The 110,969-nt window shown below is 61.4% G+C and carries 109 protein-coding genes, 2 tRNA genes and 4 pseudogenes (2 of these 115 running past the window's edge); 54 read left to right on the forward strand and 61 right to left on the reverse strand.

Annotated elements, in window-relative coordinates:
* The 3 genes in view from qatB to qatD are tightly spaced (each overlapping or abutting the next) and all read left to right on the forward strand, a layout consistent with a single transcriptional unit that may run on beyond the window.
* Nucleotides 1-53: the end of a Qat anti-phage system associated protein QatB gene (gene qatB / locus ACH79_RS15855; RefSeq protein WP_161851822.1), read on the forward strand. It extends 748 nt beyond the left edge of the window; the window shows 53 of its 801 coding nt (coding positions 749-801); the start codon falls outside the window, past its left edge; its stop codon occupies nt 51-53.
* Nucleotides 53-1,408 carry a Qat anti-phage system QueC-like protein QatC gene (gene qatC, locus ACH79_RS15860; RefSeq protein ID WP_161851823.1) on the forward strand — a complete coding sequence of 452 codons (1,356 nt, stop codon included), beginning with the start codon at nt 53-55 and terminating at the stop codon, nt 1,406-1,408. The genes qatB and qatC overlap by 1 nt, the downstream gene beginning before the upstream one ends.
* On the forward strand, nt 1,408-2,172 hold the full coding sequence (gene qatD / locus ACH79_RS15865) for a Qat anti-phage system TatD family nuclease QatD (protein WP_161851824.1): 765 nt from the start codon (nt 1,408-1,410) through the stop codon (nt 2,170-2,172). Before qatC ends, qatD begins: the two co-directional genes overlap by 1 nt.
* 184 nt (nt 2,173-2,356) lie before the next feature.
* Here the strand turns inward: qatD and ACH79_RS15870 are convergent, their stop codons facing one another.
* Both ACH79_RS15870 and ACH79_RS15875 read right to left on the reverse strand, forming a co-directional pair.
* Complete coding sequence (locus ACH79_RS15870; RefSeq protein WP_161851825.1) at nt 2,357-3,505, reverse strand: hypothetical protein; 1,149 nt, start codon at nt 3,503-3,505, stop codon at nt 2,357-2,359.
* A 6-nt stretch (nt 3,506-3,511) separates the two neighbouring features.
* Nucleotides 3,512-3,898 carry a hypothetical protein gene (locus tag ACH79_RS15875; protein ID WP_161851826.1) on the reverse strand — a complete coding sequence of 129 codons (387 nt, stop codon included), beginning with the start codon at nt 3,896-3,898 and terminating at the stop codon, nt 3,512-3,514.
* 757 nt (nt 3,899-4,655) lie between these two features.
* Between ACH79_RS15875 and ACH79_RS15880 the strand changes: the two genes are divergently transcribed.
* The 10 genes and pseudogenes from ACH79_RS15880 (at nt 4,656) to ACH79_RS15925 (ending at nt 14,731) form a co-directional block, all read left to right on the forward strand.
* Nucleotides 4,656-5,048, forward strand: coding sequence for a transposase (locus ACH79_RS15880; protein WP_161851827.1), 393 nt, complete (start codon nt 4,656-4,658; stop codon nt 5,046-5,048).
* A complete protein-coding gene (tnpB, locus tag ACH79_RS15885) occupies nt 5,045-5,392 on the forward strand; it encodes an IS66 family insertion sequence element accessory protein TnpB (RefSeq protein ID WP_161851828.1) in 348 nt (115 codons plus the stop codon). The genes ACH79_RS15880 and tnpB (ACH79_RS15885) overlap by 4 nt, the downstream gene beginning before the upstream one ends.
* A 69-nt stretch (nt 5,393-5,461) precedes the next feature.
* A pseudogene (locus ACH79_RS15890) lies at nt 5,462-7,109 on the forward strand (IS66 family transposase).
* The gene (locus ACH79_RS15895) at nt 7,106-7,351 is read left to right on the forward strand and encodes a hypothetical protein (RefSeq protein WP_202639116.1); all 246 of its coding nucleotides are present in this window, start codon (nt 7,106-7,108) and stop codon (nt 7,349-7,351) included. Before ACH79_RS15890 ends, ACH79_RS15895 begins: the two are co-directional and overlap by 4 nt.
* Nucleotides 7,352-8,323: 972 nt before the next feature.
* A complete protein-coding gene (locus tag ACH79_RS15900) occupies nt 8,324-9,772 on the forward strand; it encodes an IS4 family transposase (RefSeq protein ID WP_161851829.1) in 1,449 nt (482 codons plus the stop codon).
* A 59-nt stretch (nt 9,773-9,831) separates the two neighbouring features.
* Nucleotides 9,832-10,257, forward strand: a complete 426-nt coding sequence (locus tag ACH79_RS15905; protein WP_246738561.1) for a transposase — start codon at nt 9,832-9,834, stop codon at nt 10,255-10,257.
* Nucleotides 10,254-10,706 carry an IS66 family insertion sequence element accessory protein TnpB gene (tnpB, locus tag ACH79_RS15910; RefSeq protein ID WP_161851830.1) on the forward strand — a complete coding sequence of 151 codons (453 nt, stop codon included), beginning with the start codon at nt 10,254-10,256 and terminating at the stop codon, nt 10,704-10,706. Before ACH79_RS15905 ends, tnpB (ACH79_RS15910) begins: the two co-directional genes overlap by 4 nt.
* Nucleotides 10,673-12,212: pseudogene (locus ACH79_RS15915) on the forward strand (IS66 family transposase). Before tnpB (ACH79_RS15910) ends, ACH79_RS15915 begins: the two are co-directional and overlap by 34 nt.
* 157 nt (nt 12,213-12,369) lie before the next feature.
* Nucleotides 12,370-13,818, forward strand: a complete 1,449-nt coding sequence (locus ACH79_RS15920) for an IS4 family transposase (protein ID WP_161851831.1) — start codon at nt 12,370-12,372, stop codon at nt 13,816-13,818.
* A 526-nt stretch (nt 13,819-14,344) separates the two neighbouring features.
* Complete coding sequence (locus ACH79_RS15925; protein WP_161851832.1) at nt 14,345-14,731, forward strand: hypothetical protein; 387 nt, start codon at nt 14,345-14,347, stop codon at nt 14,729-14,731.
* Between the two features lie 179 nt (nt 14,732-14,910).
* On the opposite strand, the gene ACH79_RS15930 is transcribed toward ACH79_RS15925, so the two are convergent.
* The 3 genes from ACH79_RS15930 to ACH79_RS15940 all read right to left on the reverse strand — a co-directional run bounded on the left by ACH79_RS15930 (nt 14,911) and on the right by ACH79_RS15940 (nt 18,222).
* Nucleotides 14,911-15,762, reverse strand: a complete 852-nt coding sequence (locus ACH79_RS15930) for a carbohydrate ABC transporter permease (RefSeq protein WP_057838549.1) — start codon at nt 15,760-15,762, stop codon at nt 14,911-14,913.
* Nucleotides 15,759-16,631: a carbohydrate ABC transporter permease gene (locus ACH79_RS15935; protein WP_161851833.1), complete on the reverse strand. Its 873-nt coding sequence runs from the start codon at nt 16,629-16,631 to the stop codon at nt 15,759-15,761. The genes ACH79_RS15930 and ACH79_RS15935 overlap by 4 nt, the downstream gene beginning before the upstream one ends.
* A 211-nt stretch (nt 16,632-16,842) precedes the next feature.
* Nucleotides 16,843-18,222: an ABC transporter substrate-binding protein gene (locus tag ACH79_RS15940; protein WP_161851834.1), complete on the reverse strand. Its 1,380-nt coding sequence runs from the start codon at nt 18,220-18,222 to the stop codon at nt 16,843-16,845.
* Nucleotides 18,223-18,752: 530 nt separating this feature from the next.
* On the opposite strand from ACH79_RS15940, the gene ACH79_RS15945 reads away from it, so the two are divergent.
* Nucleotides 18,753-19,805 carry an acyltransferase gene (locus tag ACH79_RS15945; RefSeq protein WP_161851835.1) on the forward strand — a complete coding sequence of 351 codons (1,053 nt, stop codon included), beginning with the start codon at nt 18,753-18,755 and terminating at the stop codon, nt 19,803-19,805.
* A gap of 12 nt (nt 19,806-19,817) precedes the next feature.
* Here ACH79_RS15945 and ACH79_RS15950 read toward each other — a convergent pair whose 3' ends face one another.
* The 5 genes from ACH79_RS15950 to ACH79_RS15970 all read right to left on the reverse strand — a co-directional run bounded on the left by ACH79_RS15950 (nt 19,818) and on the right by ACH79_RS15970 (nt 22,644).
* A complete protein-coding gene (locus ACH79_RS15950) occupies nt 19,818-20,294 on the reverse strand; it encodes a DUF2269 domain-containing protein (protein WP_161851836.1) in 477 nt (158 codons plus the stop codon).
* Nucleotides 20,294-21,571, reverse strand: coding sequence for an SDR family oxidoreductase (locus ACH79_RS15955; protein WP_161851837.1), 1,278 nt, complete (start codon nt 21,569-21,571; stop codon nt 20,294-20,296). Before ACH79_RS15955 ends, ACH79_RS15950 begins: the two co-directional genes overlap by 1 nt.
* Nucleotides 21,572-21,592: 21 nt before the next feature.
* Complete coding sequence (locus tag ACH79_RS15960; RefSeq protein WP_161851838.1) at nt 21,593-22,147, reverse strand: hypothetical protein; 555 nt, start codon at nt 22,145-22,147, stop codon at nt 21,593-21,595.
* A 26-nt stretch (nt 22,148-22,173) separates the two neighbouring features.
* Nucleotides 22,174-22,335: a DUF2934 domain-containing protein gene (locus ACH79_RS15965; RefSeq protein WP_161851839.1), complete on the reverse strand. Its 162-nt coding sequence runs from the start codon at nt 22,333-22,335 to the stop codon at nt 22,174-22,176.
* A gap of 129 nt (nt 22,336-22,464) precedes the next feature.
* Nucleotides 22,465-22,644: a DUF3072 domain-containing protein gene (locus ACH79_RS15970; RefSeq protein ID WP_246738562.1), complete on the reverse strand. Its 180-nt coding sequence runs from the start codon at nt 22,642-22,644 to the stop codon at nt 22,465-22,467.
* 96 nt (nt 22,645-22,740) lie between these two features.
* On the opposite strand from ACH79_RS15970, the gene ACH79_RS15975 reads away from it, so the two are divergent.
* Both ACH79_RS15975 and ACH79_RS15980 read left to right on the forward strand, forming a co-directional pair.
* Nucleotides 22,741-23,025 carry a hypothetical protein gene (locus tag ACH79_RS15975; protein WP_161851840.1) on the forward strand — a complete coding sequence of 95 codons (285 nt, stop codon included), beginning with the start codon at nt 22,741-22,743 and terminating at the stop codon, nt 23,023-23,025.
* 147 nt (nt 23,026-23,172) lie between these two features.
* Nucleotides 23,173-23,397 (forward strand): hypothetical protein, encoded by a 225-nt coding sequence (locus ACH79_RS15980; RefSeq protein WP_161851841.1) that lies wholly within the window; start codon nt 23,173-23,175, stop codon nt 23,395-23,397.
* 80 nt (nt 23,398-23,477) lie between these two features.
* Here the strand turns inward: ACH79_RS15980 and ACH79_RS15985 are convergent, their stop codons facing one another.
* Nucleotides 23,478-25,400 (reverse strand): AsmA family protein, encoded by a 1,923-nt coding sequence (locus ACH79_RS15985; protein ID WP_161856386.1) that lies wholly within the window; start codon nt 25,398-25,400, stop codon nt 23,478-23,480.
* A gap of 263 nt (nt 25,401-25,663) precedes the next feature.
* On the opposite strand from ACH79_RS15985, the gene ACH79_RS15990 reads away from it, so the two are divergent.
* Genes ACH79_RS15990 through ACH79_RS16000 form a run of 3 tightly spaced genes read left to right on the forward strand, consistent with a single transcriptional unit; the run spans nt 25,664 to nt 27,702 of the window.
* The gene (locus tag ACH79_RS15990) at nt 25,664-26,371 is read left to right on the forward strand and encodes a CoA transferase subunit A (RefSeq protein ID WP_161851842.1); all 708 of its coding nucleotides are present in this window, start codon (nt 25,664-25,666) and stop codon (nt 26,369-26,371) included.
* Nucleotides 26,372-26,393: 22 nt separating this feature from the next.
* Nucleotides 26,394-27,044: a 3-oxoacid CoA-transferase subunit B gene (locus ACH79_RS15995; protein ID WP_057838558.1), complete on the forward strand. Its 651-nt coding sequence runs from the start codon at nt 26,394-26,396 to the stop codon at nt 27,042-27,044.
* 4 nt (nt 27,045-27,048) lie between these two features.
* Nucleotides 27,049-27,702: an N-acetyltransferase gene (locus ACH79_RS16000; protein WP_161851843.1), complete on the forward strand. Its 654-nt coding sequence runs from the start codon at nt 27,049-27,051 to the stop codon at nt 27,700-27,702.
* Nucleotides 27,703-27,819: 117 nt separating this feature from the next.
* Here the strand turns inward: ACH79_RS16000 and ACH79_RS16005 are convergent, their stop codons facing one another.
* The 3 genes from ACH79_RS16005 to ACH79_RS16015 form a co-directional block, all read right to left on the reverse strand.
* Nucleotides 27,820-29,466 carry an iron ABC transporter permease gene (locus ACH79_RS16005; RefSeq protein WP_161851844.1) on the reverse strand — a complete coding sequence of 549 codons (1,647 nt, stop codon included), beginning with the start codon at nt 29,464-29,466 and terminating at the stop codon, nt 27,820-27,822.
* A 199-nt stretch (nt 29,467-29,665) separates the two neighbouring features.
* Entirely contained in the window at nt 29,666-30,691 is a 1,026-nt protein-coding gene (locus ACH79_RS16010; protein WP_161851845.1) for a Fe(3+) ABC transporter substrate-binding protein, read from the reverse strand.
* 201 nt (nt 30,692-30,892) lie between these two features.
* Complete coding sequence (locus tag ACH79_RS16015; RefSeq protein WP_161851846.1) at nt 30,893-31,849, reverse strand: threonine/serine dehydratase; 957 nt, start codon at nt 31,847-31,849, stop codon at nt 30,893-30,895.
* 53 nt (nt 31,850-31,902) lie between these two features.
* Between ACH79_RS16015 and ACH79_RS16020 the strand changes: the two genes are divergently transcribed.
* Both ACH79_RS16020 and ACH79_RS16025 read left to right on the forward strand, forming a co-directional pair.
* A complete protein-coding gene (locus ACH79_RS16020; RefSeq protein ID WP_161851847.1) occupies nt 31,903-32,220 on the forward strand; it encodes a helix-turn-helix transcriptional regulator in 318 nt (105 codons plus the stop codon).
* A gap of 131 nt (nt 32,221-32,351) precedes the next feature.
* Complete coding sequence (locus ACH79_RS16025; protein WP_161851848.1) at nt 32,352-32,837, forward strand: Crp/Fnr family transcriptional regulator; 486 nt, start codon at nt 32,352-32,354, stop codon at nt 32,835-32,837.
* Here the strand turns inward: ACH79_RS16025 and ACH79_RS16030 are convergent.
* The 6 genes from ACH79_RS16030 to ACH79_RS16055 form a co-directional block, all read right to left on the reverse strand.
* Entirely contained in the window at nt 32,776-33,603 is an 828-nt protein-coding gene (locus tag ACH79_RS16030; protein WP_161851849.1) for a metallophosphoesterase, read from the reverse strand. The two genes, ACH79_RS16025 and ACH79_RS16030, sit on opposite strands and share 62 nt — an antisense overlap.
* 292 nt (nt 33,604-33,895) lie before the next feature.
* Nucleotides 33,896-35,680 carry an adenylate/guanylate cyclase domain-containing protein gene (locus tag ACH79_RS16035; protein WP_246738563.1) on the reverse strand — a complete coding sequence of 595 codons (1,785 nt, stop codon included), beginning with the start codon at nt 35,678-35,680 and terminating at the stop codon, nt 33,896-33,898.
* Between the two features lie 253 nt (nt 35,681-35,933).
* A complete protein-coding gene (locus ACH79_RS16040; RefSeq protein ID WP_161851850.1) occupies nt 35,934-37,340 on the reverse strand; it encodes a transposase in 1,407 nt (468 codons plus the stop codon).
* A 162-nt stretch (nt 37,341-37,502) separates the two neighbouring features.
* Nucleotides 37,503-39,002, reverse strand: a complete 1,500-nt coding sequence (locus ACH79_RS16045; protein ID WP_161851851.1) for a tripartite tricarboxylate transporter permease — start codon at nt 39,000-39,002, stop codon at nt 37,503-37,505.
* Complete coding sequence (locus tag ACH79_RS16050) at nt 39,002-39,502, reverse strand: tripartite tricarboxylate transporter TctB family protein (protein ID WP_161851852.1); 501 nt, start codon at nt 39,500-39,502, stop codon at nt 39,002-39,004. The genes ACH79_RS16045 and ACH79_RS16050 overlap by 1 nt, the downstream gene beginning before the upstream one ends.
* Nucleotides 39,499-40,467 carry a tripartite tricarboxylate transporter substrate binding protein gene (locus ACH79_RS16055; RefSeq protein ID WP_161851853.1) on the reverse strand — a complete coding sequence of 323 codons (969 nt, stop codon included), beginning with the start codon at nt 40,465-40,467 and terminating at the stop codon, nt 39,499-39,501. Before ACH79_RS16055 ends, ACH79_RS16050 begins: the two co-directional genes overlap by 4 nt.
* 313 nt (nt 40,468-40,780) lie before the next feature.
* Between ACH79_RS16055 and ACH79_RS16060 the strand changes: the two genes are divergently transcribed.
* Nucleotides 40,781-41,500, forward strand: coding sequence for a glutathione S-transferase family protein (locus tag ACH79_RS16060; protein WP_202639253.1), 720 nt, complete (start codon nt 40,781-40,783; stop codon nt 41,498-41,500).
* A 36-nt stretch (nt 41,501-41,536) separates the two neighbouring features.
* Here ACH79_RS16060 and ACH79_RS16065 read toward each other — a convergent pair whose 3' ends face one another.
* A complete protein-coding gene (locus tag ACH79_RS16065; protein WP_161856389.1) occupies nt 41,537-44,542 on the reverse strand; it encodes a PAS domain-containing protein in 3,006 nt (1,001 codons plus the stop codon).
* A 291-nt stretch (nt 44,543-44,833) separates the two neighbouring features.
* Here ACH79_RS16065 and ACH79_RS16070 point away from each other — a divergent pair, with 291 nt between their 5' ends.
* The 3 genes from ACH79_RS16070 to ACH79_RS16080 all read left to right on the forward strand — a co-directional run bounded on the left by ACH79_RS16070 (nt 44,834) and on the right by ACH79_RS16080 (nt 46,207).
* Nucleotides 44,834-45,217, forward strand: a complete 384-nt coding sequence (locus tag ACH79_RS16070; RefSeq protein WP_161851854.1) for a phasin family protein — start codon at nt 44,834-44,836, stop codon at nt 45,215-45,217.
* A 253-nt stretch (nt 45,218-45,470) separates the two neighbouring features.
* A complete protein-coding gene (locus ACH79_RS16075) occupies nt 45,471-45,905 on the forward strand; it encodes a phasin (RefSeq protein ID WP_161851855.1) in 435 nt (144 codons plus the stop codon).
* A gap of 225 nt (nt 45,906-46,130) precedes the next feature.
* Nucleotides 46,131-46,207 (forward strand) — tRNA-His (locus ACH79_RS16080).
* Nucleotides 46,208-46,286: 79 nt separating this feature from the next.
* On the opposite strand, the gene ACH79_RS16085 is transcribed toward ACH79_RS16080, so the two are convergent.
* Both ACH79_RS16085 and ACH79_RS16090 read right to left on the reverse strand, forming a co-directional pair.
* Nucleotides 46,287-48,074, reverse strand: a complete 1,788-nt coding sequence (locus ACH79_RS16085; RefSeq protein WP_161851856.1) for a hypothetical protein — start codon at nt 48,072-48,074, stop codon at nt 46,287-46,289.
* A gap of 21 nt (nt 48,075-48,095) precedes the next feature.
* Nucleotides 48,096-48,326: a hypothetical protein gene (locus ACH79_RS16090; protein ID WP_161851857.1), complete on the reverse strand. Its 231-nt coding sequence runs from the start codon at nt 48,324-48,326 to the stop codon at nt 48,096-48,098.
* A 323-nt stretch (nt 48,327-48,649) separates the two neighbouring features.
* Between ACH79_RS16090 and ACH79_RS16095 the strand changes: the two genes are divergently transcribed.
* Nucleotides 48,650-49,006, forward strand: coding sequence for a hypothetical protein (locus ACH79_RS16095; RefSeq protein ID WP_161851858.1), 357 nt, complete (start codon nt 48,650-48,652; stop codon nt 49,004-49,006).
* Nucleotides 49,007-49,331: 325 nt separating this feature from the next.
* Here ACH79_RS16095 and ACH79_RS16100 read toward each other — a convergent pair whose 3' ends face one another.
* The 6 genes from ACH79_RS16100 to ACH79_RS16125 all read right to left on the reverse strand — a co-directional run bounded on the left by ACH79_RS16100 (nt 49,332) and on the right by ACH79_RS16125 (nt 53,638).
* The gene (locus ACH79_RS16100; protein WP_161851859.1) at nt 49,332-50,165 is read right to left on the reverse strand and encodes a hypothetical protein; all 834 of its coding nucleotides are present in this window, start codon (nt 50,163-50,165) and stop codon (nt 49,332-49,334) included.
* Nucleotides 50,166-50,233: 68 nt separating this feature from the next.
* On the reverse strand, nt 50,234-50,746 hold the full coding sequence (locus tag ACH79_RS16105) for a hypothetical protein (protein WP_161851860.1): 513 nt from the start codon (nt 50,744-50,746) through the stop codon (nt 50,234-50,236).
* Nucleotides 50,743-52,332 carry a hypothetical protein gene (locus ACH79_RS16110; RefSeq protein ID WP_202639254.1) on the reverse strand — a complete coding sequence of 530 codons (1,590 nt, stop codon included), beginning with the start codon at nt 52,330-52,332 and terminating at the stop codon, nt 50,743-50,745. The genes ACH79_RS16105 and ACH79_RS16110 overlap by 4 nt, the downstream gene beginning before the upstream one ends.
* Nucleotides 52,333-52,512, reverse strand: coding sequence for a hypothetical protein (locus ACH79_RS16115; protein WP_161851861.1), 180 nt, complete (start codon nt 52,510-52,512; stop codon nt 52,333-52,335).
* Nucleotides 52,512-52,820: a hypothetical protein gene (locus ACH79_RS16120; protein ID WP_161851862.1), complete on the reverse strand. Its 309-nt coding sequence runs from the start codon at nt 52,818-52,820 to the stop codon at nt 52,512-52,514. Before ACH79_RS16120 ends, ACH79_RS16115 begins: the two co-directional genes overlap by 1 nt.
* Nucleotides 52,821-53,233: 413 nt before the next feature.
* Nucleotides 53,234-53,638 carry a hypothetical protein gene (locus ACH79_RS16125; RefSeq protein WP_161851863.1) on the reverse strand — a complete coding sequence of 135 codons (405 nt, stop codon included), beginning with the start codon at nt 53,636-53,638 and terminating at the stop codon, nt 53,234-53,236.
* A gap of 300 nt (nt 53,639-53,938) precedes the next feature.
* Between ACH79_RS16125 and ACH79_RS42975 the strand changes: the two genes are divergently transcribed.
* Nucleotides 53,939-55,108 carry a hypothetical protein gene (locus tag ACH79_RS42975; RefSeq protein WP_202639255.1) on the forward strand — a complete coding sequence of 390 codons (1,170 nt, stop codon included), beginning with the start codon at nt 53,939-53,941 and terminating at the stop codon, nt 55,106-55,108.
* 29 nt (nt 55,109-55,137) lie between these two features.
* Here ACH79_RS42975 and ACH79_RS16130 read toward each other — a convergent pair whose 3' ends face one another.
* The 4 genes from ACH79_RS16130 to ACH79_RS16145 all read right to left on the reverse strand — a co-directional run bounded on the left by ACH79_RS16130 (nt 55,138) and on the right by ACH79_RS16145 (nt 58,621).
* Nucleotides 55,138-55,614, reverse strand: a complete 477-nt coding sequence (locus tag ACH79_RS16130) for a GNAT family N-acetyltransferase (protein ID WP_161851864.1) — start codon at nt 55,612-55,614, stop codon at nt 55,138-55,140.
* A 70-nt stretch (nt 55,615-55,684) separates the two neighbouring features.
* Nucleotides 55,685-56,635, reverse strand: a complete 951-nt coding sequence (locus ACH79_RS16135; RefSeq protein ID WP_161851865.1) for a hypothetical protein — start codon at nt 56,633-56,635, stop codon at nt 55,685-55,687.
* A gap of 123 nt (nt 56,636-56,758) precedes the next feature.
* Nucleotides 56,759-57,013: an AlpA family transcriptional regulator gene (locus tag ACH79_RS16140; protein ID WP_161851866.1), complete on the reverse strand. Its 255-nt coding sequence runs from the start codon at nt 57,011-57,013 to the stop codon at nt 56,759-56,761.
* 312 nt (nt 57,014-57,325) lie between these two features.
* Nucleotides 57,326-58,621, reverse strand: a complete 1,296-nt coding sequence (locus ACH79_RS16145; RefSeq protein ID WP_161851867.1) for an integrase family protein — start codon at nt 58,619-58,621, stop codon at nt 57,326-57,328.
* 367 nt (nt 58,622-58,988) lie between these two features.
* Here ACH79_RS16145 and ACH79_RS16150 point away from each other — a divergent pair, with 367 nt between their 5' ends.
* From ACH79_RS16150 to ACH79_RS16160, 3 genes are all read left to right on the forward strand, one after another.
* Nucleotides 58,989-59,342, forward strand: a complete 354-nt coding sequence (locus ACH79_RS16150) for a hypothetical protein (RefSeq protein WP_371419413.1) — start codon at nt 58,989-58,991, stop codon at nt 59,340-59,342.
* A gap of 101 nt (nt 59,343-59,443) precedes the next feature.
* Nucleotides 59,444-59,773, forward strand: coding sequence for a hypothetical protein (locus ACH79_RS16155; protein WP_161851868.1), 330 nt, complete (start codon nt 59,444-59,446; stop codon nt 59,771-59,773).
* 187 nt (nt 59,774-59,960) lie between these two features.
* Nucleotides 59,961-60,641 (forward strand): ParA family protein, encoded by a 681-nt coding sequence (locus ACH79_RS16160; protein ID WP_161851869.1) that lies wholly within the window; start codon nt 59,961-59,963, stop codon nt 60,639-60,641.
* A gap of 213 nt (nt 60,642-60,854) precedes the next feature.
* On the opposite strand, the gene ACH79_RS44765 is transcribed toward ACH79_RS16160, so the two are convergent.
* Nucleotides 60,855-60,989: a hypothetical protein gene (locus ACH79_RS44765; RefSeq protein ID WP_256380318.1), complete on the reverse strand. Its 135-nt coding sequence runs from the start codon at nt 60,987-60,989 to the stop codon at nt 60,855-60,857.
* 230 nt (nt 60,990-61,219) lie between these two features.
* Between ACH79_RS44765 and ACH79_RS16165 the strand changes: the two genes are divergently transcribed.
* Nucleotides 61,220-61,360 carry a hypothetical protein gene (locus tag ACH79_RS16165; RefSeq protein WP_161851870.1) on the forward strand — a complete coding sequence of 47 codons (141 nt, stop codon included), beginning with the start codon at nt 61,220-61,222 and terminating at the stop codon, nt 61,358-61,360.
* 50 nt (nt 61,361-61,410) lie between these two features.
* On the opposite strand, the gene dapA is transcribed toward ACH79_RS16165, so the two are convergent.
* From dapA to trxB, 3 genes are all read right to left on the reverse strand, one after another.
* Complete coding sequence (dapA, locus tag ACH79_RS16170; RefSeq protein WP_161851871.1) at nt 61,411-62,343, reverse strand: 4-hydroxy-tetrahydrodipicolinate synthase; 933 nt, start codon at nt 62,341-62,343, stop codon at nt 61,411-61,413.
* 480 nt (nt 62,344-62,823) lie between these two features.
* Nucleotides 62,824-63,744 carry a LysR family transcriptional regulator gene (locus tag ACH79_RS16175; protein ID WP_161851872.1) on the reverse strand — a complete coding sequence of 307 codons (921 nt, stop codon included), beginning with the start codon at nt 63,742-63,744 and terminating at the stop codon, nt 62,824-62,826.
* Nucleotides 63,745-63,746: 2 nt separating this feature from the next.
* Entirely contained in the window at nt 63,747-64,712 is a 966-nt protein-coding gene (trxB, locus tag ACH79_RS16180; RefSeq protein ID WP_161851873.1) for a thioredoxin-disulfide reductase, read from the reverse strand.
* A 278-nt stretch (nt 64,713-64,990) separates the two neighbouring features.
* Between trxB and ACH79_RS16185 the strand changes: the two genes are divergently transcribed.
* On the forward strand, nt 64,991-65,470 hold the full coding sequence (locus tag ACH79_RS16185) for an Lrp/AsnC family transcriptional regulator (RefSeq protein WP_161851874.1): 480 nt from the start codon (nt 64,991-64,993) through the stop codon (nt 65,468-65,470).
* Between the two features lie 123 nt (nt 65,471-65,593).
* Here the strand turns inward: ACH79_RS16185 and ACH79_RS16190 are convergent, their stop codons facing one another.
* The 5 genes from ACH79_RS16190 to ACH79_RS16210 form a co-directional block, all read right to left on the reverse strand.
* Nucleotides 65,594-66,007, reverse strand: a complete 414-nt coding sequence (locus tag ACH79_RS16190) for a DoxX family protein (RefSeq protein ID WP_161856391.1) — start codon at nt 66,005-66,007, stop codon at nt 65,594-65,596.
* A gap of 400 nt (nt 66,008-66,407) precedes the next feature.
* On the reverse strand, nt 66,408-66,881 hold the full coding sequence (gene greA, locus ACH79_RS16195) for a transcription elongation factor GreA (protein WP_202639309.1): 474 nt from the start codon (nt 66,879-66,881) through the stop codon (nt 66,408-66,410).
* A gap of 214 nt (nt 66,882-67,095) precedes the next feature.
* Nucleotides 67,096-70,560, reverse strand: coding sequence for a carbamoyl-phosphate synthase large subunit (gene carB, locus ACH79_RS16200; protein ID WP_161851876.1), 3,465 nt, complete (start codon nt 70,558-70,560; stop codon nt 67,096-67,098).
* A gap of 324 nt (nt 70,561-70,884) precedes the next feature.
* A tRNA-OTHER gene (locus ACH79_RS16205) sits at nt 70,885-70,960 on the reverse strand.
* Between the two features lie 79 nt (nt 70,961-71,039).
* Nucleotides 71,040-71,744: a class I SAM-dependent methyltransferase gene (locus ACH79_RS16210; RefSeq protein WP_161851877.1), complete on the reverse strand. Its 705-nt coding sequence runs from the start codon at nt 71,742-71,744 to the stop codon at nt 71,040-71,042.
* 123 nt (nt 71,745-71,867) lie between these two features.
* Here ACH79_RS16210 and ACH79_RS16215 point away from each other — a divergent pair, with 123 nt between their 5' ends.
* Both ACH79_RS16215 and ACH79_RS16220 read left to right on the forward strand, forming a co-directional pair.
* On the forward strand, nt 71,868-72,401 hold the full coding sequence (locus tag ACH79_RS16215) for a Dps family protein (protein WP_202639256.1): 534 nt from the start codon (nt 71,868-71,870) through the stop codon (nt 72,399-72,401).
* Nucleotides 72,402-72,571: 170 nt separating this feature from the next.
* Entirely contained in the window at nt 72,572-72,880 is a 309-nt protein-coding gene (locus ACH79_RS16220) for a hypothetical protein (RefSeq protein ID WP_161851879.1), read from the forward strand.
* Between the two features lie 169 nt (nt 72,881-73,049).
* On the opposite strand, the gene ACH79_RS16225 is transcribed toward ACH79_RS16220, so the two are convergent.
* The 5 genes from ACH79_RS16225 to ACH79_RS16245 form a co-directional block, all read right to left on the reverse strand.
* A complete protein-coding gene (locus tag ACH79_RS16225; RefSeq protein ID WP_161856392.1) occupies nt 73,050-74,057 on the reverse strand; it encodes a transporter in 1,008 nt (335 codons plus the stop codon).
* Nucleotides 74,058-74,348: 291 nt separating this feature from the next.
* Complete coding sequence (locus ACH79_RS16230; RefSeq protein ID WP_161851880.1) at nt 74,349-75,458, reverse strand: HlyD family secretion protein; 1,110 nt, start codon at nt 75,456-75,458, stop codon at nt 74,349-74,351.
* 131 nt (nt 75,459-75,589) lie between these two features.
* Entirely contained in the window at nt 75,590-77,212 is a 1,623-nt protein-coding gene (locus ACH79_RS16235) for a DUF1254 domain-containing protein (RefSeq protein ID WP_161851881.1), read from the reverse strand.
* Nucleotides 77,213-77,245: 33 nt separating this feature from the next.
* Nucleotides 77,246-78,280 (reverse strand): HAD family phosphatase, encoded by a 1,035-nt coding sequence (locus ACH79_RS16240; protein ID WP_161851882.1) that lies wholly within the window; start codon nt 78,278-78,280, stop codon nt 77,246-77,248.
* 113 nt (nt 78,281-78,393) lie between these two features.
* A complete protein-coding gene (locus ACH79_RS16245) occupies nt 78,394-80,085 on the reverse strand; it encodes a DUF1254 domain-containing protein (RefSeq protein ID WP_161851883.1) in 1,692 nt (563 codons plus the stop codon).
* 324 nt (nt 80,086-80,409) lie between these two features.
* Here ACH79_RS16245 and ACH79_RS16250 point away from each other — a divergent pair, with 324 nt between their 5' ends.
* Nucleotides 80,410-81,381: a helix-turn-helix domain-containing protein gene (locus ACH79_RS16250; RefSeq protein WP_161851884.1), complete on the forward strand. Its 972-nt coding sequence runs from the start codon at nt 80,410-80,412 to the stop codon at nt 81,379-81,381.
* Here the strand turns inward: ACH79_RS16250 and ACH79_RS45120 are convergent.
* The gene (locus ACH79_RS45120) at nt 81,290-81,577 is read right to left on the reverse strand and encodes a biotin/lipoyl-binding protein (RefSeq protein WP_371419459.1); all 288 of its coding nucleotides are present in this window, start codon (nt 81,575-81,577) and stop codon (nt 81,290-81,292) included. The genes ACH79_RS16250 and ACH79_RS45120 overlap by 92 nt on opposite strands.
* Here ACH79_RS45120 and ACH79_RS44770 point away from each other — a divergent pair.
* A complete protein-coding gene (locus tag ACH79_RS44770) occupies nt 81,516-81,650 on the forward strand; it encodes a hypothetical protein (RefSeq protein ID WP_256380319.1) in 135 nt (44 codons plus the stop codon). The genes ACH79_RS45120 and ACH79_RS44770 overlap by 62 nt on opposite strands.
* A 312-nt stretch (nt 81,651-81,962) precedes the next feature.
* Here the strand turns inward: ACH79_RS44770 and ACH79_RS16260 are convergent, their stop codons facing one another.
* On the reverse strand, nt 81,963-83,420 hold the full coding sequence (locus ACH79_RS16260) for a DUF1254 domain-containing protein (protein ID WP_161851886.1): 1,458 nt from the start codon (nt 83,418-83,420) through the stop codon (nt 81,963-81,965).
* Nucleotides 83,421-83,966: 546 nt separating this feature from the next.
* Between ACH79_RS16260 and ACH79_RS16265 the strand changes: the two genes are divergently transcribed.
* Nucleotides 83,967-84,305 carry a hypothetical protein gene (locus ACH79_RS16265; protein ID WP_161851887.1) on the forward strand — a complete coding sequence of 113 codons (339 nt, stop codon included), beginning with the start codon at nt 83,967-83,969 and terminating at the stop codon, nt 84,303-84,305.
* Between the two features lie 12 nt (nt 84,306-84,317).
* Here ACH79_RS16265 and ACH79_RS16270 read toward each other — a convergent pair whose 3' ends face one another.
* From ACH79_RS16270 to carA, 3 genes and pseudogenes are all read right to left on the reverse strand, one after another.
* Nucleotides 84,318-84,851, reverse strand: coding sequence for a cupin domain-containing protein (locus ACH79_RS16270; protein WP_161851888.1), 534 nt, complete (start codon nt 84,849-84,851; stop codon nt 84,318-84,320).
* A 137-nt stretch (nt 84,852-84,988) separates the two neighbouring features.
* A pseudogene (locus ACH79_RS16275) lies at nt 84,989-85,486 on the reverse strand (PaaI family thioesterase).
* 151 nt (nt 85,487-85,637) lie between these two features.
* The gene (gene carA, locus ACH79_RS16280; protein WP_161851889.1) at nt 85,638-86,828 is read right to left on the reverse strand and encodes a glutamine-hydrolyzing carbamoyl-phosphate synthase small subunit; all 1,191 of its coding nucleotides are present in this window, start codon (nt 86,826-86,828) and stop codon (nt 85,638-85,640) included.
* Between the two features lie 308 nt (nt 86,829-87,136).
* Between carA and ACH79_RS16285 the strand changes: the two genes are divergently transcribed.
* The gene (locus ACH79_RS16285) at nt 87,137-87,592 is read left to right on the forward strand and encodes a GatB/YqeY domain-containing protein (RefSeq protein WP_161851890.1); all 456 of its coding nucleotides are present in this window, start codon (nt 87,137-87,139) and stop codon (nt 87,590-87,592) included.
* A 39-nt stretch (nt 87,593-87,631) separates the two neighbouring features.
* Here the strand turns inward: ACH79_RS16285 and ACH79_RS16290 are convergent, their stop codons facing one another.
* On the reverse strand, nt 87,632-88,960 hold the full coding sequence (locus ACH79_RS16290) for an adenylate/guanylate cyclase domain-containing protein (protein WP_161851891.1): 1,329 nt from the start codon (nt 88,958-88,960) through the stop codon (nt 87,632-87,634).
* A gap of 397 nt (nt 88,961-89,357) precedes the next feature.
* Between ACH79_RS16290 and folE the strand changes: the two genes are divergently transcribed.
* The 7 genes from folE to ACH79_RS16325 all read left to right on the forward strand — a co-directional run bounded on the left by folE (nt 89,358) and on the right by ACH79_RS16325 (nt 95,717).
* On the forward strand, nt 89,358-89,975 hold the full coding sequence (gene folE / locus ACH79_RS16295; protein ID WP_161851892.1) for a GTP cyclohydrolase I FolE: 618 nt from the start codon (nt 89,358-89,360) through the stop codon (nt 89,973-89,975).
* Nucleotides 89,976-90,120: 145 nt separating this feature from the next.
* Nucleotides 90,121-91,647: an FAD-dependent oxidoreductase gene (locus ACH79_RS16300; RefSeq protein WP_161851893.1), complete on the forward strand. Its 1,527-nt coding sequence runs from the start codon at nt 90,121-90,123 to the stop codon at nt 91,645-91,647.
* 142 nt (nt 91,648-91,789) lie between these two features.
* Nucleotides 91,790-93,400: an acyl-CoA synthetase gene (locus ACH79_RS16305; RefSeq protein WP_161851894.1), complete on the forward strand. Its 1,611-nt coding sequence runs from the start codon at nt 91,790-91,792 to the stop codon at nt 93,398-93,400.
* 31 nt (nt 93,401-93,431) lie between these two features.
* Complete coding sequence (locus ACH79_RS16310) at nt 93,432-93,902, forward strand: MarR family transcriptional regulator (protein ID WP_161851895.1); 471 nt, start codon at nt 93,432-93,434, stop codon at nt 93,900-93,902.
* Nucleotides 93,903-93,986: 84 nt separating this feature from the next.
* Nucleotides 93,987-94,355, forward strand: coding sequence for a nuclear transport factor 2 family protein (locus tag ACH79_RS16315; protein ID WP_161851896.1), 369 nt, complete (start codon nt 93,987-93,989; stop codon nt 94,353-94,355).
* 2 nt (nt 94,356-94,357) lie between these two features.
* Nucleotides 94,358-94,798: a hypothetical protein gene (locus tag ACH79_RS16320; RefSeq protein WP_161851897.1), complete on the forward strand. Its 441-nt coding sequence runs from the start codon at nt 94,358-94,360 to the stop codon at nt 94,796-94,798.
* A 142-nt stretch (nt 94,799-94,940) separates the two neighbouring features.
* Nucleotides 94,941-95,717, forward strand: a complete 777-nt coding sequence (locus ACH79_RS16325; protein WP_161851898.1) for a DUF2189 domain-containing protein — start codon at nt 94,941-94,943, stop codon at nt 95,715-95,717.
* A gap of 13 nt (nt 95,718-95,730) precedes the next feature.
* On the opposite strand, the gene ACH79_RS16330 is transcribed toward ACH79_RS16325, so the two are convergent.
* The 5 genes from ACH79_RS16330 to ACH79_RS16350 form a co-directional block, all read right to left on the reverse strand.
* Complete coding sequence (locus ACH79_RS16330; RefSeq protein WP_161851899.1) at nt 95,731-97,959, reverse strand: ATP-binding protein; 2,229 nt, start codon at nt 97,957-97,959, stop codon at nt 95,731-95,733.
* Nucleotides 97,960-98,172: 213 nt separating this feature from the next.
* A complete protein-coding gene (locus ACH79_RS16335) occupies nt 98,173-98,598 on the reverse strand; it encodes a Fic/DOC family protein (RefSeq protein WP_371419414.1) in 426 nt (141 codons plus the stop codon).
* Between the two features lie 155 nt (nt 98,599-98,753).
* The gene (locus ACH79_RS16340) at nt 98,754-99,008 is read right to left on the reverse strand and encodes a hypothetical protein (protein ID WP_161851901.1); all 255 of its coding nucleotides are present in this window, start codon (nt 99,006-99,008) and stop codon (nt 98,754-98,756) included.
* 32 nt (nt 99,009-99,040) lie between these two features.
* On the reverse strand, nt 99,041-99,553 hold the full coding sequence (locus ACH79_RS16345; RefSeq protein WP_161856394.1) for an SRPBCC family protein: 513 nt from the start codon (nt 99,551-99,553) through the stop codon (nt 99,041-99,043).
* A gap of 10 nt (nt 99,554-99,563) precedes the next feature.
* On the reverse strand, nt 99,564-99,878 hold the full coding sequence (locus ACH79_RS16350) for a helix-turn-helix transcriptional regulator (protein ID WP_161856393.1): 315 nt from the start codon (nt 99,876-99,878) through the stop codon (nt 99,564-99,566).
* Nucleotides 99,879-99,997: 119 nt separating this feature from the next.
* Between ACH79_RS16350 and ACH79_RS16355 the strand changes: the two genes are divergently transcribed.
* The 3 genes and pseudogenes from ACH79_RS16355 to ACH79_RS16365 all read left to right on the forward strand — a co-directional run bounded on the left by ACH79_RS16355 (nt 99,998) and on the right by ACH79_RS16365 (nt 102,739).
* Entirely contained in the window at nt 99,998-101,440 is a 1,443-nt protein-coding gene (locus ACH79_RS16355) for an LVIVD repeat-containing protein (protein ID WP_161851902.1), read from the forward strand.
* A 10-nt stretch (nt 101,441-101,450) separates the two neighbouring features.
* Nucleotides 101,451-101,996 (forward strand): hypothetical protein, encoded by a 546-nt coding sequence (locus ACH79_RS16360; RefSeq protein ID WP_161851903.1) that lies wholly within the window; start codon nt 101,451-101,453, stop codon nt 101,994-101,996.
* Nucleotides 101,997-102,122: 126 nt separating this feature from the next.
* A pseudogene (locus ACH79_RS16365) lies at nt 102,123-102,739 on the forward strand (LysE family translocator).
* Nucleotides 102,740-102,764: 25 nt separating this feature from the next.
* Here the strand turns inward: ACH79_RS16365 and ACH79_RS16370 are convergent.
* Nucleotides 102,765-103,037: a DUF3551 domain-containing protein gene (locus ACH79_RS16370; RefSeq protein ID WP_161851904.1), complete on the reverse strand. Its 273-nt coding sequence runs from the start codon at nt 103,035-103,037 to the stop codon at nt 102,765-102,767.
* A 361-nt stretch (nt 103,038-103,398) separates the two neighbouring features.
* Here ACH79_RS16370 and ACH79_RS44775 point away from each other — a divergent pair, with 361 nt between their 5' ends.
* Entirely contained in the window at nt 103,399-103,527 is a 129-nt protein-coding gene (locus tag ACH79_RS44775; protein ID WP_256380320.1) for a hypothetical protein, read from the forward strand.
* Between the two features lie 174 nt (nt 103,528-103,701).
* On the opposite strand, the gene ACH79_RS16375 is transcribed toward ACH79_RS44775, so the two are convergent.
* Nucleotides 103,702-104,499, reverse strand: a complete 798-nt coding sequence (locus tag ACH79_RS16375; RefSeq protein WP_161851905.1) for an N-formylglutamate amidohydrolase — start codon at nt 104,497-104,499, stop codon at nt 103,702-103,704.
* 102 nt (nt 104,500-104,601) lie between these two features.
* Here ACH79_RS16375 and ACH79_RS16380 point away from each other — a divergent pair, with 102 nt between their 5' ends.
* The 3 genes from ACH79_RS16380 to ACH79_RS16390 all read left to right on the forward strand — a co-directional run bounded on the left by ACH79_RS16380 (nt 104,602) and on the right by ACH79_RS16390 (nt 106,914).
* Entirely contained in the window at nt 104,602-105,522 is a 921-nt protein-coding gene (locus ACH79_RS16380) for a transglutaminase family protein (protein ID WP_161856395.1), read from the forward strand.
* A 3-nt stretch (nt 105,523-105,525) separates the two neighbouring features.
* Complete coding sequence (locus tag ACH79_RS16385) at nt 105,526-106,338, forward strand: transglutaminase family protein (RefSeq protein WP_161851906.1); 813 nt, start codon at nt 105,526-105,528, stop codon at nt 106,336-106,338.
* A gap of 177 nt (nt 106,339-106,515) precedes the next feature.
* Nucleotides 106,516-106,914 carry a gamma-glutamylcyclotransferase gene (locus ACH79_RS16390; protein ID WP_161851907.1) on the forward strand — a complete coding sequence of 133 codons (399 nt, stop codon included), beginning with the start codon at nt 106,516-106,518 and terminating at the stop codon, nt 106,912-106,914.
* 50 nt (nt 106,915-106,964) lie between these two features.
* Here ACH79_RS16390 and ACH79_RS16395 read toward each other — a convergent pair whose 3' ends face one another.
* The gene (locus tag ACH79_RS16395; protein WP_161856396.1) at nt 106,965-107,531 is read right to left on the reverse strand and encodes a chlorite dismutase family protein; all 567 of its coding nucleotides are present in this window, start codon (nt 107,529-107,531) and stop codon (nt 106,965-106,967) included.
* 242 nt (nt 107,532-107,773) lie between these two features.
* Between ACH79_RS16395 and dnaG the strand changes: the two genes are divergently transcribed.
* A complete protein-coding gene (dnaG, locus tag ACH79_RS16400; protein ID WP_161851908.1) occupies nt 107,774-109,774 on the forward strand; it encodes a DNA primase in 2,001 nt (666 codons plus the stop codon).
* A 341-nt stretch (nt 109,775-110,115) separates the two neighbouring features.
* On the forward strand, nt 110,116-110,969 hold the beginning of the coding sequence (rpoD, locus tag ACH79_RS16405) for an RNA polymerase sigma factor RpoD (RefSeq protein WP_161851909.1). Its footprint extends 1,255 nt past the window's final position; only the first 854 of its 2,109 coding nucleotides appear in the window; its start codon is at nt 110,116-110,118; its stop codon lies beyond the right edge, outside the window.

Below are 110,969 nucleotides of genomic sequence, written 5' to 3' on the forward strand. Positions count from 1 at the left end.
AGACCTACCAGAATGCGTGGGAATTGTTCGAGACGTGGGGGGATCAGAGCTGATGCGCCGGCACAGTATCATCGCCCGTCTCGGTCCAACCGATAAAACGCGCGTCGCGCTGCGCGATAGCGACACTGTGAAGACGACAATTCGCTTCGTCGATGGCGATCATCGGCTGGGTTTCGGCCTCGGCCAGATGGTCGATCAATTGGCCGATCTGGGCTTATATCCCACGGAGCGCGCTATCGACCTCGCGATCCTCTCCGCCGTGGTGATGGCGGCCGACACACGAGTCTCACGTGCGACCGAGTCTCAGGATAGCTGGACGCGCGAAATCGATCTCTATCTGCCGGTCCTGGACCCCGACGCGTGGACGGCCCAAGCCGCTTTGATCGAGCGAATGCTTCGCTTCCTCACCGGCGATCACTGGCGGCTCGCTTTTCGGAGGCGCCACCGCGACTATCACGAGCTCATCGAGCCGACTAACGAGCTAAGCTTCGACACTTTCGACTCGGTCTGCCTGTTCTCCGGCGGCCTCGATAGCTTCGTCGGCGCGATCGATTTGCTCGCCAAAAAACAGAGTCCGCTCTTCGTCAGCCACTACGGTGATGTCAGCACAAGCTCGCAGACGCAGTGCGCCGAAGGCATTGGCGCAGTCTACGGCGATCTCGAGCCGCGCCATGTTCGTGCCAATGTCGGGTTTCCGGGCGACTTGGTGCAGGGCTCGAACCCTGAACTAACGACGCGGGGCCGGTCGTTCCTCTTCTTGAGCCTTGCCGCCCTCGCGGCCAGCGCATTGCCGAGCCCCACGATCTATATTCCCGAGAATGGCCTGATCTCGCTAAATGTACCGCTCGATCCCTTGCGTCTTGGCGCATGGAGCACACGCACGACGCACCCATTCTACCTCGCGCGCTGGCAACAATTGATCGACGCGCTTGGCATCTCGGCGATGATCACCAACCCGTACCGATTCATGACCAAGGGCGACATGCTAAAAAAATGCCGAAACCGCACGCTTGCCAAGCGGTTCGCGCCCAAGACAATCTCGTGCTCATCCTTTGGCAAGGCTCGTTATAGGAGTCTATCACCTCGACACTGCGGCTATTGCACGCCTTGCCTTATCCGCCGCGCCGCGATTGAGTCCGCGTTTGGAACGGATCGGACCCTCTATTCCATTCCGAACCTTTCCGCTCAGCCATTGGAGGGATCGAAGGCAGAAAGCGAGCACGTGCGATCGTTTCAGATGATGGCGTCCCGCCTGTCTGAATCGCCCGACATTGAGAGTATACTTGTTCACAAGCCGGGGCCGCTCTCGGACTATCCCCGGGGCGACATCGCACAGTACGCAGCCGTGTTCCGCCGTGGAATCGAGGAGGTCGCGCATATTCTAAGACAAGCGACGGTGCGCCCTTGATGATTGCCGATGATATCCGTGGCGCCGACTTTCATTGCCACGTGGACCTCGACCGCGACCCCGCCGCGTTGGTTGAAGCATGCGAACGCGAGCGTATCGCCACGATCGCAGTCACAACCACTCCGAAGGCATGGCCTCACAACCAACAATGGATGCGCCAGAGCAGATATGTTTATCCGGCGCTCGGTCTGCATCCTGAACTCGTAGCCGAACGCTATGCGGAACTTGATCTCCTCGAACGCCTCCTACCCGAAAGCCGGCTAGTCGGAGAAGTTGGCCTCGATGGGAGCCGAAAGCACGCGGCGAGCATGCCAAGGCAAAAAGAGGTCTTCGGAAGGGTACTGTCTGCCGCGCAGTCGTTGGGCGGCCGGGTCGTTACCATCCATAGCCGTCGCGCGGCAAACGACGTGATCACGATGCTCGAAGCCCTGACGACACCCGACAAACTGCTACCTATTTTGCATTGGTTCTCAGGATCAATTGCGAGCGCCAGGAAGGCTATCGCTTGCGGTTGCTACTTCTCCGTCAACGCAAACATGCTTGAGACCGAGACCGGCCGAACCTTGGTCGGGAGCATTCCTCTCGATAGACTTCTGATGGAAACCGACGCCCCATTCACCTCGACTGCCGGCCGCATCAGTGCGCCTTGGGATGTCATCCAGACTTGTGATGGCGTCGCGAGATTACTCGCGGCGGACGCCGCCGTACTTCGTACGACGGTAGCTCAGAACAGCAAGCGTGTTCTGGCTTTCGCGGGACTTTGAAACTCTTCACTCCTCTTGAAGCCGTGCCCCGATGACTGGCTCAAGATTTGGCCGGTCGACAATAAGGTCGGCAACGTGCGCAACAAGGACGCTGATCTCGTCCTGCCGATTGAACCGGTAACGGACGTTTGACGCGGTCATTGAGTGTCGGCTCACCTGACATTGGCTGCTAGTCTCAAGCAACCTATTTCGGCTCCGTGCGATCAGTTGTGCCCGCCTTCGGCTCTGCCGCGATGCCATCAATTTCGCGACTCTTCTCCAGGACAGCATCGACGAACGCGGAAAGAGATTCTTCCTTCGCGGCAGCAATCGAAGCAAACCGACTCCGGACTACTCCAATCACAGCAGCAAGTGGGGCAAGCCACAGCATTATCCAGGGAAGAGTCGGTATCGCATCGAGATAGGCGATAGAGGCGGCTGCGACCTGCAACAGAGACAACACCAGAATCACAATTGGCAATCCCAGAGTTGGCGCCTTTTTGTATAAATCGAATCGTGTCCTGTCCGTCTCCAGAATTTCCGCTATTCGTCTTGCCTGCATCGACCGGACTTTGAATTCCGGATCTTGCTCAAACGCAGCTTTCTGAGAGAAAAGATAGGCGATAAGCTTCCCAGTCCGAACGGTTTCCTGTGGTCCGAAGTATCGCTCATGCAAGCGCCAGGCATTCCAATCGGCATCGATCTCAGTGCTGACGCGCTCCGTTGCGTTGTAGAGGTGGAGACCGGCGATGGCGGCTATGGCGGAGCATGCGAGCCAATGCTGGCAGGCCAGAAGCAAAGGAAAGTAAAGCAGTATCAGCCGGTAGGTGGCCTTGTGGGCATGGACTTCCCTGATATGCCCCGGGACGCTCGCGTGGCAGAGCTCGTGGAGCAGGTAGAAGCGGTCGGCTATTCCGAGCTTGCCGTCCGCTCCGAGAAGGACAATCGTCCGGTAGGCTCCCGGTGTTGGTTGGATGAAGGACTTGAAAGTAAGCATCGGCTCATAGCCCGACCTTGGCGACGCCAACAGGACCCGGGCCTTACCAGTGGTCTCTTTAAGCTGACCAAGGGTGGTCGCGTCGCCTACCAGAAAGTCGTCGGGAGCCTCGACGATCCGATATCCTTGAAGATACGACAGGAGGGCAGCGCGGGCGTCAGTTGCGTTTCTCCTGTAAGCATCGAAGAAAATCGCCCACTTGTTGTAGAAGGCCGCCACTGCAATACAGAGAGCCACCACTAGTGCTCCCGTGAGGCTGTCACTCCATTTGGTGAAGCCGAGAATTGCGTAGAGCAACACGGCCACGTTGGCCATCTCGTAATAGACGAGATCAGCGATGATCTTCCAAAACAGCATGGCAGGCTAGCGGGCAGTGCGACCAGGCGAGCGAGTATGTCTTGTGACGGCCTGGACAATAGCCGGAAGCTGTCTTGTCAGTTCCTCTTTAATTGCCTTTTCGGTTGTGATGACGATGACTTTGCTGTTCTTGGCATCAAACGTGAACTCAACCTTTTCTTCCCGTGGAAACGTATCCCGATATGCTGTCTGGACCTCACGAATTACGCCCAGCCCCGCTTTCACGACCGAATAAACTGATTTGAGCGAAAGGTTCTGTCCACCAACGATATTGATTTCCTTGTTATCTTCCGGCTTCTCAACAATGTGTCTGATACGTTCTTCACCCAGTAACGCGTATGCCTCAGGGAAGACGACTTTCAGAATTTCAATCTCTTCATTATGCGATGTCATGCTCAACCTCGCCCCCAATGATCCATCCGCCTTATGCTTATTTTGTTCGATTAGTCGTATGCGGGCAACCGATGTTTCGGAGAAGCTGACGACTTTCGGCGTATCGTTGCACTTTGGCGCACCCGCCTCGCGGACCGGGCTGTCGTGAACGGAGCCGCAAAGAGGCGTCTCCGCCGTCTGGCTTACATCCCTTGCGCTGGAAATAGTGCATCGCTCGCCGGGGGCAGTCGGTCCCGGGTCCCGCCGCTGCGCGTCGGCGCTATGTGACCTCCTGCGGCTGCCCAGCTAGAACCGGTCTCACGATCGCAGTCGATCCCGCGCCCTCAAGTCACGCTCCCACGTCTGCATGTTTCCGCTTCGCCTGTCTGGCGGCTGACCGCCACTATTTCTTAACTTGGCCACGTCGCAATCATGCGAACCATCCCATTAGCAACACGGGCCCGGGACCTCCTTGCCGCAGTGGGGCAGCCCCTCCCAAACGGTCGGGCACTCTCTTGGCGCTCTTTGGCTTGCGCTCGGCGCACCGGTTTCACTCGTCACACAGATTGCGATTTACACGCTCTATGGCGCGGGAGTGAAATCTCGGTGTCGGTGATTGCGCGACCGCGATTTGAAGCCCTGACGGCTCGCACGACTCAGGCAGACTTCGTTCCGCACTCGCAGTCGGAAAGTATCGCTCCGGCGGAGGCCGCCTTGTGCGGTTTGGCGGTTCGTCTGAGGATTTGACCTTAAGTCTAGCCTTAAGGTCATGTGGCGAATGCAGGTGAAGGTCTTGGGCGCTGAACGTCGGCGCCGATGGAGTTACGACGAGAAGGTTCGTCTGATTGAAGAGACGTTGCAGGCTGGCGAGACTGTGTGCGGCGTCGCGCGCCGACATGGAATGGCGCAGAGCCTGCTGTTCACCTGGCGTCGGCAAACGCGCCAGGGCCGCCTGGGCGGCGAGGCCGTGCCGGCTCTTGTTCCTGTCGAGATCGCCTCCACGCCGGCTCCCGCACCCACGTTCGGGCCGCAGCCGTCTTCGCCTCCTGCGCAGCGTCCAAGGAACGGAATGATCGAGATCGAGCTTGGCGGCGGCTGTCGCGTGCGCGTTGACCGGGAGGTTGACGCCGAAGCGCTGCAGCGAGTGCTTGAGCTTCTGAGGCGGCGATGATCCCGATTCCGAGCGGCGTCAGGGTCTGGATCGCCACCGGTCACACGGACATGCGCCGCGGCATGCAAAGCCTGGCTCTTACGGTTCAGGAGAGCTTGAAGCGCGATCCTCATGCCGGCGATCTTTATATTTTCCGGGGCCGTCGCGGCGATCTGGTCAAGATTCTTTGGCATGATGGGTTGGGCATGTCGCTCTACGCCAAACGTCTGGACCGTGGAAAGTTCATCTGGCCCTCGGCGGTGGCCGGCGCGGTGTCGATCTCAGCGGCACAGATGGCTTATATGCTCGAAGGCATTGACTGGAGAAATCCTCAACTGAGCTGGCGGCCTGCGAGCGCGGGCTGAACGAAGAAGTTGCGGCTGCCGGCATTTTGGGGAGTCACAACGCATTCAATCTGTGATTCACTGCTTCGCATGGATGCTGATGGCGGAGCGATTCCGGATGACATTGCTGCCTTGAAAGAGGCGCTGGCGATCGAGCGCGCGAAGGCGTTAGAGGTTGCAGCGGAACTCGCGGTCGCCCGCGCGAAAGCCTCGGAAGACAGCGCGCTGATCGCCCAGCAGAAGCTACGGATCGCCAAGCTCGAGCGTCAGATCTACGGACAACGGTCGGAGCGATCATCGCGGCTGATCGATCAGTTGGCACTGACGTTCGAAGAGCTGGAAGCCGACGCCACGGAAGACGAATTGGCAGCCGAACGGGCTGCGGCCAGGACGACGACTGTGCGCGGATTTACGCGCAAGCGCGCCGAGCGCCAGACATTCCCTGAGCATCTTCCACGCGAGCGGGTGGTGATCGATCCGCCGACGGCTTGCGCGTGCTGCGGCAGCAATCGCCTGCGCAAACTCGGGGAAGACGTGACCCGGACGCTGGAATCGGTGCCGCGTCAGTGGAAAGTAATCGAGACGGTGCGGGAGAAGTTCAGCTGCCGCGACTGCGAGAAGATCAGCCAGGCGCCGGCGCCGTTCCATGCCGTCGCACGGGGATGGGCCGGCCCCAGCCTGTTGGCTATGATCATGTTTGAGAAGTTCGGCCAGCATCAGCCGCTGAACCGTCAGGCCGAGCGCTACGCTCTCGAAGGTGTGCCGATCGCGTTGTCGACCATGGCCGACGCCGTGGGATCGGTCTGTACGTCGCTTGATCCCCTGCTTCGCTTGGTTGAAGCCCATGTCATGGCGGCTGAGCGTCTTCATGCCGATGATACGACCGTGCCGGTGCTAGCCAAGGGGAAGACCGACACGGGACGGTGTTGGATCTACGTCCGGGACGACCGGCCATTTGGTGGTGCCGGACCGCCAGCGGCGATGTTCCACTACTCGCGCGACCGCAAGGGCGAGCATCCCCAGGCGCATCTGGCCCGCTATGCCGGCATCCTCCAGGCCGACGCCTACGACGGGTATAACCAGCTCTATCTGGCTGGGCGCCATCCTGGACTGATCCGGGAAGCTGCGTGTTGGTCGCACGCGCGGCGCCCGTTCTTTGCCATGGCCGATATCGAGGAGAATGCGCGGCGCAAGGCCGCCGGCAAAAAGGAAATTGCGCTCTCTCCGATCGCGATCGAGGTGGTGCGCCGGATCGATGCGCTGTTTGAGATCGAGCGGTCCATCAACGGCAAGAGTGCCGAGGGGCGCCTGGAGGTTCGTCAGGCTCTGAGCCGCCCCCTGGTGGAGGATCTTCAGGTCTATATGCGAGAGCAACTCGCCAAGCTCTCCCGCGGGCACGACCTGGCCAAGGCGTTCAACTACATCCTGAAGCGATGGGCGGCCTTCACGCTATTCCTGGAGGATGGGCGCGTGTGCCTCTCTAACAACGCCGCCGAACGGGGGCTGAGAGGCATCGCTCTTGGGCGAAAGTCATGGCTCTTCTGCGGATCCGATCGCGGCGGACGACGCGCCGCGGCCATGTACGGCCTGATCGTCACGGCCAAGATGAACGGTGTCGATCCCCTGGTTGGCTGACGTCCTCGCCCGTATCGCCGCCCATCCGGCTCATCGGCTGGACGAACTGCTGCCCTGGAATTGGGCCCTGTCAGCGTCAGCAATCTCAGCCCGAGCGGCATGACCATGCACGTCAACAAGGTCTATCGCGTCACCACGATCAATCGCGTCGCCCAGGACCTCGGCGAAGACGAGGACTGGCTGTCGGACGTCGCCAGCGAAATGGACGCCGAGGACGGCCGCCTCTGGGTCTACGGTGTCGGAGAAGACGGCGTCATGGCCTTCACCGACTTTGGGATCGAGACCTTGATGGAGCTCATCAGGATCCACAAAGAGAACCCTCATCTGCTCAGGCGCCAGGATTAGAAGACGTCTGCGGCCTACGCCGGACGGGTACGTCGGAAACTCGCTCCTGACGAACGTAAAGTGCACGTATCTGGTGCGGTTTCTGGTGCGCTCGTCTCGGTGCGGGCAACGAAGACCGAGTAAATCACTGATATTCTTGGTGGGCCCGGCAGGACTCGAACCTGCAACCAGACCGTTATGAGCCGGCGAGGGCAATGGTGCAGCCCGGCAGAATCCGTATAGAGGTGGCGGGCCCATAGCGCCCTAAGCGTTTCCTGATGAAATTGATAACTCCATCTGACTGCTCACGGCTTGTTGTACTGTTCGACGACACTCGCTCAAATTTGCCAGGGCTGGATTTGCAGTGAGAGTACTGGATTGAAATAGCCGCGGCTCATTCGCGCGATTTGCAAGTCTGTTGAAGTTTCTTCGTTGTTGCGCATTGTATCATTCGACGTTGTCTCGCAACACGCTGTAACCAAGCGTTTTTTTTTACCACGAGGGTCTATGACGAACAGCCAATTGGAGGGCGATGGGCGGAGACAGCCGAAAAGCGCTCCGTCGACTACGATTGGTCGAGAGCCGAAGGCGGTCCCGTTTGCCGAGCGATTGAGCTGCACGATCGGCGAGGCTTGCCAAGCAACTGGCCTGGGACGCACAAAGCTTTACGAGCTGATAGGAACGGGCCAACTCATCACAATCGCCGTTGGACGTCGGCGCTTAGTGTTAATCCGGTCGCTCCTCACGCTACTCGATAAGACAACACCGTTATGATCAATTGCTATCTTTGGCTTCTCCTCAAGCTCCCTTCTTGATTACACAGCGTAAGTCTTTTGGCTGATCCAATCCTTTTGGCCACAGCGCATCATCGTATCCGTCCGGTGAAGCTTACGATTACCCACATTTTTTTGAGGTGCACTGAGCCGAAAAACTTGAGTCGCTAGAATCGCTTGTGATTCTTTGATGGGCACCTGATTCGAGAAGAGGTGCTCTATGGGACTGACTTCACGCGCCCGGGATGAGAAGGCGCATCGGTCGGCGTCTGACGCGGTGACCTGGTTTGACCGTGAAGCTGCGCTGTGCGAATTCCAGGACGCTCGGCTTGGCGAGAGATTTCGCATGCTGCTGAAGCAGATTGGTGGAGACGTCGGCCAGAGCATTCCTATGGTTTGCCAAGACTGGGCGAATACCAAGGCGGCCTATCGTTTCTTCTCCAATGAACGAGTAAGCGAGGCCGACATCCTGTCTGGTCATTTTAAATCGACGCGGGAACGCATCGCGGCTGCGAAGGGACCTGTTCTTGTTCTGCATGATACGACCGAATTCACCTATCAAAGGGAGCGCCCGGATCTGATCGGGATGATTAAGCGCATCCCCAAAAGCTACTCTCGAAGATTGGACGGAAAACCCCAAACGTACACGACATGCGGAATATTGATGCATTCGAGCCTTGCGGTGACCCTCGATGGGCTTCCACTGGGGCTCAGCGCTGTGAAGTTCTGGACCAGAAAGAAATTCAGAGGGGTCGCTGCGCTCAGGCGCGAGGTCAACCTGACACGGATCCCCATTGAAACCAAGGAGAGCATTCGGTGGCTGGAGAACCTCAAGCAATCCACGGAGCTTTTCGAGAAGCCATCGCAATGCATCCATATCGGTGATCGTGAGGCCGATATTTATGAATTGTTTTGCGCCGCCCAAGAGGTTGGAACGCATTTCTTGGTAAGGACCTGTGTCAATCGCCTGGCAGGCGATGGCGATCATACCGTTGCAACGATAATGGATGAGGTCTTGGTCAAAGGTCTCCACCGGATCGAAGTCCAGGATAGCAAGGGCAATCCAGATCAGGCTGTTCTTGAAATCCGGTATCGCAAAATCCGTATTCTGCCACCGATAGGCAAGCAGTCGCGGTATCCAGCTTTGACTTTGACGGTGATCCACGCTGATGAAAGAGGAGCGCCAAAGAACAGAAAAAAGATTGAATGGAAACTCCTGACCGATCTTCCGGTGCAATCGCGCGGGGATGCGATCGAGAAACTCGAATGGTATTCCCTGCGATGGAAGATCGAGGTCTTCCACAAGATACTCAAATCCGGCTGTAGGGCAGAGGACTCGCAACTGCGGACTGCTCAGCGATTGACGAATCTGATCTCGGTATTCTGCGTTGTGAGCTGGCGCATTTTTTGGATGACGATGCTCAATCGTTCAGCGCCAAATGCTTCACCGGAATTTGTGCTGACCAAAGCTGAAATCCAATTGCTTGATCGGCTCGTCAAAGACAAGAATCCAGTCAGCACACAACGAAAAACATTGTCGCATTATCTCATCAAGATCGCCAGGCTCGGCGGCTATCTCGCCCGCGCCAACGATCCGCCACCAGGGAATCTGATCATGTGGCGCGGATTATCGCGATTCATCGATATCGCAACGGGAGCAAAACTCTGACTCAAAAATGTGGGTAATCGTAAGCCGGTGAAGGCCGCCTTGCCGAATGAGGCGTGTTGTTGAGTACTGTCCTTATGGACAGTGATAGGCGCAGTGCCCAAGTCGAACGGCTTGAAGTGGTGGACACGGGCCGGCGGCGGCGCTGGTCCGAGGATGAGAAGCTCAAGATCGTCCTGGAGAGCTTACAGGCGCCGCGCCAGGTCGCGGCGACGGCGCGGCGGTATGGCGTTTCGCGCTCATTGCTGCTGCGGTGGCGACGCTCGTTTCGGCCTGAGCCGAAGGATGCCGCCCATCAAACGGGTTTCGTACCGGCGATGGTGGTCGCGGAGTCGGGGCCGACGCCTGGTCCAGTCGCGCCGGCAAGCAGCGGCGGGTCAATCGAGATCGAGTTTGCTGCCGGGGCTCGGATGCGGATCACGGGGACGGTCGACACGGCGACGCTGAAGGCCGCCGTGGCGGCTCTGGCAGATGGACGCCTACGGTGATCCCCATTGCGTCGGGCGTGCGGGTGTGGGTTGCGACCGGCCACACCGATACGCGTCGCGGTATGAACTCGCTGGCCTTGCTGGTGCAGGAAGCCTTTAGGCGCGACCCGCACGGCGGCGACATCTACGTGTTCCGTGGCAAGAGCGGCAAGCTCATCAAGATCCTTTGGCATGATGGGCTGGGCATGTCGCTCTATGCCAAGCGGCTGGAGCGGGGCCGCTTTCTCTGGCCGTCGTCAGCTGATGGCGTGGTGACAATCCCCCCAGCCCAGCTTGGCTACCTGCTGGAGGGCATTGACTGGCGGATGCCGCAACACACGTGGAGGCCGCAGGCGGCGGCTAATCGCTGTGATTTGAATCGACGGCGCGACCAGCAGTCCAGACAGAGGCCGCGTCTTGTGATTCTTGGTCGGCGATGGGCGCCGATGATTCTCTCCCCGACGATGTGACCACCCTGAAGGCGATGCTGCGCCGAGCGAGCGGCCCGCTTGGCCGCGGAGGCGGAAGCTCAGGCACGGATACTGCTGATCGAGAAGCTCAAGCTCACGATCAAGAAGCTGCGGCACGAGCAGTTCGGACAGTCCTCCGAGCGAGGCGCATTGTTGGATCAGCTCGAGCTACAGCTCGCCGACCTGGAGGAGAACGCGGCGCAAGCTGAGACCGCAGCGCAAATGGCAGCCGAGAAGATTGCGGTGCCATCGTTCGAGCGCCGCAAGCCAGCCCGCTGGCCGCTGCCGGAGCATTTGCCGCGGGAACGCCTTGTCTATCCAGTGCCTGCGACCTGCCCATGCTGTGGCGATAGCCGGTTGCGCAAGATTGGCGAGGACGTGACGGAGACGCTGGAGCTCGTTCCGCGCCAGTGGAAAGTGATCCAGCACGTGCGCGAGAAGCTCGTCTGCCGGGCCTGTGAAGCGATTACCCAGCCGCCGGCTCCCTCGCATCCGATTGCGCGCGGGCGTGCAGGGCCCAAGCTGCTGGCCCATGTCCTGTTCGCCAAGTACGGCCTGCACCTGCCACTCTCAGAGCGACGTCTACCAGCGTGAAGGCATCGACCTCGATGTCTCGACGCTGGCAGAATGGGTGGGAGCCTCCGCCGCAACCCTGATGCCGCTGGTTGAGGCGATCCGGAGCCATGTCTTTGCGGCCGAACGCATCCACGCGGACGACACCACGGTGCCGGTCCTGGCCAAGGGCAAGACCCGAACCGCCCGGCTCTGGACCTACCTGCGCGACGACCGTCCGTTTGCCGGCCCAGATCCGCCGGCGGCCGTGTTCTTCTACTCGCCTGATCGTGGCGGTGCGCATCCGGAGCAGCATCCGTCGGGCTATGCCGGACTGATGCAGGCCGACGCCTATGCCGGGTTCAGCAAGCTCTACGAGGCCAATCGCAAGGGCGGCCCAATCATCGAGGCCGCGTGCTGGGCACACGGCAGGCGCAAGTTCTTTGATCTCGCGCGGCTCAGCAAGGCGCCGATCGCGGCCGAGGCGGTCAAGCGCATCGATGTTCTGTTCGCCATCGAGCGCGAGATCAACGATCTTACTACGCAGGAGCGTTTGCGTGTACGCCAGGAGCGTAGCCGCCCCCTGATGGTCGAGCTGGAGGCGTGGTTGCGCGAGCAGCGCGCCAAGCTCTCCAGGAACAACGGGACGACCAAAGCGATCAATTACTGTCTCAGCCGCTGGGATGCATTTAGCCGCTTCCTTGATGACGGACGGCTTTGCATGTCGAACAATGCTGCTGAGCGTGAGCTACGGGCGGTCGCCCTGGGACGAAAAAATTGGACCTTCGCCGGGTCCGATGCGGGCGGCCGGCGTGCGGCTGCCATCTACAGCCTCATCGCCACCGCCAAGCGATTGCCGACGCGTTGGCGCGCCTACCGGATCACCCTGCAAAGCGCATTGACGAACTGCTGCCTTGGAAGTGGCAGCCTCAAAGCGTCGCTCACGCCGCTTAGGCGCGATCAGCCTTTCGCCCAAAAAACGCCCTAACCGGGGGCCTTCGCCGGCTTACGATTACCCACATTTTTTTGAGGTGCACTGAGCCGAAAAACTTGAGTCGCTAGAATCGCTTGTGATTCTTTGATGGGCACCTGATTCGAGAAGAGGTGCTCTATGGGACTGACTTCACGCGCCCGGGATGAGAAGGCGCATCGGTCGGCGTCTGACGCGGTGACCTGGTTTGACCGTGAAGCTGCGCTGTGCGAATTCCAGGACGCTCGGCTTGGCGAGAGATTTCGCATGCTGCTGAAGCAGATTGGTGGAGACGTCGGCCAGAGCATTCCTATGGTTTGCCAAGACTGGGCGAATACCAAGGCGGCCTATCGTTTCTTCTCCAATGAACGAGTAAGCGAGGCCGACATCCTGTCTGGTCATTTTAAATCGACGCGGGAACGCATCGCGGCTGCGAAGGGACCTGTTCTTGTTCTGCATGATACGACCGAATTCACCTATCAAAGGGAGCGCCCGGATCTGATCGGGATGATTAAGCGCATCCCCAAAAGCTACTCTCGAAGATTGGACGGAAAATCCCAAACGTACACGACATGCGGAATATTGATGCATTCGAGCCTTGCGGTGACCCTCGATGGGCTTCCACTGGGGCTCAGCGCTGTGAAGTTCTGGACCAGAAAGAAATTCAGAGGGGTCGCTGCGCTCAGGCGCGAGGTCAACCTGACACGGATCCCCATTGAAACCAAGGAGAGCATTCGGTGGCTGGAGAACCTCAAGCAATCCACGGAGCTTTTCGAGAAGCCATCGCAATGCATCCATATCGGTGATCGTGAGGCCGATATTTATGAATTGTTTTGCGCCGCCCAAGAGGTTGGAACGCATTTCTTGGTAAGGACCTGTGTCAATCGCCTGGCAGGCGATGGCGATCATACCGTTGCAACGATAATGGATGAGGTCTTGGTCAAAGGTCTCCACCGGATCGAAGTCCAGGATAGCAAGGGCAATCCAGATCAGGCTGTTCTTGAAATCCGGTATCGCAAAATCCGTATTCTGCCACCGATAGGCAAGCAGTCGCGGTATCCAGCTTTGACTTTGACGGTGATCCACGCTGATGAAAGAGGAGCGCCAAAGAACAGAAAAAAGATTGAATGGAAACTCCTGACCGATCTTCCGGTGCAATCGCGCGGGGATGCGATCGAGAAACTCGAATGGTATTCCCTGCGATGGAAGATCGAGGTCTTCCACAAGATACTCAAATCCGGCTGTAGGGCAGAGGACTCGCAACTGCGGACTGCTCAGCGATTGACGAATCTGATCTCGGTATTCTGCGTTGTGAGCTGGCGCATTTTTTGGATGACGATGCTCAATCGTTCAGCGCCAAATGCTTCACCGGAATTTGTGCTGACCAAAGCTGAAATCCAATTGCTTGATCGGCTCGTCAAAGACAAGAATCCAGTCAGCACACAACGAAAAACATTGTCGCATTATCTCATCAAGATCGCCAGGCTCGGCGGCTATCTCGCCCGCGCCAACGATCCGCCACCAGGGAATCTGATCATGTGGCGCGGATTATCGCGATTCATCGATATCGCAACGGGAGCAAAACTCTGACTCAAAAATGTGGGTAATCGTAAGCTTCGCCGGATGCGTACGCATCATCCGTACGCGTTCCTGCGAAAACTCGGCAGCGTGGACAAGGCGCCACGCCGACGGCACCTGTGCGGCCTCATTTTCTTTTTGTGCCATTCAGCGTCGGCCAGGTTGGACGCTGCCCACTAGGCTGTGCCCGTCTGAGGGGCACGACGCCGTCGCATCGGCGGTAGTTCATGACGACGCGGCGCAGGCACAGCCCATGAACCAATGGTGGGGCGGATGGTGGGGCGGAGCGGGAGCATCTTCTGAAATGCCCGGGAAAAAAAGCAGGGCGCGACCGGCATCACCACGGTCGCGCCCTACGTCGCCGGTCAATGGGGCAGGGGGAATAACCGGCTGCCGGGATGACTCCGAGGCCCCCGAAGTCGTTCCATGGTGCCGCAAATATTTTTTGTACACGGTTAAGTGATCGAGGAGCGCCGGACCTTCGGCGGCTCTCGTCGGGTTGTTTCGGTGATCGCCATGGGGCGAGGGATGCACCGTCATGTTACAGATTTTCCAAGCAATTTTTGCCGCACTCGCCGTCACCGCCACGTTGGGCGCCGTTCAATTCGCTTCCGGTCACGATCTCACCGGCGGCCGGGAACTTGCCTCGCCCGCGCCAGCGGCGGGCATCAACCGCGCTGGCAAAGCCGACCGCGCGGGCTTGAAGGTCGCGCCGGGCGAGACCGAGACGATTACGATCCGCACCGTGGGCCTTGAGGACACGTCCGTTGTGGTCCGAGTTCCCGTCGTCAAGGACGAAGCACGAAACCGTCTGCCGCCACCGGCCAAGCCCGGCAAGGCGAAGACGGCGATCGCCTGTGAGCCGCCGGTCAGCGTGCTGACTGAGGTCGCCAAGCTGCTTCAGCCCGGTCGCTGCTTGACCTGATGGCGGCGTAGGCGCGGTATCTGCAAAACAGGAAAGCAGGACTAGACGAACCTTCTCTCGTCATTGCGAGCGAAGCGAAGCAATCCACTGCGCCATTTGCAGAGTTGCTTCGTCGCTTCAGCACAAAATTGCTTTGCAATTTTGTCGCGAGTTCCTCGCAACGGCGTCTGGGACGCGGTTTATGATTTCACCGCGCCCGCAGTCAGCCCGCCGACCATATACCGCTTGAATGCGTAATAGATTGCGGCCGGCGGCAGCGCGTAGATGAAGCCGGTAGTCATCAGCAATTCCCACGGCGAGTCGTCGGCGGCCAGGAAGTTGCCGAGCGCGACGGGGAGCGTGATCTCGGTGTCCTTCGAGAGCAGCAGGAATGCGTAGAGATACTCGTTCCAGGCCAGCAGGATGGCGTAGGTGCCGATCGCCACCAGCGACGGCATCATCAGGGGCACATAGACCAGGCGGAACAGCTGCAGCGTGGTGGCGCCGTCCATGGTGGCGGCTTCGTCCAGCTCGACCGGTAGCTTGTCGGACGCCTGCTTCAACACCCAGATCGCGTAAGGAGAGGCGATCGTCACCATCGCGAGAATCAGCGACCAGTGATTGTTGAGCAGGCCGTAATTGCCCATGGTGCGGTACATCGGCACGGCGAGGAACGCCGCCGGGATGAAATAGGTGAACAGCGCCAGATTCATCACCCAGCGACCGCCGGGCACGCGCAGCCGCGAGATCGAGAACGCCGCTGCGGTCGCGATCATCAATGTCAGCGCGCCGGCGGACAACGCGATCACCACCGAATTGAAGAACTGGATCCAGAAATCACGCAGGAAATAGTGCTCCTGGTAGAACACGATCTTGAAATTGTTCAGCGTCGGATGCGCCGGCCAGAGCTTGCCCGAAAACGCGTCCTCCTTCGGCGAGATCGCGAACAGGAACATGTGGTAGATCGGCACCAGGGTCCAGATCAGCACGGGAATGCCGATCAAGAGCAGCTTTGCTTCGGTGCCGATTTCGCGGAGTGTTGGCAGCTTCATCGCGACAACCGTTTCATCATGAAATAGACCAGCGGCAGCACGAACGGCAGCGCGCAGACGATCGAGGCCATCGCGAGGCTGAGCTGATCGAGCCTGAGATAGCGGATACCCAACGTCGCCAGCACGTGGGTGAGGTCGGCGGGGCCGCCGCCGGTGAGCAAATAGACACTGTTGAAATCGCCGAGCGTCCAGATCATCGAAAGCAGCGTGCAGGTGACGTAGAGCGTCTGCATCGACGGCCAGGTGATATAACGGAATTTCTGCGACCAGCTCGCGCCGTCGACTTCGGCGGCCTCATAGAGGTCATGCGAGATCGCGAGCCGTCCGGTCATCAGGATCAGCGTCCAGAACGGCAGCGATTTCCAGATGTGGACGCCGATCGCCATGCCGAGCGCCACCGTCGGGTCGTTCAGCCAGTTCGGGCCATCCTCGGCGGTGAGCTTGAAGATGATCTGGTTGATTACGCCCCATTCCGGGTTGAGCATGAAGCGCACGGAGAGGATGGTCGGGATCGACGGCACCGCCCAGGGCAGGATGAACAGCACCGACAGCCATTTGATCCAGGTGCGCTGCTGCGCAAAGAAGCCGGACAAAAACAGCGCGATCGCCATTTTCAGATTGATGCCGACCAAGAGGAAGATCAGCGTGTTGACGGCGGCGCGCGCAAAAATCGGATCGTGATAGAGCGCGACATAGCTCGCCGGATGCCGCGCCAGCCACAGCCCGTAGCCGACGGGGTAGACCACGAAGGCCAGGAACACCAGCAGATAGGGCGCGAGCAGCACGATGCCCCAGACCTGCGGCGTGGTCAGCCGGGCTGATAAAGGCGGGCTTGGAATTGCCTGATCGCCCGAAAGCGTGATTGCCATACGTTTACTCTTGAAAGGAAGGCGCGGCCGGAAATTGTTGTGGTCACCTCACCCCGCTTGCGGGGGAGAGGTCGAAGCCGAATGCTTCGGGTGAGGGGGTACAGGACTTTCCGCGAGCTGTGCTCGCGGAGGGAGCCCCACACCCCGACCCTCTAAGAGCGAGCTTTCGCTCGTCTCGACCCCGCGAAGAGCTGGGAGAGGGAGGGATACATCAACCCGCGACCTGCTTGAGGCGGGCGATCAGTTCGTCGACGGCCTTGTCGACCGGTACCTTCTCGCTGACCACGCGGTTCATCGCCTTGGCCCAGACGTTCTCGTTGTTCAGGATCGTGAACTTCCAGTTCTTGGTGAAGTCGAACGGCGTGGTGCCGCCGGTGAACTGGTTGTACACCGCCTTGCGATGCCGGTCAGCCTGCCAGAACGGGCTCTGCTGGCTTGCTGTCGTCACCGGGAACCAACGGCCGAGCGCGCCTTCAATGTAGGGCCGCACGTTCTCTTCCTGCAGCAGGAACTTGATGAACTCCTTGCCCTCCGCCTTGTTCTTGGCGACCGTGAACATCAGCCCCGTCTTGACGTCCGAGCGGTACTTGATCGGAGTACCATCAGGCTTGTTGGGGAACGAGGCGGTGATAATGGTCTCGTCATAGTTCTTCTTGCCGAGCGCCCGCTGTTCCGGCGTCAGTGCCGGGTTGTTGGCGTCGTCGAGCCATTTCGCCGCGATCGAAATCGTGAAGTTGTGCGTCATCACGATCGTCTTGTTGTGGAAGGCGACGTTGTTGTCCGGGTCTTTCCAGGTGGTGGAGGAGGGCGGCGTGCAGCCCTTGATGTAGGTATCGGTATAATCCTTCATCGCCTTGATCAGGTTTTCCCGCACCTTGGGATCGTCGACCAGAAGCTTGCCGTCGTCGTCCACCAGCTTGACGTTGTAGGCGTCCATAAAGGTGTAGAACGACTGGAAGCTATCGGTGGATTCCACGCCCATCGGCTGGCCGACGGCGTAGACGCGCTGACCGGTGGCCTTGCGGATCGCCGGCTGCACCTTGTCGCACCAGAATGACCAGTAATCTTCCCACTTGGTCGGGATGTCGCTCTGCTTGAAGCCGGCCTGTTCCAGCATGTCCTGCCAGATCTGGACGTGCATGCTCTGCTGCTTCAGCGGAAAGCCGTAATAGGCCTTCTTCTTGGCTACGTCGTTATAGAGCAGCGCGGTTTCCAGCGTGTTCGGCGCGAAGGCTGATTTCATCGGCGTCAGGATGTCGCCGAGGTCCTCGAGCTTGCCCTCGAACGCCCATTTGCCCTGCGCCTGCACGTCATAGCTGTCAGAATAGGCGACGTCAGGCACGGTGCCGGAATCCAGCGCCGCTACCGTCTTCGGGATCATGTCCTGAATGGCGTATTGCGACAGTTCGACCTTGATGCCGGTCTTGGCCTCGAATTTCTTGATCGCCTCGAGGAGCGCGTCGTCCTCGGATTTGTAAAAGCCCTTGCCGAACCAGACCGTGATGGTCTTCTGCTGGGCGAGCGCAGGTGCAGTAGCGTAAAGCAGCCCGACCGCAGCGACCGCGAGTGAAACTGATCTCCTGGATATCACATTGTTCTCCCTGAAAACCCGGCTTGTTAACCGGTTGGATAATGATAGCGCAACCAAGCGGCGCGATCCAGATGGGGCGGTGCAAACTTCTGTAGGGGGATATTCGCGGCGCAAATGCGGCAAAGCGCTCTTGAATGGCCGGGCGTTGGTTCAACCATTTTGGTTTCATGGTTCAATCATTTTTGCGGCCAGCCATCCTGCGTCCGTGATACCGCGAGCCGAGGAAGAATGGGCTGAATGCATCGCACGAAGGCGCGAGCCCGCGACGCAGAGCGCCGGAGTCGTTCACAACGTTTTCTCCCGAAACTGAGGATGTGGTGGAACGCCGGACCCTCGCTACCGGTTGGTGAGCGTTCTGCTGTCGGCCACCGAACGCCGGGCAGCGTATCCATGACTAGTCATTTGCTTGTTATCGGCCCGCCACGTTGCTGGTGGAGAAAGAGCAATATTCAGGATCTGCGCTCGAATCGCATTAAGGTTGAGGTCTGTGGGATATTCAATCTTTGTCCGGGATGGTAATGCAGTTCTCAATGCCTGATCAGCAAAGGCTGCCGGGGCTACAGGTTGCGCGGGCCATTGCGGCATTGAGCGTTGCCTATTTTCATTCCTACATAGCGCTGCGGGCGTTTCCCGACGCCGCCCAGATACCGATCCCGCCGTTGAAGCAGTGGGGCTACTTGGGCGTGGATCTGTTCTTCGCAATCAGCGGCTATGTGATTTGCCTGGTCGCAGCGAAGCCCTCATTTGCGCCGTTGCCATTCGCCATCAAGCGTGTGTTCCGGCTGTACCCGATATACTGGGTCGCGATGGCCTGCATCGCGGGTCTGATCGCCATCGGCAAATATCGTGAGGAGCCGATCGGCCATTTTCTCTATTCGATGACGCTGCTGCCGCAGCAGGGCGCACCGGCTTATGATCTGAGCTGGACGCTTGAACGCGAGATGGTGTTTTACGCGATTGCCGCGCTTGTTGTGCCCGTAGCCGGCATACGCGGTCTTGCACTCGTCATGGCGTCGCTTGCGACGGCCGGCTGGTACTTCAGAAACCCGTGGAGCTACCATCTGATATCGACGACGCAGGCCGACTTTCTGGCCGGCATCCTGGTGTTTCTTCTTGGCGGGCGCGCCAGATTTCTCGGCGCAATCATTCCCCTCGTCTCCGGGGTGGCGCTGCTGGTCTTCACGCATGCCAGCCAGAACGTGCTCTACATTCCCCTGTCGATGGGGATCATCCTGTTGGGGATGGTCCATCTTCAACTGCCGTGGAATCGTTGGCCGTTACGCTGGATGGTTGCGATGGGCGACGCCTCCTATTCGATCTATCTGTTGCACTACATCGTCTTCATCGGCTCGGTGTATCTTTGCGCCGCGGTGGCGCCTCCCAGCTGGATGTGCGAGCCGTGGCGCTTTGCGACATTGGCTGCCTGCGCGATCATCTCCATCCTGACCTGGCGGATAATCGAACGCCCCATGATCGGGGTCGGCAATACGCTTGCTGCCGCTGCGGCACGGTGGCAATCGGCCGGCAGCTTGATATCCCCTCGCGAACAATCAGTGGCAGCCCGCTTGCCGCCAGGCGAGTAGCGTGGACGAATCTCAGAAAAACCCGATCTGCGGTTTGGCGATCATCAGCCACAAGATCACGGCGACGGCGGCGAACGCCGGGATGCCGAAGGCAAACCACAGCCAGAAGATCCGGTGGTATTCTTTCGGGAGCGGCTTGCCCTCTGCCGCCGCGATGGCGGCGAAATCGCGCAGGTGCATTTGCATCCAGACCACCGGTAGCCACAGCGCGCCGGTGATAATGTACAGCACGATCGACCAGATCACCCAGCCGTCCCAGAACGAATAGCCGACGTGCAGTACCAGCAGCGTGCCAGTGATGGGCTGCACGACGACGGCTGTCGCCGTGAAGATGAAGTCGGCAATCACGACGATGCGCGCGACGCCGGCGATGACGGCCGGCTTGCCGCCGAGGTGGGCCGCCAGCATGAAAAAGGCAATGCCCGCGCCGGTGCCGAGCAGCACCGCGGCGCCGACGACGTGGAGATATTTGAGGACAAAATACAGCACTAGCGGTCCTCAAGCACAGCAAGCGCTGCGAAATGCAGCACGATGACCGGCCAGATCTTCAACATCGGCCCGAGCGGGTCGGCCCAGAGCCGCGGCACCAGGATGGTGCCGACGATCGCATAGGTGAAGGAGATCACGATGGCCGCGTAGAGCCCATAGCGGCTGGTCGGCCTGTAGGCGATCGCAATGCCAATGACCAGATCGGCCAGTGCGCCTGCGATGACCGTGAGCGCAGCAGCCGTCCCTTCCACGCCGCCTTCGCCCATCAGGCCCATGCCATATCCCCAGCCGGGCCCCAGCGAGACGAACGCGGTCGAGATCCAGAACAGGGATAAGACGATGAAGATCGCAGGCTTGACCAGGTACATGCCGGCAAACCAGCGTTCCTGCACGGAAGCTGGCTCAGCGGCGAAGAACTCTGAAAGGCTTTTGGATTGGAGCCCAAGCCGCTGCATGCCTTCGAGATTGCCTGTGGCGCCCCGCACCATTTCCCGCTCGGCCGTGCTGCGTACGGGAGGCCGCCAGCCGAGATACGAAATCATGTCGCCGAATTTATACATCATGCTTGAAGCAAACTGCGGCAGGTGAATCTCACGTGCCGGCGGCCAGCGACACCAGCGGCGGATGAGCGCAACGACCTCGCCGAATGAATAGCGCTGCGGGCCGACCAGCTCGACAACCTGCCGTGCCGGCGTGTCGGAGTCGAGAAAATGCTCCACGGTCCGTACGACGTCCTCAAGCAGGACGATCTGGAGCTGTCCCGTGTTGGGCATCACGGGAATTGCGGGCAGCGCAGCCAGGCCCCGCATCAGCGCACTGGCGCCATAGGCCGGGCGACCGATCACCACGGAAGGCCGCAAGATGACCCAATCGAGATCGCGCTCCATCAACGCCTTGTCGCCGGCCAGTTTCGATCGGGAAAAATCGCTGGGAGTTTCGCGGTCGACGCCGATGGCGGAAAAATGGATGACGCGACGGATCTGGAGCTGCTCGCAAGCGGCAAACAGGTTCGCGATGCCGTGGTGATGCACCATCGAGGTGGAGTCGCCGGGGCTGTCCTGGAGTACGCCTGCGCAATTCACGATCGCTTCGATGCCGTCGAGATACGGCACCCAATAGGCGGCCGATGTCGCCGCGGAGATGTCAACCCTCTGAACTGCAGGGCCGGACTGGTCGCCGCTCCTGCTCATCGAAACGACGGAATGACCGCGCGAGGACAGGTGAGCCGCGATGGCCGATCCGATCAGCCCGGTCCCTCCTATGACAGCAATTTTCATGACCGACTCCGTATCGGTAAGTCATGTCCGCTTGCGTGAACGCAAGCCCCGAATGAATTCTTCCAGAAAGGGAAGCGCCTCAAACAACGTGGACGCGGCCAGGAAAGCGGCGACGAATTGCCAAGGCAGCGGATCCTGCTTGAGGACGAGATCGAAGCGCGCAGCTTCGGGACCAAGCCCCCACAGGCTGAGAAATTGCGGCCAGTTCAGCGCGATGACGATGAGCATGGCCGTGAGAGGCATCAGTTCGAGAAAACTATGGACGTGCTGTTCGACCGGCGTGACGGACCGTCTGTGACTGGCGAATGTCGTGTCCCATAAGGCCGTCAACTGGTGCAGAACGAAACACGCAATCATGGTTGCGATGATGAGGGCGTTGACCTCAAAGAACATCACCGCAAGGAGAGGGACCGCTATCTCTGCCAACATCAACAGGTGAAGAAGCGATTCCTTGTAGCCGCTGGTCAATTCAATCCGCGAAGCGCGATGACAGAGGTAGTCGGCAAAACCGGCCAACAACCAGACCGGCAGCACGAAATACAGCAATATCGTTTCGGCCGCGGCAGAAGAGGACATCGGCAGTTCGGCTAAGCAGTTCTGGTCTACAGCGTATCGGGCGTGCGGACGGGCGACGACTTGTCCTCGTTGCGCAGCTCTTGCTCGGCCAGGCGCCAGAATTCTTCCTCTTTGCCTTTGGGCCTGCCATTGCGTTCCCAGATCTCATAGGCGCGGTTCTTGATTTCTTGTTCGGTCGGCTCGCTCATCCAGGTCTCCCATAACGGCTTCCCTTCATCCGGGATAAGCACGCAGCGAAGAGCAAGGTTCCTAAGGCGAAACCGGTCTGGGATCGGCTTTGGATTCTGAAATGAAAGAAGTGGCGCGCCGCCGACCGCTCAGAACGAGTTCGCCAGTTCGATCTCTGCCTTCAGTGCGGCAATCCGCCGCTCGGCTTCTTGGGCAGTCAGATTCTTCTCGAACAGTTTTGGCTGATAGGCCTCGGCGCTAAGCGTCCGGAGCGTCGCCAATTGGCGCGGCGTCATCGGCGCGTCGACCTGGTCCGGGAGGCGGGACATCGGGAAACTCCAAGATTCTTTGATCCGGGCCGGACTCTTAACTTGAAATTTGTTCTTTATTTGTTCTTATAGGGTTCAACCGCAGCGAGGTGGCCCATGGACAACAAGCTCAATGAAATTCGAAGGAAAATCAAAGTTTTACGGGCGGAGATGCTGAACGCCGGGGATAATATCCGCAAACAGGTCAACCGGGATGAGGATTGCTCGGAAGCCGCCACACGCCTGATGGCGATGCGGGCGGCGATGGTTGGTCTCGTCGCTGAGCGAAACAGGCTCGGCGGTGAGGAGCGCCTGCTCAATGTCGACGAGCGGCTGAAGCTGGATGTCCGCGCCGTCAGCAGAAAACAGTTGGCCAGGGCGCTCGACGGCCGTGGGCGATGACCCGATTCAAGCGCTGCGCCGGCGGATTGCCGAGCTGGACCAGCTCGCGCGTCAGCTCGATCAATCCGGCCTCGACAACGCGCGGGCGCAGCTCCTGCTCTCGCGCAAGCGGGCGGAGCTGGAAGACTTCATCAACAGAGGCCGGCGATGTCAGCACCGCTCAGATGGTATGACCACAACGCGGATAATCCGCCGTGGCTGAAAGCCTTGGCGGAGGTCCGGATCAGGGCGACGCGGGAAGGGTGGTGCCACGCCCACGTCCAGGCGATCGTCGTCGCGATCGATCAATATGCCGAGGCGGCGCTCGGCAATCGGGATTACTTCCTCAACAAGCCGCATAGCATCGGCCGCAGCAATAATAATATTCCCTGAAGGTAGCCCGCACCGCGCAGCGATATGCGGGACGGCAAGATCCCGGATCTCGCTTCGTTCATCCGGCTTATGCCCTGCTGCTAATTCTGCTTCGCGCTATCCGCAGCCTCCGGCGCCGCCTGCCGCGGTCCACCGGTAAACCGCTCGATCACCGAGCGCACCGCATCGCGCGTCTTGCGGTCCTTCACCGCATCGAGCAGGGGCGCAGCGCCCGGCGAGCGGCGGATCAGGCTTTCGGGATCGGGAAACACCAGGGGATCGTCCCACGGGCCCTGCACGACGAAGGGCAGTTCAAAACCCTTGTCGCCGCCGGCCGCCGCCGGGGTCAGGCTGGCGACGCCTTTGAGGTCGTACTCGCGTGATGGCACCGAGGCGGTGCCGGTCAGGGTCAGGCGCGTCGTCGGTCCGTCGACGCGGAGATCCTCGACGGTGGCGATGCCGTCGTTGAACCGCACCGAAACCGAGAGATTGTCGTAAGGGGTCGAACCGCTACGCAAATTGCCGCCGCCGGACAATGGCCGCCGCTCCAGCCGCTTCAGGAGCTGCTCGACATTGAATCCCGCGATCGCGCCGTCATGACCGTTGAGCGTGGCCGTGCCGTCGAGCGAAGAGGCGAGACCGAACGGGCTCGAGCCGGATGCCGTCAGCGAGAGGCCGAGATTGCCGCGGCCGGACAGCTTGGTGATGCCGAACAATTCGTTGGCGCAGGCCTGCAGATCGACGTCGGTGAACTGCAGCTGCGCCTTGACGTCGGCCACCGCGTCCGACCGCGCGATCCCGAATGAGCCCTTGGCAATGCCGCCATACATCTGCGCCTCGCCGACCGAGAGTGCCAGCGCGCCGTTGCGCAGGTTGGCGCCCAAGGCGGTGCGGCCAAGCCTGGTCCCGCCGACCGTTACTCTCGCCGCCGACAGGCGCATGTCGAGATCGGTGGCGGAAAGCGACGTCAGGTCGAACAATTGCCGGTTCCAGTCGCGCGCGCCGCTCGCGAGCAGGCGGAAGGTCGAGATGTAAGGCGTGAAATCCAGGTTGCCGGCCGCCAGCGTCGCTTGCAGCGTCTGGCGGCCATTATTGGCGACCGTCATCACGCCCTCGGCGGCGTTGCCGTCGAGTTCGACATTCACGTTGGTCAAAGCGACAGAGGCGCCGACGACATTAGCGCGGGCCTTCAGCGTGAAACGGCCGAACCCGCCGCTGCCGGGCACCGGTTGTCCCATCCAGCGCAACGCGTTGCGCAGCGACAGGCTGTCCACGCTGACGATGCCCTCCATCATCAGGCTGGTGCGGTTGGCGACAAAGCCGTCGAAGGCGAGCTTGAGAGGCGCGCTGACCAGCCGTGCCTTCAGGCCGGAGCGGTCGCCCGACAGCATCGCGACGAAGTCACTGGCCGAGATCGAGCCGTCGACGCGTTCGCCGCGAAAGTCGAATTGCCCGATCGCCGCGAACGAGCGCGAGATCGACGGCCAGGCCAGCGACAGATCGATGTCGCTGAGCTGTTCCTTGGCGTTGTTGGCAGCGTCCTCGTATTTCAGCACGCCGTCCTGAATCCTGATTTCGGAGAACGAAACCTGGTTCTCTGCGCCGGGCTTCATCGTGCGCGCGATCCGTTCGACGAACGGCGTCCAGTTGCTCTCGCCGCCGGCTTCCCTGACGACACGGATGTGCGGCCGCAACATCATGACGTCGGCAATCTCGAACCGGCGCAGCAATAGCGGCAACAGGCGCAGGTTCGCCGTCAGCACGTCGACCTGCAGCGCGGGGTCGGTGGTGCCGCCACCCTTCAGCCCGACATTGTGAAAGGAGACGTAGCTTCCCGGAAACACCGACACGTCGATCGTGCCTGACACGATCAGATCAAGCCCGGTGACCGCGCGGATCTGCGCCTCGACCGCCTGTCGCAGTGCGTCCCGGTTGAGGAACCAGGACATGCTGATCAGGCCGATTACAGCCGCGGCGAACAGCGCCGCGACCGGCATCCCGAGGCGCTTCATTCCTTGGGCCATCGTCAATGACATATCCGGATCTGGCTAAACCGAACGCGGGTTGCTGCTACAGGGTCTATCTTGATTTGGGCAGGCGGCGCATAGGTAAGCCCGTGCCAACCCCAACAACTTGAAGGGTTTTCTTGACGCTTTCAAGGCCGGGATGGCGGTCGGTGGGCGGTTCGGCGGCATAATCCCCGCATCATTGACGCACCGCGAAGAATTCGCCTAATAATCCGGATAATGCCGGCTTTCGGCCGTTCCCTCCATCAGGTCAGATTTCCATGAACAAGGTTTATCCCGACGCCAAATCGGCACTCGATGGCGTCCTCAAGGACGGCATGATGATCATGTCCGGCGGTTTCGGTCTGTGCGGTATCGCCGAGACCCTGTCGGACGCGATCCGCGATTCCGGCGTCAAGAATCTGACGGTCGTTTCCAACAATGCCGGCGTCGATGGCATCGGGCTGAGCCGGTTGCTGGAAACCCGGCAGATCAGGAAGATGATCTCGTCCTATGTCGGCGAGAACAAGCTGTTCGCGCAGCAATACCTCGCCGGCGAGTTGGAACTCGAATTCAACCCACAGGGCACGCTGGCCGAGCGCATCCGCGCGGGCGGCGCCGGTATTCCGGCGTTCTACACCAAAACCGGCGTCGGCACGCTGATCGCCGAAGGCAAGGAAGTGAAGGAATTCGACGGCGAGAAATACATCATGGAGCGCGGCCTGTTCGCCGACCTCGCCATCGTCCACGCCTGGAAGGGCGACACCGCCGGTAACCTGATCTACCGCAAGACCGCGCGGAATTTTAATCCGATGATGGCGACCGCTGCGAAGATCACGGTGGCCGAGGTCGAGCAGCTTGTTCCGGCCGGCGAACTCAATCCCGACCACATCCATACGCCCGGCATTTTCGTCAAGCGCATCATCGAGGTCGGCACCGGCAAGAAGCGGATCGAGTTCCGCAACACGCGCCCGCGGCCGGCCGCTTAAGCGCACGCACAGGAGAAACGATATGGCCTGGACCCGTGAACAGATGGCCGCGCGTGCCGCAAAGGAACTGCGCGACGGCTATTACGTCAATCTCGGCATCGGCATTCCGACGCTGGTCTCGAACTACATCCCCGACGGCATCGACGTGAACCTGCAGAGCGAGAACGGCATGCTCGGCATGGGCCCGTTCCCGTATGAAGGCGAGGAAGATGCCGACCTCATCAATGCCGGCAAGCAGACGGTGAGCGAACTGCCGTCGACCAGTTATTTCTCCTCGGCCGATTCCTTCGGCATGGTGCGCGGCGGGCATATCGATCTGTCGATCCTCGGTGCGATGCAGGTGGCGCAGAACGGCGATCTCGCCAACTGGATGATTCCCGGCAAGATGGTGAAGGGCATGGGCGGCGCGATGGACCTCGTCGCCGGCGTCAAGCGCGTCGTCGTTGTCATGGAGCATTCCGCCAAGGACGGCCCGAAGCTTTTGAAGACATGCAATCTGCCGCTGACCGGCGAGCGCGTGGTCGACATGGTGGTGACCGATCTTGCGGTCTTCACCATCGACAAGCACGGCAAGGACGGCATGGCCTTGATCGAACTCGCCGACGGCGTCACGCTCGACGAGGTAAAGGCCAAGACCGAAGCCGAGTTCCGCGTCGCGCTGAAGAACGCCTGACGCGATGGCGGGGCGGTCGCAGCCTGCGATCCGTCCCGCGCGTCCCGAAGACGCAGGCTTCATTGCCCGCAACATCTTGGCCTCGCAGCGCGGCCCGTTCCCGCGCGGCTGGTTCGATATCGCGCTTGGCTGGGACGAGCCGCAATGCCTTGCGTTCGTCGAATGCATCGCGCTCGCACAAACGCAATCGTGGTGGCACATCACCCAATTCATCGTCGCTGAGGTCGAGGGTGAGCCGGCGGCATCGCTCTGCGCGCTGCCTGCTGAAGGCACCGAGGCCGCCGCGGGGGCGGCGATCAAGGAGGTAGCGGCCGCGATCGGGTTGAGCGCAACCGATCTGACGGCGATCTTCCGGCGTGGCACCTATGGAGCGAATTGCTGGGTGCAGGGCGGCGAGGGCGAATGGCTGATCGAGCATGTCGCGACGCTGCCCGAGTATCGCGGCCGCGGACTGGTGCAGGCGCTGATCGAACACGCACTGGCTGCTGGCAGGACCGCGGGGTTCGAACGGGCGTCGATCTCGTTTCTGATCGGCAACGAGGCGGCGGAGCGATGTTACGCCAAGGCAGGCTTTGCCTTTGCGGAGGAAAAACGCGATCCCGCGTTCGAAGCGATCACGGGCGCGCCAGGCTTCCGCCGCTTTGTGCGGGCGATCTAGAACATTTCGTAGGGTGGGCAAAGCGAAGCGTGCCCACCCTCTATCCTCGATCATTATCCTGAACGGTGGGCACGCTGCGCTTTGCCCACCCTGCGGCGCTACACATACGCGGCGCCTTCACGCCGGCCCGGCCGGCACATCCGAAAACCGCGTCAGCCACGCCACCGGGCCGATGCTGGCGGCGACAATCAGGAGCGCGGCGAGCGCGCCTTCCTCAAAACTGCCGCGGCTGGCGTATAGGTAGATCGAGGTCGCCAGCGTGTCGACGTTGAGCGGCCGCAACAGCAGCGTTGCCGGCAATTCCTTCAGGCAATCCACGAACACCACGATGACGGCGCCGAGCATGGCGGGGCGCAACAGCGGCAGATGGATCAGCCGCATCGTCGTGGTCTGGCCGGCGCCGACCGCGCGTGCGCTGTCGTCATAGTCGCGCGGAATCCGCTCGAACCCCGCCTTGATGAATCCGGTCGGCACTGCCAGAAACCGGATCACATAGGCGATGATGACGGCAGCGCCCGAGCCGACAATGATCAGTCCCGGCAGCGATCGTCCGAGCCATCCGGCGAGCGCGTTGATCGCGTTGTCGATGGCTAGCACCGGCGCGAGCAGGCCGAGCGCCAGCACCAGCCCCGGCAGCGTGTAGCCCAATTGCGCGATGTTCATCGCGACAAGGCGCAGCGCCGTCGACCGCCAGCGCCACGCCAGAATCGTCGCAAAGCCGAGCAGGAGCGCCGTCAGCGTGGCGAGGCTTGCAAACGCGACGGAGTTGAAGGCGTCGCGCCATAACGCCGTGTCGAAATTCGCAAACAGCCCGCGCTTGAAACTCTGATGCGCGAGATAGAGCAGCGGCACCAGAAATCCGAGGCAGACCGGCAGCAGGCAGGCTGCGAATGCACATGCGCCGTTGATGCCGGTAAGCTTCGTCCGTTGCGTGAGCCGCGGGCTCTCGGCGGAAAATTCCGTCGTGACGTTGCGACGCCCGTAGCGCTCGATCGCGATAAGGCAGGCTACGATCGCCAGCATGAAGCAGGACAATTGCGCGGCGCCGGCCAGGCTGCCGCGGTTGAGCCAGGTCGTGAACACCGACACGGTGAGCGTACGGACGCCGAGATATTCGCTGGCGCCGATGTCGTTTAGCGTTTCCAGCGACACCAGCGCTGTGCCGACCGCTAGCGCAGGACGTGCCATCGGCAGCGAGATGCGCCAGAACGTGGTCCAGCGGCCGGCGCCCAGCGTCTTTGCGGCTTCCGCGAACTCCGCGCTCTGGAACTGGAACATCGTGCGCGCCGACAAATAGACGTAAGGGTAGAGCACCAGCGAGATCACGACGACCGCGCCGGGCAGCGAGCGCAGATTGGGCAGCATGTGCACGGCATCCGGCAGCGGCAGCCAGAGCGCAAGCGTCTTGTGGATCAGCCCAAGCGGCTCGAACAGATCGACATAGACGTAAGCCGCGAGGTAGGTCGGGATCGCCAGCGGCAGAGGCAGCAGCCATAGCAGCATCTGCCGGCCGCGGAATTCATGCAGGGATACCGTCCATGCCGTGCCGGTGCCGATCGCAACCGACAACGCTGCGACGCCGCCGAGCAACAGCGTGGTGTCGAGGATGGTGGCCGGCAGCACATAGTCGATCAGGTGCCGCCAGATATCCGGCGCCGGCTGCAGCGCGAGGACAATGATGGAAACGACGGGAGCGGCGACGAGGATAGCGGTCGCGACCGCAATGGACGCTGCGATGCGCCCGGCGTGCGTCGGCCGGCTCACGTGGATTCACGCTGGCGAGTTGGATCTATCTGCTTGTTGAGGTCGGCTCCCTCCCCCCTTGCGGGGAAGGGCGGGGAGCCGTGAGCGATGCTGCCTGTGTGGCTTACCCCTTTCCCTAACCCTCCCCCGCAAAGGGGAAGGGAACGCGTTTGTATGGGGGGCGCGATCACGGGTCTAATGCTTCGCCCACACTGCCGGGTTAGTTGTCGAAGCCGACCTTGTCGACCAGCGTTGAGGCCGCCTTGCGGTTGGCGACGATCTTGGCGATCGGCGTCGGATCGGCGGTGAGCTTGCCGTAGCCGGCAATGGTCGGGTTGACGGCGACGCCGGCGCGGATCGGGTACTCGTAGTTGGCATCGGCGTAGATCTGCTGCGCCTTCTCGCCGGCGAGCCATTCGATCAGCTTGACGCCGTTGGCCTTGTTCGGCGCGTGTTTGGCGAGAAGGACGCCGGAGAGATTGACGTGGGTGCCGCCACCCTCGAACGTCGGCAGGATCACCTTGGTGGCTTCCGCCCACGGCTTCTTCTCGGGATCGTTGTTCATCATCAGCGCCCAGTAATAGGTGTTGCCGATGCCGATGTCGCACTTGCCGGCCGCGACGTCGCGCGCGGCTTCGCGGTCGCCGCCGGAGGGCTTCTGCGCTAGATTGGCCTTCACGCCCTTCAGCCATTCCTCGGCCTTGGCCTCGCCGTGCTTGGCCACATAGGCCGCGAACAGGCCGTTATTGTAGATGTGCTGACCGGAGCGGATGCAGATCTTGCCCTTCCACTTGGGATCGGCGAGTTCTTCATAGGTGATCTTGTCCTGCTTGACGCGGTCCTTCGAGGCGTAGATCACGCGCGCGCGCATGGAAATGCCGGCCCACTGGCCGTCCGGATCGCGATATTGCGCCGGCACGATCTCGTCGAGCACCACCGACTTGATCGGCTGGGTAACGCCGGCTTGCACGGCGTCGTCGAGGCGACCGAGATCGACCGTGAGCAACACGTCGGCCGGACTATTGGTACCTTCGGCCTTCATCCGCTGCTCGAGACCCGAGCTTGCCGAGACCACGTTGACCTTGACGCCGGTGTCCTTGGTGAAGGCATCGAACAATGGCTGGATCAGCTTGGTTTCGCGATAGGTGTAGACGTTGACCTCGCCGTCGGCGGATGCCGTCGAGGCCCCGAACGCGGTAAAACAGAGCAACGCTGCGGTTGCGGCGGTAGCGCGAAAATTCATCATGAGGGCTGCCCGACAAAGCTGGTGGAGATGCCGGTTTCAGTAGCGCAGCCGCCACCATGGCGTCAGCGACTGTATGTCGCGAACGGCTTCATTTAGAGCGATTCCAGTGTCGTAGTTTAGAGTGATTCCAAATATGGCTGACCGCGGTGACTTCCGGGGCGTGAGCCCAGGTCAGACCGCCGTCGCGCGACCTGTCGGCAATCAACGGAGGCGGTCGAACTCAACGGCGGCCGTGTTGCCGCCGCTGACGATGACGGCAACCCGTTCGCCTGAGCTGGGTTTGTAGGCGCCGGACAGGATCGCGGAGAATGCGGCTGCTCCACCTGGCTCCGCCACGATGCGCAAGGCGCGCCAGAGCGTCGCCTGTGCTTCGGCAATCGCAGCGTCGGAGACCAACACCGTTTGCGGCGCGTATTTCCGGACAATAGGAAAGACTTTTTCACCAACGCGCCGTGGCGCGAGCGAATCCGCCGCCAGACCGCCGGCCTCCGCATCGACCGGATGGCCGGCTTCAAGGGCTTTGGTCAGTGTGGGCGATGCCAGGGGCTCGACGCCAATCACCTTGATGCGGCCGGTGTACCAGGCCGCGATACCTGCGATCAGCCCGCCACCGCCGACCGACACGAGCAGCGTATCGATTTCCGGTGCTTGATCCGCGAGCTCAAGGCCGACCGTTCCCTGTCCCAGGATGGTTTCATTCTGGTCGAAGGCCGGCACCGGCAATGCGCCGGTTTGTTGTGCCCATGCCTCGCTGGCTGCGAGCGCATCCGAATAGCGGTCGCCCTCGATCGCGAGATCGGCGCCATAGTCGCGGATCCGCTGCACCTTGGCCGGAGACGAGATGCTGGGCACGAAGATCTTGGCCGGCTTGCAAAGCTTCATCGCTGCATAAGCTACCGCTGCGCCGTGGTTGCCGCCCGACGCCGCGACCACGCCGGCCTTCGGCACGTCGCGGGTCAACAGATTGCTGAAAGCGCCACGCGCCTTGAACGAGCCGGAATGTTGCAGAAGCTCGAGCTTGATCGTGAGGGGATGCCGGGGCAGGCCGAAGTCGGCGCAATCGACCTCGACCACCGGCGTCCGCCGGATGAAGGGCCGAATGAGTCGCTCGCATTGCGCGATCGTTTCAGAGGTTACGGCATCCGATGGCGCGGTCATGCAGGGCACTCCAGGCTCGTTGACATAAATTAGTTATTTAGCTAATTAGCAATATGGCTTCTTTGAACGACAACGTCGAGTCTGCTTTTCGAGCGCTCGCCAGCGATCGTCGTCTGTTGATATTGGAGTGGTTGAAGCGCCCCCGCGCGCATTTTCGCGAGCAGATCGATGGCGACTTGGTCAAGGACGGGGTCTGCGGCGTGTTGATTGCCGAGAAGCTCGGCGTCAGCCAGCCCACTGTGAGCGAGCACTTGAAGATACTGTCGCAGGCGGGGCTGTTGAGCGCCAAGCGCGTCAAGCAGTGGACGTTTTACAAGCGCGATGAAGCACGCATTGCCAGGCTGAAGGCCGCCATGCTCGAAAGGATCTGATATTCGGTCTTCGCCGCGCCCTTTGGGGCTCGGGATCTTCCCGTGCTGACATTTTGAGCAGTAAAGTTCGCTTATCCGTTCGACCTTGGCATCATCGGTGCCTAGTCTTGGCCGAAACGGAGACGATGTGAATGCGGGCTGTGCTGGATTACTGTACCGGAGGAACGAAGCGAGCCGTGCCGGCAGGCACGCTTGTGCTCCAGGAGGGCAGCAGGACCGGGCATCTGTTCGTGCTGCTGGAAGGACGGCTGGAGGTCATCAAGGGCGATAGCGTCGTCGCCGTCCTGACCGAGCCGGGGGCGCTGCTGGGCGAAATGTCGGTACTGCTCGAGCAGCCCCACACGGCGACCGTGCGCGCCGCTGCCGATTCCGTGGTTTACGAGTTCGACGACGCCGCGGCGTTCCTGCGCGACCAGCCGGCGATGGCGCTATTGATCGCGCGCTTGCTGGCGCAACGCCTCAACGTCGCCAACACCTATCTGGCCGACCTGATGCATCAATATGCCGGCCACGGTAACCATCTCTCGATGGTCGGCGAACTCCTGCAGCGCATGATCAACCTGCCGCCGTCGCAGGTTTCGCCAGGCTCGGATCGGCAATCCGACCCAAGGATCTGAGCCACGCCGGAACGATCGTGACCGGCGCGGCCGGCCGCTGCAGGGGCGCCTTGAGATCGATGCAGTGCGCCTCGCCCGCCGGCAGCCAGAACGCCGTGCCCGCATCGAGATCGAGCACGATATAGACCGGCGGACGACCCGGCTGCAGCCCCGCATTGAACACCCAGGTTGGGCCGAGCCGGTCGAACCACGAACCATCCGAAATGAACGGCGACTGATGCACGTGGCCCGAGATCACCATCGACGGCTGATACTGCGCGATCCATTGCACCAGTTCGACGTCGCCGAAGAACCGCTTGCCGCCCCAGCTCGTCGGCGAGTTCGCCGGCGGCGCATGATGCACCCAGATCCAGCGTGGCGCCCGCTCGGCCGCGGCGTCGCGAAGCTGGGCTTCGATGCGGCTCTTGACCAGCGGCCCGTCCCACCACGGACACACCGTAAACAGCGTGTCGCCGACGGTGAGGCTGTCGCCGTCGCAGGCGATGCCGAGTTCGCTGATATCGCCGACCCAACGCGCGATCTTTTCACCTTCCGCGCTGCGTTCGTCGAGGTCGTGATTGCCCGAGCAGAGAATGACGCGCGTCATGCCCGACAGCAGCGACAGGTATTTTTTCACCACCAGAATCTGTGCGCGGAAATCGACGAACGATCCGATGTCGAGCGCATCGCCGGCGAAAATGACGACGTCGAATTCAGGCGCGGCCGCGAGCAGCCAGTCGAACTGCGGCAACGAATAATGTAAATCGGCAACGACGAGGCAGCGCATAATGATCAAATCCAAAAATGCCCAGGAAGCAGGCGATCCGCAGGCGGATGCATTCAGGCATAGTGGATTCGAGCAAGAATTGTGCCGGTCGCGACCTCAAATGGGGATTCATCGCCCCCTGGAAGGATCAGGGCGCATACCCATAAAATCGAGCTTGATGGCTACGCGATGTCCGACATTCGCGGATAGCGGACCAAATTCTGCATCGCAGCGAACGACGCTAAGTGCCAACAACGGAAGTCGCGCTTATTCGATCATCTTGTCCCAACGGGCGAGCATCTTTCTGCGATGGTCATTCCGGCAGCCCGGCTTGCCGCAACCCTTCTTCCCATCGCAAAAGGTCTTCGGCCCGCCGAAAAGGGCCTACTACGTCTTTGAGAGTAGAAACACGTAGCGTGGGGTTGAGTTGCCGCAGCCGAGCCACGGCCTGATGTGCTTGCTCCGGGCGTCCGGCCATTGCATTGCTTGGGGCGGCGATCCGTAATCCAGGTTGATAGTCCGGATTGTCCTGCAATGCCATTGCCACCCACGATGCCGCTTCGGCATAGCGGCCCAGGAAGAAATGTGCATGCGCGGTCCCAGCCCGCGCGGCTGACGCCCGCGGATCAAATGGGCTCAGGCGCATGGCACGCGCGAAGCGCTCGATCGCCGGTTCCGGCTCGCCGAGGTAGTTTTTTACCCAGCCGCCGTAAAACCATGCCTCGGCCAAATTGGAATTGAGCACAACAGCGCGATCGATTAAGCCGGCCCCTGCCTCCAGATCGCGAACAATATGCGCTAACGCCCACCCGCTGGCGGCGAGCGCCATCGCATCATCTTTGCCCAACTCAACCGCCCGCTGAGCGAGCCTCGTCACTTCGGCAATCTCGCTCGGTGTGCCTGAAATCCAGCCATTGCCCTTGGCATAGGCGTAGCACGAGGCGGCGCGAGCGTAGGCCGACGCAAAATCCGGGTCGATCTCGATCGCGCTGTTGAACAGGCGCAAAGCCTCGTCGTTCGCTTGCCGGCCAGCAAACTGATAAAACCTGGCCAAACCGCGTAAATAGATGGCATAGGCGTCGAGACTGTCGGTCGGCTTGCGCTTGGCACGCTCGATCTCGGCTTTTTCCACCGCTGGCGCGATTGCCCCGACAACGCTCTCGGTCACCTGGTCCTGCAGATCGAAGACGTCGCTGAGCCCACCATCAAACCGTTCTGCCCAAAGATGTGCCCCAGTGGCGGTATCGACAAGCTGTCCAGTGATGCGCACTCGGTTGGCGGCTTTCCGGACGCTGCCTTCCAACACGTAGCGCACCCCGAGCTCGCGCCCGACCTGCTTCACGTCGACGGCGCGCCCCTTGTAGGTGAAGCTCGAGTTGCGGGCGATGACGAACAGCGCCTTGAAATGAGACAGCGCCGTGATGATGTCATCGACCATTCCGTCCGCAAAATATTCCTGCTCCGGATCGGAGCTCAGATTGGTGAAGGGCAGAACGGCGATCGAGGGTTTATCGGGCAGCGCAAGGGCGTCATCAACACGCAGGCGGGTCGGCACAGCTGGCACGGCGCGACCGTATGGGACGCGCCAGACCCGCATCGGTTCGGCGATATTCTTCAAGGATTGCGAACCCAAATCCTCAAACGTTACATCTACCTTGCCACGAATTTGCCGACGAACGTCGTCCGAGATGCTGATGCCGCCCGGCTCTGCAATCCCCTCGAGACGCACTGCAATATTGACCCCGTCACCAAAGATATCGTTTTCTTCGACAATTATATCACCGACGTGAATGCCGATGCGAAATTCGATCCGCTTGATCTGCGGCACATCGATATTTTGTTCGGCCACGCCGCGTTGGATTTCGTCGGCACATCGCACGGCGTCGACCACGCTGGCGAACTCGGCGAGAGCGCCGTCCCCGGTATTCTTGACGATGCGTCCGTGATGTTCAGCGATTTTGGGATCGAAAATCGTTCTTCTAAGCGCTTTCAGTCGCGCCAGCGTGCCTTCTTCGTCGATCCCTATTAAGCGGCAAGAGCCCGCGACATCCGCCGCCAGAATAGCCGCCAGTCGCCGCTCTACGTGCTCGCTGCTCAAGACGCGCCCCCGGGGCTCGGGGAAATTGAATGGCTATATAGCACGATCGTGGGCCCATGTCCGGCTATGCGCACGTCGGAAATGGGGCATTCGCTACAAGGACGACCCAGCGGCAAGTCCAGCCATGTCCACTATGACGCCGATTGTGTTGCAAAACTCGGCAGGTCTCGATTTCAGAGCTTAGCGATGAGTTTTAGCCGGCCCCTTGTTTGCGCCCTCCCTTGTGTCGGCTGCGGTGCCTATTCGCTGGTATCTATGCGAGGCAAGCGGCTCCGAGAGGGGATGGGGCACGGCAGAGAAGCTTGGCCAGCCGCCTTAGGTTCTGCGCCGTTGCTGTGAGCAGGACTTCGTCTCTGGCACCACCCAAGCCCCGCAGCCGAAGTCGGTCGAGCCTGAGAATGCGTTTCATATGCGCAAACCGCATCTCGATCTTCTTACGCTCGCGGCGAGACTGCTGGAAGGCTTCCGTATTGGCCAACGCACGGACACGATCACGCACATCTTCGTTGAGGTCGCGGGTGATTTTGCGCACCACCGCCGTCGTGCACTTCGGCTTCAGTGAACACTGCGAGCAGTCGCTCTTGCTGGCTCTGTAGTAAACGATGTGGCCTTGATCGATATTGCCTGTGCTGGTCAGTTCCGCACCGCCTGGGCAAACATAGATGTTGCGCTCCGGATCGAAGGCGAAGTCGGCACGACTAAAGGTGCCATCGGCGCGTGCCGACTTGTCCCACACCGGTACATGCGGTGTGATGTTGCGATCCACTAGCCATTTGAGCAGTCGTACTGCGCCATAAGCCGTGTCGCCCGCGAGCCTCCGGGGCCGCAGATCGAAGCGGCGCTCAACACGGTCCACCATAGCCTGCGCGACAGCAATCTCCACGGCGCGGTTCGCGCGAGTGCCTGCCGCATCGAGGATAATCCCGACCTTGTTGTCGATCAGGTAGTTCGCGTCATAGGCAAAGAATGGGTCCAGGCCGGGTCTCGCAACCCATGTCGCTTGCGGATCGGTAAGCGAGACCTCTTTGGGAGGCTTGCGTCGATCGCCGCCTTCGCTCGACCCGTCACCGGCTCCACCACGATCCTCATCGCCGCCGGCGGCATCGAGGGCTGCAAGGTACTCGCGAACCGCATGGGAGGCTTCCTCTGCCTTCGGCCATGCAAACGGCTGATCGCCGGGGATCCGCTTCTTCCTGTCCACATCCGCCTTGATCAGGCTCGCATCGATCGAGAATGCTTCGCCCCCAACCAGCCCGGCCGCGATGCTCATCGCCACCACCCCCTCGAATACCCGGCGCAAGGTATCGCTTTCTCGGAAGCGTTCGCGCCGCGCACGGCAGAATACAGAGTGATCGGGAATCTTGTCTTCGATACCGAGCTTGCAGAACCAGCGATAGGCAAGGTTCACCTGAACCTCGGCGCAAATCCGTCGCTCGGAGCGGATTGCAAACACATAGCCGACGAGGAGCATCCGGATCATCAGCACCGGGTCAATCGAGGGCCGTCCCGTGTGCGAGTAATAAGGCGCCAGCTCCTTGTGCACCCAACTCAGATCGAGCAAACCATCGATCTGCCGAACTAGATGATCGGGTGGAACCACCTCGTCCAGATCAAACGAATAGAAAAACTGTCCCTGCCCAGCTTCCCGCCGCCCCATCATGCGCTGCTCCCGCTGATGCCCTCTCCACCAACGGAATCACGGATCGTGAGTCGTCTCAACGAGAGTTTTGCAACACAATCACGCCGAAAGCGGAAGTCAATTCAAACTCGCCTTAATCCGAATTTGGCTGCGCCCCAAGCTGCGCCCCAATGAGACCACGCCCTAATCCTCGCTCGCCTTGAAGCGATCGAGCCCCTTCAGCACGAACGGTGCCAATAGCGCGATCAGCGCAATGCCGAGCAGCGTCGCCGACATCGGGCTCTGCAGCAGCACGATGGGGTCGCCGAGGCTGATCGCCAGCGCGCGGCGCAACTGGCTCTCGGCGATCGGGCCGAGGATGAGGCCGACGACGACAGGCGCGATCGGGAAATCGTACCGGCGCATCAGAAAGCCCAAGACGCCGAAGCCTGCCAGCATCGACAGCTCGACCACCGACGGTTTTGCAGCGATGGTGCCCATGGTCGCGAACACGAGAATGCCGGCGTACAACCACGGCTGCGGGATCGCGAGCAGCCGCACCCACAAGCCCACCAGCGGCAGGTTGAGAACCAGCAGCATGACGTTAGCGATGAAGAGGCTGGCGATCAGGCCCCACACGAGGTCAGGCCGCTCAGCGAATAGCAGCGGCCCCGGGTTCAGCCCGTATTGCTGAAAGCCCGCCAGCATCATCGCGGCCGTGGCCGAGGTCGGAAGGCCCAGCGTCAGCAACGGCACGAGAGTGCCGGCGGCGGAAGCGTTGTTGGCGGCCTCAGGCCCGGCGACGCCTTCGATCGCGCCCTTGCCGAATTCCTCCGGATGTTTCGTCAGCCGCTTCTCGGTCGAGTAAGACAGGAATGTCGGAATCTCCGCGCCGCCGGCGGGCAGCGCGCCGATCGGGAAGCCGAACATCGTCCCGCGCAGCCATGCTTTCCATGACCGCTTCCAGTCTTCCATTGTCATCCACAGCGAGCCGCGCACCGGCTCGATCTTCTCCTCAACGTGATGGCGGCGCGAGGCGACGTAAAGCGCTTCGCCGACGGCGAACAGGCCGACCGCCAGCGTCGTCACCTCGACGCCGTCGAGCAGTTCGGGGATGCCGAACGCCAGCCGCGCCTGACCGGTGAGCTTGTCGATGCCGATCAGTCCGAGCGTCAATCCAATGAACAGGCTGGTCAGCCCGCGGATCGGCGAATCGCCGAAGGTCGCGGATACCGTGACGAAGGCCACGCACATCAGCGCGAAATAATCTTCAGGACCGAATTGCACCGCGAAGTCCACCAGCCACGGTGCGAGAAAGGCGAGGCCAATGGTGGCAATGGTGCCGGCGACGAACGAGCCGATCGCAGCCGTCGCCAGCGCCGGGCCGCCGCGGCCGGCCTTGGCCATCTTGTTGCCCTCCAGCGCGGTCGCCATCGATGCGCTCTCGCCAGGTGTGTTGATGAGGATGGCGGTGGTCGAGCCGCCATACATGCCGCCGTAATAGATCCCGGCGAACATGATCAGCGAGCCGCCGGGATCGAGCTTGTAGGTGACCGGCAACAGCAGCGCGACGGTGAGCGCCGGACCAATGCCGGGCAGCACGCCGACCGCCGTGCCGAGGAACACGCCGATCAGCGCATACAGCAGGTTCATCGGCTGCACGGCGACGGCCATGCCATGCGCGAGGGCAGCGAAGGTTTCCATTACAGCAGTCTTTCCAGAGGGCCGGCAGGGAGGCTCAACGTCAGCAGGCGATCGAAGGCGAGATAGATCAGGGTGGTGATCACCAGAGCGATGACAAGATCGGCGAGAATTGCGCGCCGTCCGAATGCCGCCGAGGTGGTGACGAACAGCGCCGATGTCGCCAGGATGAAGCCGCCGCCAAGGCCGATGATGGCGATCAGCAGCGCAAGTCCGCCGAGGATCAGCAGCACGGGCTTGGGATCGGCGCTCTCGCGCGGCGGCAGGTTGCCGCGCAAGGCGTCGATCAGATTGCCGATCGCAAGCAAGCCGAGCCCGACCGCGACGACGATCGGCATCGCCTCGGGGCCCATGCCATACATCGTGGTGGCGGGCAGTTGCCGAGCATCCCAGACCAGCACCACGGCAAGCCCGGCGAGGGCCGCGGCAACAACCAGACCCGCAGGATCGATGCGCCGTGCCGCCGGCCCCCGCGGAAGATCGCTCGAAGGGGTGTCGGTCATGATTTGACGAGGCCGACCGATTTCAGCACGTCGGTAACACGCGCCGTTTCCTTCTTCAGGAAATCCGCGAACGCATCGCCGGAAAGATAGGCGTCCTCCCAGCCTTTCTGCTTGAGGATATCCTTCCAGGCGTCCGACTTGACCATCTTCTCCACCGCCTCGCTCAGGACCTTGCGCTGCTCCGGCGTGATGCCGGGAGGCGCGACCACCGAGCGCCAGTTGGCGATCACGAGGTCGATGCCCTGTTCCTTGAAGGTCGGAATGTCGACGCCGGCGATGCGCTTCTCCGAGGTGACGCCGAGCGCGCGCAGCTTCCCGGACTTGATCTGGCCTTCGTATTCGCTCAGGCCTGAAATCCCAGCGGTGACTTTGCCGCCGAGAATGGCCGCCAACGACTCGCCGCCGCCGGAGAACGGAATGTAGTTGATCTTCTTGGCATCGGCACCGATCGTGCCCGCAAACAGCGCCGCCATCACGTGATCGACGCCGCCGGCCGAGCCGCCGGCGAAGGTCACCTTGGCGATGTCGGCCTTCACGGCGGCGGCCAGATCCTGCGCTGTCTTGAGCGGCGAGTTCGCCGGCACCACGATTACCTGGATCTCTTCGGTGAGGCGCGCGATCGGCGTCACCTGTTCGAGCGTCACCGGCGACTTGTTCATGGCGAGCGCGCCCACCATGACGAAGCCGTTCACCATCATCTGGTTGCCGTCGCCCTTGGCGCCGTTGACGAACTGCGCGATGCCGACGCTGCCGCCGGCGCCTGCCACGTTGGTGACCTGGACGCTGCGGGCGATTTTGGCGGCGACCAGCGCTTGCTGCATCGCGCGCGCGGTTTGGTCCCATCCGCCGCCGGGGGCCGCAGGCGCCATGATCTTGAGCTCAAGCTGCTGCGAGAGGGCAGGGCCGCCTGCCGCAAGCGTCAACGCGACGACCGCGCCGAACAGGCGCGCATGAAACGCAATCATGGGATTTCCTCCAAGGCTCACGCGGAGCTATTGTGTGTCAATTCGTCGCATATCAGCCCGAAAAATCCTCCGCTGTCCAGAAGGACCTTTGCGTGCCCGAACCGGATCTCAAAGATTTCGCTAGGGCTTTGAGGCGCGTGCGTTTTTGGCCTTCGGCACTTGCCTTGAACGAAGTGAAGCGCCAATTGCTCGGCACGTCCGAAGCGGCGCCGTGCTTTGCTTGGCCTTGGCCAGGGCGCCTGAGCAGGACGCGATGACGAAGGTGGCCAGGGCCTCGGGGTCGAACGCGCCGACGATGATTGAAGGGAAATCAATGCACGAGAATTCTCAATCCGGCCGAGAAGCGGATCGAAGCAGCGGCCGCAAGATGCGGCTGTTCTCCGCCGCCTTGAGCATGTTCGGCGCCAAGGTTCAGATTGCTGCGCACGAGAAGGACATCGACTTCGAGCTGGTCATGGTCCCCTTCACCCAGAAGGAGGGTTACGCGCCGAAGCATCCGGAAGTCCTGCGCATCAATCCGAAGCGCCAGGTGCCGGTCCTGATCGACGGTGACCTCGAGATTTTCGATTCCACCCAGATCTTCGAGTATCTCGAAGACATCAAGCCGCATCCTGCGCTGTGGCCCGCGACGCCTGCCGCGCGAGCCTGGGCTCGCCGGCTGGAGCATGAATCGGACGAGGTCTATTTCCCGCATATCATCAAATTGATGCCGCTCTGGAATACGCCAGACGATCCCGCCGGGAAGCCCGCGCGCGAGGCCGCTGCCGCTTTTTACCGAACCATGGAGCGCGTGCTTGGCGACCGCGAGTTTCTCGCCGGCGAATACTCCTTTGCCGATATCGCGTTCTATATGGCCCAGCTGTTCGGTGCCCGCATGGGGGCCGACATGACCAATGAGACGCCAAACCTTCTGCAATGGCGGCAGCGCATGACGGCAAGACCGGCCGTCATCAAGGTCGTCGCGCCGATGGCCGATTATCTGCGCAGCGACGGCCGCAGCGTTCCAGCGTTTCTCTCGCCCATAGCGACGTGATCGACGCCGCGGCTACGCACGCCTGTTCGTCGCCGGTTACGCGCGTGCCACCGCGTGAGGAAACACGATCTCGATCAGCGTGCCGGAGCGGCCGCCGGTCTTGATCTGGAATTTGGCGCGGTTGGCTTCGACAAGGGCCTTGGTCAGCGACAGGCTGAAGCTCGAACCCTCGGCCTGATCGGACGGCGCCCGCGTGCGGAACGGTTCCAGCGCGGCGGCGACCTCATTGTCGTTGAGGCCGTGGCCGGTGTCGCGGACCCGCAGCATCACCTCGCCGAAATCGGACAACGCGGTCGAGACGATGACCTGACCGCCGGCATTGGCGAGATGGATCGAGTTGCCGATCAGGTTTAGCGTGATCTGGCGTAGCGCGCGTGCATCCGCGATGACAGCCGGCAGCGTATGCGCGAGCGAGGTGCGGATGATGATGCGTTCCCGGTTGGCCTGCGGCTGCATCACCGCCACGCAGCTCTCGACCAGCTCGTTGAGGTTCTGGTTGGTGAAGGCGAGATCGAGCTTGCCGGTTTCGATCCGCGACAGGTCGAGCAGGTCATTGACGATGGCGATCACGCGTTCGCCGGAGGCGCGGATGTCCTTCATGTATTCGAGGTAGCGCTCGTTGCCGAGCGCGCCAAAACGCTCGCCGATCATGACTTCGGAAAAGCCGATGATGGCATTCAAAGGCGTGCGCACCTCGTGGCTGATCCGGGCCAGCACGTCGGCCTTGGCGTTGGCGGCGCGTTCGGCCAGCCGCCGCGCTTCGCGCAGTTCGCTCTCGGTCTTCTTGGCCTGCGACAGATCGCGAAAGACGGCGAAGAAATTCGGCCCGTCGGCGCGGGTGCGGCCCATGGTCATCGACAGCGGAATAATGCCGCCCTTGCTTTCGCGGCCCAGCACCTCGCGGCCGTGATCGAGCAGGCTTTCGACGCCGGAAGCCTTGATGCCAGCGAGATATTCAAACACGCCGTGCTGGCTTTCGAGCGCAAAGAGGTCGGCGAGATTGCGCTGCGCCAGTTCGTCGCCGTCACGGCCGAACAGCGCTTCGGCGCTGCGGTTGACTGCATGGATGTTGCCTTCGGCGTCGAACATCACAATGCCTTCGGCTGTGGTGTCAAGGATGGCGGCGAGTTCTTCGGCATTGGCGTGGCCGACTGCCGAGGGCTCGGACACGTCAGGCTCAGCTACCGGCTCGGCCTGCGAAATGGCGGCTGCGACCGCCGCGGTTTCGTGACGTGTGCCCGAGAAGATCAGCGCGAGGGCGGAATCGCCGTTCCATGAAATCGTATAGAGGCGGGCCTCGGCGGCCGATGACGGCGCGTCCGCGTCCGCCGGTACGCTTGTGGAGATCGTCACCGGCCTGCCGGTGTCCGATGTCGAGGAAGCATTCGATGCGCCGGGTTCGACATAGAGCGCGTCGAGACCGCCGGCCTCTTCCAGCGCATGCAGGCTCGGATAGCCCATCTGCGTCAGGAAGGCAGGGTTGGCATAGAGCAGCCGGTCGAGCCGGTAGATCAGGATGCCTACGGGTAAGAGATCGAGCAGCGCCTTGTCGCGCGCGGTCTCGCCATGCGCAGGCGGCTCCGGCTGCGCCAGCCATTCCGGCGTCTCGCTGGCGGCTTCGCGCACGGGTGCAGCGGCCGGTGGTTCGAAGCTAGTTTTGCCGGCGGCGTCCGCCGCCTCGTTGACGTTCTCGGGTTCGAGCCGCGCCGACAATTGCCGCGCCAGTTCGTCGAAGGCGCTGTTTTCAACCGGCGTTAACGACATCGGTTTCGCCTCGCCATGGGCGCGGAACGGCACAACGTTCGCGGCATCCGCCGGCAAATCGGCTGCGGTTTCGGCCGGGGTGTCCTTCATGGTTTCCTTGGGAGGTTCCACGGGCGTTTCCAAATCGTTTGGATGTGAAGTCTCGGCAGCAATCGGTTCAGGCAATTCGTCTGATGAAGGCGCCGCCGTGGCGGCCGGTTCTGAAGCTGGCGCGGCGGGCGATTCTTGCGGCGGCGGCGCTTCGCCGGATAATTCCGACAGGCGCAGGGCGGCGAGCCGCGCCAGCGCGTCGAAATCGCGGCAGACGCCGAAGCCGCGATAGCCGACGAAATTCCGCGCACCATCGAAGATCGGCAGGCCGGACAGTTCGATCGGCAAGGTGCCGCCGCCATCCACCGGCCAGTTCAGGGTGATGCCGCTCCAGGTGGCGCCCGTCGCGAGCGCCTGCATCATCCGGCCGGCGGGATCGAATCCGAAGGTCTCGGCGATCTCGCGCCATGGCCGGCCGAAGGCGGCCGTCGTGCGCGGGCCCATCAGGCCGGTGAATTCATCGGTGCCTAGCGTGAAGCGGCCCTCCCGATCCATCTGCCAAGTGAAGCGCAGCGGCAGGCGTCGCGGCTGCGGCGCCGGCTGGCCGGCAAGAGCTTGGATCGCGGGCGGCGGCGCGCGCGGAATGGGGGCGGCCGCAGGCGGCTGCTCGGCGGCGGGCTCGGCAAGCGCATCGAACAAGGCAAACTCAGCGGGCGCCTCGCCCGATTGCGCCGGCTGTGCGTAGTCGGGAACCGGCTGCGAAGCGGCCGGCAGTTCTATGACGGGCGCACTCGGCTGCGGGGTTGGTTCTGATGCGGCCTCTGGCTGCATCGCGTTCTCGCCCGGCTCGTATGCCTGTACTGGTCGCGGCGCGATCAATGTGAGGTTGCCGGCGGCGATCAGAACGCCGTGGCCGCCATTGGGAAGGTCGAACCGCGAACAGCCGCAGGTCGCAAGCGCGCCGGGCGCTGCGCCAAATCCCTGCAGGCGCTCCAGTCGGATGGCGCCGTTGGCGAGCAACCGGCCGGCCAGCCGCGCGACCTGCCGCCGGTGCCGGTCGGCCGGTCCGAAGGTTTTTTCAGCAAGGGCCGCGGCACTGGCGGCGCCGAGCACGCGCGCGCCGGCCGCATTGGCCCACAGGATGCGCTTGCCGTCGGCGGTCCACAACCAGGCCGGCAGGGGGCTCGCCGCGTAGGCCGCCAATCGCCGATCGCCGAGCGCTCGCCACTGAAATTCCGCGTCCTTCATCGCAATTACATGACCGTCCGGCGTCAGGATCGGCAGCGAGCATGCCGACAGCGTTAAGGGAACATTACTATCGCAAGCCGGCGGTAGCAGGTCCACGGCCCGGCGCTCCGGCGGTAATTTAACCCATGGATAACCTTAACCGGCTGAACCCTTCGGCTGGCCGCCGCGTTGGTGGGGTTCGCGAACCGCGGTCAGGGCGCCAACGATGGCAAACCTCGCGGGCGCCGCATCCGTTCCGGCCGCGTCCCTGGGCGGCATCTGCACGCAATCCCTGCCAAGAAGGACAGCACCATGAATGATGAAGCGCGAGACCGTTTCGAGATACCGAAGGAAATGCGAACGATGGCGGAAGCAAGCTTCGAGCAGGCCCGCAAGACGTTTGAGAAATTTGTCGAGGCCGCGCAGGCCGCCGCTGGCTCCATCGAGGAGCGCGGTGCCACGGTGCGCGAGGGCGCCAAGGATGTCCGGGAGAAGGCCGTCGCCTACGCCGAGAAAAACGTGCAGGCCTCGCTCGATCACGCGCAGTCGCTGCTGAAGGCCAAGGACCTGCCCGAGGTGATGCGGCTGCAAAGCGAATATGTGCAGGCGCAAATGCGCGCACTGGCGGAGCAGGCCAGCGAAATGAGCCAGATCGTCAGCAAGGCCGCGATGGAAGCGGCCAAGCCGAAGGCCTGACCTGTTCCTGTCGGGCGGGCAGCAATCGCTGGGTGGCACGGGCTGGAACCCGCACTCAGTGCGGGTTTATTTGCGGCAACGCACCACAAATTGCATTGCGTTGCACAAATTTGACACGATATGGGTGCTTATTAGGCGAGCCCGTGGATGGGCACTTTCCGTGAGTGCGTGTGTGCGTGACCCCTCGGCCGCTTGCCTGCCCGGCCTTCTCGAGGGGGAACATCGTTTAACCCCGTTGTGAAGGATGCAAGCCGTGACCAGCTCCACCGATCCCTTCTCCGCCTCCATTATTCCCTTCGAAGTCCCCGAGCAGGTGCGTGCGTTCGCCGAAAAGGGCGTCTCGCAGGCCCGCGACAGCTACGCCAAGTTCAAGGATGCCGCCGAAACCCATAACGGCACCATCGAGGCCGTATTCACCTCGGCCAGCAAGGGTGCCAGCGAGTACAACGGCAAGCTGATCGAGTTCTTCAAGGCCAACACCTCATCCTCGCTCGATTTCGCGCAGGAGCTGCTCGGCGTGAAGACGCCGGCTGCGGCGCTGGAGCTGTGGACTTCGCATGCCAAGAAGCAGTACGAGACCTTCACCGCCCAGGCCAAGGAGCTCGCCGAGCTCGGCCAGAAGGTCGCCAGCGAGACCGTCGAGCCGATCAAGGCTTCCGCCTCGAAGTACTACAAGCCGGCCGCCTGATTGTAGCAGCACATCGCTTCCGAAAAGCCCGGGTGAAACGACCCGGGCTTTTTGCTGCCGGTGGCCGGTTCTGCCGGCTTCCGGGGCCGGCGGCGGATTCCGCACGTTGAACGAATTGCGCTTGCCGGATGACCAATATTGTGTGACTTCGCGCACTTGCCAAAGCGAGGCGTTGCACCTAGTTTCCGGCCCATTCGCGACCCCCTTTTGGGGCTCCGCAAGGATGCAGTTGTAGCTCAGTTGGTTAGAGCGCCTGTCTGTGGAACAGGAGGTCGGTGGTTCGAGCCCACCCAACTGTACCAACTAAATCAACCAGTTAGCAGTGCCCTGTTTGTTCGATACCTGTTTGGGTACCGAAATTAGGTAGTGGCCGTCCCGCCGTCAGGCTGCTGCGCGCGCCATCTTCAGCCCGTCACGTATCGACTTACGCACTGCATTGATACTTTCCTCGTAATTGTCCGCAGCGATCGACAAACTCTCTTTGGTGAGAGCTGACATCATGTCGCTTTCAGTCCAGTCCTGATTTGCACGCTTCGCCAGTGCGAATACCGTCGCCTTGCCAACTCGGAACGCCATTAGCTGTCGTGCAGCGGCCAGCATGAGGTTTCGAACTGTCTCGGGTTCGCCTTGGCCCGCGTATTCCGGCTCGACTTCAGCGATTGTTCGGTCCACCGCTTCGTACAGCCCATTCACGAATAAGACGCCGGTCTGCATAATAAATTCCGCAGCCTTGCCTTTGAGGCCTTTTTCTTCGATCTGCTCCGGCGTGTCGAGCATGATGATCTCAGGCGCCTTCTCGTACATCTCGTAAAGGACGGTCGCAGTTGCTCCTTCTGGAGTCTCGTGCAGCCGGCGACGCGGAGTACGATTTCGCGAGGCATCGCCGCCGCCGCCGCTCCCAGCACCTTCGCTTCCACCCGCGGCATGCTGGCCAGCATCTTCCGTAGATGGCACCCCCTCGGCTTCTACGCGTCTACCCTGAACTTTAACCTTATACTTGTTCAGCAGGTCCTGAAGCTGCTTTTGAAGATCAGTGAAGTCTTCGGTTCGGCTGGGGAATGCATTTCTTACGACTTCTTTCACCCAGTCAGGCATTGCATCGACAACGTACAGGGCGAAGTCATCGGGCACCAAATCGGCCCCAGTTTCCTTTGAGATGAGACGCTCGCGATATTGGCTTGGTCTCGCCTCGTCATCATCGAGCTCAATATGGACGCAGAGTTCCTTTGAGCCGAAGGGAATGCCGAAGCGAGGGGCCGCAGCGGACCACTCATTGCCCGTTAGTACCGAATACATCTCGTCCTTGTGGATCAGGCACGCAGTAGTGGTAGAACTTCCCAGCGCGCCGCTGGACGATTTTCTTAGCCCGGACTTATCGCCGATATGCGGATCGTGCAGGTAATGGATGGTCGCGTTCAGGTCCGGTACTGGAACGCTCTCGACACGCGCGAACTTGTCGTATCGATCGCCAAAAGCTGCCAATGTTCGAGTACTATCGAAGCGGTGATACACAGGATCGAGCCGCAGCTTTACGTCTGTCGGAAGCCGATAAAAACGACGATATAGCGTGGTGGCGATAAACGCCTTCTCCGTCGTGGGCACGGAAGCAAGCGGTCTCGCTGCCGTGTCCTGATCCTCGCTGTTGCCGAGGAGCATAACTTCGGTCCAATCAATCGAGGTATTCCGGCCCTCGCGCAATGCTACGGCGGTAACGTCGATGACTGTGTCCGTTCTCCCACCATCGAGATCGCGCTCAAAGCGGACGAAGGTCTTGGTATCTGGGTCCTCGCCAATGATAACTTCGCTAACGCGTCCGCCCTTGCAGGACCGCATCCGCATTCCGATCCTGTTGTTAGGGAGCGAGCTGACCTTAGCGCCTACGCCAAAGTTGTCATCGAGGCCGAGCTTCTTCACGACCTCACAAGCAAGGTCGGTCGCGCTCTTTAGTTCGGACGCGTCCATGCCTGGACCGGTGTTCCAAATAACGGCCTTGCGGACGCCTTTGTAGGTGCCAGTTGTCCAATGGACGATCTTTTCGCCGGTGGCTTTCGATGCCGCCTCAAGTGCGTTCATTGTGAGTTCGCGAATCATTGTCCAGTGCGGAGCACGGCCAATCTGCGACGTTACTGCGAACTCGATGTTCGCAATTTTCAATGCCTCGTTAGCCATTTTCCCCCTACCCCCGCCGCATCACAGCTTGAAAGTTTTGGCTCCCGGCGAACCCGCCGGATCGAATTTTCTTTCGGTATCGTTCAGGGCATCCCTCAGCGCCTTCATCATCTTCTTTACGTCGGCGTCGTCAAACTCATAGGAGCGCCGATTTGCGAGATTCCCTATCTTTCGAATTGCCATAAGTGCGGCTTGGACGCGGCCTTCGGCTAACTTAACGAATTTCGCGCGCTTCTCGTTGTTGTCTTTCATGACTATCAACTCGCAATTCCAGAGAATACGCCTGTGCTTCTATGGAATATTCATTAGAAATGCAAGAAGATATGCATCTAAAAATATTAGAGAATATTTGAAGAATATGACTTGCTTTTTGCGCGCGACCTGGCGCACTCCTGATTCGCATATCGGAGCGTCCAACTCGGCTTCGGCTGGCAACCTGGGCTTATTGAACCAAGAGCCTTCTCATGGTTCGATCACATCAACAGGCATGCTCACCGAGCGCTGATCGACCAGGGGCGATATCCAACCTCGCCTCTCGGGACCCGTGACGGACACGGGCGATTACGGAGAGTACAATGCCTACGAAGAAGAAACTTCCCAGCACCGGTCAACGCACGGCCGTGGAGCGCAAAGGGATAGGTAGTGCGGGGGCTGCTGGGTACAGGTCCAAACATAACGGCTGGGATACGCCTTACGGCCAGGCGCTGAAGAGAACGTTGGCCAAAACGTGGGCCGAGATGGAAGCGGGCAAGATCTCGGTCCATTTTCAGGAAGACAATCCTGATCGTTGCCTACTCTGCACCAGTTCCGGCATGTTCTTGCTCGAACTAGTGCCAAAAAACGAGCCCGGACGAACGTTCGAGTTCAAGCCGGAGCATTACAAAGCTCCGACTGACGCCGATATCGAACGAATGATGAAGTCGGCGAGGTGATGTATTCATGTCCTAACTAAGCGAAACCCCGTCGTCGCCCAGGAAGGTGGACCAGCGACGACGGGGCTGTTCTCAATCACGGCTCCGGACCGCGATCGATGATGCCCGCCGCGTTGTGGAAAGTTAAACACGACCGCGGGCTGTCGGGGTTTTTTCAATGAAGGTCGGACACTCGCCGACTTGTCCGCCCCCAGCCGCCTCACCGTCACGAGCGACCGGGCGTTACCCCCTCCGCGGACAAGGCATACACGGAGAAGTTCGGGCCACGCCGCCAGAGAACGAAAACGGCCGCCCGCACTCAGGTCTGCGGACCTGAGAATGACAATCACGCGGCTTTCGCCTCCGACTTCGTCACGACGATGCCTAACAGAGCCTCGATATCGGTGTTCGGTCGGTAGCTGACGATTGAGCCCTCGTCCTGTGCCGCATCGATCAGAGCACACTCAAGTCGTTCGGCGTTCCCCAACTCGGCTGCGATTGATGCGAGCCGCTCCGCCTTTGCCGCAGGCGTGAGCGCAAACTGGGGTTTGGGCATCTCGTCGATCATTTTGTTGAGCTTGGTTTCGAGGTGCTCAGGGTCAAAAAAAGCGAGTAGCGCAAACGGGTCGAGCATTGGTGTGTAGGCTGCGGGGTCCATCGCCGTGAACCGAACGTCGAACTTGTCGTGGGTCGCAATGATCGCCGGTCGCCCAGCGATTGCGCGCTGCGTGATCCACTTCTTGGCCTGCGCCTTGATCTCCTCGATTGGCAAGGCAGCCCGTTCGACCTGGCTGCGTTCGCCGAGGAGCTCGATGATTTTGAGGCGCAGTTCGGTAATGACCTGCTGATGGGTCTCGCCCGGCTTGAGCTTGATCTTGACGGCCTTTGCGTCATCAAGGGCCGCGTCGGCGGGCAACATCTCGAGGAAGTGCCTGATCCGGGTGTTGAGGTCCGCGAGTTGCCTGTGACGATCCGCGTGCTTCTCCCGCAATATGTCTAGGCGCTCAACTTCCTTGTTGATCGCGGCGTGCTGGGAGACTGAGTTCGTGTTAAGCGAATTCCTCAGCTCCCCGATTTGGCGCAGGGTCGAGCGCATCAGTGTCGATGCTTGCTGCTCCTGATCGACGAGCGCGACTATCTTTGCATGGGCTTTCGCGGGTAGCTTGTCGTTCTCGGTCATTGGTCACCTTCCTGTTGCAATGGGGCAGTCCCCCGCGCGATTGGTCACGCGGGGGTCTTTGTTGTTGTTCAAGACTTCCATGCGTTCTCTAGGCGGCGGTCGCGGTCCTCCGCGGCTTGATCGCGAGCCTTGAACAGTTCTGCATGGGAGGCAGTCGGCGGGACGATCGCAGCAGGCTGGTTCGGCTTGGCGTTGTCGATCATGGGGGCTGGGTTGCGCCAGGCATCACGAAGCCTCGCATCCCTTGCTTCCCGCGCCGCGTCGCCGGACGCATAAGCGTCCTGTGTTGTGGCGGCGAAGCCGGGCCGGTGCTGACGTGCATCGAATTGCTCGGCACGCTTGATGCCCTTGGCTTTCGCGACGGCATCGGCGATCGACATGCCACCATTGACGGCATCGGCGAAGGCAGACAGTTGATGGTTTTCAAGCTGAGCCGCCGCATCACGCATGGTGCGAGCTTGCGTGTCCATGAGCGTCATGGGTACTCGGATGAACTCGCCATCTCCTATCACGTCGTCTTTTCGACGCCGAACGCGGCGGCCATGCTCATCGGTAACGTAGTCGTCTTTAGTGGTCGTCATCGTAGGTAGCCTTTCATGGTTTGAACTTGAACTAACGAACTCAAACGCTGTGCAGCGGCGCTCCGCTGGTTGGAGCCGGGCTCGATGCTGCCGGCCCAGGCCATCGTTACGTCATATTTCCATTTGCGGACCCCCATTGAGGTAAGGACGCCGGCGACTGCGTTCGCAATGTCGTCATGACCGACGGGGCCGTGGTCGATGGAATCTTTTCCCGAACGTGCAGTACGACGCTCAAGCCCGATCAACTGCGTTCGCAGTCGTGGGTTATCGAGGAGGTCGCAGGTCTTGCTGTTCAACAGGGGCAAGAACTCGGAGTAGATTTGGCTCTTCGGCTTCAATGAATGTTCGAGGGTGATCTGATGCTCCCTGAAGCCCTCAACTACGAACTCCGCAGCGTAACGGTCGGCCGTGAGCTTGCGGATGCCGTATTGCTTCAACAGGTCGCAGTACTCTTCGATCACGGCCCGCGGCGAGAACGGCGGCTTCTTCTCCCTGATCACGTCGAGCACGGGCACTCTGTCTTCGACATGACCGATTGCGAGCGTGAAACTGTCCTTGCCCGAGCCGCCTGCGGGGTCTGCGAAGGCGTAGTAGCGCTTGCCTGCGATGTACGGTCGCTCGCGCTCGTCGGAAGTCACGGCGTCAACGGCTTCGGCTGCAATGAAAGCTTCTACGTCCGTGCGGAACTGAGCGCCGTACTCCGCTGACGCCGACAGGGGGTCGCGCTCATATTCATCCGCCAGCCACTTAGGGTCGAGCGAGGGGTTCATTACTTCGGTCGATGCCTGCCAACTGAGAACCTTCGGATCGTCCTTCCCGTGGTACTGCCGGTGCATGTCCCACAACACGCCCTTGCGAGCGTATGGGCTCGATGCCAACAGCAACATGGAGTTGGGGATCGTCGCCATCGACGGCCGGATAGCCTTGATGACCTCGGCATCCGGGTTCGCGCCTTCGTCGTTCCAGAAGGCAATTTCGTCCGCGAGGGCGGCGACGACAGTTCGGCCGCGAACTGACCTGAATGATGCCGTTGTCACCTCGATTGCGACGGAGTTGCGCAGGTCGAGGCCGAATTGGCTGTCACGCGCGACAAGCTTCGCGAGCATGGGCAGTTTGAAGAACGCCTTGACGTAGCGGAGGATGATCTTCGCCTGATCGCGGTCGGCCGCGAGTACCTGGACGACGCCACGCTCGCCGGGGTCGAGGTAGGGTTTGTAATCGACGAAAGCTGACAGCCAGGTCGCAATTAGGGCGAGGACGCGGGACTTGCCGCCTCTGCGACCGACGACGAGTACCAATTCCCGCATCTGTTCGATGGGCGGGTCTACGCGACCAGTACACTTGCGATAAATCGCGAGCTGGTCTTGATCCATGGGAAGACCGAAAGCCGCCGCGATCAGTGCCGTCCACGCGATCCAGCTTTCAGGGTTTTTGAAGTTGCGTGCGAACAATCGCGGGTCTGCGATTGCGTCGAGGAGTGTGAAGTCGCTCGGTTCGTCGTCGAGACGGAGACGATTAATGCATCGCTTCGGTGTGGTGGTAGTCGGGGTGTCATCAAGGCGTTCGCGATGATGACGGCGACCCATCTACGGGGTGCTCCCCTGTTGCTTGATCAACCAAGGGTCCCAGTCTCCCGTGCAAACTCCGATGACGAACTCCGGATCGCCGAGGTCCTGTTCCTTCGCACCACGGATCGTGATTTCAGTCTCGCTGCCATCGGCATGCTTGACCGTGACTACGTGATCGGGTGCTAAGTCGGAGGCCATCAGTCTTCCTCCTCATGATCGATGCGTTCCCTGCGACCACGTCGCGCATATTCGAGGGGGTCTGGAATGTCGTCGTCATCGCCATCGGGCTTGGCGTCAAACAAGCCGATCTTCTTCATCAGGCGAGACTGCGTGTTTGACAGGCGCTGATATTCGAGCCGTTCGTCGAGGGTCGTCACACCGGTCTTGACGTATTCGGCCTCGGAATCTTCGAGCACGCATTGCAGGAATGCGATCCGGCGAATGTGATTGCGGGTCGTCTCGCTGATGCGATCGTCACCCCCGCAGTCACGCGTGTATCGAAGCACCAAATCGGAGAAGCGACGGCCTCGCGGGGAGTCCGTTGTCGATATATGTTCGGCGAACAGCCTTCGCCCCGACGTGACGGCCGACAGGTTGCGTTTTCGTTTCTGCTTCGATGATTGTTTTAAAGTACCGTGCATGTTGTTGCGTTGCGCCTGACGAATACTTGGTTCTATTTCATGTTGCGATGATACCCATGGGGCTACCCATGTCTATCCTAAGGTGAAAAATCGCGATTTGACCGGGGATTTCCTCGGTGATTGCGAGAACTGACCACCTGTTCGATAAACAGGCGGTCACAAATCAGCGTCAATCGCGACGACGACGAACTAAATAGAACGGGCGTTGAGTACGCGCGTTGCACCAAAATTGAGGTGTATTCGCGGGCCTCAGTCTATCGATGTCGAGACTAGCCGAACTATTCGTCGCGTGCTCTTGCCTGCTTCTTCATGAACTGCCGTCGATAGCGTGCGAGGTGATCACGGTCGATCAGGCCGAGCTCCAACAGCATGTGCAGTATCTCTTTCATTTCGGTGCGAATGTTGGAGATCGTCAGGCCTGTGATGGAGTACCCCTGCTGTTTCATCGTTTCGCATGCGTCGAGGTAGCTCATGTCGTGATCGAGCACTAAGTGCCGAATGCGTTTCTTGACGCCTCGTGCGTTGTTATACCCCTCCGACATTTCGAGTTGCCTTACTCTGCGATTTTCGAATTCGGGTTTTTGCAGGTACGGTTTGGGTTTGGCGCTGCGCTCGAGCTTCTCTCGCTTGGCCCTGCGCTTGAAGCCGGGGCCGGCGTGGGAGTAATCGTTATTCATGTCCATTTGGGTGGTCCCTCGGTCTGATTGTCGAGGGCAGGGGACGTTATCGTCTTTTGCCGCGATGACTAGGCGACGGGATGGCCTGGTGTTTCTGGCCTCGGAGGCTCCATGCGGTTCTAGGGCGTCGATTGCTGAGCGGCGGAGCGGGCTGGGGCGGTGGGGCGACAGTTTGACGGGGCATACCCCCGTTTTTGCGGTGCGGCGCCTTTGCTCGACGCCCTTCTTGGTGCCGATGTCTCGCCTAAGGCATAGTGGCGAAGACATCGGGAGGTTGTATACTGCGTTTTGAATTGAGGGCGGGGAATGCCAGGCAGTGAAGTTTTAGATGCCGACGGCAGTCGGCAAACATTTCATGTCACATATTACGGTGATAACCCTGACGATCACTCCTTGGACGTGGAAGCGCTAGCTCCGGCGCTGCTGGGGTTTGATCGTCTCGTTCGGGAGTCCAATGCGGTCCTAAACGGCGACAGGGCGCGAGTCAGGGTGCTTGTCACCTCCGACTTCGAGCACAAGTGCTTCAATATCAACTTCGAGGTGGTGCAGCAGGTCTTTGAGAAGGTGAAGACCTTCTTTCAAGACGACCGCGTCAAAACTGCGAAGGACGTGCTGCAAACCATTGGGGTGATCAGGAGTGCGGGCGTCGGTTCGCTGCTCGATTATTTGAAGTGGAAGAAAGGCAACAAAGTCGAGAAGGTCGAAAAAGTCGAGAAGGAAGCAACACCGGTCGAAGACGCATCGGGAAACTCGACAACTACACCGTCTCAGCACGTCACCATTCAGATCATCGGTGGTGAGGGTAACACCATCAACATTCATCCCGATGTCATCAAGCTTGCTGAAAGTTCACGCGTCCTCGATGCGGTGAAAGAAACCTTCACGCCGATCGAGATGAACGAGGCAAATCGGGTCGAGTTCCGCGAGAACGATCAGCCGGTAATGTTGATCGAGAAGTCAGACGTGCGCGAGATCGTGTTGGCGGCAGACACGCCTGACGCGGTCAAGGAAAGCAAGACTGAGGTCCCTGCCAACATTGTCGCCACACTCTACGTCTATTCGCCGGTCTTCGACGAGAGAGCCAAGCGCTGGCGGTTCTTGTACAATCGCGACAAGCACATCTACGCAGACATTTCAGGGACATCGATCGGGGCTGATGCCATGAAGCGTGGTGGATCGTTCGTGAACGATCGATATCGCGTGAGGATGGAGGTGACGCCTCCGGCGACCGACGACAAAGAAGCCCACTACAAGATCATCGAGGTTTTGGAGTTCACTCCGGCGCCGCAACAGGGGAACCTTGCACTGCCAGCGCCGCGAAATGTCAAGGAACCCAGAATTGCGAAAGCGCCGCCGAAGAAGGCAAGTGTGAAGAAGGCAAAGGCAAAGAAGGCAAAAGCAAAGAAGGCGCAAGTGAAAAAGGCGCAGGTGAAGAAGGCAAAAGCGAAGAAGGTGAAGAAACAAACTATCACTTGAATAGAAGGTAGTCCGGTTACGGCTCGCGATCACACCTTCTTCAGGTACTGGAGCGCCGGAAGGCCCGAGTCGTGGTCCGTAATGGCAACGGGGGAGGACGATATGGTCGCGGCTGCGACCTTTTTAGAAGGCTCGTTCTCAATGTTGACGATCGCCTCGACGTAAAACGAGGGAACGCCGTTTCGTGCGAGGCCGTTCTTCATCTCCGCAATCGCGGCCTCGGTAATGCTCTTGGCGTGCCCCTTGCCGCGGTGTGCTTTCGCCACGGCCACACCGGCTTGGTAGCACGGAAGGCCATTTAAGGGCTCGGTCGAGACCATCATTGCGAGTGCGATTACTTTGCGGCCGTCGAGCCGGGCATAGGTCAGCCTGAGCGTGCCGGCGGGCCTGTCGAGATGCACGACGAGAGTCGGGTCTAGTTCGCCGGGACGTAAATCGATATCGCCGTCGCGCAAAGCCCGCTGAAACTTGGTGAGCGCGTCGAAGGGGTCCGTCATTCTTGCCAAGGCAGTCTCTCTCGGTTTGCGTTGGGTGTGGCCCGCTACTACTATTCAAGGCTAGGTCGCGCAAGTGGCTTCACAGTCTCTCCCGAATGATCAGTCTTTTCTTATGCGGTTTAGGCCTAGGGGGTAACAAACTACACAACTCCCCCACTTCCTGATCGCACGCCACGTCAGCACTGGCCCAATTGATCACCGGTTCAACATCAATACAGTCCCAGTGTGCGATGCGTTCAAACTGCTTTTTGAAAGCCCCAGCAAAGCCCGACGCGTGATCGAGCCGATAACGCCTGACGTGTGCGCGTATGCGCCTTTCGATCGGTATCATCGAGTGTGGCCGATGCGATTTTATCGATCTTTGAATAATCTTCTCCAGCATTAGCCCAATATCCTTTGCGGTGAGGTGTTTGGCGACAAATGCGACCGGGTCTATGTCCATTACATCGCTCGGTGCGTCGATTTCCGCGGCTTGAACGGCCCGTTTTCGCTCTAGCCTGATCTCGAAATGGATTGCGTCGCATTCGCCCGTCACTTTGGAGTGGTCGGCGATGTAGAACGCGGTGTTCTTCTGCGGTCTCGACTTCCGGCCTGCGACCCCAATCGAATAGATGGTGCCTTTTTCGTTGTGCATATCGTCGGCGCCCCTGCGGTGCCTTAAGTGAAGGAGCTTTCTGAACACCTCGATCACTTCGTCACGCGCCCAGTCGGGAGCAATGTCGATCACGTCGATGGCCAAGTGCAGTCGATAGATCGAGAGCCGTCGATACTGTGAGTACCATTGCAGGAGTTCGATGCAGCGGCGTGACGGCTGGTTGATCGCGAGCAAGTAGAACCAAACGGTCTCGGGATCGTTTTTGTCGTGCACCTCGTTCGGAATTATCGAGCCCGAGTTCTTGACGATTGCGCGAAGCAGTGGAGCAGGAAATGGTCGCCGCGACGACACTTCAATTGTGTCAACATACGGAGCAACAAGCGCAATCGCCTCGGGCTTGTGGGCGAAGGCGCTTTCTCCTATCGTCGCGTGCATGGGCCGTCGCCTTTCGGTGATTGGTTCTTCATGAGCAGAGCCTTTGAGCGGGTTTCGTTCGTGACGTTGAGCGCACAACCATGACCCCACACTGTTCCGACAACGGTGTGGGGTCTTGCGTTTTCATGGCGCGCTACGCTTCGCGTATTTCTCAACAAGCGCTTCGAGGTCGCTCGTTCGGAAGAACAGCTTGCCGCGGCGGCGCGGCTGCGCGCTAGGATTTAAGAACACGGGCTCAAGTTCGCCGGCTTTCATCAAGCGACGAAGGTGCGAGGCCGATATGCCGCCAAGCATCGCGCACGTCTGTTTGCGTGAGACGAGGAGCGGTGCAGGCCGCGCTGCGTTTTGTTTGAAATCGACAGAGATAACGTCCGACATGACTAATCCAATCGCTATCGGCTCGCTGTTCAGCGAGCGCGGTTTGCGATGTGGATCAGGACCCTATTGCCAGATCAGACGACAGAGCGCCCACGACGAGGCCTCTGATGCATTCCCCGGGACTACATCCCGCCCGGTCCGACGTGCGAAACGCCCGGTGCCGAAACGATGACAAAACGTCGGGGCGCCGTCAATCCTAATGACGCTCGTTGACGCCCCGCTAGGGAGCGGGATGGAGTACGGTGCCCTGCGGCCCTGTACATTGCCCCCAACAACGCCCCAAAACGCATGGAGCGCGCTCTGCTCGCGTTTTCAGGCGCGTCGGGCCTGATCGAGGGCGACGACGTTTGACGCCCCCTTGGGCGATGTACTCCGATCAGGGGGCAGTCCGACGACGCTCGCGATGTGTTGCGCGAGCCGAAGCAGGGCGTCGGCACGCTTCTCCTTGAACTTCGATCGAATGTAGGTGCGCTTAACTCCGGGCAGGGCGTGACCAATCACGACTTCGCCGGTTTGCATATCGACGCCGATGTCTTCAAGCCGGGTTCGGGCTGTGCGCCTCAGGTCGTGCAGGGTCCAGCGAGGGATCGGGTGCGGGAGAAGCTCCTCCAACTCAAGCTTGCGCTGACTAAACGAATTGAACGGCTTGTGCTCCCCTTTGTGCTCGACGCCGAACACGTAGGGATTTCCCTTGATGCGGGGTAGGGTCTTGAGGATAGCGATGGCGAGGGGTGGGAGCTGCAAGACTTGGCCCGTGCCTTTCGCGTCACCCCACTCCTCGCGGATGTACCAGGTGTCGCCGACGATCTCGGACCACTTTGCCGTCGTCAGGCACTGCCGGCGCTGCGCTGTCAACAGGAGCAGTCGGACAAGGCCGCCGTAATGCCCTCCCATCTTGGTCGCGGCCTGCCACACTAGCCGGAGTTCGTCGTCATCAAGGACGCGCTCGCGACCGCCGCCCCGCCGTTTGTTCTTGCCCCGGCGCTTGGGTCGATATCGGAGCGGGCTTTCGTAATTGTCGAGGATCTCCTCGTCCTCGACCCACATCATGACCGAGCGGATCAGGGCAAAAACGATGTCAGCCTGGCGCACGCCATTGTCCCTGCGCATGTTGCGCCGCAACTGACCGGCGTCGCTCTTCTTGAGGTCAAGGAATACCTTTTTGCCGAGAGCCGGTACGACGTATCGCTTGAGACAGCGTTCGGTCTCTTTTGCGGTCCTGAAATTGACGACGACCTCGGCGAGGTACTTCGTGATCACGTCCTCGAATGTCGCGTTGAACCACCAGGCCTGATCCTCCGATACGCCCGGGGTGCCCGGCTTGGGCCTGACGTGCTGCTCGGGGTCGAATTTCTGGGCGGCCTTGCGGGCTGCCTCGACGTTGAACTTGTCGGGGTCCCATCGGCCCAGCTTATGCGTGCGTGTTTTGCCGTTCGCTTTGTATCGAACTCGAAAGGTCTTTGCCCCGCCATATGACATGCGGAGAATGAGTTCCGTGCGAACGGTGTCGAACCAATCTTCTTGCGGCAACGTGAGCTTGTGACGCGCGATCCACGTGTCACTCAATCGCTGCTTTCTGTTCTCCTTCGGCCTTTTGGCTTTACTCATGTCGCGCCCCGATTGATCGATTTAGGTGCCGTTTGGGTGACGATCCTGCAGTGACGATCGCAACTCCCGATGCACCCCGATGATATCGGTTGAACGTCGAAAAATCGACTTAAGTTGTTGAATTTGTAAAGTTATTTGGCGTTGACATCCCCGATGGTTGTCATTGAACGCCGATGACGCGATCAGGGGCATGACTGTGGAACAGGAGGTCGGTGGTTCGAGCCCACCCAACTGTACCAACAATTACGCCCCTGAATTTACCGCTCGAAGTGCCGCGACACTTGTGCTGTGGCGCGTTGTCCACCCGTGCTTGCGAATCCTTAGTCGTTCACCCACAATTCCGCCAAACTTTGGCCTGGGGGATTTGATGACGATTTTTCGAGCAGGGAATTCCCGGTTTGGATTGATGCTGGCCACCGCACTGTCGGCTTCGATCTGGTCCACCGCCGGTCACGCCTACACCCCCGAGCAGCAGCAGGCCTGTACCGGCGATGCGTTCCGGCTGTGCAGTTCCGACATTCCCGATGTCGATCGCATCACCGTCTGCATGATCCGCAACAAGTCCCAGCTTTCGCCCCCGTGCCGGGCGCATTTCAGGGCCGGCCCCGAGCCGAGTGAAGTTTCGACGAGACCCGCGGGCCGGCCGACGGTCATCCGGCCGGCCGCCCCACGCAAGGCCGCGGCCGCCAAGCCGCGCAAGAAGCCCAAAAAAAACCGGTGACCTGACACCGGCGCACGATTTCAAGACCTCCGTAACGACAGCTTGAGACTTGCCGGCGGCTGTTCCAATGAACATCTCCCCGGATACGAGGAGAGGGTTCGTTGAGTAAGCATCAAAAGGAGCTCGACCGGCATTTTGCCTGGTTCGAGAAGAAGCTGCCGCGCGGGCCGGCGAAGTTCGTCGGCTGGGTGCGCAAGCCGTCGTCGTTCTATGTCCGGATTCCGCTCGCGATACTGTTGGTCGCCGGCGGCTTTCTCAGCTTCCTGCCGGTGCTCGGACTCTGGATGCTGCCGCTCGGACTCCTTTTGTTCGCGCAGGATGTGCCGCCGCTGCAGAAGCCGTTGGCGCAGGGGCTCGGATGGATCGAACGCAAATGGTTGGAGCGTCAGCGCGCAAAGCTCGAACGCGAGCGCGCCAAAAGCGTGCAGTGAGCGGTCAAGGCACTCTGCAAGGCCTCCAACCGAATCCGTTTTCGGGTAACCGGAGTTGCACGGTGTGACTCAAAAACCAGCCTTATTGGCAATTAAGTGGCTTCATCGCGGCGATCGATAAATTTTTCTTTCACGAATCAGCGCGCTGATTCATTTTCGGCTTCTGGGGTCAACTGGAGGCCAAGGTATGAACGTAATTGTTTTCGCATCACGTAAGGGAGGCTCGGGAAAAAGTACCCTGGCTGCTCACCTCGCTGCCCATGTTCACAAGGCAACGAAGCCCATTTTGCTTGTCGACGCCGATCCGCAGGGCTCGCTTACTCTCTGGCACAAATTGCGCGGCACCAACGAACCGCCGATCAAGGCCGCGGTGAATTCCGTCAGCGGCATCGTTGCTGCCGCCAAGCGCGACGGCATCGAATGGGTATTCATCGACACGCCGCCAAACCTGTCGGCTGTCGTCGACGACGCGATCCGCAATGCGACGATGGTGATCATTCCGGCGCGGCCCGGCGTGTTCGACGTCAACGCGGTGCAGGAAACCATTCAGACGTGCCGCTCGGGGCGCAAGCCTTATGCGGTCGTGATCAACGGTGCACCCGCCGAACGCGACGGCGTCGAGAGCCGCATCGTCACCATCGCGCGCGAAGCGCTGGCGAAATTCCGCGCACCGGTGTGGAGCGGCCAGATCACCAACCGCGCCGATCTGTTGATGGCGCTGAGCCAGGGCGAAGGCGCCCGCGAATATTACGCGGAAGGCCGTGCTGCGGCCGAGATCTCCAGGCTGTGGGGCGCGATCGAGCGCTCGATCAAGGCGATCCGCGGAACGGCGTCGGCTTCGGGCGCCATGCACAAGCAGGCGGCGTAACAACGCCGCTTTCTTTTCTGACTGACAAAGACGCGCGGCGCTCCGCGCGTTTTTCTTTTGTAGGGAGTGTGAAATTGTTTTCCGCGTCATTGCGAGCGAAGCGAAGCAATCCATCTTTCCTCTGGGGGAAAGATGGATTGCTTCGTCGCTTCGCTCCCTTGCGCAAAACGCTTCGCGTTTGTCGCAGGCAATGACGGTGAGAGCGAACGCGCCTTACGCCACCATCAGCACGTAGAACACGACGACCGGCGACAGCGTCAGGATCACCGACCAGATGCCGACGGCCCACACGATGTCCTCGGTCGAAAAACCCTGTTGATCAGAAAAGCTATTGTTTTCGAAATGCACGACGCGCCCCCGCGTTCCTTGTTGCTCCTCTTCTCCCGATACGCGATCGGCTTTAAAAACCTGGTTTCGATTTCGCTTGCATTTGACCGCACCTGCTACCCGCGATTAACCACCGCCACATCTGGTTAACATTCCCTGATCGCACGGCGTCAAAGTCGAGCGAAGCCGCGCGCGCGACGTTAAAATTTTACGCGTATCAGTCCTCTCAGAAAAACATTGGGGGAATAGCGATGACCGTTCACGGCAAGAAATTTGCCATCGGCGAGTACGCCCAGTGCATGCATGACGTTCTCCTGGTCTCGTCATTCGCGATCTGGGCGATGCTGCTCGGCTTCACGCCTGTCATGACCTATCGCCTGCTGGTGAGCTAAATCCATTTCTCCCTCTCGCCATCGCAGCGAGAGGGAGCCGATCGCATCCGTCAGGCCCGCCGCAACAATGGCGGCCTGCGCCGTTCGATTTCCTCGTCCAGCAACGCCGCCAGTTCTTCGCTCACTTGCACCATCGGGAGGCGAACCTCGGCGCTGTCGATCAGCCCGCTGCGCGCCAGCCAATGCTTGGCCGGCGCCGGGCTCGGTTCGGCGAACAACAGCCGGGTCAGCCGGGAGAGTTCCTTCCAACACGCCCGCGCACCGTCACGATCGCCTTGTCCGAGCAGAGTCCGCATCGAGGCGAAGGCTTCGGTCTCCAGATGCGCCGACAACAGGATCGCACCATCGGCGCCGTCGGCGAGCGCATCGTGATACTCCGCGTCTTCGCCGGTCAGCACGCGAAAGCCCGCTGGCCGCCGCGCCAGCAAGTCGATCGACTGCGCGCGATCGGCGCTGCAATCCTTGATGCCGACGATGTTCGGATGCGCCGCAAGCTGCAGCAGCGTCTCGTTGCTGAGGCTGACGCCGGTCCGGTAGGGGATGTTGTAGAGCACGATCGGCCATGAGGCGTGGTCGGCAAGCTCGGTGAAATGCTGCAGCAGGCCGCGCTGCGATGGGCGGATGTAATAAGGGCTCGCAATCAGATAGCCGTCGATCGGCCACGCCGCCGTCTCATCCAGAGCATCCTTCATCTTCGCGGTGGAGGCGCCCGACAGGCCGAGCAGGATCGGCAAATGGCGCCCACTGCCGGAAAGCTCGCTGCGTGTCAGCGTCACCAGCCGCTCGAGTTCGTCCGCGCGGAGCGACATGCCTTCGCCCGAGGTTGCCGCGAGAATGAAGCCGTCGATCGGGCCGGCGGCATAGTGGCGGACGAGGCGGCGCAGCGAGGCCTCGTCGAGTTCGCCGTTGCGAAACGGCGTGATCAGCGGCAGCCACAGGCCCTGCAGCCGGCTTGCCAGATCGTTCGTGGTGGGGGCAGTCATCGTTCCATCTCCTCATTGGGTGAGCCGGAGACGGGACCAATAAAAAAACCCCGTCCAGACGGCGGGGCTTCGGATCGCGGTTTGCGGGCAGTTTTAGCGCGCGCGTCGATCTCGGGTCCCCGGGTGGGGACCTTTTTTCGACGACAAGGCTGCGCACGAACTCGTGATCATGTGCGGATGATGGAGGCCGAGAACCTCAATGTCAATCTGCGCGGAAAACGACACGGACGTAAAAAAAAGCCGGGCCCGAAAGAGCCCGGCTCGAGGTATTGGCCACGTGAGGCCGACACAATCACCTTCCAAGAGGGATTACTGAACCACCGCGTCACTGGAGGAGGGGGACATATGCGCGACGCGATCGCTCAGCGTTTGAGCACTATGATCCTCATCAGTGCCTTGCAGCAAGCACCCAAGCCGCATGTCAGACATGCGGTGAGCGGGCCCTCTATTAAGGAGGCTAATCCGAAACGACAGGAGCCGCTAAGACGGCCAGCGCTGCGCCTTGCTGACCACGAAGTCGCGGAACACCTGCACGCGTGCCACCGTCTTCAGTTCCTCGGGGTAGACGAAATACGTATCCACCGCGATCGAATCGGTTTCGCCGAACAGCTGCACCAGGCGGTTGTTCTCCTCGACCAGATAGTCGGGCAGGGCGGCGATGCCGAGCCCCTGCTGGCAGGCGCGGACCAATCCCAAGATATTGTTCACCTTGAAATAGGCTTCGCGCGGGCCCGAGCCGTTGCGGCCGGCGTCGATCAGCCAGCTCCGGTTTTGCAGATGCGGCGGCACCTGTGCATCGCCGAGCATGATGATGCGGTGCGAGTCGAGGTCGTCCAGCGTCCGAGGCGTGCCGAAGCGCTTGATGTATTCCGGCGAGCAATAGGCATGGAAGCCGATCGAGAACAGCTTGCGCTGGATCAGGTCCGGCTGGGTCGGCTTGCGGGTCCGGATCGCAACGTCGGCCTCGCGCATTGACAGATCGAGATCCTCGTCGGTGACGATCAGCGAGATGCGGATGTCCGGATAAAGCGCGGTGAACTCGTCGAGCCGCGGGATCAGCCAGTTGATGCCGAGCGCCGGCGGCGTCGTGATCTTGAGGTCGCCGCTCGGCCGCTCGCGGCTGTCGGTGAGCTTGGCGCGCGCCGCCTGCAACTGCATGAACACGTCATGCGCGGTGCGAAACAGCAAGTCGCCCTGTTCGGTGAGGATGAGGCCGCGCGCGTGGCGGTGGAACAGCGACACCGCAAGCTCCTGCTCCAGCGCGCTGACCTGCCGCGATACCGCCGACTGCGACAGCCCGAGCTGCTCGCCGGCATGGGTAAAGCTCCCCGCCTCCGCCGCCGCGTGAAAGACTTTCAGCTTGTCCCAGTCCATGTCAAATCCGTCCCGTGATCTAGGCATGACTATTCAGCCGCCGCGCGATCGCTCGCGCGCAAAGCAAGGAAACGTTCAGCCTCAAGCGCCGCCATGCAGCCAAGGCCGGCGGCCGTGACCGCCTGCCGGTAGGTTTCATCCGCCACGTCGCCGGCAGCGAACAGGCCGGGGATCGAGGTGGCGGTCGAGTTCGGCGCCACCTCGACATAGCCTGAAGGTTTCAGCTTGATCTGGCCTTTGACGAGGTCGGTGGCCGGCGCGTGACCAATGGCGATGAAGACGCCGTCGGCCGGCACATCCTTCAGCGTGCCGGTCTTGACGTTCTTCAGGCGCACATGGGTAACCTTGCCCGGGTTTTCGGTGCCGCAGATTTCATCGACCGCTGAGTCCCAGACCACCTTGATCTTGGGGTTCTTGAACAGGCGATCCTGCAGGATGCGCTCGGCGCGGAAATGATCGCGGCGATGCACGATCGTCACTTGCGACGCGAAGTTGGTCAGGAACATCGCCTCCTCGACCGCGGTATTGCCGCCGCCGACCACGATCACTTCCTTGCCGCGGTAGAAGAAGCCGTCGCAGGTTGCGCAGGCCGAGACGCCAAAGCCCTTGAACTTTTCTTCCGAGGGGATGCCGAGCCAGCGCGCCTGCGCGCCGGTGGCCAGCACCACCGTTTCCGCCAGGTAAACGTCGCCGCTATCGCAGGTCAGCCGGAACGGCCGCTGCGCGAGTTCGAGCTTGGTGACGAGATCGGTGACGATCTTGGTGCCGACATGCGCCGCCTGCTTCTCCATCTGCTCCATCAGCCAGGGGCCCTGGATGACGTCGGCGAAGCCCGGATAGTTTTCCACGTCGGTGGTGATGGTGAGCTGTCCGCCGGGTTGGATGCCCTGGATCAGTACGGGTTCGAGCATCGCGCGCGCCGCGTAGATCGCCGCGGTGTAACCGGCGGGGCCGGAACCGATAATGACGATCTTGGCATGGATAGGCGCGGGCATCGGCGGATCCCTCTCTTATTCGGGGGGTTGTTTATGACTGTGCAGAAAGCGCCCGGCAGGACGTCGCGGGGCGCTGAAAGTGTCAAATCCAAGTCTAAGATATCTGGGTAGCTATGCAAGAATTGCAATTCATCCCAGCGAATTTTCCCCGGAACTGAAGTCACTTTTGCGAAATGTGGCGCTGCACGCGCAATAAAATTGCGCAAGCGGGGCGGCCTGGGCTAAGAGTTGCCGGTAATACCTGCTTAAGCGCAGCCAAATTAGGGAACCCGACGCGCGTGTCGAAGAATCTTGACGAAATCGACCTCCGAATCCTTGCCGAGATCCAGGCGGATGGCCGAATCACCAACGTGGAACTGGCCAAGCGCGTCGGCATCTCGCCGCCCCCCTGCCTGCGCCGCGTCCGCACGCTGGAAGAGGAAGGTTACATCCAAGGCTACCGCGGCCTGCTCGATCCGCGCCGGCTCGGTTTTGACGTCACCGTATTCGCGTCCGTCCACCTGTCCAGCCAGGCGGATGCGGATTTGCGCGCGTTCGAGGAATTCGTTCGCGCCGAACCGCTGGTGCGGGAATGCTGGATGCTGTCGGGCGAGGTGGATTTCATCCTCAAATGCGTCGCGCCCGACATGGCGACGTTTCAGGATTTCGTCACGCACCTGACGGCTGCGCCCCACGTGCGCAACGTCAGGACGTCGCTGGTGCTGCACAATTCGAAATATGAAGCGGCAGTGCCGTTGGATGTGAAGGTCGCGGGATGAGACCCAAGCGAGTGCCGTTTCGGGCGCCGGGTGGGCAAAGCGAAGCGTGCCCACCAATTTTTTCGTGGACCGCGAATGGTGGGCACGGCGCAAGTGCGCCTTTGCCCACCCTACGGCTCACGATTACTTCTTCCGCATCATCGCGTCGGCGCTGATCGGGCCGCCGCCTGCGGTCGAAAGATAAAGGCAGGCGAAGCAGAACAGGATCGCGAGCGTGCCGCCGTTGATGAGCGGAAAGAAATTCCTCGGCGCATGACCGATGAAGTAGGCAAACGCCATCTCGCCGGCAAGAATGAAGGCGACGGGCCGTGTGAACAGTCCGACCAGCAAGAGCGCGCCCAGAATCAACTCGATCGCACCGGCGGCTCCCGATAGCGACATCAACTGCACCTTGTTGAGGAAGGCGTAAGCGTTACCCTCCGGAATGACCGGAAATTTCAGAATCTTCGCGACGCCGAATTGAAACAGCAGCAGGCCGGTGATGAAGCGAAACAGGCTCAGCGCCTGCGGCTGGAATTTCGCGAGCATCTTGTCGATTTGGTCCATGTCATCGTCCCCCTTGTTTGGCACGCTAGAACTTAGCGTGACGAGATTACACGGTGTTGGCAGATTGCGTGCGATGCCGACACAACACCCCTGAGATTGAATCATTCCACTTCACGTCGCCGCTGCGCGACATTGTCGCGATTGCAACGCAGCAAGACGACACCCCGGCAGATCGCAGCGTTCGACTCATCGCCACGAAATGCCGGGGTTTTCCGCCGATCGACTTAGTTATAATCTATAAGCATTGTCCGGGATCGGATATTCAAAAATCCGCCGCGCCACCACTCACAATCCTGTCAGCGCGACGGCAACAAAAAGCCGCGTGGCAAACGCGGCTTTGTCGCAACAGTAACTTGCAGGTGACTACAGCATGATCCCAAGCGGATCGCGCTTAGCGCCACTCGACCTTGGTGATCTCGTAGGCCTTGGCGCCGCCCGGCGCCATCACTTCGACGGTCGTGCCCTTCTTCTTGCCGATCAGGGCGCGGGCGAGCGGCGAGGTGATGGAGATGCGGCCCTTCTTGGCGTCGGCCTCGACTTCGCCGACGATCTGCCACACCGCCTTCTTCTCGGTGTCCTCGTCGACCAGCGTGACGGTGGCGCCGAACTTGATGGTATCGCCGGAGAGTTTCGAGATGTCGATCACGTCGGCGCGCGCGAGCTTGTCCTCGATCTCGGCGATGCGACCTTCATTGTGCGACTGCTCTTCCTTGGCCGCGTGATACTCCGCGTTCTCGGAGAGGTCGCCATGCGAGCGCGCTTCCGCAATATGCTCGATGATGCGCGGACGCTCCACCGATTGGCGCTGCTTCAACTCGACCTCCAGGGCGGCATAGCCGCTAGCAGTCATCGGAACCTTGTCCATCATTCTTCCGTCCTTCCATCGCACGAGCCGCCCATTGCGCGGAACGCACGAGGTATTTCCTAGATTTTGATTCGGGCTTTCGTGGCCCGATGCGAGCCCGCCAGCCTATTAATTTCGGCCCCTTCAGGGGCCGATTCAACATCCAAACGAGCGGTGAGTTCCAGCCATACGGCTTTATTGCCAATCGTTTAGCGGGCATTCGCCCAGCCAACGATCAGGTCTCGGAAAAGTAACTCTGCAGTGTGCGGACCTCAAGGTCCCCGCCCAGATAGGCGCGGATGCCCTGGGCGGCCGCTACAGCACCCGAAAGAGTGGTGTAATACGGCACTTTATGCAAGAGGGCAGCCCGCCGCAGCGATCGGCTGTCGGCCAGCGCCTGCGGCCCCTCGGTGGTGTTGAAGACGAGCTGGATGTCGCCATTGGTGATGGCGTCGACGATATGCGGCCGTCCTTCCAACACCTTGTTGACCTTCTCCGTCGGAATGCCCTTGTCAGTCAGGAAGCGTTGCGTGCCTGAGGTGCCCATCACCTTGAAGCCGAGCGAGTGCAGCAAGCGCACCGCATCCGCGATGCGGTCCTTGTCGGTCTCGCGCACCGAGACGAAGACGGTGCCCTTGCGCGGCACGCGGGTGCCGCCGCCGAGTTGGCTCTTGGCGAAGGCGATCTCGAACGAGCGGTCGATGCCCATGACCTCGCCGGTCGAGCGCATCTCCGGACCGAGCACGGTATCGACGCCGGGGAAGCGCGCGAAGGGGAAGACGGATTCTTTTACGCCGACATGGCCGAGCTGCTTCTTCTTCAGCTTGAAGTCGGCAAGCTTTTCGCCGGCCATGATCCGCGCGGCGATCTTCGCCACCGGCGTGCCGACGACCTTGGCGACGAAAGGCACGGTGCGCGACGCCCGCGGGTTGACTTCGAGCACATAGATCTCGCCGTCCTTGATCGCGTACTGCACGTTCATCAGGCCGACGACATCGAGGCCGAGTGCGAGCTCGCGGGTCTGCCGCTCGAGCTCCTCGATCATCTTCGCGTCAAGCGAATGCGGCGGCAGCGAACAGGCGGAATCGCCGGAGTGAATGCCGGCTTCCTCGATATGCTCCATGATGCCGACGATGAAAGTGTCCTTGCCGTCGCAGAGGCAGTCGACGTCGATCTCGGTGGCGTCGGACAAATAGCGGTCGAACAGCAGCGGGTTCTTGCCGAGCACGGTGTTGATCTGCCCTGTCTTGTCGTTGGGGTAGCGCGCCTTGACGTCGGCCGGCACCAGTTCGGGCAGGGTGCCGAGCAGGTAGTCGTTGAGCTGGTTTTCCTCGCGGATGATCTGCATCGCGCGGCCGCCCAGCACATAGGACGGGCGCACCACCAGCGGCAGGCCCAGATCGGCCGATACCAGCCGCGCCTGCTCAACCGAATAGGCGATGCCGTTCTTGGGCTGCTTCAGCCGCAACTTGTCGAGCACGCGTTTGAAACGGTCGCGGTCTTCCGCAAGGTCGATGGCGTCGGGCGAGGTGCCGAGGATCGGCACGTCGGCGGCTTCCAGCGCGCGCGCCAGCTTCAGCGGGGTCTGGCCGCCGAACTGTACGATCACGCCGTGCAGCGTGCCGTTCTGCCGCTCGGTGGCGACGATTTCCAGCACGTCCTCGGCGGTCAGCGGCTCGAAATAGAGGCGGTCGGCGGTGTCGTAGTCGGTCGAAACCGTCTCCGGATTGCAGTTGACCATGATGGTCTCGTAGCCGGCATCGTCGAGCGCGAAGCAGGCGTGGCAGCAGCAATAGTCGAATTCGATGCCCTGGCCGATCCGGTTCGGGCCGCCGCCGAGGATGATGACCTTCTTCTTGTCCGACGGCGCACTCTCATCGGCAAGCGCGCCCGCGAACGGCGCCTCATAGGTCGAATACATATAGGCGGTGGGGGAGGCGAACTCCGCCGCGCAGGTGTCGATACGCTTGAACACCGGCCGGACGCCAAGCGCATGACGCTTCGCGGTGATCTCGGCTTCGGTGGACTCGGACAGCACGGCAAGCCGCGCGTCGGAAAAGCCCATCGCCTTCAGCATGCGCATGCCATAGCCGTTCGGCGGCAGGCCATGCGCCCTGATCTTGGCTTCCATGTCGATGATGCCGCGCATCTCGCTGAGGAACCAGGGATCGATCTTGCAGGAATTGAAGATCTCCTCGTTCGACCAGCCGAGTCGCATCGCCTGCGCCACCTGCAGGATGCGGTTCGGCGTCGGCGTGCCGAGCGCGGCGCGGATCGCGTTCTTGTCGTCGCCATGGCCGAGGCCTTCGATCTCGATGTCGTCGAGCCCGGTCAGGCCGGTTTCGAGCCCGCGCAGCGCCTTCTGCAGGCTTTCCTGGAAGGTGCGGCCGATCGCCATGACCTCGCCGACCGACTTCATCGAAGTCGTCAGCGTGGTGGAGGCGCCGGGAAACTTCTCGAACGCGAAACGGGGGACCTTGGTGACGACATAGTCGATGGTCGGCTCGAACGAGGCGGGCGTAGCGCCGCCGGTGATGTCATTGGCGATTTCATCGAGCGTGTAGCCGACGGCGAGCTTGGCGGCGACCTTGGCGATCGGGAATCCGGTCGCCTTCGATGCCAGCGCCGAGGAGCGCGACACGCGCGGATTCATCTCGATCACCACCATGCGGCCGTCCTCGGGATTGACGCCGAACTGCACGTTGGATCCGCCGGTCTCGACCCCGATCTCGCGCAGCACTGCGATCGAGGCGTCGCGCATGATCTGGTATTCCTTGTCGGTCAGCGTCAGCGCCGGCGCCACCGTGATGGAATCGCCGGTGTGCACGCCCATCGGATCGAGGTTCTCGATCGAGCAGACGATGATGCAATTGTCCTTCTTGTCGCGCACCACCTCCATCTCGAACTCTTTCCAGCCGAGCACGGATTCCTCGATCAGCACTTCGTTGGTCGGGGAGGCGTCGAGGCCGCGTTCGATGATGTCGAGAAACTCTTCCTTGTTGTAGGCGATGCCGCCGCCGGTGCCGCCCATGGTGAAGGAGGGACGGATGATCGCGGGCAGCCCGATCTCGGATAGCGCCATCAGCGCCTCGCCGAGCGCGTGCTCCTGGTAGCGCTTGCGACGCTCGTTTTCGCCGATCGTCCATTGCCGTTCGAGCTCATCCAGCGCGTCGCCGGATAGTTTCTCGCGTTCGGCGAGGTATTTGTCGCGATAGGACTTCTTCAGCGCCGAGGCGTTGGCCAGCCGCGATTTCGGCGTCTGCAGGCCGATCTTCTCCATCGCGTTGCGGAACAGCTGGCGGTCTTCGGCCTTGTCGATGGCGTCGGCGGTGGCGCCGATCATCTCGACGTCGAATTTGTCGAGCGTGCCCTGCCGGCGCAGCGACAGCGCGCAGTTCAGCGCGGTCTGGCCGCCCATGGTCGGCAGCAGCGCAAAGCCGCCCGGGATGACGTAGCGTTCGTTCTCGATGATCTTGGCGACGATCTCGGGAGTGATCGGCTCGATATAAGTCGCATCCGCCAGTTCCGGATCGGTCATGATGGTGGCCGGATTGGAATTGACGAGGACGATGCGGTAGCCCTCTTCCTTCAGCGTCTTCACCGCCTGGGTGCCGGAATAGTCGAATTCGCAGGCCTGGCCGATCACGATGGGGCCGGCGCCGATGATCAGGATGGTGGAGATATCTGTTCTTTTGGGCATCAGCTCTCAGACTGGAAATTGGGCACAAAAAAAGGGCGCGCATGCTGCGCGTCCCCTAAGCCAAGAGCGCGGGTCACCCTCGCGCGCGGGTGGTCTTTAGACCAGATTTTGCACCCGCGAAACCCCCAAAAACCCCTCATCAACCGCGATTTTAGGGGAAATCAGGGGGTATTGCCGAGAGCCCGGCTTCGCCCTTCGGGCTACGCCGCGGCAGCCTTCGCTACGATAGGGCTTGCCGAGCCGAGGTCCGCCTTCGCTCCGCTACGGCGCGACAGCCTTCGCCACCGCTGGCTTGCCGAGCCGAAGCTGCGGAGCAGCGAAGGCTGGAGGCCCGGCCTGGATTTGAACCAGGATAAAGAGCATTGCACTGCTCCCGCGTCGTCGCTTCCGCCACCGGGCCGCGCCCATCATTGCCGATCACGGCGCGGTGAACCATGCTTACCGTGCTTTAGGGTTAACAACCCTGGCGCGCGTTACGCTCAGGGGCGCTGGAATGCGTGCTTCGCCACGAAGGTCATCCGCCACGGGTTGTGGCCGATATTCTGTTGCGCGCGCGAGGCGGCGAAGCCGGCGGCGGCGAGCTTGCCGATCATCTCGTCTTCGCCGTAGCGCTGCAGCCCGACACGGGTGCGCAGTTGGCGGTAGTCGGACAGCGCCGTGCTGGCGAGGCCGTACAGGGCGTCTTTCAGGAAGCCGTGAGCGCGCGCGAATTTCAGCAGCGCCAGCACGTCTCTGAACATGCCGACTTCAGGCCGCAGGATGTCGCCCAATACCAGACGGCCATTGGGCTTCAACAGCCGGCGAATGACGGCAAACGCCGAATCCAGTTCATCCGGCGTCATGTATTGCGCGACCGAGTTCATGACGACGAGGTCGACCGAGCTCTCGTTCATCGTCCGCAGTTCATCGAGCGAGCGGACGCGGATCTTGGTGTTCGGGGCAAAGCGCGCGATCAGCCGGCCGCGGACGCCGGGCGCCGGCTCGGCCAGATACAGCTTGGCGCAGGCGTCCGCCACCTTGGCGGCCGACAGCGCCTCGCCGCAGGCATAGTCCAGCACGACGGCATCGGGCGAAGCGATATAGCCGATGATATCGCGCGCGATGACCTGGAAATGCAGGTCGCGATGCAGCTTGCTCGCATAAATCGTATGCGTTGAATCGTAATAGTCGATCCATTCATCCATGCGTACAGCGCCCTGCAAGACTGTGGTTCCGGGCCCGGAACCGCCGTGAAAGTGATGCGTTAGGTCGTCCGGCGGCCAATGTCCACCGCCGCCGCTGTCCGGTTCCTAACAGGAAGGTGCAACGTGAGCAAAGCCAACAACAAATCCGACAAGGTATCCCCCGATCTCGACACACCGACCGACCTGGCGCCGGCCGCCGTCGAGAAGATTTCGGCGTCGCTCAATACGCTGCTGGCGGACGCCTTCGCGCTCTATCTGAAGACCAAGAATTTCCACTGGCATGTCAGCGGGCGGCATTTCAATGACTATCACCTGATGCTCGACCAGCAGTCGGAAGCGATCTTCGGCACCACCGATCAGCTCGCCGAGCGGGTACGCAAGCTCGGCGGCACCACGCTGCGTTCGATCGGGCAGATCGCCAAGCTGCAGACCATTCAGGACAACAACGACGCCTATGTGCCGCCGCGCGAAATGCTGCGCGAACTGATGCAAGACAACAAGCACATGGCGGCGGCGATGCGCAAAGCCCACAAGCTTTGCGACGATCACGAGGATTCCGGCACCGCGAGCCTGCTCGAAGTCTTCATCGACGAGACCGAGCGCCGCACCTGGTTCCTGTTCGAGGCCAGCCGTCAGGAAGGCGCCAACGCGGCGTAAGCGCGGTTGCGCTTGAGCAGGCGCGCAAGGGCAGCCTTGCCATCCCTGCGGCCCGTGGCGGCTGTCTGCAGGACATTCCGGTCGCGTCCATGCCGGTTTTGCGGTAGGCTGCGCTGTGGCTCCGAACAGCGGCTGCCCGAAGCTATTGCGCGATCCGAAGGAGGCGGGAGATGCCTATCTCTTTTCCGATGATCGTTTTGAGTTCGCAATTGGTCGTCACGGTCGCAGACGGCGTGCCGAAATTTGACGTTGCTCGGAGCTGCAAGCTCGACGTCGCCGCCACCGCGGGCCTCACCGTTGACCAGTCGATAAAGAGCTGCGTGAACGATGAACAGAAAGCGAAGCGGCAGCTCGCGGGCCAATGGTCGAAATTCCCCGCGCCAAGCCGGGCAAGCTGTATCTCGCAGGAGAGCATCGGTGGCACGCCGAGCTACGTCAGCTTGCTGACCTGTCTGCAGATGGGTCAGTGGGCCAGGTGAATGCCCGGCGTGATTTGCTGTCAGTAGCCAGGATGGAATGAACGCAGTTCGCCGCCACCATCGCGGGCGACTACTTCGTCACGATCCGGCGCGTTGGCGTCACCGTGCCCAAGCCGAAACCATCGAACCGCTAAGTCTCTCGAGAACACCCGCCCCAGCCGCTCCGATCCTAATATTTTCTGACGACGGGTTTTGTTGTCGGAGGCGCGCCGGGCGCCGGCGGCGAGATCGCGAAGGTGACCCAGGCATTCCAGCCACTGGGACGATTCTCTGCGGCAAACTCTCCGTAAGCCTTGAGATTGAGATAGCCCTGCATGTCGCCGACCGGAAAAAGGAATCCGATCTGGGGACCGACGCCAACCACCTGGGACTGGAAGCAGCCGACACGGTTGCCTGAACCGCTGTCGCAGCCGAGCTCCTTGTAGACATAGCCCACGAGGCCAACCATGACCTGCTTCGACAGGAACTGCGACGCACCCCAGTCGAAGTGCATGTCGACGCCGCTCTGATACTGCGTCGCAGGATTCTCGAAATTGTAGGTGAAGCCGAGCACGCCGGAGAATTCGTGGCCGGTCTGCGGATTGAAATAGGTGTAGCCTCCGCCGGCGTCGATCGCGCCGTGTCCGATGCCCAGATTTGACAAGCGCGTGGACTGGTAAGCGCCAACCGGGATGTCGCCTGTGATGTAGGCCATGTAGTTGTGGACGCCGGCGTTCCAGCGCAGTGCGAATTGCGGTATCAGATCCCCAAAACCCCATGTCGTGTCGCTGATGCTCTCGGACCGCGCGAAGGGAACGTTGCCGAAAGGTGTCGTGAGCACGCCTGACAAGGTCCCCGCCAGGCTGGTGCCGACGACGCCATAAGCTCCTATGAGGGACACCGACGCCTGGCCGCCGAGAACCGGCGTCGCGAATACATAGGTCGGGATCACAAAGCCAAGATTGCCGGTGGCGTTGAGGCTCAAATTCAGATTTGCATTTAAGGTAAGGTTGGCCGGAACCCTGCCGAGCGTGAATTCGCGCGAACGCGCGACGTCAGCGCCGGCCGATACGGAGGTGTGGTAGTAGATGTTCGCTAACGACCAACCCGGCTGCTGCGGCGTGGCCGCCAAGCTTCCAAAGAATCCGGGGACCCAGAAGCTGATGCCGTGTTCATCGGCGTAAGCGGCCCCGGACATCGATCCGAACAGCAGCAGAGCCGCACCGATGCCGAGGCCCGTGCGCCGACGGTTTGAAATTCGCTTGGGAATGTTGTTCGCCATCTGCTTGCTCCCAATGCCCTGAGATCACAGTGACCAACCTGAGATTGACATAGATTGAATGGCTCGTCGTAAGCCACAGTCCCGCGCAACGGTCCAAATCGAAGATCTGTTGGCGACTGTTGCTCCAAAGTCGCGACACTACCGCCTGCTATTCACTGCAACGGGCATTCGACGCGATGCGCAAGGCGCCAAGCTCGTCCGATGCCGTCAAAGATACGCCGTGTACGAGCTGATCCAGACAAGGATCGACATCAGCAAGCCAATGACGCCGGCGTTCTCTGCAAACACGGTGGCAGTGCCGGGCATCCCGAGCTTGAGCTGGCTGCGGTCGATATCCTTCGGTATGGAAATGATCGCCGGATAGGCCTTGGCGCCGCCGATCGATCCCACCTTCGCGAGCGTTCCCGAAACCGCAATCTCGCCCTGTCCCACGCCCAGCGGGATCCCCGTGATGGTCGCGTCGTGAATGCGGCCGGGGTCATTGTCGAACACGAGCTTGACCCGCGCGCCGGGCTTGATGGTCTTAAATCCGTTGGGCGAGAACATGCCGACGATTGTGATCTCGTCGGTGACGATGAACGACATCACCGCACGCGCTTGCGTTGCGCGGTCGCCGACCGATAGCGCCATGACCGTGACGGAGCCGTCGCCGGGTGCGCGGATCGTGGTCTGCTCCAGCTCCCATTTGGCGTTGTCGAGCTGGGCCTCGATTTGAGCGACCGTCGTATTGGTGCCGCCGATCTCCGAGTCCATGGCGAGCTTCGCGTTCAGCTGCGTGGCCTTGGCCGCTTGGAGCTGAAATTCCACCGTCTCGTACTGGACCTGCGTGTCTTGCAGGCGAAATTCGGTTTGCGCGCCCTGACCGACGAGCTTGCTGTAATCGGCAAGCCGCTGGCTGTGATAGGCGAGCTGCTTGCCCAACCCCTCGACGTTCGCAGTCGCCTGCTCGTAGTTGGCTGCGAGCTGCTTCACCTGCTGCTTGGCGCCAACCAGCGAAGCCTCGAGCTGGTCAACCTTGTATTTGAACGGCGTTGGATCGATGCGGAATAGCGTAGTCCCGGCTTTCACCGGCTCGTTCGGCTTGACCGGTATCTCGATCACCTGGCCCGAGACGTTAGGCGCGACCTCGACCACCCGCGAGATCACGACGAAGCTTCCCGACGGGGTCAAATAGTTGAACAACGCCACGAACACCGCGAGGATGAATGCGCCGATCAGCACCGCCACGGTGCCGGAGCCCCAGCCCCACTTGACCAGCTTGAGCTTGGAGAAGATGAGCCACACGAGGACGACATAGAGCGTCAGGATGATGAGCATGACTGGCTCCTAGCGTGGGTAGAATCGCTGCAGCAATTTGATTGACCTCATCTCAGTGTCGTGCCGGTCCCGCTGCTGGCCTGCGGCCGATGCATGCGAGGCAAGCATGCGTCTGGCAGTGGCCAGCTAGATCATTGCCGGACGAGCTCGATCTCGCTCGGCCGCCAGGTCTTGGCGAAGAACGGCTCAAGCGGGCTATAGAGGCGAAGGATGGTCCACCAGCCCTTGCCGGGCATAGTCTGAATCCAGTTGCCCCGCTTGACGCCCGCGGGCTGAGTCGGACCGAAGTAAATCGTCGTCGAGCCGTCGGCGTTCGGTTCTGCCGCCGGCGACGGATAGCTCTGGCTGCCGGCGCGCGGATAACGCTGCGGCGTATCGAGAAATGAGCGCGTCATCACGTCATAGACGGTGAATGACCAGAAGTTCGCCTCCGGAATGTCCTTGGGAAGTGTCACCTTGTAGGTTTTGGCGCCGTCGAAGTAGGTCTTGTTGGCGTCTACCGTCGCAATTAGATACTGCGAGCCGATGCCGGTAAGACGCATGGCCATACCGGGCGTGATGCCGATATAGCTGTAGAAGAACGATGTGCGCGCATCCATCTGGCGATACCCCGTCGGAGGGAACGGCTTGGCTCCCTCTGGTGTGACCTCAGGGATCGGCGTCTCGAATTCGTGGCCGGTGACGAAGAGCGGGTTCAGCCAGGCTGAATCCGGGTAATAGAACCAGCTTTTGTCACGCGCATTCATCGTCAGGCTGCGCGCCGTCGCGTTGCCGACGGCGAGTGCGTCGGTCATGATCTTCTTCATGCGCTCGTCAGGCTTGAATTCTTTGCCCTTGATGATGCCGATCGCCGCCAAAGGGCCCATCAGTTCGGGATCGAGCGAAGTCGCCGGCTCCGTCTGCACGACCGTGTTGAGCATTTCAAAGTAGCTCCAGTCGTTAGGCGGAACGGTGTTCATTGCCTTGCCGCTTCCTTCGTGAAATACGGTCGGCGGAGGCGAAGCGATCCGACCGAGCTTGGCCTTACCGGCCAAAAACTCGGAGATCGGCGTCCCAACGCCGCCCGGTTCGTAAGGATAAATCTTGGTGAACTTCCGGATGGACTCGGCGGCCGGCTTCGGATCGTTCTTGTTCGCAATGAATGCGCGGCCGAACCACCAGTTGATGTATGTGCGCGAGCGCACGACGTAGAAGCCGCCTTCCGGCAGTTCTCCCTTGTAGTCCGGCGGCACGATCAGGTATTTGCCGCCTTGACCGCGGTCGGGCCCCGGCAGGCCGACGTCGGTAATCCAGCGGGACCAGTGGTCGTCGATAGCGCCGAGAATGTTCGGTCCCACCTCTAGCACCATCGGCCCCTTGCTGAGGTCGAGGATGGCGAATACGTAGACGGTGTCGGCATTGCCTGTGAGCATCAGCGATTTGGCATCCAACAGTTCGGACCACACAACGACCTCGTTGTCCTTGGCGCCGAAGTCATGGAAGCCCTTTCGAATAGCCTCTATGTTGGGGCCCTGCATCGTGTCGGTGACCGCCCGAAATGCATTGCTGAAATCAAGGTTGTCATAGACCCGCTCCAAGGTCGCCTTGCTCGGCAAGCCATCCTTGAACTCCAGCGTGCCAATGCGCGACTCGACCTTGTCCGGCGTGACGAGCGACGGAGGAATTGTCGCTTGGGCGACGGCACCACCTCCGCCGAAAAGAGCTGCCGCGTAGATGATTGCGAATGCGGGAAGCGTGCGGTGTCCAAGTTTCATGGCTTTTGACTCCATTTCTTTGTCGGGGAAGCGCTATTTCCATTCGAACGGGTAGATGACCTTCCACTCCGTCTTCATGCTCACCATCGTCCACCCATGCTTGAGCGCAGCGTCCCAGGCCTTGTCGAGCTTTCCGACATGGGCCTCGCGATCATAGGCCCACTCGCGTTCGGCATCGGTATGGTGAACGATGCCGGCAAAGCGTGCGCCAGCCCCGGCCGTCGTCCACTGCAGCATCTGCAAATCGCCATCGGAATTGCCGAAGGCGAAGATCGGTCGCCGTCCAATGAAGCGGTTGATCCCCGCAGGTTTACCGGGCCCGTCGTCGACAAAATCGACTTTGGGAAGCTTCATCAAGACCGGCTTGCCGTCCGGGCCGATATTAAATTGCGTTGCGCCCGACGAGCCCACGATCTGCTCGGGCGGTATGCCGTAGGCCTTCTCGGCCCAGGGCCGCATGTAGTCGATGCCGCTGCCGGATACGATGAAGGTCTTGAACCCGTTGGCGCGCAGATACGCGAGCAGCTCCAGCATCGGCTGGTAGACGAGATCGGTGTAAGGCCGGTTGAACCGGGGATGGCGCGCCGTCGCGACCCAGTCGAGCACGATCTTGTTGAATTCTTCCACACTCATCCCGGAATGGGTTGCTTCGGCGATCTGCAACAGCCCCTTGTCGCCGGCCGCGATCAATGCCTTGGAGTCGTTCTCGAGCACTGCCTTAAATGGTTGCTCTGTTTTCCATTCCGGATGCCGCGATGCCATCGTCCTGACCCGGTCGAACGCGAAAACCGATTGAAAAAAGTTCGGCTGCTCGGATATCAGCGTGCCGTCCATGTCGAAGGTCGCAATACGATCCGGCTGCGGTACGAAATCTGCATTGTCTTGGGTGGTGACACGCACGACGAATTCCGTGATGGACTTCTTCGCTGCGCCATCATTCCAGGAAGGCAGAGGGTCGGTCTGGGCGCGCGCGGGCGAGCAAACAATTGCCGCGGCCAGCGTGAGAAGCACGCCCGCCAAGCTGGCGCGTGCCGCCTTCCTGAAGCGATCTCTGCGGCTGAGATTCATGGCGCTACTCCGGTCCGTGTTGCGGCCGTCGCGGTCTATCGAACGCGTTGTCCGATAAGCCGAAGGCAGTTGATCTCACTATGCGCTCGGGCTTCTGCCTGTGTGCGGCATTCCTATCGCCTGTCGATCCTCTGCTCGAGCCTGTCGATTCTCTGCTCGATCCTTTCGATCGCGCCCGAACCAACAGTGGCGACAAGTTCAATCTCGCTCGGGCGCCAGGTCTTGTCGAAGAACGGCTGCAATGGGCTGTAAAGGCGCAGCCACGTGAACCAGCCCTTGCCGGGGACGGTCTGGATCCAGTTGCCACGCTTGACGCCCGCCGGCTGGGTCGGTCCGATGTAGATCGTCGTCGAACCGTCGGCATTCGGTTCCGCAGCGGGCGACGGATAGCTCTGGCTGCCGGCGCGCGGATAGCGCTGCGGCGTGTCGAGCATCGATCGTGTCATGTTGTCGTACACGGTAAATGACCAGAAGTTTTCTTCCGGGATGCCCTTGGGCAGCGTCACCCTGTAGGTCTTGCCGCCGTCGAGATAGTTCTTGTCGGCATCGAGCGAGGCGAAGAGGTACTGCGAGCCGATGCCGGTCAGGCGCATGGCCATGGCCGGGGTGATGCCGGTGACGCCGTAGAAGTACCATCGGCGCGCATCCAGTTGTCGGTAGCCCGTCGGCGGGAAGGGCTTAGCACCCTCGCGCGTGATCATCGGGATTGGCGTCTCGAACTCGTAGCCGGAAACGAACAGCGGATTTAGCCACGCCGAGTCGGGGTAATAGGTCCAACTCGGATTGCGCGGATGCAGGAACAATGCACGCGACTCCGCATTGGCGAGCGCAAGTGCTTCAGTAAGGATCTTTTTCATCCGCGTGTCGGGCGCGAATGGTTTGCCCTTGATGATACCGATGGCGGCGATCGGCCCCATCAACTCGGGGTCGAGCGCGGTGGCCGGCTCCTGCTGCACGACCTCGTTGAGCATCTCATAGAAGGTCCAGTCGTTGGGCGGAATGGTGTTCATCACCTTCCCGCTGCCCTCGTGGAACACAGTCGGCGGCGGCGGAATGACACGGCCGAGCTTTGCCTTGCCCGCCAGGAACTCGGAGATGGGTGTGCCGACGCCGCCGGGTTCGTAGCGATAGACCTTGGTGAACTTCCGGATGGTGTCGACGACTGGCTTCGGATCGCTATGGTTCTCCAGGAACGACCGGCCAAACCATAAGACGAAGTTGGTGCGGGAGTGCGCCACACTGAATTCGCCCTCGGGCAACGGTCCGTTGTATCCCGGCGGCACAATCAGGTACTTGCCGCCCTCACCCCGATCGGGTCCGGGTAAACCAAGGTCGATGACCCACCGGAACCAATAGTCTTGAACACCGCCCAGAAACTTCGGTGGCGCCTCGATCACCATGGGGCCTTGCGTGAGGTCGAGGAAGCCGAGGACGTAGATCGTGTCGGCATTGGCGGTCAGGAACAGTGACTTGGCATCCATCAATTCGGAAAAGACGAGAACCTCATTGTCCTTGACGCCGACGCTGTGGAAACCCTTGCGGAATGCGTGGATGCTGACGCCCTGCAGCGTATCCGAGAACGCGCGAAGCGCGTGCGTCGAGTCGATGCTGTCGTAGATCTTCTCCAGGGTCGCCTTGCTCGGTGCGCCTTCCTTGAATTCGAGCGTGCCGATACGGGTCTCGACCTTGTCCGGCGTCACAAGGCCCGGAGGAATTCCCGCGGGCGTCTGAGCGGCGGCCAAGCGCGGAAGTGACAACGCAGCGCAGGCCGCGGCGGCTACAAGTATTCGCAACGACTGCTTCATGGTTTCCTCTCCTTTATTCGACGCTCCGCCCCCTCTGACTGCGGCTCGAGCAGCACACCTGTTGTCGGGTTACCGGATCGGCTTTGCGCCCCGACGGCGTCTCAGAAAATCGATAGGAAGCGACCACAAGCTTGGCCGGCTGTATTTGTCTTCGAAAAGCGCGGTCCATTGCCGCGCGTATGTGCCTGCTACTTCCGAGCGATGTTCGCCCTTGCGGCATCCTTCAAACGAAAGTAACTTCTCAGCAGGCAGGTTTCGCCGCTATCCGAATCCTGCAAACGACTATCGAGCCAGCCATGCGTATAGTCGGGAGCAGGGATCGCCATGCCGCCCGCCGTCCGCCGCAGCCAGCTACTGCAAGTGATCAACGAGACTTTCGACGACATCGACGCGATGGCGGCGAGAGCGCTGGAATGGGATCAGGAATACGAACAGATCGGCTGCGGTCGATTTCGCGGAGAGTTGACGCAGCTTGTTCTGGCGGAACTTCAATTGAACCGCGAGCGGTGGTCGCCAGGCGTCTTGCAGACGGGAACGGCGCCGAAGAATAGCTGGATCTTCGGTCTCCCGCTAAAGGCGGAGGGTTCGCTGCACGTCCGCCGGCGTCCGGTCAAGCGCGGCGAGTTGCTCGCGGCGACGTGGCGTGATGACATCGGTTTCGCAGCGACCGGGCCCACCGATCTTATGATCGTCGTTCTTCCCACCGATCTCATTCACCGATGGATGCAGGTGCGACGCGGCGTCAACGGAATGGACCCCGATCTACCTCCGCGCCACTGGGCTGTGTCGGCGGCGGAGATGGCTCGCCGCGCCCGTGCACTGGCCGGCTTGCTCAACGATGTGTTCGACCGATCCAGGCTCGATGTGACGGAGGGGCTTCTCACGCGTATGGAATCGAGAATTTCGGACACCATTCTCGACATGATTCCCTCGGCAGAAGTCATCGAGTCGCTTCACAGCCGCGCGCGGATCGCCCGGGCGGTTTTGCAATTGCTGCACGACCGCCGCGATGACCCACCGAGCGTGACGGAGATGTGCGAACAGGTGGACGCCAGGGAGCGCACCCTGTTCCTGAGCTGCATTGAAGCGTTCGGGCGGCCACCCGCACAGCTATTGCTGGAGCTTAGGCTGAACGCAGTGCACCGTGCGCTTGTTCATCCCATCGAAGGGACGAGCGTCACCAGCGCAGCATCCCACTATGGGTTCACACATTTCGGACGATTTTCGTCCATGTACTTCCGCCAATTTGGCGAACTGCCCTCCGCCACGCTCGCGAAGTCGCTGGGATCGAGCTAATTGATCCCAATGTCGGCTTGGGGTCCAGCAACGGACTTAGCTCGTCGTTGGCTGCGAGCTGCTTCACCTGCTGCTTGGCGCCAACCAGCGAAGCCTCGAGCTGGTCAACCTTGTACTTGAACGGTGTTGGATCGATGCGGAACAGCGTCGTCCCGGCTTTCACCGGCTCGTTCGGCTTGACCGGTATCTCGATCACCTTGCCCGAGACGTTAGGCGCGACCTCGACCACCCGCGAGATCACGACGAAGCTTCCCGACGGGGCCAAATAGTTGAACAACGCCACGAACACCGCGAGGATGAATGCGCCGATCAGCACCGCCACGGTGCCGGAGGCCCAACCCCATCTGACCAGCTTGAAAGATGAGCCACACGAGGACCAGATAGAGCGTCAGGATGATGAGCATGACGGGCTCCTGGAGTAGCCTGCAGTCAACTCGTCCGATCGCAGCGCCGATCATCATTGGACGCACTTCTGGACGACTGGCTTCACCCAGAAAGGGCTTGGTCTTCGAGTCTGAAGCCGGCAAGCCACCGGCGAGAAATCGGACGCCGGCGCCGAAGCGCCGGCGTGCCGTCAACTTTCATTGGGCCGACAAGCCGACCGTTGTCTGCGACTTCACAACCGGCGGCGGATTCCATTTGCCGGTCAGCGCCTCGGACTTCGGCGCGTACAGGCGCATGGTGAGATTGAAGGCTCCCTTCGGCGCCGGCAGCCAGTTGGCTTCCTTGTCCTTGCCGGGGCTTTCGTTCTGGAAATACAGATCGAGCGACCCGTCCGCATTGTACTTGAACGGCATCCAGCTACTGACGGCGAAGCGGTTCAGGGCGTTGCCGACCTGGAATCCCTCCGGATCGTACAGCGTGATCGACCAGAAGGCGTTGGCCGGCGGAGCGGCGCCTTTCTCGAACGTGATGGTGTACTTGTTTGCCCCATCCAGCGGCTTGCCGGATTCGTCGCCGAGATTGAGCGGATAGATGGCGTCCTCGGGCAGGTTGGCTCCGAGCCCCACTTGCGAGATGATCGCCCGCTTCAGGTAGTAGTTGCCGTAAACGCCCATGGTGTCTGTGTTCATGGACCAGTTGTTGGCGACACGCGCCAGTGTCGGCACCTTCCACGCCATCAGCTTCTGGGCTTCCTGCGGCGCGGCTGCCAGTCCCCGTTGCACGGCGGGATCGAGCTTGCTGATATCAAAGCTCTTGCCGGGTTCGATGCCGATTCTCCGCATCTGGGCGATGATCGGCTCGTCCGTGACGTGCGGCGGATGGAGCTTGAGCAACTCGGCTGCATAGGCGAAATAGGCGGCAGCAGTCATCGTGTCGACCTGGACCTTGGGCGGCGTTTTCATGTCCACGCTCGGGTCGGACTTGAATTCGACCGTCTTGGGCGTCTTTCCAAATTCGGAGAGCGGCGTGACTTTGTAACCCGCCTGGATCTGGTTGACCGCATTGTAGTCTGGCGGACCATCTGTCTTGGTGCGGCCAATCACCCAGACATAGGGTGTTGGCGCCTCGATCCGCTGGGTGTCCTTTGGAAGCTTGAACTCCTCGACAAACCTGTCGCGCAGGTCCGGCCGCCAGCCGGGCGGCGTCAGCAGGTAGGTGCCGGCCTTGGTGCCCGTGGTTCGCCATCCGGGCGAGGCAAACACGTCCGTCCACATGTCGAGCATCGGCAGCAGATAGTAACGTCCATTGGTATCGGGAACGCTGACGACGACAGGCTCCCTGGTCATATCCAGCCAGGAGGAGGAATAGAGCGTATCGAAATTCGGCCGCACGACACCCTTGAAATCGGCCGGCGGGTATTCGCGCGCATTGGCGAACGTATTCATCGGGCCTTTAAGGCTCTCTTTTCCGGCTTCAACGTTTGTGAGTTGCTTCCTCGTGACGTCCATCGATAGCAGAGAATAAAAATAGACGTAGGCGTCCACTGCAATGGCGCGCGCCTCATCCTCGTTGATGGGCGCCGCTGTCTGGGCCAGCGCTGCCGGGGCCGCGCCGAGGCAGAGAGACAATGTCAGCGTTAGAATTCCTCGAAGCATGTCGAATCCTCCTCTTCTGATGTCTGCTGTGGTTGTTTGTGAGAAGCTCGGAGCATCTGAGGCCGTCAGGTGATGCAAATGACCTCCATTGCGTTTGAAAAAACGGTAGTGGGCGCGGGACTGCTGTCATTCCCGCAGATCAATAGGTGTCTTAACAAGTCATTGACGGCGCAAAAGCCGCGGCGTGTGCTGACTTAAATCAAGGTGCTCGGAAAAATGACGCCGGCAGGCTTAACGTAGAGGTGTTTTCAGCTCCCTTCACACGCGGCATCCTAGCGCGAGCGGGAAATAGCGGCAAATCACGGCGGTCTTTTCTCGCGGTGGCCGAATGGGTCAGCGTCGCTTTCATAATCGCGAGCAGGCAATAAAAGCTGCTGCGGACGCGTGCAAAAAAAACCGCACGCATAAAAATTAGGCTGCGCGATTCCGATAGTCCATTTAAACATAATGCGCGAGATCGCCGCTAGGATGATGCGGCGGCATTCAGGTGTTCGGCGGTAAAAATTTACAACTTTAAGTATTGATCTTCAGGTTTGGAATTCAGCGATGCGGAAAATAATCGAATTCCCCGACGTGGCATCGTCCGGCCGTCGTGCCGCTCCCTCCGGTCAGCCCGCCGGAAGCGCTCCGGGTTCGCCATCAGCGCCGCCGTCGATCGAGCCGATCTGGGCGGTGGTCGATTCATTGTCTCGAACCCTCGAATGCATCAAGACGATGTGCGCGACCGCTCCGAACGGACCGATCCGCGAAAAGCTGGAGATCGAACGAACAAATCTCGTGATCGGGCTTTTCGTCGCGCGGATCGCGGCAATGCGGGTGACGTCGGGCGAGCCCGCAGCCGAGGCTTTGGCCGAGCCGAATTTTCCGATCTCCCGGCGCGGATGACGGCGTGCCGCTTTATCGCGCGCTAGGCGTCCATAGCCGGACCAGCGGGCCGTCTGCGCCCCGCACCGGGTCCGTCTTCGGCAGCTTCACTTCCGGAATCGTCTTCAACGCCTTGGCGTGGTTCTCAGGCGTCGGCCGCGTGATCTGCATCGGCGGGCCCGGCGGATAGGCGCCGACCACGCAGAAATCCGGGCTGGCCGAAAGGCACTGATGCCCGGTGCCCGCGGGCAGGATGGCAACGTCGCCGGCCGATATCTCCAGCTCCTCGCCGCCGTCGCCGCCAAAGCGCACGCGGGCCTGGCCGCGGGCAACGCCGAGCACCTCATGCACGGTGGCGTGATAGTGCGTGTAGTCGTAGACGCCGTTGCGCCACATCGCGCCCCAGCCATTGGCGCCGAACAATCCCTCGATGGTCTTTTCCGGATGATCGTTCGCGACATCGACCGCACCCTTGTAGACCAAGAATGGCAGGGGATTGTTGGGTACGAGGCCATCGTCCTCGAAGACGAAGGCGAATGGTTCAATATCGGCGCTGACAACGGACATGGTTGCTCTCCGCAATCGCAGAAATCGTAGGGTGGGCAAAGCGAAGCGTGCCCACCATTCCGAGTGAAGCGTGAGATGGTGGGCACGGCGCTGTCGCGCCTTTGCCCACCCTACAACTTCAAACCAAACTCCGCGCCTCACGTTCCCTTAGGAATCTCGAAAACCAGACACGTCGTCGTCGCATGCGCGAGCAGCCGGCCCTTGGCGTCGGTGATGCGTGCTTCCGCTGTCGCGGCGCGGCGGCCGACATTGAGCGTCTTGCCCTCGGTGCGGACAGGGCCGGTATCCCTGGTCATGCCCTTGATGAAGGAAATCTTGAATTCGAGCGTGGTGTAGCCGGTGCCGGCGGGAAGCGCGGTGTGAACCGCAAGCCCCATTGCTGAATCCAGGAGGATCGCGGCATAACCGCCATGCACCGAGCCGATCGGATTGTAGTGCCGGAAGCCCGGCACGCTCTGGAACATGACGTGCCCTTCTCGGCGGTGGAATCGAACGGCTCGACATTCTGCATGATCGGCGGCGAGGGCAGCTTGCCCTCGAAGATGGCGCGGACGAAGTCCGAGCCCGGACATCGCGGCCATCACATGCGTCGGTGTTACGCCGTATTCGATCTTGGCATTGGCGGGTTCGTCCATTGGGAATGCGTTCTGCGGTTTGTGATGATGATCATTCGGCACATATTTCGGCACATATCACGTCGTCATGCCCGGGCTTGACCCGGGGCATCCATCGCTTTTCAAGGAGGATGGATTGCCGGGTCAGGCCCGGCAATGACGAGTGAGCGCCTTACGCCCGCTTCTTTTCCCGCATCAGGTCCGCGAACCGCTTGAACAGATAGTGCGAGTCGCGCGGGCCCGGGGAGGCCTCGGGGTGGTATTGCACCGAGAATACTGGCTTGTCCTTGAGCTCGATACCGCAATTGGAGCCGTCGAACAGCGAGATGTGGGTCTGCGTGGCGCCCTCGGGCAGGGTGTCCTGATCCACGGCAAAGCCGTGGTTCATGGAGGTGATCTCGACCTTGCCGGTGGTCTCGTCCTTTACCGGATGATTGGCGCCATGGTGGCCCTGATGCATCTTCCTGGTCTTGGCGCCGACGGCGAGGCCCAGCATCTGGTGACCGAGGCAGATGCCGAAAGTCGGTGTGCCCGACGCGATCACCTCACGAATCACGGGCACGGCGTATTTGCCCGTGGCCGCCGGATCGCCCGGGCCGTTGCTCAGGAACACGCCGTCGGGCTTCATCGCCAGAATGTCTTCGGCCGACGTCGTCGCCGGCACCACCGTGACCTTGCAGCCTTCACCGGCCAAGAGCCGCAGAATGTTCCGCTTGATGCCGTAGTCGATCGCGACCACGTTGAACTCCGGCTCGCTCTGCCGGCCAAAACCCTGCTGCCAGGTCCACGGCGTCTCGTCCCAGGTGAAGCGCTGGCCTGATGTGACCATCGGCACCAGGTCCATGCCTTCGAGGCCCGGCCATTCCCGCGCCTCTTCCTTCAGCCCGTGCAGGTCGAACGTGCCGTTCTTCGAATGCGCGATCACCGCATTCGGCATGCCCTTGGAGCGGATCAGCGCGGTCAGCGCGCGGGTGTCGATGCCGGAGAGACCGATGATGCCGCGGGCGCGCAGCCACTGGTCGAGGTGGCGCGTGGCGCGGTAGTTCGAGGGGTCTGATATAGCCGAGCGCAGGATCACGCCGCGCGCGCCGGGTGTCGCCGCCATGTTCACCGTCTCGATATCCTCGTCGTTGGTGCCGACATTGCCGATATGCGGGAAGGTGAAGGTGATGAGCTGGCCGGCATAGGAGGGATCGGTGAGGATCTCCTCATAGCCGGTCATCGCGGTGTTGAAGCAGACCTCGCCGACAGCGTGGCCTTCCGCGCCGAGGCCAAAACCCTCCAGCACGGTACCATCGGCAAGCACGAGCAGCGCGGTCGGTTTCTGGTCCGGCCAGGCTGAGGAATTATCGGATGTTGTCATGAGCGCACTTCATAGTCGCAAGCGCCCCCGCGCGTCAAAGCCGGAAGGCCGGAAAACGTCGGGATTCACATGCGTTTGCTGCATATTTGACCGCCGGTTCCGCCGGTCCTGCGTTTTTCGGGCCAAATCCGCCTGAAATGGGACCGCTCGGCTTAACCAATTCGAGCCGATCTCGCTCGTTTCGTGCCCGTCCGCCGGACCGGAGGCCACTCCCGTAGTGGCGCGGTTAGCCCAGCCCCTATATAGACGCGGAATCTTCCGATAGACCCAAGGGCCCTTTCAGCGGCGCTATTTTCAGTGAGGCAACCATGCTGCGCGACGACATCAACAACGCGGTCAAGGAGGCCATGAAGGCGAAGGAAGAGCGCAAGCTCTCCACGCTGCGCATGGTTAATTCGGCGATCAAGAACGCCGATATTGACGCGCGCGGGCAGGGCAAGCCGCCGCTTTCCGATGCCGACCTGCTCGGCCTCCTGCAGAAGATGATCAAGCAGCGCCAGGAATCGGTCGAGCTCTACGACAAGGGCGGCCGCGCCGAGCTTGCCGCGCAGGAGCGCGAGGAGATCGCCGTCATTTCCGCCTATCTGCCCAAGCAGATGTCGGACGACGAAGTGAAGGCTGCGATCTCCGCCGCCATCGCGGAGACCGGCGCCGCCAGCGTGAAGGACATGGGCAAGGTGATCGGCGTGCTGCGCGCCAAGTTCGCCGGCCAGATGGACTTCGGCAAGGCCAGCGGCATGGTGAAGGCGGCGCTCTCCGGGTGAGTCTTTTGCAGCACGAGCCCTCAGATCTTCCCGCGGGCCCTATTGGGCCGCAGCGAACAATTCCCATCGGCCGGGAATGCCTTTGAGATCGAACGCACCGCGTTCCGTAAATTTGAGCCCAGCACCGGCGACAAGATCGGTTACAACGCGCGATACAAGGACCTCGTTCGCACCGCATTGCGCCATCACGCGTGCGGCGGCGTGCACCGCGATCCCGCCGACATCCCGGCCCCGCAACTCGATTTCGCCGGTGTGCAGGCCGGCGCGCAGAGGGAGACCCATTTGCTGCGCAGCTGCGCCGAAGGCGAGCGCGCAACGCACCGCGCGCCCTGGTCCGTCAAAGGTTGCGAGAATGCCGTCGCCTGTGCTTTTCACGAAATTTCCGCGATGCTTCTCGACCGTCTGCTTCGCCAGACGATCGTGACGATCGAGCAGTTCGTGCCAGCGCTGGTCTCCGACTTCCACCGCCATACGCGTCGAGTCGACAATGTCGGTGAAGAGGACGGTCGCCAGGACTCGATCCGTTTCGGGAAAAGAGGCGTCGCGATGTCCAGTGACGAACTCCTCAATGTCGCCGATTAGCCCCTCGCACGCTTCCGCAAAGCACGCGCCATGGGGAAGATCGCCGTATTCGATGTATTTTGCGCCGGGGATAGCGGCAGCGAGCTTTCGACCTTCAGCAATCGGGACGACTGCGTCGGCGCGACTGTGTAGGACCAGTGCGGGAACCCGCACGCTGGGCAGGACCGAGGTTACGTCGATCCGACGGTTCATCAACATAAGTGTTTTGAAAGCGCCGGGACTGCACGACAGACGTTCCAACTTGCCCAATAGCGCAATCTCGCGCGCGTTTCCGTCGTGGGTCCCGATCACGCGCTTCATCGATAGGCCCGTGCCCCATGCTGCTACTTTCGCCGCAACGAGGGCTTCGAACGCCTCGTCGGATACGGAACGCCCCGCGCGGACAAAACCGCCGACAAGAACGAGATGTGATACCCGTTCAGGATACGTCGCCGCGAATAACACGCTCATGGGACAGCCCTCGGAGAACCCAAGCAGGACAGCCCGCTTCGAGCTGATCGCATCCATGACGGCGCGAACATCGTCCATGCGTTCTTCCAGCGACGGCACACCGGACACGCGATCCGACAGGCCTTGCCCTCTCTTGTCGAAGGTCACAACGCGCGCAAATCTTGATAGATGGTGCAAAAACGCCGTTAATCCGGGCAGTTCATGGTGGAATTCGACATGGGAAATCGCGCCCGGCACGATGACGATGTCGAGCGGACCATGCCCCATAGTCTGATAGGCGATGTTTATGTCGCCGCTGAGCGCGTACCGCGTCTCCGGCATAGCGAAATCAGCCATCGGAGTCTCCGATATCCAGTCATTATTGCTCCGACGACCGATCCGGATCAATCATGGACTGAAGCCTCGTCGATGCGGTGCAAGGTCGGTTCCGGGTCATTTGACCATCGGCCGGTTACTCCCGGTCTACCCTGATGAACAGACATTCTCCCCGGCCGTCGACATATCTCAGAGGTGCCTATTGCTGCCGTTCCAATCGTGCATTTCGCGAGGCTCCAGCCGCTGCAGACGTGGCAGGACCGCCCGCCTCATGGGTCGCGCGGCGTAATGCTCATCGAAGCCTCCAATATGGTGAAGGCGGCGCTGTCGGGATAGTTTTTCCGCGGGAACCTTTCTGCCGACGCAGCGTCCAACGGGTTCAAGCTCGTTATTGCAAGCGTTGTGGAAAGGTATCTCGATGAATCCGAATGTACATACACTCGATCGCGCAAGAGCATCGCTGTCCGATATGCAGAGGCCTGGCAGAGCCGAGGTCGAGTCGGCGGTGCGCACCATCATCCGATGGACGGGCGAAGATCCTGATAGGGACGGCCTGCGCGAGACGCCGGCGCGGGTAACGCGCGCGTTCGAGGAATTCTTCTCTGGCTATGGTCAGGACCCCGTTGAAATCCTGAGGAAGACCTTCGAAGAGATCGAAGGCTATGACGAGATGATCGTGCTGCGCGGCATCCGTTTCGAGAGCCATTGCGAGCACCATATGGCGCCGATCATCGGCCAGGCCTGGGTGGCCTACATTCCAAATGGCCGTGTGGTCGGCATCAGCAAGCTGGCACGGATCGTCGACGTCTATGCCAGGCGCCTGCAGATTCAGGAAAAGATGACCGCGCAGATCGCCAACACCATCAATGACGTGCTGGAACCGCAAGGCGTCGGCGTCATTATCAAGGCGTCGCATCACTGCATGACGACACGCGGCGTGCACAAGCCGGACTCCGATCTCGTGACCAGCCGCATGCTCGGTTGCTTTCGCGACAACGCGCTGACCCGCCAGGAATTTTTGGGAATGGCGACATAGAGCATGATCCGGACCCGAAGGGCCGCGTTAGCGCAAAGTGGGCGCCGGTTTTCCGAAAGAGATCATGCTCAAACAAAAAGATGACCGACGAGCATGATTCAACGCAGTTGAAACATGCTCTGGCAGCAAGCTAGCGGAGGATGAGATGGCTGATCAGCAAGCCCCGCCCGCCGGTCCCGATCTGTCACAGGGTGTAACGCCGTCCGAATTCGCGGGCGAGACCCTGCTTGGCCATGTCGGCGACGAAGAAGTCGTGCTGGTGCGCTCTGGATCGGAGATTTTCGCGATCGGCGCCCACTGCACCCATTATCACGGGCCGCTCGCGGAGGGCCTGGTGACCGGCGAGAGCATTCGTTGTCCCTGGCATCACGCCTGTTTCGACTTGCGCACCGGCGAAGCCACCCGGGCGCCGGCGCTCAGTCCGATCTCGGTCTGGAAGGTCGAGCAAGAAAACGGTCGCATCCTGGTTCGCCACAAGCGTGACCAGCCCAAGCCGCAGCTGATGGGCGTCACCGATGCGCCCGGCCGGATCGTGATCGTCGGCGGTGGCGCGGCAGGCTTTGCCGCAGCCGAGATGCTGCGGCGGCAGGAATATCCCGGCAGCATCGTGATGCTGAGCCATGAGGCGGCGGCGCCGGTAGACCGACCGAACCTGTCCAAAGACTATCTCGCCGGCAGCGCGCCGGAGGACTGGGTGCCGTTGCGGCCGGATGATTTCTATGCCGAGGCGAAGATCGAGCTGCGGCTCAACACCGAGGTCACGGCCATCGACACCAACGCGCGCCATGTCGTCACATCAGGCGGGGAGACCATCCCCTACGACCGTTTGCTGCTGGCGACCGGCGCGGAGCCGGTGCGCCTGCCGATACCGGGCATGGATCAGCCCCATGTCCACGTGCTGCGCTCGCTCGCCGATTCCCGTGCGATCATTGCATTGGCTGATGGCGCGCGGCGCGCGGTCGTGATCGGGGCGAGCTTTATCGGACTTGAAGCAGCGGCGTCGTTGCGCGCCAGAAATGTCGAGGTCCACGTCGTAGGCCTCGAGCAGCGGCCGATGGAGCGCGTGCTGGGGCCCGAATTGGGTGACTTCGTCCGCGCCTTGCATGAGGAGCACGGCGTCATCTTCCATCTCGGCGACACCGTCACCGCGATCGAGGGCAAGCGCTCGACGCTGAAAAGCGGCGGCGCGATCGAGGCCGATATCGTGGTGGTCGGCGTCGGCGTGCGTCCACGCCTCGAATTGGCCGAGAAGGCGGGGCTGGCGGTCGATCGCGGCGTCACCGTCAATGCTTATCTGGAAACCAGCATCCCCGGCGTCTATGCCGCGGGCGATATCGCGCGCTGGCCCGATCCGCATTCCCTTGAGACTATTCGCGTCGAGCATTGGGTGGTGGCCGAGCGTCAGGGCCAGACTGCCGCGCGAAACATGCTTGGGCAGCGCGAGCCGTTCCATGCGGTGCCGTTCTTCTGGAGCCAGCACTATGATGTGCCGATCAATTATGTCGGCCACGCCGAGAAATGGGATGAAATCACCGTCGACGGCGACATATCCGGCAAGGATTGCCTGCTGCGGTACAAGAGCAACGGCCGCGTGCTGGCTGTCGCCTCGATCTATCGGGACATCGCAAGCCTCGAGGCAGAACTTGCGATGGAGAGGGCGCGGGTGCCTTAAGGAGGGCTACAAAACGCCGCTCCACGTGAGGCCCGGGCTTGTCCCGGGCATCCACGTCTTTAAACTCGCTGGCGAAGCAAACAAGAACTGGATGGCCGGAACAAAGTCCGGCCATGACGAACGTTAGCGACGGGCCGCCACCATGCTCACCGAAGCCTCAACCTACGACGAGCTCTACCGCAACTTCCGCTGGGATGTCCCGGATCGCTTCAACATGGCGACTGCGTGTTGCGATCGATATGCCGACGGCACCAACCGGCTGGCGCTGATCTATGTCGACGAGGACGGCGTCACCACGCGCACCTCGTTCGACGAGGTCGCCGAGATGTCACGCCGGTTTGCCAACGTGTTGAAGGCCGACGGCCTCTCGCGCGGCGACCGCATAGCCGTGTTCCTGTCGCAATCCCTTGAATTACCGATCGCGCATCTCGCGGCGTTCCGTTCCGGCATGATTTCCATTCCGCTGTTCGCGCTGTTCGGCGAGGACGCGCTGGAATTCCGGCTGTCGAATTCCGGCGCACGGGCCATCGTTACCGACGAAAGCGGATGGGAGAAGCTCTCGAAGATTCGCGACCGGCTGCCCTATCTCCAGGCTATCTATGTCACGACCGACATCGCGCACGCTGGCGCGAAGCCGTTCTGGCCGGCGATCGAGGAAGCGGACGACGTGTTCCCTACCGTCGATACCTCGGCGGACGATCCGGCTCTGATCATCTACACCTCGGGCACCACGGGTAATCCGAAAGGCGCGCTGCATGCGCATCGCGTCGTGCTCGGCCATCTCCCCAATGTCGAGATGTGCCACAATTTCTTGCCGCGGCCGGGCGATCTGATGTGGACGCCGGCCGACTGGGCCTGGATCGGCGGGCTGATCAATTGCCTCTTGGCGTTCTGGTATCACGGCATTCCCCTGGTCGGCCACCGCGCGCGCAAGTTCGAGCCGCAGGCGGCGATGACGATGATGGCCGAGCTTGGCATCCGCAACACCTTCCTGCCGCCGACTGCGCTGAAACTGATGCGGCAGGCCGGCGTGAAAAATCCGGCCTTGAACCTGCGCAGCATCTTCACCGGTGGTGAATCGCTTGGCGGCGAATTGCACGGCTGGGTGCGCGAGACCTTCGGCATCGACGCGCATGAAGTGTTCGGCCAGACCGAATGCAATCTCGTGATCGGCAGCAATTCGAACCTGTTCCCGATCCGCCCCGGCTCGATGGGCAAGGCGACGCCGGGCTTCGATGTCCGCATCGTCAACGACAAGGGCGAGGAATTGCCCCGTGGCGAGCGCGGCATCATCGGCGTGCGCCAGCCCTGTCCCTGCACCATGATCGAATACTGGAAGAATCCGGAAGCGACCGCGAAGAAATATGCCGGCGAATTTTTGCTGACCGGCGATCTCGGCGTGCAGGATGAAGACGGCTATTTCTGGTACGTCAGCCGCGAGGACGACGTGATCACCACCGCCGGCTATCGCGTCGGCCCCTCGGAGATTGAGCACACGCTGATGAAACATCCGGCGGTCGCGATGTCGGCGGTGGTCGGAATTCCCGATCCGATCCGCACCGAATCCATCAAGGCCTGGATCGTGCTGCGTCCGGGCTTTGCGCCAAGCGACGCGCTGGCGCGCGAGATCCAGGAGTTCGTGAAAGTGCAACTCGCCGCCCACGAATATCCGCGCTTCGTGCAGTTCGCCGAGACCCTGCCGATGACGGCGACGGGGAAGGTGCTGCGGCGGGAACTGCGGGCGCTGGGTTAGGGCTCTTCGGTCAATTCGACGCGGTAGAAAAATGCAAAAGAAAACGACCAACGCCGCGGGCTTGCACCGCGCCTCGCTCAAGAAGCTCCACGATTTGGACGCGGCGCTCGAGCTCATGTATTACGGCTGGCGCGGGATGACGCTCTCGGCCGACCAGTATCTTGCCACGCTTGGCCTGTCGCGCCCGCACCATCGCATTCTCTATGTGGTTGCGCGCCAGCCCGACATCTCGATCGGGTCGCTGATCGAGATCCTCGGCATATCCAAGCAAGCCGTGAACCGGCCGCTTGGCCTGTTGCTGCAACGTAAGCTTCTGACATCGAAGCGGTCGCCCGAGCAGCATCGCTCCAAACTGCTGCGGCTGACGGAAGCAGGAAAGCGCATCGAGCAACGGGCGTCGGGTTACGAGCGCAAGGTGCTGCGCGAGGCGTTTGATCGTGTCGGTTCCCCCGGCGCTGCTGCCTGGATGGCGGTCATGGGGGTCATCGCAGACAACAACTGACCGCTTTCTCATGTCAACATAGTTGACGTTAAAATTGCCCTGTGTCATCTCTTCCTGGCAGTTGCACAGAGAGAGGGCGCGAGCATGAGCGAACAGCCAATGGACCGGGCCGCTGCGGGACGCTTTGTCGAGACGTGGTGTGCGAACTGGCGCAAGGTCGATATCGACGCCGTCGTTTCGCACTTCGCCGAAAACGCCGAGATGCGCAGCCCCCTGGCGCTCAAATTAACCGAGTCGCCCGTGGTCGCGGGCGTCGAGAACATCCGTGCTTACTGGCAGAAGGCCTACGGCCATATCGCTAGCGCGGACCTGAAAATCCTGAACTGGAGTTGGGACGATACGATTGCTCGCTTGACGGTCTGGTGGCAGCTGGGCGACGCGCGCGCCAGCGAGTTCATGGACTTCGACGGTGCCGGCCGTGTGATGCGTAGCGAGGCCTTCTACGGAAAGTAGCCATGCGATTTTCGGACATTATTCTGCTTCTCAATACGCTCTGGTTCGGCGGCGCGTTCATCCAGTTCAGTATTGCCCAGGGCAATACGCTCAAGATATTGGTGCCGCGCGAGGAGCGCGGAAATCCGATCGCCCCGACCTTGTCGGCCAGCGTTGCGTTTCTGGGTGGGATCAATCTGCCGATCGGCCTCCTGTCCTTGTATCTCCTTTTGTTCCGGCCGCCCTTCTTTCAGGCGGACGCGCAGCTTGCGTTGTTCCTGTTCTTCGCCGCGTGTCACTTCAGCCAGTTCGCCTACAACCTTCCGGTCCTGATGCGCGGCGGACGGGTCGGGGTGGCGTATTGGCCTGTGTTGAAGGGGCCGATGCTCCGGATTTTTGTCATCGATGCGGTGCTGTTTGTTGCGAACCTTGTTGTGGCGCTGCTGCTCCTGCTCCGGTTCTGACATGCGGTGCTCCCGTTTCCAGCCGCCGAAGCGGTGAGGGGGAGCCGTCAGGCGGCAATGCCGGCGCCCGATGGCTTGACGAAGATCAATACGCAGTCCCGTGGATCGGCTCCAATACGTCCGATCATGGAGGGGGAGCGCGATGTCGATCTCCGGAAAGGCCGATCCGGTGGTGCGGCCGATTACTGCGGCGGACATTGCGGAGGCGCTGAGCCAGGGGTTGCGGGATTTTCAGGCGATGCCGCTCTACGGGCTCGCCTTCGGTGCATTCTATGCCGCCGGCGGGATCGCAATCCTGCTCTGCCTGACGGCATTCGGCATGGTCTATCTGGTCTATCCGCTTGCCGCGGGCTTCGCGATGATCGGCCCGTTCGTCGCTATCGGGCTCTACGAGGTGAGCCGGCGGCGCGAAGCCGTGCAGCCGGTTTCGTTCGGCGCGATCTGGGCCACGATCAGAACGCGCAGTGAAATCGGCTGGATGGCCTTCGTCACGCTGTTCGTGTTCGTGGTGTGGATGTACCAGGTGCGGCTGTTGATCGCGCTGCTGCTCGGGCTCAACGCCTCGTTCTCCAGCCTGCACGATTTCATCACCGTGGTTCTCACCACCAATGAGGGATTGCTGTTCCTCGCAATCGGCAACGCGGTCGGCGCCGCGCTGTCGCTGATCCTGTTTTCGCTGACCGTGGTGTCGTTTCCGCTGCTGCTCGACCGCGACGTCGATTTCGTCACCGCGATGATCACGAGCGTCCGCGCGGTGGTGACGAGCCCGCTGCCGATGATCGGCTGGGCGGCACTGATCGTGGTGCTGCTCGCGGTCTCGGCGATGCCGTACTTTCTCGGTCTCGTGGTGACGCTGCCGGTGCTCGGCCACACCACCTGGCACCTCTATCGCCGGATCATCGCGCCGGTGCCCGGCTAGATCGCGACCCCGATCATTTCGCCTTCAGAACCGCACGCAGCATCGCTGCCAGATCGTGCCGGCGGTAGGGCTTGTTCAGGATCCGCACGTCGCGGCCGGCCCCGTCGATCGCCTCGGCGGGATGTTCGGTATGGCCGGAGGTGAGGAGAATCTTCAACTGAGGCCGCAGGCGCGCGGCCTGGCGGGCGAGCTCGGTGCCGAACATGCCGCCGGGCATCGCGACATCCGTGAACAGGAGATGGATGTTCTCGGGGCCGCGCAGTATTTCGAGTGCCGCGGGCGCGTTGGGCGTGACGATGACGCGATAACCGAGCGCCTTCAGTTCGCCTTCGACATAGCCGCGCACCATGTCGTCGTCCTCGACCACGAGAATGGTTTCGCTGCCAGTCGGCGCGGCCGGCTGACTGCTGGACGGCACGGCGCTCGGCTGAGATGTCCCGACCCGGGGAAAGAAGAGTCTGACCGCGGTGCCATGGCCCGGCTCGGAGCGGATCTGCATCGCACCGCCGGATTGCTGCGCGAAGCCGTAGACCATGCTCAGGCCGAGGCCGGTGCCTTTGCCGACCTCCTTGGTGGTGAAGAACGGCTCGAAGGCGCGGCCGGCGACCTCGGCCGTCATGCCGGTGCCGGTATCAGTCACCGCAACCATGACATAGTCGCCGGGCCGGGCTTCGCCGTTGACATCGACGTCGGTTTCACCGAGCGACGTATTCTTGACCTCGACCGTCAGCTTGCCGCCTGATGACATGGCGTCGCGCGCATTCAGCACCAGGTTGAGCAGCGCCGAGGCCAGTTGGCCGGGATCGACGCTGGCCTGCCACAGGTCTTGATCGAGGTGGAATTCGCACTCGATATGTTCGCCGAGCGTCCGGCGCAGCAATGGCTCCATGCCGAGAATTTTCTGGCCGATGTCGATGTGCTTCGGCATCAACGGCTGCTTGCGCGCGAACGCCAGCAGGCTTCGTGTCAGGTCCGAGCCGCGTTCGGCGGCGGTCGCGATGCTCTCGGCGATGTTGCTCAGCTCCTTGTGAGGAGCCAGCCGCTCGGCAAGGTGCTCGGCATTGCCGAGAATGACGGTCAAGAGATTGTTGAAATCATGCGCCACGCCGCCGGTGAGCTGACCCATCGCCTCCATTTTTTGGGATTGGGTGAGTTTCTGGTTGAGCTCGTCAATGGCGGCGCGCTGACGCTCGAGCGATTCAGCGGTGCTGTTGAACTGTGTCATCAGCCCGCCGAGCTCGCCGCCCGGATGGGGCAGGGGAATCCGCGCGCGCAGATCGCCAAGCCCGAGCTTCGTCGCCATCGCGGCCAAACGTCCGACCTGACGGCCGATAATCATGGTCGCGAGAATCCAGACGCCCGCGAGCAGCAGCAGCGAGGCCACCGCAAGGATTGCCAGGTCCTCGTAAAGACGGCGGTTGGCCGCGGCCACCAGGCTGTCCTTGGGCCGCCCGACCATGATGTGGAGCCCGGCATCGCGCGCTGAGGGCGAGCGAGCAGCAGTCCAGACACGGGTTCGGCCCTCGCGCCCGGCCGCTTCATGGAACGGCTCGCGGTGCGGCGAGGCCGCAAACCGGAACAGCTCCGAACTTGCAATCGATACGCCGGCCGGCTCGGTCCAGTCCTTGCTGTCGGGCGCGACGAGGACCGTGCCTTTCCTGTCAACCAGCAGAATCTCGCTATCATCGGACAGGCGCCTGTCGTGGTCCTCGGCGAATTTCTGCAGGTTGAACGAGGCGAGCAGGATGAATTTCAGTTCGCCGGATTCGGTGCGAACCGGATAGGCGATCTGCAGCACGGACGTCCCCGTCAGCCGGCCGAACACAGGCTCGAGCGTGACGATGCCGTGTGCTGTCAGCGCCTGCCTGAAATAGGCGCGATCCCTGAGATCGAGCGTCCGGTTGGTTCGTAGCGAATCGCAGAACAGGCTGCCGTCCGGATTGATGGTCAGGATGCCGGTGTAGCGCGTGTATTCCTCGCGCACGGCGGACAGGAAGGCCGAGCAGGCCGCCTTGTCGCTGGTATTGAGGTCGCGGGCGCGGGCGAGGCCATAGTGAAGCTGGGCCGTGCCCTGAATCTTCTCATCGAGATCGCCGAGGATATCGTTGGCGGTAGCCGACAGGCTGGCCAGCGCGGCATCGATGTCGCTCGTGCGGTTCTGCACGAAGCGCAGCCCCACCAGGATGGCCGGCACCAGCATCGCGGCAATAACGAGAATTAATAGCCGGGTGCGCAGGCTCATCGGTGCGTCGTTCCGCGCTCAAATCAGCTGTTTCGTTGTTAGAGTGACGTTCGGAATCTACCTGCGAACCAGCCATTCTGGAACCACGCGTGCTGGAATATCCTCTAGGCAAGTCCGAGTCCACTCGTGAAGCCCGGCAAGAAGGCTATGGCCCTCCATCGTCGTTCCCGTGGGAGCCGTGCTTCTATTGTTGCGCTGGGTTCCGCTGGAGGATCACGCAATCAGATCATTGATCACACTGGCGAGCTTGCGTTCGTCGCCGTCGAAACTGGCAATCATCGCCCCCAGCATTTCGTCCGGCTTCAGTTTTTCGATTTTGAGCGGGTGGCCCGCGGGGTCGGCCAGCAGGGCGAAGAACGTAAGCTGCGACCGTCCATTTCCTTCGCGGAAGGCATGGATCGCATTCAGCTCTGCCAGGAAATGCGCAGCTTGGTTTGCGAACCTCAGCGCATCGAGATTCCGAAGGAAATCCGCAGATCGCAAACCGTCGAACAGCTTGTTCGCCTGGTCTTCGATGTTTTCGGGAAAGCAGAACGGATTGCCGCCCTTCGCAATCCTGACCGTGCGGATCTGCCCTGCCCACTGATAGACATCTTGAAACAGATGGTGGTGGATAGCCCTGTAATGCTCGAAGTCCATCGATCCGTCTGGCAGCGGTTCTTCCGCTCGCGCGCTGGAAATTTCTGTCTCGAATGCCTCGAGTTCGTTCTGGTTTCGCAAGTCGAGCTTATTCACCAGTACGGTCGAATTCTTGTAGGTGTAGGGATCTTCGATCGCATCGTACATGCGGTCGGTCAGCCCTTGCGATGGCTGCGAATGATTGCCTGGCGATATTCGTCCGCCGTGAGGCCTTTGCTGCGCGCATCGTTGGCGCGCTTTTTCATCGCCGGCGTGAGCTTGATGCCCTCGACTTCACTGATCTTGGCAAAGCGATCGCTTCCGAGCACGAACCGGCCAGACCCCGCCTTTTTTGCCGCAATGTTCTTCCGTTTCACCATAACCGCAGGATACCACGAGTCGTAGCCAATAGCACGCACAGGAATCGGCACGCGAGTGATGGTTGGGGGAGGAAGGACGCCGCCTACGGCGTCCCGATGCCCATTTCCTTCAGCGCGGCCAGCATTCGTTCCGGCGGCTGCATCTGGATGGTCAGCGCGTTGCCGGTCTCCAGGAGGCTCTTCAGGCTCGACAGGATTGCGGGCCAGCCCGTGCGGCCGCCGGACAGGATGTCGTCGCTGATGTCGCGGTCGTGCGATTGCAGCATCGTCAGCTTGACGACATCGCCGGCCTGCTCGATCTCGTAAGTCACGAGCGTCGGCCCGAGCTTTTCCACCAGCGCCGGCCAGTTGACGTTGAAGGTGACGGTGAGCTTCCTTGGCGGTTCGCACTCGATCACCTCGCCCGAAATATGCAGGGCGCCGTCCGGCGTTCGCATAATGAAGGCACCGCCGATCCTCTGATCGACTTCGACCGCATGGCCGGAGAAATACTTCCTGGAAAATTCCGCGCGCGTCAGCGCCTCCCACACCTTCTCCGGCGTCGAGGCGATGTAGATCGTGTAGACGATCGCCGGCTTGAACTCTATGATATTCAGAGCCTCAGGCTTACTCATCACGCTTCTCCAACTGCCGTTTCAACTCGCTAAGCGCGGCAAGTTTCCCGCGCTCGAATTTCTTGATCCACCGCTCGCCGATCTGATGAATCGGAACCGGATTGAGGTAATGCAGCTTCTCGCGGCCATGCCGGAGCGTGGAGACGAGGTTGGCTGCTTCGAGAATTCCAAGGTGCTTGGTCACGGCCTGCCGCGTCATGTCCAGGCCGCCGCAGAGCTCGTTCAGCGTCTGTCCGTTTTTGGCGTGAAGCCGGTCCAGCAGCGCGCGCCGCGACGCGTCGGCGAGCGCTTTGAAGACCTCATCCATGCCCAAGATAATAGGCAACCAAAAGGTTGCATGTCAAGGGCGTGTGTTTGGCGCGGCCCGAGGTTGTGTTACCGTGTCGTCAGCCAACGCAGATTGGTCTTGAACAGTCGGGGTGGAACATGGGCGATCGCCTCAAACTCGCAGCCTGGTGCGCGATCCATTTCCTCACATGCTCGGGCGCCGAGGCGCAGCAACAGGTGATCGGCGCGCCGCCCGAAGCCTCCAACATGAAGCTGGTTGGAACCAGCGATCTGCAGGCGCGCAGCGCTTATCAGCCGACCATCCACCATCAGGGCGACCGCTGGATTGCCTATATCGGTCATCACGGCGGCAGCGACGAAATTCCGGCGCCGGTCAATCCGCTGACCGGCAAGGCGGAGCCGAACGGCACGTCGATCGTCGACGTCACCAATCCCTCGCAGCCGAAATATCTGCGCCACCTCCCGGGACAGGAAGGCAAATATGAAGGGGGCGGCGCGCAGATGGTGCGGATCTGTGACGGCAAGGCATTGCCGAAGGGCGATCGCAACGCGGTTTACATGCTCAGGACTTTTGGCGGCGAGGCGCATGAGATCTGGAATGTCGCCGATCCCGCCAATCCTGTGCTGATCACGCGGATAGCCGGCCTGAAGGACACGCACAAGAACTGGTGGGAGTGCGACACCGGCATTGCCTTCCTGGTTTCGGGCGCGCCGGACTGGCGCACGCGCCGCATGACGCAGGTCTACGATCTCTCCGATCCCGCCCATCCGCAGAAGATCCGCGATTTCGGCCTGCCCGGCCAGGAGCCCGGCTCAACCGGCGCGGTGCCGACCGAACTGCATGGGCCGATCTCGACCGGGCCTTCCGGCAACCGGATCTATTTCGGCTACGGCACCAACAAGGGCGGCATCTTGCAGATTGTCGACCGCGAGAAACTGCTCAACGGGCCCAAGGAGCCGACCCCTGACAATCTGCGGCTGCCGGAAATTGCGCGGCTGCCGATGTCGGCGTTCAACGGCGCCCACACGACCTTTCCGATGCTTGGCATGCCGATTGCAGAATTCGCGCGCGACAAGGACGGCAAGACCCGCGACATCGTGATGATCGTCGATGAGGCGATCCTGAACGAATGCAACGAGCCGCGGCAGATGGTGTGGTTCGCCGACGTCACTGTCGAGAACCGGCCGATGATGATCTCGAGCTACACCGTGCCGGAAGCGAGCGGAACGTTTTGCGAGCGGGGCGGGCGGTTCGGCGCGCATTCCTCCAACGAGAGCATGGCGCCGGTGTTCTACAAGAAGATGGCCTTCATCGCCTTCTTCAATGCAGGCGTTCGCGCCCTCGACATTCGCGATCCCTTTCATCCCGCCGAGGTCGGCTATTTCATTCCGGCGATCACGGCGGCGACCGACAAGCGCTGCGTCAAGATCGATGACAAGAACCGCTGCAAGGTCGCGATCCAGACCAACAATGTCGAAACCGACGAGCGCGGCTACATCTACATCGTCGACCGCGCCAACACCGGCCTGCACATTCTGGAACTGACCGGCCCGGCGCGCGCCGTCGCCGGCCTGCCGTAAGGGGCCGGCGATGCGCCGCTGGCCGGTCATCGCGTTCGCCACCATCGCGCTCGGTGCGCTGTCGGGCGCTGCGGCCTACCAGCATGCAGGGTCGTTTCAGCACGAAGGGAATGGCGAGTGGCGGGAAATCGCTTGGCCGTTCCCGCGCGATGGCTGGCCTGCCGGCAAGGCTTTTCGCTGCGATGGATGCGGCGGCGATGTCGCGATCTATCTACGGCCGAAGATCGGTTTCTGCAATTGCGACCGCGGCATCGCCGACGACGATGAGGTCGATCGCGTCGCCGATGTCGATTTGATAAATGAGCGCTTTGTGCCCGTCAGCAGCGGACAGGTGGTGCGCGTGGCAGATATGCCGGGGCGGATCAGGGCGTATGAGCTGCCGCCGGCCGCCAGCACGAGACACGCGGTGGGCATCGCCGTCTCGCGCCGCTGCGATCTCCTCGTCGCGGTCGCGCATGGCAACGGCGACGCGTCGGAGATAGGGCGCGCCGCGCTGGCGTTTCTGGCTACAAATGAGATGACCCGCTGGGTGATCGCCGCGATGGAGGAACGGTGACGGTGCTTCTTAACCTCGCCCCAGCACTCTCCCCGTAAAGAACGGGCAGAGAGAGTCAGAGCGCGGCTTCCATCTGCGGCTCCCACATGCATAATGTCCTAACCGCCCTCACAGCCGGAACCCCACATGTCTCTCCAGGTCTATCTCGCCTTTGTCGCCGCCTGCATCGCACTCGCCTTGTTGCCCGGTCCAGTCGTCACGCTGTTGATCGCGAACGGGTTGCGGTACGGGACGCGCGCGGCGATGATCAATTGCGCCGGAGTACAAACCGCGATGGCGATCGTGATCGGCACCGTCGCCATCGGTCTGACCTCGCTGATGGCGACCATGGGTTACTGGTTCGACTGGGTGCGCTTTGCCGGTGCAGCCTACCTGATCTGGCTGGGCATCAAGCTGATCCGCGAGCCGGTCGAGGGCGTCAACGCCGACGAGCCGCCACCGCCGCCGCGCGGCGGTTTCTTCCTGCAGGGCTTTCTGGTGCTGCTCTCCAATCCGAAGGTGCTGATTTTCTTCGGCGCGTTCATCCCGCAGTTCATGGACATGGAGAAGCCTCATCTGCCGCAGGTGGCCCTGCTGGGCATCACCTTCATGGTGATCGCCGCCTCGACCGATGCGATCTATGCGCTGCTGGCCGGCCGGGCGCGAAAATTCTTCTCCAAGCAGCGGACGCGGCTGGTATCGCGCGTCTCCGGCGGCGTCATGATCGGTGGTGGCATCTGGCGGCGCTGACACGGGCGCGCTGATTTTACAGCCGTTGCTTCGAGCGCATTAGCGACGTCGCTTTCCGTAGTACGGGTTGGTCACGCATTGCGCCGAACGGCCGGATGCGACTGCCTTGCACTGCGCCATGGACGCAAAGCGACATGAAATGCCGCCTTGAGGCCCGTATGACTGCAGGCAAACCGGGTAAGCCGGATCATACGTCTGGGCTTGCGCGGGCAGCGTCGTCAGACCCAGAACCAGCACGGCCGAAATGATCAATGCGCGCACCTTAACTCTCCGTTGTGTGCGTGAGAGGCGTCGGCGGGGCAATCTGCGCATGGAGACCTCGTCTGACAAACCGCGCCGTCGCCTAGATTTTCGATTTAGGATAACTCTGTTGTTTGATTTACATCAACGGCAGGTCGCTCTCGCATGCAATTGCGCGCGGGCGATCGGTAAGGCGGGGTGACCGAATACTGCACGTTGGATCAATAGCAAACGCTGCCGGTTCACGCTTCGATGCGATTGCGGCCGCAGCTTGCCGGCACCCACCCGCCAAGCGTGCTCGTGCGCCGGCGAGACCCCCGGCTCGTCCCTCAAGCGGCCAGGGCGGTCTTGCCGGCAGGTCGCACTGTGTGGGCCAAAGGAGGGGCATCCCTTGGAGACGATACATCTGGACTGTCCGAAATGCGGACGGAAAATGATCCTGGTCGCAACGCGCGACGGCAAGATCCCTGCGGTCATGCAGTGCCCGACATGCGACCGTCCCGACCCGCTGAAATCCGAAATCGTCGAAGGCTGGATCAGCTCGCTTCGGCCGCCTGCGTGACCCGCAACTCGCCGCTGCGATCTCGTGTCAGGGCTCAATGAATGGCCAGCATCTTCACACGTGGAAGCGAAACGCGAGCCACGCGGGCAGTACGTTCCCTTCCCCACAAGTGGGGAAGGAACGTACCTGCTGCATGGCATGCTGCGCGGCACAAGCAGCCCAAAGCAATCGGGGTCAAATCAACCGCTGCGCTCGCAGTGCCACTTCGATCTCGCCAAGAATCCGCGCCAGCCGCTCCGCCCATGCCTTCTCGCCCGCGGGATCTGAGATCAGGTCCTGGCGGATCTCGATTCCCGTGTTCATCAGCCCGCGCGCCTCGCCGTGGACGGGGATCGTGTAGTCGGTCTCGTCGCTGACGGCATAGGGCTCGTTGTCGCCGACCACGAGATCGCCCTCGGCGCGCAACAGTTTCAGAAGCCGCGGCGCCAGATGCGTGTCGCGGTGGTAGAGCGTGCCGATGTGCCAGGGCCGCGCGATCCCGGCATAGACGGGCGTAAAGCTGTGCAGGGATACCAGCACCGTCGGCATGCCTGCGTTGCCGCGCTGGTCGATGATCTCGCCGATGCGGCGGTGATAGGGATCGAATACCTGCGCACGCCGGATCGCGGCAGCTTCGCGCGAAATGCCTTCGTTGCCGGGTATCGTGGTCGCCTCGCTGATGCGCGGGATCGAGCTTGCGACATGGGGCGGGCGGTTGCAGTCGATCACGAGGCGCGAGTATCGCTGCACGATCAGATGCGCATCCAGATGCGCAGACAGCGCTTCCGCGACGCCGGCGATCCCGATGTCCAAGGCGATATGGCGCGTCAGTTCGCTCTCGCTCACGCCGAGATCGCCGAGCAGGCGCGGAATAAGCCTGCCGTAATGGTCACATGTGAGCAGAAACGGCGAGCGGCCCGCCGCATTATATTCATGGACTGGAGGAACATCCTCGGCGCTGAGGAGTAGGGCTGTGCTTGCAGAGTCGTTCAAATCATTTTCCCTGAACCGGTGCCTATCGAAGCGGCAGCCCGATCTACAATTGAGCAGGATTCGGCCTAGATGAGACCTACCAGAATCGACGATTGTTTGACGATGCCGCTCCTGACCATCAATCACAAGACTGTTTATCGCTATACGCGCCCGGTCGCGTTCGGCGAACACCGCGTCATGCTGCGCCCGCTGCCGGGGCACGACCTGCACATCCGCGCCAGCCACCTCGAGATCGAGCCGCAGCCGATGCAGCTGCGCTGGATCCACGACGTGTTTGGCAACAGCGTGGCGATCGCGACCTTCGACGAGCGCGCCGACACGCTATCGTTCACCGCGACCGCGACCGTCGAGCACAGTCCAGCGGAAGAGTTCGCGCTGACGCCGGACGATCCGGCCTATTTCTATCCGTTCCTCTATGACGACGAGGAGTTTCCGGACCTGTTGCAGTTCGTCACGCCGCAATACGGCGATCCCAACGGCGAGCTGTCGGCCTGGGCGCGACAATTTCTCGACGCCGAGGCGCCGACGCCGACGTTCAAGATTCTCAGCGGCATGACGCACGGCATTCGCAAGGCCTTCGTCTATCGCAAGCGCCATGAGCAGGGCACCCAGCATCCGCTCGATACGCTGCAGACCGGCTCGGGCACCTGCCGCGACTATGCGCAGTTTATGATCGAGGCGCTGCGCCGGCTCGGCATCGCCGCGCGCTTCGTCTCCGGCTACATCTTCATTCCCGGCGACGGCGCGCATGGTTATGTCGGCGGCGGCTCGACCCATGCTTGGGTGCAGGTTTACCTGCCGAGCGCGGGGTGGATCGAGTTTGATCCGACCAACGGCATCGTCGGCACCCGCGATCTGATCCGTGTTGCGGTGGCCCGCGATCCGCGCCAGGCGATCCCGGTGCACGGCACTTATCTGGGCTCAGCGGATGCATTCGCCGGCATGGAGGTCGATATCAGCGTCGTCGCGGCCGGCGAAGAGGCGGAAGTGGGGGAAGGGGTCCAGCAGGCGGAAGAGGTCTGATCCATGGAGATCAAGGTCGGCTTCGAGATTTCCTATGCGGCCGCGCAGCCGACGCCGATGGTGATCATGCTCTCGATTCATCCCTCGCGCTTTGCCGACATCGTCGGCACCGAGCGCATTGTCGCCGAGCCTGACGTTCCGATCGGCTTCTATCGCGACAGCTTTGGCAATGTCTGTGGCCGCCTCGTCGCGCCCGCCGGTGGCGTCACGCTGCGCGGCGATGCGCTGGTACGCGATTCCGGTCTGCCCGATGCGGTGGTGCCGACCGCGCAGCAGGTGCCGATCGATCAACTGCCCGACGATGTGCTGCTCTATCTGATGCCGAGCCGCTATTGCGAGACCGACAAGCTGACCGACATCGCCTGGTCGCTGTTCGGCGCTACGCCGCCAGGCTGGGCACAGGTGCAGGCGATCGTCGACTTCGTGCACAACCACGTCACCTTCGGCTATCAGCACGCCCATCACATGAAGTCGGCGCATGATGTCTATGAGCAGGGCGCCGGCGTCTGCCGCGATTTCGCGCACCTGGCGCTGACCTTCTGCCGCTGCATGAACATTCCGGCGCGATATTGCACCGGCTATCTCGGCGACATCGGCGTGCCGCGCAGCCCCGCGCCGATGGATTTCTCCGGCTGGTTCCAGGTCTACCTCTCCGGCCAGTGGTACACCTTCGACGCCCGCCACAATGTCCCCCGCATCGGCCGCGTCCTGATGGGCACCGGCCGCGACGCTGCCGACGTCGCGCTGACCACGAGCTTTGGCCGGATGGATCTGGTGAAGTTTTTCGTCGTCAGCGACGAGGTCGTGCCGGCGTAGCTGGCTCCGTCATTGCGAGCCTACGGGTCGCGCGAATGCGCGCCCGATGACAGGCTCAGCGAAGCAATCCATTGCTCCGCACGACGGAAACACCGTATGGATTGCTTCGTCACTTCAGCGCAAAATTGCTTTGCAATTTTGTCGCGAGCTCCTCGCAATGACGGTGTCCAAAGCTCCATGATTTCAGATCGTCTCTTCGTCTACGGCACGCTGATGCGCGGCTTCGACCATCCGATGGCGCAGCTCTTGTCGCGCAGCGCGGATTTTTTGGGCACCGCCACCTGCCGCGGCCGGCTCTATTGCATCAAGCATTATCCGGGGCTCGTGCTGTCGGACGATCCGGCCGACATCGTGTTCGGCGAACTATATCGCCTGCGCGACCGCGACGCCTTGCTCGGCGAACTCGACATGTATGAAGCCTGCGGCGAAGGCTTTCCGGAGCCGACCGAATACATCCGCCGCATGCTGCCGCTGGCGCTGGAAGACGGCAGCACCGGCGAGGCCTGGACCTATATCTACAACTGGCCGGTCACCGGCCTGCCGCAGATCGCATCGGGCAAATTTCTGGAAGACTGAGTCTCTTGTCCCGGACGCGGTGTATCGCTCGCGGCGATGCGAAGCGAGACCTACACCGCATCTAGCCGTTCGCGCTCCATCCTTATGTCGACCTCGCGCTCGACAAATTTCCATTCCTCGGTGGCGCGCAGCGTGCGGACCAGCTCCTCGAATTCGTCCGCATGCGCCGGGGCGTATTCGAACCAGGTCAGGAAGTCGAAGGGCTCGCCGAGATCGCGGCTGTGGAAGAGCTGGCGGGCGATATCAGGCAGATGTTTCAGGCTGCTCGCGATGTGCTGGGATTTGTCCTCGAAAATCTGCCGCCGCTCCTCCTGCGTCAGCTCCCACCAAGCCGCCGATTTCTTGATCGGGATCAGCGCGGCATAGGTCGCCTCGGGGCGGCCGATCTCGGCAGGCGAGGCGTCGAGCTGTTGCTTCTCGGCGCGCTCGGTATAGCGCAGGTGGCTGGCGACGCCGGCAAGCCGCCAGGCGGTCGGCGAGGGCATGATCGGCAGCGTGATGGACAGCGTATGCACGACCGACACCGAAGGCGTCGGCGCCAGCGACGCTCCCTTGACGGGCGCGAACCGCGTCACCCGCCACGCCCCGCTCCTGCCACCCCGGAAGATCGTGAACATGAACGGGATGGAAGCGCGGAACGGGAAGGGATTCAAGCACACTTGGCCCTACATTTGCCGTCAGGCCCGCACCTGACCCGGGCATCCACCTCTTTCTTCACTCTGGCGGGCCATGACGGCGAGGGGATTGTGCCCGCTTTCCGTCCTGTGAATAGCGGCGAGAAGCCTGATAAACATCGCTTTCGGAGCCCGCCTCCCTATATCCATGCTCGTTGGCAATCGCCCAGGCAAAAGCTTAACTTATGCGCTTCACCCCCCAATTCCTCGAAGAGCTGCGCGCCCGGCTTCCGGTCTCGGAAGTCGTCGGTCGGCGCGTGAAATTGAAGAAGGCAGGAAGGGAATTCAAGGGGCTGTCGCCGTTTCAACAGGAGAAGACGCCCTCGTTCACGGTCAACGACCAGAAGCAATTTTACCACGACTTCTCGACCGGAAAGCACGGCAACATCTTCGACTTCGTCATGGAGACGGAAGGCGTTTCGTTCCCCGAGGCCGTCGAGCGCCTCGCCTCCATGGCCGGCATGCCGCTGCCGGCGGCAACGCCCGACGCCGCGCGCCACGAGCAACGCCGCAAGACGCTGCACGATGTGATGGAACTCGCGGCCAAATTCTTTGCCGATACGCTCGCCTCCCGCAACGGCGCCAAGGCCCGCGGCTATCTCGGCGACCGCGCCATTTCGCCGGCGACGCAGCTCCAGTTTCGCTTAGGGTATGCGCCGGCGGATCGTTTTGCGCTGAAGGAGCATCTGGGCGCGGAGGGCATTTCCACGGAGGACATGGTGGAAGCCGGGCTCTTGATCGGCGGCGACGACATCCCCGTTCCGTACGACCGCTTCAGGGATCGCGTGATGTTTCCGATCACCGATGCCAGGGGCCGCGTCATCGCCTTCGGCGGTCGCGCGCTGGAAAAGGACGTTCCGGCAAAATATCTGAACTCGCCGGAGACGCCGCTCTTCCACAAGGGCGACAATCTCTACAACCTCGCCACCGCGCGGCAGGCGACGCACAACGGCGCGCCGCTGATCGTGGTCGAAGGCTATGTCGACGTCATCGCCATGGTCACCGCGGGCTTCGGCGGCGCCGTCGCCCCGCTCGGCACGGCCTTGACCGAAAACCAGCTTGCGCTGCTCTGGAGGATGGCGGACGAGCCGATCCTCTGCTTCGACGGCGACCGCGCCGGGCAGAAGGCCGCCTACCGCGCCGCGGATCTCGCGTTTCCCAATCTCGCGCCCGGCAAAAGCCTGCGCTTTGCCCTGCTGCCGGAGGGGCAGGACCCGGACGACCTCGCGCGCACCGGCGGCCGCGTCGCGATCGAGGAAGTGATTTCTGCCGCACGCGGGCTCGCCGACATGATCTGGTCGCGCGAGATCGAGGGCGGGACGTTTGCCACCCCCGAACGGCGCGCCGCGCTGGAAGCGCGCATCAACGAACTTTCCAACGGCATCCGCGACGAGGTCGTGCGCCGCTATTACCGCCAGGATCTCGCCGAGCGCCTGCAGCGCACCTTTGCGCCGCAGGGTGGGGGCGGCGGATACGGAAGAGGTAATTTCCGGTCCGGCCGCGGCGAATCACCCCGCGCGTTTGCCCCGCGCGGAGCGGCTCCGGCCGGCCGATTCGCCCCCCGCGGCGGCCGTCCCGGGGCAGCCCCGGGGATCGCGCCCGGCCCCTACCAGGCGGCGAGCCCCCAGCTTGCGACCAGTCCGATCATGCGGGGACAGCGCAGCGCCATGTCCCGCCGCGAGGCGCTGATCCTGCAATCCCTCATTAACCACCCCTGGCTGTTGCACGACCATCTGGAGGAGGTGGCCGCCCTGGAACTGGCCCATCCCGAGGCCAACAAGCTTCGCGCCGGCATTATCGCCGCCTTCGCCAACGACCATCACCATTCCCCTGACGTCGAAGAGCAGGCCGAGAAAATGCGCGGCGATCTCGAAACCCGTGGATTAAGCGAGATTCTTCAACGGGTTGAGCGGGCGATCACGACCGCTGCGGTGTGGGCTGCAAGGCCGGGCGCGGCCCGCGAGGATGTTTTGGCCACCTGGCAGCAACTGGTTGTCTTGCATCAGAAAACACATGCCCTACTTAGGGAGAAGAAAGATGCCGAATTGGCGTTGGCTGAGGAAACCAGCGAGGCCAATCTGGCATGGCTGAAGGATGTCGGCGCCCGGCTGGACTCCCTCGACGGCACCGAGGCCCTGATCGAGGGTTTTGGGGAGCTTTCGGGCCGGTTCCGTAAAAGCGTTTGACGTTTAAAAAATGATGCGGACGGCCTTGGCCTGGCCCGCGAAAAGACTCGCCAAATCCATGATTTGGCGGCAAAAACAGGGTTAAGCGAAGCTTAAGGGCCTTCGGGCTACGAAAGACAGAAACCGACGAATTGGAATTCGGGGTGGCGACGGTCTGCGCCGCCCTTTGCGCGTCGTAACCATGGTGCGGAAAAGCGGGTGCCGCTTTCCTCTCGTCATGCGAAGGCGAATGAACAGAACGGGGTGACGATCGCTCGACGTCATCTCGAACGAATTGAGTGAACAACTTGCGGGCCGGTGTGACGCACGCCCGCATGAAGCGCGTTTCGGGAGCTTGATGAATGGCCACCAAGGCAAAGACGCTGCAGGTTAAGGACAAGGAAAAAGACGACAAGGCAGCGGACGCCCCCGAGAAGGACAGCCCCGACGCACCGTCGCCGTTGCTCGACCTCTCGGATGCCGCCGTCAAGAAGATGATCAAGCAGGCCAAGAAGCGCGGCTTCGTGACCTTCGATCAGCTCAACGAAGTCTTGCCCTCCGACACCACCTCGCCCGAGCAGATCGAGGACATCATGTCGATGCTCTCGGACATGGGCATCAACGTCTCCGAGGCCGAGGAAGCCGACGAGGAGGCCGAGAAGGAAGAGGCCGACGACGACACCGACAACGAGCTTGTCGAGGTCACCGCCAAGGCTGTTACCGAGGTCAAGAAATCCGAGCCCGGCGAGCGCACCGACGATCCCGTCCGCATGTATCTGCGCGAGATGGGCACGGTGGAGTTGCTGTCGCGCGAAGGCGAAATCGCGATCGCGAAACGCATCGAGGCCGGCCGCGAGGCGATGATCGCGGGCCTCTGCGAAAGCCCGCTGACCTTCCAGGCCATCATCATCTGGCGCGACGAACTCAACGAAGGAAAGATCTTCCTTCGCGACATCATCGATCTCGAAGCCACCTACGCCGGCCCCGACGCCAAGAACAACATGAACCCGGCGATGATCGCAGCCCCCGCCGAAGGCGCTCCCGCCAATGGCGAGGCCGCGCCCGCGCATGTCGCGCCGCCGGCCGCTCCGCCGTCGGCGACCCCGTTCCGCGCCGCGCCCGCCGGCGAAGCCGAGGTCGAGGAAAAAGATCCGGCGGAGGCCGCCGCCGAAGGCGACATGGATGACGACGAGTTCGAAAACCAGATGTCGCTGGC

The sequence above is a fragment of the Bradyrhizobium sp. CCBAU 051011 genome, from assembly GCF_009930815.1.
Classification (GTDB): Bacteria; Pseudomonadota; Alphaproteobacteria; order Rhizobiales; family Xanthobacteraceae; genus Bradyrhizobium.

What these genes read in the sequence shown, in the direction of transcription:
- qatC (WP_161851823.1), top strand. Translation starts at nt 53, where the DNA reads ATGCGCCGGCACAGTATCATCGCCCGTCTCGGTCCAACCGATAAAACG.
- qatD (WP_161851824.1), top strand. Translation starts at nt 1,408, where the DNA reads ATGATTGCCGATGATATCCGTGGCGCCGACTTTCATTGCCACGTGGAC.
- ACH79_RS15870 (WP_161851825.1), bottom strand. Translation starts at nt 3,505, where the DNA reads ATGCTGTTTTGGAAGATCATCGCTGATCTCGTCTATTACGAGATGGCC.
- ACH79_RS15875 (WP_161851826.1), bottom strand. Translation starts at nt 3,898, where the DNA reads ATGACATCGCATAATGAAGAGATTGAAATTCTGAAAGTCGTCTTCCCT.
- ACH79_RS15880 (WP_161851827.1), top strand. Translation starts at nt 4,656, where the DNA reads ATGCAGGTGAAGGTCTTGGGCGCTGAACGTCGGCGCCGATGGAGTTAC.
- tnpB (WP_161851828.1), top strand. Translation starts at nt 5,045, where the DNA reads ATGATCCCGATTCCGAGCGGCGTCAGGGTCTGGATCGCCACCGGTCAC.
- ACH79_RS15895 (WP_202639116.1), top strand. Translation starts at nt 7,106, where the DNA reads ATGACCATGCACGTCAACAAGGTCTATCGCGTCACCACGATCAATCGC.
- ACH79_RS15900 (WP_161851829.1), top strand. Translation starts at nt 8,324, where the DNA reads ATGGGACTGACTTCACGCGCCCGGGATGAGAAGGCGCATCGGTCGGCG.
- ACH79_RS15920 (WP_161851831.1), top strand. Translation starts at nt 12,370, where the DNA reads ATGGGACTGACTTCACGCGCCCGGGATGAGAAGGCGCATCGGTCGGCG.
- ACH79_RS15925 (WP_161851832.1), top strand. Translation starts at nt 14,345, where the DNA reads ATGTTACAGATTTTCCAAGCAATTTTTGCCGCACTCGCCGTCACCGCC.
- ACH79_RS15930 (WP_057838549.1), bottom strand. Translation starts at nt 15,762, where the DNA reads ATGAAGCTGCCAACACTCCGCGAAATCGGCACCGAAGCAAAGCTGCTC.
- ACH79_RS15935 (WP_161851833.1), bottom strand. Translation starts at nt 16,631, where the DNA reads ATGGCAATCACGCTTTCGGGCGATCAGGCAATTCCAAGCCCGCCTTTA.
- ACH79_RS15945 (WP_161851835.1), top strand. Translation starts at nt 18,753, where the DNA reads ATGCCTGATCAGCAAAGGCTGCCGGGGCTACAGGTTGCGCGGGCCATT.
- ACH79_RS15955 (WP_161851837.1), bottom strand. Translation starts at nt 21,571, where the DNA reads ATGAAAATTGCTGTCATAGGAGGGACCGGGCTGATCGGATCGGCCATC.
- ACH79_RS15960 (WP_161851838.1), bottom strand. Translation starts at nt 22,147, where the DNA reads ATGTCCTCTTCTGCCGCGGCCGAAACGATATTGCTGTATTTCGTGCTG.
- ACH79_RS15965 (WP_161851839.1), bottom strand. Translation starts at nt 22,335, where the DNA reads ATGAGCGAGCCGACCGAACAAGAAATCAAGAACCGCGCCTATGAGATC.
- ACH79_RS15970 (WP_246738562.1), bottom strand. Translation starts at nt 22,644, where the DNA reads ATGTCCCGCCTCCCGGACCAGGTCGACGCGCCGATGACGCCGCGCCAA.
- ACH79_RS15975 (WP_161851840.1), top strand. Translation starts at nt 22,741, where the DNA reads ATGGACAACAAGCTCAATGAAATTCGAAGGAAAATCAAAGTTTTACGG.
- ACH79_RS15980 (WP_161851841.1), top strand. Translation starts at nt 23,173, where the DNA reads ATGTCAGCACCGCTCAGATGGTATGACCACAACGCGGATAATCCGCCG.
- ACH79_RS15985 (WP_161856386.1), bottom strand. Translation starts at nt 25,400, where the DNA reads ATGGCCCAAGGAATGAAGCGCCTCGGGATGCCGGTCGCGGCGCTGTTC.
- ACH79_RS15990 (WP_161851842.1), top strand. Translation starts at nt 25,664, where the DNA reads ATGAACAAGGTTTATCCCGACGCCAAATCGGCACTCGATGGCGTCCTC.
- ACH79_RS15995 (WP_057838558.1), top strand. Translation starts at nt 26,394, where the DNA reads ATGGCCTGGACCCGTGAACAGATGGCCGCGCGTGCCGCAAAGGAACTG.
- ACH79_RS16000 (WP_161851843.1), top strand. Translation starts at nt 27,049, where the DNA reads ATGGCGGGGCGGTCGCAGCCTGCGATCCGTCCCGCGCGTCCCGAAGAC.
- ACH79_RS16010 (WP_161851845.1), bottom strand. Translation starts at nt 30,691, where the DNA reads ATGATGAATTTTCGCGCTACCGCCGCAACCGCAGCGTTGCTCTGTTTT.
- ACH79_RS16015 (WP_161851846.1), bottom strand. Translation starts at nt 31,849, where the DNA reads ATGACCGCGCCATCGGATGCCGTAACCTCTGAAACGATCGCGCAATGC.
- ACH79_RS16020 (WP_161851847.1), top strand. Translation starts at nt 31,903, where the DNA reads ATGGCTTCTTTGAACGACAACGTCGAGTCTGCTTTTCGAGCGCTCGCC.
- ACH79_RS16025 (WP_161851848.1), top strand. Translation starts at nt 32,352, where the DNA reads ATGCGGGCTGTGCTGGATTACTGTACCGGAGGAACGAAGCGAGCCGTG.
- ACH79_RS16030 (WP_161851849.1), bottom strand. Translation starts at nt 33,603, where the DNA reads ATGCGCTGCCTCGTCGTTGCCGATTTACATTATTCGTTGCCGCAGTTC.
- ACH79_RS16040 (WP_161851850.1), bottom strand. Translation starts at nt 37,340, where the DNA reads ATGATGGGGCGGCGGGAAGCTGGGCAGGGACAGTTTTTCTATTCGTTT.
- ACH79_RS16045 (WP_161851851.1), bottom strand. Translation starts at nt 39,002, where the DNA reads ATGGAAACCTTCGCTGCCCTCGCGCATGGCATGGCCGTCGCCGTGCAG.
- ACH79_RS16050 (WP_161851852.1), bottom strand. Translation starts at nt 39,502, where the DNA reads ATGACCGACACCCCTTCGAGCGATCTTCCGCGGGGGCCGGCGGCACGG.
- ACH79_RS16055 (WP_161851853.1), bottom strand. Translation starts at nt 40,467, where the DNA reads ATGATTGCGTTTCATGCGCGCCTGTTCGGCGCGGTCGTCGCGTTGACG.
- ACH79_RS16060 (WP_202639253.1), top strand. Translation starts at nt 40,781, where the DNA reads ATGCACGAGAATTCTCAATCCGGCCGAGAAGCGGATCGAAGCAGCGGC.
- ACH79_RS16065 (WP_161856389.1), bottom strand. Translation starts at nt 44,542, where the DNA reads ATGAAGGACGCGGAATTTCAGTGGCGAGCGCTCGGCGATCGGCGATTG.
- ACH79_RS16070 (WP_161851854.1), top strand. Translation starts at nt 44,834, where the DNA reads ATGAATGATGAAGCGCGAGACCGTTTCGAGATACCGAAGGAAATGCGA.
- ACH79_RS16085 (WP_161851856.1), bottom strand. Translation starts at nt 48,074, where the DNA reads ATGGCTAACGAGGCATTGAAAATTGCGAACATCGAGTTCGCAGTAACG.
- ACH79_RS16090 (WP_161851857.1), bottom strand. Translation starts at nt 48,326, where the DNA reads ATGAAAGACAACAACGAGAAGCGCGCGAAATTCGTTAAGTTAGCCGAA.
- ACH79_RS16095 (WP_161851858.1), top strand. Translation starts at nt 48,650, where the DNA reads ATGCCTACGAAGAAGAAACTTCCCAGCACCGGTCAACGCACGGCCGTG.
- ACH79_RS16100 (WP_161851859.1), bottom strand. Translation starts at nt 50,165, where the DNA reads ATGACCGAGAACGACAAGCTACCCGCGAAAGCCCATGCAAAGATAGTC.
- ACH79_RS16105 (WP_161851860.1), bottom strand. Translation starts at nt 50,746, where the DNA reads ATGACGACCACTAAAGACGACTACGTTACCGATGAGCATGGCCGCCGC.
- ACH79_RS16110 (WP_202639254.1), bottom strand. Translation starts at nt 52,332, where the DNA reads ATGGGTCGCCGTCATCATCGCGAACGCCTTGATGACACCCCGACTACC.
- ACH79_RS16115 (WP_161851861.1), bottom strand. Translation starts at nt 52,512, where the DNA reads ATGGCCTCCGACTTAGCACCCGATCACGTAGTCACGGTCAAGCATGCC.
- ACH79_RS16125 (WP_161851863.1), bottom strand. Translation starts at nt 53,638, where the DNA reads ATGGACATGAATAACGATTACTCCCACGCCGGCCCCGGCTTCAAGCGC.
- ACH79_RS42975 (WP_202639255.1), top strand. Translation starts at nt 53,939, where the DNA reads ATGCCAGGCAGTGAAGTTTTAGATGCCGACGGCAGTCGGCAAACATTT.
- ACH79_RS16135 (WP_161851865.1), bottom strand. Translation starts at nt 56,635, where the DNA reads ATGCACGCGACGATAGGAGAAAGCGCCTTCGCCCACAAGCCCGAGGCG.
- ACH79_RS16140 (WP_161851866.1), bottom strand. Translation starts at nt 57,013, where the DNA reads ATGTCGGACGTTATCTCTGTCGATTTCAAACAAAACGCAGCGCGGCCT.
- ACH79_RS16145 (WP_161851867.1), bottom strand. Translation starts at nt 58,621, where the DNA reads ATGAGTAAAGCCAAAAGGCCGAAGGAGAACAGAAAGCAGCGATTGAGT.
- ACH79_RS16150 (WP_371419413.1), top strand. Translation starts at nt 58,989, where the DNA reads ATGACGATTTTTCGAGCAGGGAATTCCCGGTTTGGATTGATGCTGGCC.
- ACH79_RS16160 (WP_161851869.1), top strand. Translation starts at nt 59,961, where the DNA reads ATGAACGTAATTGTTTTCGCATCACGTAAGGGAGGCTCGGGAAAAAGT.
- ACH79_RS16165 (WP_161851870.1), top strand. Translation starts at nt 61,220, where the DNA reads ATGACCGTTCACGGCAAGAAATTTGCCATCGGCGAGTACGCCCAGTGC.
- dapA (WP_161851871.1), bottom strand. Translation starts at nt 62,343, where the DNA reads ATGACTGCCCCCACCACGAACGATCTGGCAAGCCGGCTGCAGGGCCTG.
- ACH79_RS16175 (WP_161851872.1), bottom strand. Translation starts at nt 63,744, where the DNA reads ATGCCTAGATCACGGGACGGATTTGACATGGACTGGGACAAGCTGAAA.
- trxB (WP_161851873.1), bottom strand. Translation starts at nt 64,712, where the DNA reads ATGCCCGCGCCTATCCATGCCAAGATCGTCATTATCGGTTCCGGCCCC.
- greA (WP_202639309.1), bottom strand. Translation starts at nt 66,881, where the DNA reads ATGGACAAGGTTCCGATGACTGCTAGCGGCTATGCCGCCCTGGAGGTC.
- carB (WP_161851876.1), bottom strand. Translation starts at nt 70,560, where the DNA reads ATGCCCAAAAGAACAGATATCTCCACCATCCTGATCATCGGCGCCGGC.
- ACH79_RS16210 (WP_161851877.1), bottom strand. Translation starts at nt 71,744, where the DNA reads ATGGATGAATGGATCGACTATTACGATTCAACGCATACGATTTATGCG.
- ACH79_RS16220 (WP_161851879.1), top strand. Translation starts at nt 72,572, where the DNA reads ATGCCTATCTCTTTTCCGATGATCGTTTTGAGTTCGCAATTGGTCGTC.
- ACH79_RS16225 (WP_161856392.1), bottom strand. Translation starts at nt 74,057, where the DNA reads ATGTCCGGGGCCGCTTACGCCGATGAACACGGCATCAGCTTCTGGGTC.
- ACH79_RS16230 (WP_161851880.1), bottom strand. Translation starts at nt 75,458, where the DNA reads ATGCTCATCATCCTGACGCTCTATGTCGTCCTCGTGTGGCTCATCTTC.
- ACH79_RS16235 (WP_161851881.1), bottom strand. Translation starts at nt 77,212, where the DNA reads ATGAAACTTGGACACCGCACGCTTCCCGCATTCGCAATCATCTACGCG.
- ACH79_RS16240 (WP_161851882.1), bottom strand. Translation starts at nt 78,280, where the DNA reads ATGAATCTCAGCCGCAGAGATCGCTTCAGGAAGGCGGCACGCGCCAGC.
- ACH79_RS16245 (WP_161851883.1), bottom strand. Translation starts at nt 80,085, where the DNA reads ATGAAGCAGTCGTTGCGAATACTTGTAGCCGCCGCGGCCTGCGCTGCG.
- ACH79_RS16250 (WP_161851884.1), top strand. Translation starts at nt 80,410, where the DNA reads ATGCCGCCCGCCGTCCGCCGCAGCCAGCTACTGCAAGTGATCAACGAG.
- ACH79_RS44770 (WP_256380319.1), top strand. Translation starts at nt 81,516, where the DNA reads ATGCGGAACAGCGTCGTCCCGGCTTTCACCGGCTCGTTCGGCTTGACC.
- ACH79_RS16260 (WP_161851886.1), bottom strand. Translation starts at nt 83,420, where the DNA reads ATGCTTCGAGGAATTCTAACGCTGACATTGTCTCTCTGCCTCGGCGCG.
- ACH79_RS16265 (WP_161851887.1), top strand. Translation starts at nt 83,967, where the DNA reads ATGCGGAAAATAATCGAATTCCCCGACGTGGCATCGTCCGGCCGTCGT.
- ACH79_RS16270 (WP_161851888.1), bottom strand. Translation starts at nt 84,851, where the DNA reads ATGTCCGTTGTCAGCGCCGATATTGAACCATTCGCCTTCGTCTTCGAG.
- carA (WP_161851889.1), bottom strand. Translation starts at nt 86,828, where the DNA reads ATGACAACATCCGATAATTCCTCAGCCTGGCCGGACCAGAAACCGACC.
- ACH79_RS16285 (WP_161851890.1), top strand. Translation starts at nt 87,137, where the DNA reads ATGCTGCGCGACGACATCAACAACGCGGTCAAGGAGGCCATGAAGGCG.
- ACH79_RS16290 (WP_161851891.1), bottom strand. Translation starts at nt 88,960, where the DNA reads ATGGCTGATTTCGCTATGCCGGAGACGCGGTACGCGCTCAGCGGCGAC.
- folE (WP_161851892.1), top strand. Translation starts at nt 89,358, where the DNA reads ATGAATCCGAATGTACATACACTCGATCGCGCAAGAGCATCGCTGTCC.
- ACH79_RS16300 (WP_161851893.1), top strand. Translation starts at nt 90,121, where the DNA reads ATGGCTGATCAGCAAGCCCCGCCCGCCGGTCCCGATCTGTCACAGGGT.
- ACH79_RS16305 (WP_161851894.1), top strand. Translation starts at nt 91,790, where the DNA reads ATGCTCACCGAAGCCTCAACCTACGACGAGCTCTACCGCAACTTCCGC.
- ACH79_RS16310 (WP_161851895.1), top strand. Translation starts at nt 93,432, where the DNA reads ATGCAAAAGAAAACGACCAACGCCGCGGGCTTGCACCGCGCCTCGCTC.
- ACH79_RS16315 (WP_161851896.1), top strand. Translation starts at nt 93,987, where the DNA reads ATGAGCGAACAGCCAATGGACCGGGCCGCTGCGGGACGCTTTGTCGAG.
- ACH79_RS16320 (WP_161851897.1), top strand. Translation starts at nt 94,358, where the DNA reads ATGCGATTTTCGGACATTATTCTGCTTCTCAATACGCTCTGGTTCGGC.
- ACH79_RS16325 (WP_161851898.1), top strand. Translation starts at nt 94,941, where the DNA reads ATGTCGATCTCCGGAAAGGCCGATCCGGTGGTGCGGCCGATTACTGCG.
- ACH79_RS16330 (WP_161851899.1), bottom strand. Translation starts at nt 97,959, where the DNA reads ATGAGCCTGCGCACCCGGCTATTAATTCTCGTTATTGCCGCGATGCTG.
- ACH79_RS16335 (WP_371419414.1), bottom strand. Translation starts at nt 98,598, where the DNA reads ATGGACTTCGAGCATTACAGGGCTATCCACCACCATCTGTTTCAAGAT.
- ACH79_RS16350 (WP_161856393.1), bottom strand. Translation starts at nt 99,878, where the DNA reads ATGGATGAGGTCTTCAAAGCGCTCGCCGACGCGTCGCGGCGCGCGCTG.
- ACH79_RS16355 (WP_161851902.1), top strand. Translation starts at nt 99,998, where the DNA reads ATGGGCGATCGCCTCAAACTCGCAGCCTGGTGCGCGATCCATTTCCTC.
- ACH79_RS16360 (WP_161851903.1), top strand. Translation starts at nt 101,451, where the DNA reads ATGCGCCGCTGGCCGGTCATCGCGTTCGCCACCATCGCGCTCGGTGCG.
- ACH79_RS16370 (WP_161851904.1), bottom strand. Translation starts at nt 103,037, where the DNA reads ATGCGCAGATTGCCCCGCCGACGCCTCTCACGCACACAACGGAGAGTT.
- ACH79_RS44775 (WP_256380320.1), top strand. Translation starts at nt 103,399, where the DNA reads ATGATCCTGGTCGCAACGCGCGACGGCAAGATCCCTGCGGTCATGCAG.
- ACH79_RS16380 (WP_161856395.1), top strand. Translation starts at nt 104,602, where the DNA reads ATGCCGCTCCTGACCATCAATCACAAGACTGTTTATCGCTATACGCGC.
- ACH79_RS16385 (WP_161851906.1), top strand. Translation starts at nt 105,526, where the DNA reads ATGGAGATCAAGGTCGGCTTCGAGATTTCCTATGCGGCCGCGCAGCCG.
- ACH79_RS16390 (WP_161851907.1), top strand. Translation starts at nt 106,516, where the DNA reads ATGATTTCAGATCGTCTCTTCGTCTACGGCACGCTGATGCGCGGCTTC.
- ACH79_RS16395 (WP_161856396.1), bottom strand. Translation starts at nt 107,531, where the DNA reads ATGTTCACGATCTTCCGGGGTGGCAGGAGCGGGGCGTGGCGGGTGACG.
- dnaG (WP_161851908.1), top strand. Translation starts at nt 107,774, where the DNA reads ATGCGCTTCACCCCCCAATTCCTCGAAGAGCTGCGCGCCCGGCTTCCG.